Raw genomic sequence first — 112,370 nt, 5'->3', positions numbered from 1 at the left:
CGTGATCCGTTGGCAGTTCGCCGAGGGCGCCGATCCGCGGCTGCTCGACAAGCTGCACGAGGTCCGCAGCATCATCGAACCGGCCGCCGTCCGGCTGGCGGCCGGCCGGGCCACCGACGACGACCTGGCCGCGCTGGACGGCGCGCTGGACGAGATGGCCGCCGCGAAGGGCCATCCGGCCGCCGCGGTCGCCGCCGACCTGAGCTTCCACCGCGCGCTGCTCGCCGCCACGCACAACGAGTTGCTGGAGCGCATGGAGGTGGTCATGGAGACCGGCCTCGCCGAACGCGACCGCCTGGTGCACGGCGGCGAACCGCACGACGACCCGGTGCCGAGCCACCGGGCCGTGGTGGACGCGATCCGGGCGCGGGACGCCACCGCGGCCGAGACCGCCATGCGGGGACTGCTGGAGAAGGCGGTGCGCGACGTCGAGAAGGTACGCGGGCAGAAGGGCAACCGGTGAAGATCGACCGAATCGAGACCTTCCTCGTCGCACCACGGTGGCTGTTCTGCCGGGTGGAGACCGACGAGGGGCTGGTCGGCTGGGGCGAGCCCGTGGTGGAGGGGCGCGCCGAGGTGGTCCGCAGCGCCGTCGAGGTGCTGGCGGAGTACCTGATCGGCGAGGACCCCCTCCGGATCGAGCAGCACTGGCAGATCCTCACCAAGGGCGGCTTCTACCGCGGCGGGCCCGTGCTGTCCAGCGCCGTCGCCGGTCTCGACCAGGCTCTCTGGGACATCGCCGGGCAGGCGTACGGCGCCCCGGTGCACGCCCTGCTCGGCGGTCCGGTCCGCGACCGGGTCCGGGTCTACTCCTGGATCGGCGGTGACGAGCCCGGCGAGGTCGCCGAGGCGGCCGCCGCGCAGGCCGCCGCCGGACTCACCGCGATCAAGATGAACGCCTGCGGTCGGCTCTCCGCGATTCCCACCCCCGCCGAGGTGGACGCCGTCGTCAGCCGCGTCGCCGCCGCCCGCGAGGTGCTCGGCGACAACCGCGACATCGCGCTGGACTTTCACGGCCGGGCCAGCGCCGCCGCCGTGCGTCGCATCCTGCCCGAGATCGCCGCCCTGCGACCGCTCTTCGTGGAAGAGCCGGTCCTCGCCGAACAGGCCCACCACCTGCACGACATCGTCACCGCCTCCCCGGTCCCGGTGGCCACCGGCGAGCGGCTGTACGGTCGCGCCGAATTCCTCGGACCGTTGCAGGCCGGCGTAGCGGTGGTCCAACCGGACCTCTCCCACGCCGGCGGCATCTCCGAGGTCCGCCGGATCGCCGCCCTCGCCGAAACGTACGGTGCCGTGCTCGCCCCGCACTGTCCGCTCGGGCCGATCGCGCTCGCCGCCAGCCTCCAGGTGGCCCTCGCGACACCGAACTTCCTCATCCAGGAGCAGAGCATCGGCATCCACTACCACGCCGGCTCCGAACTCCTCGACTACGTGGTCGACCCGGCGCCGTTCCAGTTCGTCGACGGGCACATCAACCGGTTCGAGGCGCCCGGCCTGGGCATCACGGTCGACGAGGCGGCGGTCCGCGCCGCGGCCCGCACCGGGCACGCCTGGCGCAACCCGGTCTGGCGCCACGACGACGGCTCCTTCGCCGAATGGTGAGCGCCGACGACCGGCTGCCGGAGACCCCCGCGACGGAGATCCCGGTGCCGCTGCGCGTCGGCTCGGACCACCGCCATGGTGGCCGGTGGACGACCCTGCGCGGTGGCGGCCGGGAGTGGCTCTGGCGGCGGCCGGACACCGGCCGGGACGGGGTACGGGCCGGTGACCCGTTCGTCGACGCGGGCGGCCTGGAGGAGTGCCTGCCGACGGTGCGCGGCCGAACCGACCACGGCGACGTCTGGTCCCGGCCCTGGCGCACCACCGGCCCGGGGGCCGCGACCATCGAGTGCCCGGACTTCACCCTGACCCGGCGGCTCACCGACCGGTCCGGCGTGGTGGTCGCCGACTACCGCCTCCAGGCCGATCCCGGCTACCGCTTCATCTGGGCGGCCCACGCCCTGCTCGACGTTTCCCCCACCGCCCGGCTGGAAGCGCCTGCCGGCACCCCGACCCGGCTCTACCCGGAAGCCGCCGCGCTGCTGCCCGCCGGCCCGTGGCCGGCCGGCCGGCCGTGGCTGTCCGGGACGTGGCCCACGCCGGCCGGACTGCCGCTGGACCAGCTCGGCCCCGACGACGGCACCGCGGTCGGCGCGGTGCTGCTCGGCTGCCCGACCGTGCGGGTGAACGACGGCGCCGACCGGCTCACCCTGCACCTCGACTGTGACGGCCAACCCCGTTCCACCGCGCTCTGGCGCAACCTGCGCGGCTGGCCCACCGACGGTCCCTACCGCAGCATCGGCGTCGAACCCCTGCTCGGCGGCACCTTCGACCTCGCCGAAGCCGGCCCCGACGACGCCGCCGAAGTCCCACCGAGCGGCGAGGTCACCTGGCGGTTGACCATCTCCGCACACCGATCATCCGGAGGCCGTCCCCGATGAACCTGCTCGATTTCCTGCGGACCCACCGGCTGCTGGCGATCGTCCGCGGCCCGGACCCGGCGGCGGCACTGGCCGCGGTGCTGACCCTGGCCGACGCCGGCATCGCCCTGATCGAGGTGTCGCTGACCGGCGCCGGCGCGCTGGACACGATCCGCCGGGCCCGCGCCGCACTCGGCGCCGACGCCCAACTGGGCGCCGGCACGGTGCTCAGTGCCGAGGATGCCCAGCGGGCCGCCGACGCCGGCGCCACCTTCCTGGTCACCCCGGCGCTCGCACCGAGCATCGCCGAGGCGGGCCGGCTGGGGCTGCCGGTGCTCGCCGGCGCGCTGACCCCCAGCGAGGTGGTACAGGCCGACGCGAGCGGGGCCGCCGCGGTCAAGCTGTTCCCCGCCGCCTCGCTCGGCGGGCCCGCCTACCTGGGTGCGTTGCGGGACCCGTTCCCGCGGACCGCGTTCGTGCCGGTCGGCGGCGTCGACGCGGACAGCGCGCGGGCGTACCTCGACCGGGGCGCGACCGCGATCGGGGTCGGCTCACCGCTGCTCGGCGACGCCGTGCGCGGCGGAGACCTGGGTGCGTTGCGGGACCGGGCCGCCGCCTTCCGCGCCGGGGTGGCGCCGTCGTGACCGACGTGCTCACCCTCGGTGAGACCATGGCGGCCTTCCGGGCCTCGGCTCCACTGCGGCTGGGAGGCCCGGTCCAGCTCTCCGTGGCCGGCGCCGAGTCGACCGTGGCGATCGGCCTGGCGCGACTCGGGCACCGCGCCCGCTGGATCGGCGTCACCGGGGCGGACGAACCGGGCGAGCTGATCCGGCGCACACTGCGCGCCGAGGGCGTCGACCTGACCCTGGCCCGGGTCGACCCGGACGCCCCGACAGGACTGATCCTCTTCGAGTCCCGGGTGGGCGACATCAGCCGGGTCACCTACCACCGGACCGGATCGGCCGGTTCCCGGCTGGCCGCGTCGGACCTGACCGCCGCCTTCACCGGTGCCGGGGCGCCACCCCGCGTCCTGCACGTCACCGGCATCACCTGCGCGCTGGGTTCCGGGCCGTACGAGGCCGTCAGGACGGCGGTGACCCGGGCCCGGGCCGCCGGGACCCTGGTCTGTCTGGACGTGAACCACCGGCGGCGGCTGTGGTCGTCGACCGAGGCCGCCGCGGCGCTGCGGCCGCTGCTGCCGTCGATCGACCTCGTGGTCGCCTCCGACGACGAGTTGGGCGTCCTCACCGACGCGGCCGATCCGGTCCGCGCCCTGCGCGACGCCGGCGTACGGGAGGTGGTGGTCAAGCACGGCGCGGCTGGCGCCACCAGTCACAGCGACCTCGGCAGCGTGCACCGGCCGGCCCGGCAGGTGCCGGTCGTCGACACCGTCGGTGCGGGCGACGCCTTCGTGGCCGGTCTGCTCTCCGGTCTGCTCGACGGCGCCGAGGTCGACGCCCGGCTCGACCGGGCGGTCACCACCGGCGCCTTCGCGGTCGCCACCCAGGGCGACTGGGAGGGCCTGCCCACCCGGGCCGAGCTGGCGCTGCTCGACCACGCGCCCGGCAGCGCCGTCCGCTGACGACCGAGAGGAGACCTGGTGTTTTCCGAACCGACCCCTTGGAGCAGTGACCGCCTCGAGCTGGGGGAGGGCGCTCGCTGGGTGGCTGGCAGGCTCGTGCTCGTCGACCTCCTCGCCGGACGGCTCCTGGAGACCACCGGCGACACCCCCGCGCCGCTGCGCGAAGTGTGCAAGGTGGACGGCCCGCTGGGTGCGGTGGCCGCCATCGCCGGGCGGCCCGGCAACTGGCTGGCCGTGGTCGGCACCGGGGTGGCGGTGCTGGAGGGCGCCGGCGGCTCACGACTCGTCGCGGACCTCGAGGGAAAGAACCCGGCCCGGGCCCGGATGAACGACGCGGTGGCCGATCCGCATGGCCGGTTCTGGGCGGGAAGCATGGCGTACGACGCCACCCCGGGCGCGGGCACCCTCTACCGCCTGCCGGTCGACGGCCCGCCCGAGGCGGCGGTGACCGGGCTGACCATCACCAACGGCCCCGCCTTCGACGCCACCGGCGCCGTCATGTACCTGGCGGACACCCCGCTCGGTCAGGTGGACCGGTTCACGGTGGACCCGGCCACCGGCGCCCTGTCCGCCCGGGAACCGTTCCTGCGTCTGTCGCCCGGGGAGGGCGTCCCGGACGGGATGACCGTCGACGCCGCGGGGCATCTCTGGGTGGCGCTCTGGGGCGGCCACGCGGTCCGCCGCTACCGACCCGACGGGCGCCTGGACCGCGAGATCCGCCTTGCCGCGGCCCAGCCCACCAGCGTCTGCCTCGGCGGCCCCGACCTGCGCCGGCTCTTCGTCACCACCGCCGCCCTGGGGTTGGCGCCCCGCGGCCCCGTCGACGGTGCGCTACTCGCCGTCGACGTGGAGGTCGCCGGCCTGCCCGCCGCATCGGCTGCTCCTCCATCGGGTCCATCAGCAACGGTAGCGGTGCCGTAGCGGCGGCAGCGGAACAGCACCGACTTCGTCTCGTCGTTGCGGTTAATTCGGCCAAATTGGCCATCCGAGGTGCCCGCCCGCGATGAGCTCGACGCCCAGAAGGCTGGGCCACCCGCCTTCCCGAGCACCTCGCGAGCGCAACACCAGGTTAGGCCACCACCCCCGTGGTACGACTGACGTGCTGACGCCGCAAAGCCGACAGGACGGGCGTATCGTGACCGCAGGCAACACGGGCGACCTACTGCGGGACCACGCCGAACCGCAGCGCGCGACCTACGTCGAACTCTTCTTCGACGTGATCCTCGTGTTCGCGCTGACCCGCCTCTCGCACACCCTGTTCCACAACCTCACCTGGCTCGGTGCCCTGCACACGGTGATCCTGCTCGCCGCGTTCTGGTGGGTTTGGGTCTTCACCGCCTGGACCACGAACCGTCTCAACCCCGCCCGACCCGCGATCCAGCTCGTGATCATCCCCATCATGCTCGGTACCTTGATCATGGCGGGTGCGGTGCCCACGGCGTTCGGAGAGAACGGCATGATCTTCGCCGCCACCTACGTCGTCATCCAGGTCGGCCGCGCCCTCTTCGTCACGGTCGCGCTGCACGGTCGGGAGGTGGCGATCGGCACCCTGCAGCAGCTCATCTGGTTCTGTCTGTCCGGAGTGCTGTGGATCGTGGGCGCACTTACCGAGGACATCACCCGGGTGGTGATCTGGCTCGCCGCGGCGGCCCTCGGCTACACCATGAGCCGGCTGGACTTCCGGCTACCCAAACTCGGCCCAGCCCGGATCGCCACCCAGACGGTCAACGCGGAGCACCTCGCCGAACGCTACCAGCAGATCATGATCGTCGCGTTCGGCGAGACGGTCCTGGCCTCGGGCGGGCAGTTCGCCGCGTTCGGCTTCGGACGAGACCGGGTGAGCGCGTTCGTACTGGCGTTCGCCATCACCACACTGCTGTGGCGGATCTACTTCTACCGGGCGGGCCTAGTGCTCCCGGCCGTGATCGCCACCAGCACCACCCCCGCCGTCTTCAGCCGGTCCGCCTCCTACGCCCACCTGCTCATGGCCGGCGGCATCGTGCTCAGCTCGGTCGGCGACGAAATCATCATCACCCACCCGTTCGCCGAACCCAACCTGGTCTGGTCCGCCGTCATCCTCTGCGGACCGGCCATCTACCTGGCCGGCCGCGCCCGGCTCGACTACCTGTCCTTCAGCCGCATCGCCTATTCCCGAGTGACCGGGCTGCTGCTCCTCGTCGCGCTAGCGCCCGTGGTCGCCTTCCTGCCACCGATCCTGATCGCCGTCGTAGCCATCGTCATCCTCACCGCGATCGCCACCTCGGACACCATTTCCTGGCGCTTCCGCCCCAGCAAGCCAACCCCGCCACCACCACCCAACGGGCGGTATCTACGCCCATAGCCTCCCGCCGCCCGGTCGCCGTCGATCCCGCCGACATATCGCTTGCGTCCTCGACGGCATCGAAAGCGAGCGCGAGCCGGGCACCACTGCGCGATCGCCCCCACCCCTCGTCGCGGGAGCTGCGGAAGCGGAACAAGCTGCTCGAGCAGGAGAACGAGATCCTGCGCCGGCGGCGGCGTTCTTCGCCCGGGAGATCGCCCCAAAATGACCTACCCGCTGGGCTGCCACCTGGCCGCGGACGGCATCCCCGTCGCGGTGACCTGCCGGGTCCTGGGCTTCACCCCGCAGGCCTTTCACGCTTGGCGCAAAGATCCGGTGTCGCGGCGGGACTGGGACGGCGCGCATCTGATCAACGCCCTGGGCATCCACCACGACGATCCGGCGTTCGGCTCGGATAGCGGTAGTCAGTTCCGGTCCCGCAAGTTCGTGAGGTGCGCACCACCACCTCGGCACGGGCGTGGTCTGGAGGCACGGCGGCAGGGTTGCCGCGCGATGTCATAATCTCGGGCATGCCCGTTGGTCGTACCGCTGGTCGGCCGAGCCTGAGGCAGGTGGCCGCACTGTCCGGGGTGTCGGTCAAGACGGCTTCCCGCGCGCTCAGCGACGAGCCGCGAGTCGCCGCGGAAACCCGGCTGCGGGTGCGGAACGCCGCCGACCAGCTCGGCTACCGGCTGAACGGGGTGGCCCGGGAGCTGCGTCGGGGCGCCAACACCTCGACACTGGTCGGCCTGCTCATCGGTGACCTGGCCAACCCGTTCTACTCCCGCCTGGCCAGTGGCCTCGAACGCGAACTGCGCATGCACGGTCTGCAATTGGTCATCGCGAGTACCGACGAGGACTCGGACTGGGAACGCCGACTCGCCGACGCCCTGCTGGAGCGGCGGGTCCGGGCGTTGGTGATCGCCTCCAGTGCCACCGAGCACGGCTATCTCGAGGCCGAACACCGCCACGGCATCCCCTTCGTGTTCGTGGACCGACCCCCGGTCGACCTCGCTGCGGATGCGGTCCTGTTGGACAACCACGGTGGTGCCCGGCAGGCCGGCGCGCACCTGATCGCGGCCGGGCACCGGCGGATCGGGGTGGTGGGGGACCTGCCTGGGTTGAGCACCCACCGGGACCGGTTGGCGGGATTCGCCGAGGTGATGGAGGCCGCCGGGCTTGCGGACTGGGCCGGGTACCTCGTGGAGAGCGCGCACGACGTGGACGCCGCCGAGCGGGCGGTGCACCAGCTGCTGAGCCGCATCCCCGCGCCGACCGCCCTGTTCACCATGAACAACCGGATCACCAGCGGAGCTCTGCGGGCGCTGCGCGGTCACCCGGCATCACCGGCCCTGGTCGGCTTCGACGACCTGGACCTCGGTGAGGTGCTGGGTGTGAGTGTCATCGTGCACGACCCGGAGGAGATGGGACGCCAGGCGGCGCAGCTGCTGCTGGCCCGGATCGACGGCGACCGTGGACCGGCCCGGCGGGTGGTGCTGCCGACCCGGCTGCTCGCCCGTGGCTCGGGTGAGCGCCCCCCTGCGGGTTGACCGGGCGCGGGCTGAGCCCGTCGGCTCCTCATTGACACCTGCCTCTTGAAGGGTCTACACAGGAATTCGACAGCGTTCAATGACAACGTTGTCACTGAGGCTGCCACCCGCGCACCCCAAGGAGGTACCGGACATGTTCCGACCAGGCCCGTCCCGTCTGCTCGGCCTGCTGGCCGCCACCGCCGTCGCCGGCACATCCCTGCTCGCCGTCGCCTCACCCGCCCAAGCCGCGTCGCTCAACCTCACCCAGTACGTCAACCCGTTCATCGGCACCGACGACAGCAGCGCCCCCAACCCCGTCCCAGGTGGCGCCGGTGGCAGCACCGTTCCCGGCCCGGTGCAGCCCTTCGGGATGGTGCAGCTCAGCCCGGACACGCCCACCGCCTCGCCGTCCGGTTACCGATACAGCGACGCCCAGATCGAGGAGTTCAGCCTCACCCACTTCAACGGTGCCGGCTGCGCGAACAACGAGGACCTCGGCATCCTGCCGATGACCGGCGCCATCGGCACCTCACCCGGCACCGCCTGGACGTCCTACCGCGCCACCCAGAACAAGAGCCAGGAACAGGCCAGCCCCGGCTTCTACCAGGCGGTGCTCAGCAACTACGGCAACACCCGCGTGGAGGCCGCGGCCACCACCCGCACCGCCGCCCTGCGCCTGACCTACCCGTCGACCAACACGGCGCGGGTCCTGATCAACACCAGTCGCAGCGCCACCGGCAGCCGGAGCGGCTCGATCACGATCAGCGGCTCCACCGTGACCGGTAGCGTCACCGGAGGTGGCTTCTGCGGCAACTCCAAGACCTACCAGATCTTCTACCGGATGGAGTTCGACCGCGCCCCGACCGGCGTCGGCACCTGGCTGGGCGGCACCGTCAGCGCCGGCTCCACCACCACCAGCGGCACGAACTCGGGCGGATACCTGACCTTCGACACGTCCACCAACCCGGTCGTGCAGGTCAGGGTCGGCATCTCGTTCGTCAGCCAGGCCGGCGCCCAGGCCAACCTCGCCGCCGAGCAGTCAAACTTCGACTTCGACGCGGTGCGCTCCCGCGCCGACGCCGAGTGGAACGCGATCCTCAACCGGGTGCAGGTCACCGGCGGATCCGCCGCCGACCTGCAGAAGTTCTACACCGCGCTCTACCGCGTCTTCATCAACCCCAACGTGTCCAACGACGTCAACGGGCAGTACCGCGGCTTCGACAACGCCATCCACACCGCCGGCCACACCGTCTACCAGAACTACTCCGGCTGGGACATCTACCGCTCCTGGGCGGCGCTGATCGCGTTCATCGCGCCGGCCGAGGCGACCGACATCGCCAAGTCCATGGTGCTCGACGGCCAACAGGGTGGCCTGCTGCCCAAGTGGTCGCACAACACCAACGAAGCCTTCGTCATGACCGGCGACCCCGGGCCGATCATCGTGGACAGTCTCTACCAGTTCGGCGCCCGCGGTTTCGACACCGCCGCCGCCCTGGCGCTGATGAAGAAGAGCTCCAACGGCGGCACCATGCAGGGCAGCCCCATCCGCGGCCGGCAGAGCGGCTACGTCCAGCGCCAGTACATCGACGGCGACCCCTCCGACTCGCTGGAGTACTCGGCGAGCGACTTCGCCGTCGCCCAGTTCGCCCGGGCCCTCGGCGACACCGCCACGTACGACACCCACATGGCGCGCGCCCAATGGTGGCGCAACGTCTTCAACACCGAGTCGGGCTACATCCACCCGCGCAACGCCGACGGCACCTGGCCGTGGCCGCTCGACCCCGCCAGCCAGTCCAACTACGTCGAGGGCAACGCCTCGCAGTACACCTGGATGGTGCCCTACAACTTCGCCGGCCTGATCAACCTGCTGGGCGGGCGGCAGACCGCGCTCCAACGGCTGGACCACCACTTCACCCAGACCAACGGTGGCCAGTCGCAGCCGTACTTCTACATCGGCAACGAGCCGGAGCACGGGGTGCCGTGGGCGTACCACTTCGCGGCGGCGCCGGCCGGCACCAGCGCCGCGGTCCGGCGGGTGATGAACGAGTCGTTCACCACCGGGGCCGGCGGCCTGCCCGGCAACGACGACCTCGGCGCGACCTCCGCGTGGTTTGTCTGGTCCGCGCTCGGGATGTATCCGCCGACACCGGGCGCGGACACCCTGGCCCTGCACGGCCCGCTGTTCCCGTCGATCCTGGTCGACCGGCCGGCCGGTGACCTCCAGATCAACGCCGCCAGCGCCGGGCAGGGCAACCAGTACGTCCAGAACCTGTCGGTCAACGGCACATCGACCCAGCGCGCCTGGTTGCGGTACGGCGACCTCGCCGGCGGGGCGACGCTGTCGTACACGATGGGCGGCTCGCCGTCGTCGTGGGGCACCAACCCCGCCGATGTGCCGCCGTCGTTCACCGACGGGTTCACCCCGCCGCCCGCCGCTCCCGACCTGGGCCCCAACCTGGCCGCCGGCAAACCGGCGACGGGCTCGACCCCGTGCGCCGCGACCGAAGGCCCGGAAAAGGCGTTCGACGGCCGGCTCGGCAGCACCAGCAAGTGGTGTTCCCTCGCTGCCGGCACGAAAACCCTCCAGGTCGACCTCGGGACGAACCAGACCGTCCGGTCCTTCGTCGTCAAGCACGCCGGACTCGGTGCCGAGAACACCGGCTGGAACACCGGCGGCTTCACCATCCAGACCAGCACCGACGGCAGCACCTGGACGACCCGGGCGACGGTGTCCGGCAACCGGTCCAGCCGCACGTACCACCCGATCTCCGCCGCGACGGCCCGCTACGTCCGCCTGAACGTCAGCACCCCGACCAACAACGGGAACACCGCGGCCCGGATCGACGAGTTCGAGGTGTACGGCGGCAGCGGCCCGACCAACCTGGCGCTCAACCGGCCGGCCACCGCCGATTCGCAGTGCGCCAGCACGGAGGGGCCGGAGAAGGCTGTCAACGGCAGCACCACCGGCGGCACCTCCGACAAGTGGTGCTCGGGTGGTGCGACCAAGTTCCTCCGCATCGACCTGGGCGGCACCCACCCCATCCAGACGGTCACCGTTTACCACGCCGGCGCCGGTGGCGAGGACCGCGCCTGGAACACCCGGGACTTCGACGTGCAGGTGTCCGCCGACGGCTCCATCTGGACGACTGCCGCGCAGGTCCGGGGCAACACCGCTGACGTCACCAACACGCCGGTCACGGCCACCGGTAGGTACCTGCGGCTGAACATTCTCACCCCGACGCAGACGACCGATGCGGCGGCCCGCCTCTACGAGGTGGAGGTTTACGGCACCTGAGGTGTGCCACCCGCCTCCCGGCCAGGGCGGTGGACCGCCGGCCGTGGGCGGGGGGACGCCCACGCGGTGCGGGTGCGTCACCATGAGCGACGCCGGTTCCCCGCCGGGAACCGGCGTCGCGCCATCCCGCTCGCCGAGGCCGGTGAAGCAGAGGCCGGTCCCCGACTATGGCGAGCCGGTCGCGCCCGGCGTGCCGGCCGGCGCGCGGAGCTGGAGCGGATCCTCGCCCACCCACACCCGGAGGTACGCCCCGACGCGGTGCGCCGGCTGGCCGTCCTGGTAAGGCCTCCGACCGGGCGCCCGGTCTGACGCCGATCCCAGCGAAGAGGCTGGTGCCCCGGCGGCGTGAGGTAGCCACCCCCTGGCGATGTCCGTTATGCGCAAATCCCCAGCGCCTGCGAGGTTGCCGCCGCTAGCATCGTTTTAGTCGGTTTTGCGCTGGCCGAGACTGCCCCCGTCGGACGGAACTGGAACCACTCAGCGTTATGGCATCGACAATCATCGATCTAGATACGGGGACCGCAAGTGCACGTGCAGACTTCGGGGAATCGACGAGCCGCCGGGCCTCGTCGGGCGGACGCACCCGGTAGGGAACACTCCGGTCGGCACTACCGTCTCGGCGAGGACGTCCGGCGATCGGGGAGACCGCCGGAGATCTGGGCCGGGCAGCGGGCACGGACCGCGGCATGAGCGCGCCGGCTCCGCCAGCATTCGAGGCGCTCGAAACCGAGATCCGGAATCTCTCGGGCGGCAATGTCCTACACGCCGGGCCCGGTGGACCGACCCTCGCGCCCTTCCGGCACCTGCGCGCCACCCGGCCATCCACCTTCGTATCGACCCTGCGCCGGCGCGACCGGGTGGCCGTCGCCGGGCTGACCGCCGGTTGGGCGACCTCCTTCGTGGCCTTCTGGTTGTGGTGGTGGCAACCCGAGCACCGCGTCGGCTGGGCGGGACTGGCCCTGAACAGTCTGCTTCTGCTGTATCTGACCGGGCTGCCCGCCTACTACCTCCTCGCCGTCTCGCGATTGCGGCAGGTCAATCCCGCGCTCCGGGTGCCGCGGCTGCGGGTGGCCTTTGTGGTGACCCGCGCACCGGCAGAACCCTGGTCGCTCGCCCACCGCACCCTCACCGCGATGCTGGCCCAGCAGTTTCCCTACCCGTACGACGTCTGGCTCTGCGACGAGGAGCCGTCCGAGCAGGCCCTGCGATGGTGCGCCGCGAACGGGGTCCGGGTGGCCAGTCGAAGTGGCGTGGCCGCCTACCACCGGGCGACCTGGCCTCGCCGTACCCGCTGCAAAGAAGGCAACCTCGCCTACTTCTACGACCACTGGGGTTACTGGGACTACGATGCCGTCGCCCAGCTCGACTGCGACCACGTGCCCCAACCAACCTATCTTGCCGCGATCACGCGACCGTTCGCCGATCCCGCCATCGGCTACGTCGCCGCACCGAGCGTGTGTGACGCCAACAGCGCGAACTCGTGGTCGGCGCGGGGACGGCTGCACCGCGAGGCGACCTATCACGGCCCGGTTCAGCTAGGCCTCAACCGCGGCCTCGCTCCCTTGTGCATCGGCTCGCACTACGCCGTACGGACGAAGGCGCTGCGCGACATCGGCGGTCTCGGCCCCGAACTGGCCGAGGACTTCTCCACGACGTTCCTGCTCACCTCCGCCGGCTGGCACGGCGCCTTCGCCATCGACGCCGAGGCGCACGGCGACGGCCCGCTCACCGTCGCCGATATGCTGATCCAGGAGTTCCAGTGGTCGCGCAGCCTCACCATGCTGCTCTACGACCTCGCGCCGGATCACCTGCGGCGGATGGGCGCCGCCTTGCGGCTGCGCTTCGCGTTTCAGCTGTACTACTACCCGCTACTGGCGATCGTGACCGTCGTCGGCCTCGCCCTGCCGCCGTTCGCGGTGGTCACCGGGCTGCCGTGGGTCAACGTCAACTATTTGGAATTCCTGGCCCGCCTGCTCGTGGTATCGCTGTGGCTGCCCCTACTGACCTTGCTGCTCCGCCGGCGCGGGCTGTTACGCCCCCGATCCGTGCCCGTCGTGAGCTGGGAAGGTGTCCTGTTCGCCCTGACCCGCTGGCCGTACGTCGTCTGGGGCGTCCTAGCCGCGACGCGGCTGAACGTGCGGCCCAGGCAGGTCTCGTTCAAGGTCACCCCCAAGGCACGCACCGGCCTGGAGCCACTCCCCACCCGACTCGTCCTGCCCTATGCGGTGATCACCGTGGCGCTGTCCGCGGCCGCCCTGCTCGGCGAGCGGTCGACACACACTCCGGGGTACGTCTTCCTCTGCATTCTCGGCGCACTCTGCTACGCGGTGGCCGGCCTCGCGGTACCCGCCCTGCATGTGGTGGAGGCAGCCCGGGCCGCCCGGCTGCGCGTACGGTCAGCCGTCCCGACCGCCGCCGGACCCCTGCTCGTCGGCGTCGTGGCGCTCCTCCCGCTCGCGGCGGCCATCGCCAACTATGCCGGCCCCGCGGTGCCGCTCTTTACCCGATAACGCCCCGATGCGCGGACGCACCGGAAGGAGATCCTCATGTCTGGTCCGAAGACTGTCCTGGTGACCGGCGGCGCCGGCTTCATCGGCAGCCACACCTGCGTCGAGTTGCTCGAGCATGGCTACGAGGTGTGCATTGTCGACAACTACTCCAACAGCTCACCAGCGGCACCGGCCCGGGTCGAGAAGGTGGCGGGCCGCCCCCTGCTGAGGGTCTACGAGGCCGACGTACGTGATCACCAGGCGCTCTCGGCGATCTTTGCGGAGAACACCATCGATGCGGTCATCCACTTCGCCGGGAGGAAGGCTGTCGGCGAATCGGTGTGGATCCCCGTCGACTACTACGACACGAACGTCGGTGGCACGACGAGCCTGCTGCGAAGCATGCGGGAAAACGGCGTACACCGCCTGGTCTTCTCCTCATCGTGTTCCATCTACGGGGAGGCGGCGCGGATCCCGATCGACGAGCAGGCCCCGCCACGGCCGACGAACCCGTACGCCAGATCGAAATGGATGTGCGAACAGATCATCGCCGACGCCTGCCGGCAGCACCCGGAGCTGGCGGCCTATTCGCTGCGATACTTCAACCCGGTTGGCGCACATCCCAGCGGGTTGCTCGGCGAGGACCCCCGCGGCATCCCGCAGAACGTCATGCCCTATCTGATGCAGGTCGCAATCGGCAGGCTCGAACGGCTGAGCATCTTCGGCCGCGACTATGCCACCGCGGACGGTACGGCGGTGCGCGACTACATACATGTCATGGACGTCGCCCAGGCGCACCGCATCGCACTGGAGCGTCTCGACGAGGTGACGGGACTGGACATCCTCAATCTCGGCACTGGCGTGGGGACGTCAGTCCTGGAGCTCGTACGGGCGGTCAGCGCGACCTGTGGGAAGTCCCTACCGTACGACATCGTCGAACGGCGGCAAGGTGATGTAGCCAAACTGGTTGCCGACCCTGGCGCGGCGGCCCGGAAGTGGGGCTGGCGCACGACCCGGAACCTCGCCGCGATGTGCCGGGACGCGTGGCGGTTCCAGCTGCTGAATCCCGCCGGATTCGACGACGACCTGACGGGGCGGCCCGCCATCCCAACGGCGCGATCGCTCGATACGCCGGACCCGATGACAAGGACTCGGGCGAACTAGTGCGGTCACCATGAACGTTCACCGGGTTTGATGGATCACGCGGTTCTCGGTCATGGGCGGCCCAGCGTTGTTGGCGTTCGCCGCGGATGCGGGCGCGTTCGCGGCAGCGAATCTCTGCCGGCAACGGGGCGAAAGGCGACCGCTACTACGACTGCGCGTTCGTCACCCTGCCGCAGGCCACCGACGAGCACGCAGCACTGGCTGCTGATCCGCCGCAACCGCACCACCGGTGAGCCACCGCAACAGCCGTCACCACCAGCAGCCCGGACGGCCGGCCTGATCGCGATCACTGTCAACGAACTACGCCGGCTCTTCCACGACCTGATCATCGACCCGGCACGGCGGGCCGCCGACGTCATCGCCTGGTCCCTCTTCCGACGCAGGCATCACGCTGCCGCCAAGACCAGCCATTACACCCGGCAAGCCCTCACGGAACCCTGAAACGGATCTCCTACTGGAGTACTTGGGCGGCTGGTCTCCCGGACGCCTGGCGGATGGGCATGTCGGCCAGCCAGACGTCGGCCAGGTCGCTGAGGGGGACGTCGAGGGCGTGGCTGAGGCAGACCACAGTGCCGAACGCGGGTGCGGGAAGGCGGCCCGCCTCGATCTTGCGCAGCGTCTCGGGGGAGATGCCGGCTGCCAGGGCCACCTCGACGAGGCTGCGGCCGGCCCGCGCGGCCCGGAGGGCGGCTCCGAGGCGCTGGCCCGCTGCGATCTGTTCGGCGGTGAGTGGTTGGCGAACCATGCCAGCAGGATATCCCTCCGGAGCAGCCCCGACCTGGCGTGGTATAAAAATACCGCATACGGAGAGGGAGGCTGTCGTGATCGAGCTCAAGTCCGCCGAGGAGATCGGCCGGATGGCGGTGACCGGCCAGTTCGTCGGCGAGCTGCTCGCCGAGCTGAGCGGTGTCGCCGCAGTCGGCGTCAACCTGGTAGACCTCGAACACCACGCCCGCCGCCGGATCAAGGAACGTGGCGCCGAATCCTGCTACTGGGACTACGCCCCTTCGTTCGGCCGCGGCCCGTTCCGCAACGTGCTGTGCCTGTCGGTCAACGACGCGGTGCTGCACGGCCTGCCGCACGACTATGTTTTGCGGGACGGTGACCTGCTCAGCATCGACATGGCGGCCGGCATCGACGGCTGGGTCGCCGACTCCGCGCTCTCCGTCATCGTCGGCACCCCCGACCCGGCCGACCTGAAGCTGATCGAGGCCACCGAGGTCGCACTGGAGGCCGGCATCACCGCCGCCCAGCCCGGCGGCCGCCTCGGCGACATCTCCGCCGCGATCGGCGAGGTCGCTTACTCCTACGGCTACGGCGTCAACGCCGAGTTCGGCGGCCACGGCATCGGCCGCACCATGCACGAGGCCCCGCACGTCCCCAACAACGGCCGCGCCCGCCGCGGCATGAAACTCGACCCCGGCCTCACCATCGCCATCGAGCCCTGGTTCTGCCGCTCCACCGACAAAATCAAGTTCGACAACGACGGCTGGACGATCCGCTCCGCCGACGGCTCCCGCACCGCCCACTCCGAACACACAGTCGCCATCACGGCTTCCGGCCCCCAGGTCCTGACCCGCCGCCCCACTCACGGCCCCACCTCGGCCGACCCCACCAAAAAGTCCGCCACAGCCTCCTGACCCACTGCCCGCCGGACGTGACTCAGGGCGTTCCAGGGAGGGGCCTGCCGCAGCTTCCTGAGCAAGTCCCAGCCGCACGCCTCAGCCCACCGCCACACCGCCACAGCAGGTCAAAACGGATCTCCTTCTGGAGCACTAGAACTAGGCGGCGGGCTGGATGGCCCCGACGGTGCCGGCCCCGACGAGCGGCCGACCCAGGAAATCCACCGGTCCCGGATCGACATTGAAACGCGACCGGAGGTTGAGGGCGCGGCCGGCCAGTGGCGAATCACGGCGCGGCGTGAGCGCTTGCGCCCGTTGGGCCGGGGAGCCGGAGCGATCGGCCGTCACGAAACGCGGGTCTGCGCTCGATCCGCCGACCTTCGCCCCGAGGCGTTCCTGCCCGGTCGCCGCGCGCCAATCTCCCATATTGGCATAGGACGCGCCGGCCCACGAAACGGCCCAGGTTCCCGATTCGGCGAAGAAGTTGTTGCCCTGCAACAAGACATCGGCCGTCGAGAAGTCATCGGCGATCACCAGGTTGGTCCCGCCCGAGACAATCAGGTTGTTGCGCAGGACGACGTTGGACAACCCACGAAAGAAATTCTGCAAGCGGATGGCCGCGGGTGCCCAGTCCTTCGCCTCCATCACCACGGTGTTGTGGTAGACCTCGGCGTTGTTAACCGACCCGGCCAGATGGATACCCGCGTACTCCGGCAGCTTGTGGGCGTCGTTGATACTTATGTTGAAACGGACGATGTTGCCGGTGTGCGCGGCATTGAGTTGGCCGCTGTAGAGCAAGTAGCCGGCGCCGTCGTTGTCGTAGGACAGGTTGTACTGCAGGACTGACGAGGACACGTTCTGGTCCATGTCGAAGCCACCGCCGTCCTTCTGGCCGGCCGTGTGGTTGCGGAATGAGACGTTGCGCTCCATGACCACGCCGGTCGAATCCCAGGTCCAAATGCCGACCGGACCTTCGGGCGCCGCGGCCGACCTCCCATTGTCGTGCGCGCTGGACCGCTCGATGCGCCCGCCTCGCACACTTCCGAGCGCGATTCCGCTTCCCGTGTGGCTAAAGTGATTGGTCGGGTCTCCCGCATTGTGGTGCACCTCGACATCCGACACGACGACGTCTTCGTGGGCATAGCGCGGCGCCGCGGCGTCGAAGCGAGGTCCGAAGCTGATCAGCCCATTCTCCGTGTTGCCGTGCAGGTTGGCAGCACGGATCCGTACGCCACGAAAGCCGGTAGAATTCGGGCCAGCGCCGATCTGTATTCCGTTCTTGAATCCGCTCACCTCGACCCCGGAGATGTCCACGTGGTCGAGTTTCCGGCCGTCGGTCAGGTCGGAGTACAGCTCGATCCCGCCGGTGGTCTTGTTGTCCGCCCCGCCGCCGACGATCACCAGGTCACGAATCTCGACGCCGGCTGTGTTGTGCACCCTGATCCCCGCGCCGCCGGCGGCCACGATCGTGGCACGACCGGCGCCGTATGTGCCGACGACGACCGGATTTGCCGCGTCACCCGCATCGCCGGGCCCGAAGGTCAGGCTCCCACGGAGGTGCGCACCCCCTTCGAGTAGGAGTTTGTCTCCCGGCTTGAAGGCGAAGGCGGCGGCCTTGTCCAGCGATCGCCATGCTGTGGCGGGCGACGAGCCGTCGAGGGAATCGTCCCCGCTTGGGCTGACATGGTACGTGTTGATCATGGGCGGAGCGGCTACCCGTTTCGACCTAAGCTCGAGAACATGCGCAAGCATGGGGAGGAACACCGCCAGCGCCAGCACCAGCACCGCGACGATTCGCCGACGTGAACGGCGGGTGGCTGGCGGCCCTGACAGGTCCGCCGGCAGATCAACCTCACTCTGTTGCCCATTTGTACCAGCTATCAAGGACTCCTACCGCCCTCTCCCAACCCGACACACCGCCCCAAACATCCCCTATCTGTACTTTAGGCCGCTTTGGTGCTTACTGGAGGGACGTCTCGTAACCCGACGTACGCCCCTTGGAAACGATCACCGTGGATGTCCCGGTGCGGGCGCCGCAGTGCTCGGCGTAGTCGCCGCTCCTGGCCCTGGCCGCCTGCACGAACGACTGTCCAGGAGCCGATGAGCCGGGCGCGGCCCGGACCCACCCGTCGGAGCGCACCGCCACGGGTCAGACGCGCTGGTCGCCGATGACGGAGAGTAGTTGCAGCTTCTCGTAGCTCTCCGAGCCGGGCGCGGCGGTGAATACCAGCAGCATCTGGGACTCGTCCGGGTCCACCAGGGTCTGGCAGTGCAGCTCCAGGTCGCCGACCTCGGGGTGCCGGAAGCGTTTCGGCGGGCAGTACGCCCCCTGCACAGGGTGCTCCCGCCACAGCTCCGCGAACTCCGGGCTGGCGGCCAGCAGGGCGTCCACGATCGCCGCGGCGCGGGACCCCCGGCCGTCGCGGGCGTAGGCGGCGTGCAGGTGCGCGGCGATGAGCCGGCTGTGGATGGGGTGGTCTTCATCCGGGTGCCGCAGCCGTGTGGCCGGGTCGGTGAACCAGCGGTGGTGCAGACTGCGGGCCAGCCCGCTGTACCGGGTCTCGTCGCCGAGCAGGGCGACCGCCGGCGCGGTCTGCGTCAGGGTCTCGCCCAGGTGGTTCACCACCTGCGCCGGGGTGTCCTGGAGCCGGTCGAGGATCCGCATCATCCCCGGGTTGACGTGGTCGGCCCGGACGGCGCGGTGTGGGACGGCGTAGCCAGCGAGCTGGAACAGGTGGTCACGCTCGGCCAGGGTGAGCCGCAGGCCGCGGGCCAGCGCGGCGAGCAGCTGCTCGGAGGGGTGCGGGCCCCGCTGCTGCTCCAGCCGGCTGTAGTAGTCGGTGGACATGTCGCTGAGCGCCGCGACCTCCTCCCGGCGCAGCCCTCCGGTGCGCCGGCGTCGGCCCCGGGGCAGCCCGACGTCCTCCGGCTGCAACGCCTCGCGACGGGTGCGGAGGAAGCCGGCGAGTTGGGCGCGGTCCATGGCGTTCCTCCTCCCACCGGGCGGTGGATCGGCGTGTGGTGGGCACCGGAAGCGGCGCCCGCATCTCGTCACAACAGGTGATCTCGGCGCCGGTGTTCCGCCGCCCCACCCACCGTCCCGCGGCGGGTGGGGCGGATCCAGGGTCGGCCGGTCCCTGGCTCAGCCGGGCCGGGTCGAGCGGCGGGTCAGCCGGGCGGAATGGGCCAGCTACCGCAGGGAGCGGGCGGAGGGTTACCCGGCCCGGGCGTTGACGCGGGGGCGCACGGCGCCGCAGGCGAGGTGGCGCGCGCCGCACGCTCAGCGGGAGGTCAAGACCTGCTCGGCGTAGGCCCAGAGCCAGTCGGCGGCGACCGGGTCCACCGCGTGCTCGGCCACCCCCGCGGCGGGGTCCGGGCCGCCCGGTACCACCTCCGCCTCCTGGTTGTCCTCGAAGTACCGGCCGGTCACGCCCTCGAGCAGCGGTGACGCCGCCAACAGCACGGAGGTCGCGGCACCCTGCGCCGGGCTCTTGTAGTACGACGGCGTGATGAGGTTGCCCGCCTCGTCCATCGCCCCGAACGCGCGCATCGTGTCGTCGTCCAGGTGCCGTTGCAGGTTCGTGTGGATGTACCCCGGGGCGAGCGCGTTGGCGGTGATCCCGTCCGCGGCCCACCGTCGGGCGATGCCGACGACGAGCAGGACGCCCGCGGTCTTCGACTGGCTGTACGCGGTCCACGGGTCGTACGGGCGTCTCGCGAACTGCGGGTCGTCGAAGTCGACCCCGGCCCGCAGCTGGGCGCCGGAACTGACCACCACCACCCGGGCCGAGCCGGCGGCCCGGAGCCTGTCGTGCAGGCCCCGGACGAGCGCGAAATGGCCCAGGTAGTTGGTGGCGAGCTGGATTTCCCAGCCCTCGGCGGTCAGCCGCCGGTCCGGGACCGCCATGATCCCGGCGTTGGCGACCAGGGCGTGCAGCGGGCCCTGCCAGCCGGCGACGAAGGCGTCGACCGAGGTGAGGTCGGCCAGGTCGAGCGCGGCCGCCCGGATGCTGCCCGCGCCCGGTCCGGCAAACTCCTCGACCAGCCCCGCGGCCCGGTCAGGGTCGCGGGTGGCCACCGTCACCTCCGCCCCCGCGCGCGCAAGGGCGCGGACGGTTTCGGCGCCGATGCCGGAGGCACCGCCGGTGACGATCATCCGGCGTCCGGTGAGGTCGACGCCGTCGAGAATCTCCGCGGCGGTGGCGCGGGCGGTGAACGGGGTGGTCAGGCGTGCGGTGGCTGTCATGCCGGCAACGCTACGAGCGCCCCACCTGGACTGCCTATAGTCTGGACTCCGTCACTCTTTAGCGTACGTCCAGAGGAGGGGGTGCCCGTGGACCCGTTGGAGGACGTGCTGTCCCTGCTCGACGCGACGGGTCACGTGTCCGCCGCTATGTCCGCCGGTGGGCGTTGGGCGGTCCGGTTTCCGCCACCCGCCGGGCTCAAGTTCAACGCCGTCCGGCGGGGCAGCTGCTGGCTGGAAGTGGACGACGTGCCGGATCCCGTCCACCTTGCGGAGGGCGACTGCTACCTGTTGACCCGGCCCGTCGCGTTCACGCTCGCCAGCGACCTGAATGTGCCGGCCGAACCGGCGCATCCCCTCTTCGCGGCGGCCGTCGACGGCGTGGCCCGCGCCGGCGATGGCGACGAGGTGTTCCTCATCGGCGGTGCGTTCTCCTTCACCGGGCGGGCCCGCGCGCTGCTGCTCGACAGCCTGCCGCCGGTCCTCCATGTCCCGGCCGGCACGCCCGAGGCCGCCACCGTGCGCTGGGCGGTCGGCGAGATCGACGCCGAGCTGGGGCGCCGACCGACGGGGGCCACCCTGGTCGCCGAGCACCTCGCGATGGTCATGCTGATCCGGATTCTGCGCGTGCACCTCGCCCACGATCCCGACCGGAGCTCGGGCTGGCTGGCCGGGCTGGCCGATCCGACCGTCGCGGCCGCGCTGCGCGCCATGCACGCCCGCCCGGCCCACCCGTGGACCGTGGCGGAGCTGGCCCGGGTGGCGGCCGTCTCCCGGTCCACGCTGGCGGCCCGGTTCAAGGACCGGGTCGGCAAGGGCCCGCTGGAGTACCTCACCGAGTGGCGGATCGAACTCGCCGCCGACCAGATCCGACGCGGCGGCGAGACCGTCGCCACCATCGCCCGGGCCGTCGGCTACGGCTCCGAGAGCGCGTTCAGCGTCGCCTTCAAACGCACCACCGGCCTCTCACCGCGCGCCTACCGCAGTCACCTCACCCGTGCCGGCTGAACCGCCCGGGTCGGCGCGCCCAGCACGGCGGGGGCGGCGGGGATCCTCGAGGAATGTCAGTCACCGCACTACACGCGGCCACCCCGGCCCGGCGGCTCGGGCCGGGGCGGCCGTTCCTCACCGCTGAATCGACTTGGTCTCCAGGAACTCCTCCAGGCTGAACCGGCCGAACTCGCGGCCGTTGCCCGACTGCTTGTAGCCGCCGAACGGGGCGAGTGGGTTCCACTGCCCGCCGTTGACGTCGACCTGGCCCACCCGCAGGCGCGCGGCGACCGCCAGCGCGTGCTCCGGCTCGCCGAAGACCCCGCTGGTCAGGCCGTACACGGTGCCGTTGGCGATGGCGATGGCCTCCTCCTCGTCGGCGTACGGGATGATCGTCAGCACCGGACCGAAGATCTCCTCCTGGGCGATCGCGGAGCGCGGGTCGACGTCGGCGAAGATGGTCGGCCGGACGTAGGCTCCCTTCTCCAGGCCCTCGGGGCGGCCCGGGCCGCCGAACACCAGCCGCGCGCCCTCGGCGACGCCGCGGGCGATGTACCCGTCGACCTTCTGCCGGTGCGCTTCCGAGGCCATCGGACCGAGCACTGTCGGCTCGTCGGTCGGGTCGCCGACGGTGAACCGCCGCGCCGCCTCGACGGCGAGCGCGACGACCTCCTCCTGGCGCGCGGCGGGCACCAGCATCCGCGGCCACGCGCCGCAGACCTGGCCGCCGTTGGCGAACGCCATCATCACGCCGGTGGCGACCGCCTTCGGCAGGTCGGCGTCGTCGAGGACGATGTTCGCCCCCTTGCCGCCCAGCTCCAGGGTGACCCGCTTGACCGTCTCGGCGGCCACCGCGGAGATCCGACGGCCGGCCCGGGTGGAGCCGGTGAAGGAGACCATGTCGATGTCCGGGTGGGCGGAGATCGCCTCGCCGACGACCGGGCCGGTGCCGTACACCACGTTGAACACCCCGGGCGGCAAACCCGCCCCGTCGGTCACCTCGGCGAGGATCCGCGCGGTCAGCGGGGCGTTCTCGGAGGGCTTGAAGACCATCGTGTTCCCGGCGAGAAGCGCGGGGGCCAGCTTGGACACGATCTGCTGCAGCGGGAAGTTCCACGGGGTGATCGCGGCCACCACGCCGATCGGCTCGCGCACGATCAGGGAGTTTCCGATCTCCTCGGTCCAGGGGAAGTCGTCGGCGAGACCCGCGACGGACTCGATCACCGCCGCCGGGAAGCTGACCTGGGCGGTGCGGGACATCGCGATCGGGGAGCCCATCTCGGCGGTGATCGCCGAGGCGATCTCCTCCTGACGGGCGGCGAGGCCCGCGGCGACGCGGCGCAGCACGGCCGCCCGCTCGGCCGGGGTGGTCGCCGCCCACGAAGAGAAGGCGGCCCGGGCGGTGGCGACGGCACGGTCGACGTCGGCGGCCGTCCCGGCCGGCACCTCGGCCACGAGGTCGCCGGTCGCCGGGTTCACCACGGGCAGGGTGCCGGCCGAGCCGGCGACGATCTCGCCACCGATCCAGTGGCCGGTGACGGTGAAGGCGGAAGTAGTCATGGCTCGACCGTCGCACTGGCGCAGGACCCGAACCAGGGACGGCTTGTCCGGGACTCGGCGGTCCCTGGCCGGCGCGGCACGGCACCGGCGTCCCGGCACCTCAGCCGAGGGCGGCCGGGCGAACTCGCCGCGCCACGTCCCAAGGGGCGTTCGCCCCGCCCTGCCGCAAACGGCCTGTGCGCGGTGCGCGGCGCGTCGATCCCGGCGGAACGCCTGGAGGTCTACCACACGCTCGCTTCTACGGTGCCAGCAGAAGCACGGCCCGACCTCGGTGGCGCCGGACCGCTCCGGCAGCCCGGCGCAACCCGGTGCACCCCGGGTGGCGGGGTCCCGCAGGGTCAACGGCCCTGGAGGGCCTTGACGTTGTCGCCGAAGGTCCAGCCCTTCGACCCATCCCAGTTGATCGACCAGGTCATCAGACCCTTCAGGCCGCCCTGGTATGTGTTCCAGGCCTGCGCCACGGAGGACGGCGCCAGGTAGCCGCCGCCGGCCCCGGACTGCGCGGGCAGGCCGGGGACCTGCCGGTCGTACGGGACGCGGATGGTGGTGCCCTGCACGACCAGGCCGGCGTTGAGGCAGTTGGTCTGCGCGACGAACCCCTGCACGGTACCGGCGGCGTACGAGTCGCCGGAGCAGCCGTACATGCTGCCGTTGTAGTACTGCATGTTCAGCCACCAGAGCCGGCCGTTGTCGACGTACCGCTTGATGATCGGCAGGTAGGCGCCCCAGATGGACCCGTAGGTGACGCTGCCGCCGGTGACGTACGCGGTCTCCGGCGCCATGGTCAGCCCGAAGCCGGCCGGCATCTGTGCGAGCACCCCGTCGATGATGCGGACCAGGTTGGCCTGCGAGGTGGAGAGCCGGGTGATGTCGCCGCTGCCGGTGAGCCCGGTCTCGATGTCGATGTCGATGCCGTCGAAGTTGTACCTCTTGAGGATCGGCACCACCGTGGCGACGAACCGGTCGGCGACTGCGGCGGAGCTGAGGTCGATGCCGGCGGTCGCGCCGCCGATCGACAGCAGGACGGTCAGCCCGGCGGCCTTGGCCTGGCACATCTCGGCCGGGGTGGGCACCTTGACGCCGGTGTCCATGCCGTCCTCCCAGAGCACGGTGCCGTCCGAGCGGATCACCGGGAAGGCGGCGGTGACCACGTTGTAGCCGTGCCCGCGGATGCGGGAATCGGTGATCGGGATCCAGCCCAGCGGCGGGTGAACTCCGTTGGCCGCCCCGTCCCAGCTCTCCCAGTACCCCTGGAGCACCTTGCCGGTGGGCCGCGGCTTGGTCGCGCAGGTGCCCGTGCCGGGCGGAGCCGACGTGGTCGGGGTGGGCGACGGCGTGGCCGTGGGTGAGGAGGTCGGCGACGGGGTGGGGGAGGGCGAGGACGTGGTCGGGGTCGGGGTCGGGGTGCCGGTGCAGGCGCCGAGGTCCGTCCAGAGGGCCGGGGTGGCGGGCGGGGTCCAGCCGGCGCCCACCGGCGGGGTGTGCGTCACGAGCGCCTGGTAGAGGCGGCCGGCGTAGGTGGCCCGGCTGCCCGCGGTCCAGGTGACGCCTTCCGCCCAGGCGGGGGCGGAGCAGGCCACCAGTGCGGTCTCGCCGGCGCTGGCGGCCAGTCCGGTGGCGGTCGGTAGGGCGGCGCCGGCGGCCAGCAGTGCGGCGGCACCGAGCACGGCAGTCAGCCCAGGTCGAAGTCGCATCATATGCCTCCTCATCGATGCGCCGAGGTTATCAGTAAACTTTGTTAAATGTAAACGGGCCGTGCTCTGTCAGCACTTGGGTCACGGCGTGAAAGAGGCCGCGCCGGTGCCACCCAGGGAGAGGACGGCGGCGAACGTGGATGCCAGACGCACCACCGTGTTCCACAGTGGTGCTCAGGCTGTGCGCCGCCCAGGTACGGCGGACGTCCATGTTCGCGAGTCTCGACGCCACCCGAGCGCGGCCGTCTGACCTTGGCGCCGGCCGCCTCAGGCGACCACTACCCAGAGTGAGAGCGCCCTGTCAGGATCCGCGCGTTGTCCGAGGCAGAAGAGTGCGTCTTCGCGTTCATCCGTCGTCAGGTCGGCCGCCCTTTTTCGAGGATCCGTTTGAGAGTGCCGAGGTTGGCGGCCACCGCCGACTTGACGCCGGAAGCCGCCAACGGCGCAATGAGCCGCAGCGGACCTGAGGGCTGGAGATTCATGGTGTTTGTGAGGGTGGTGCCGTTTTCCGTCGGGGCGAACAGGTAGGTAGCCTCGGAGTGGAAAGGCCCGAGAGCACCTCGGATCGAGAGTCGGCGGTCCAGCTCGAACTCGGTCACTTCGAACGTCTCCTCGCTTCGGGTGGGAAGCGTCCGGGTTTGCCGGTAGTGCGAGCCGACGCCCACCGCGCCGCCGGAGATCTTCCGGGTCTCGCTGATCGCGTAGTTCCACAGCGGCAGGTTCTCGAAGTGCGCGAGGAACCCGAACACCTCGGCGGGCCGGCGGTTGATCGTGACCGTGTTGGTGAACTTCATCTGAGCCGATCTCCTCACTGTGCGCTGCGCAGCAGGAGCTGTGCCGCAGGCGGGTCGTGGGCAAACAGGATGACCGGGCCCGGCATCCGCTGCTTGAGGGCGAGTACCTGGTCGGTGGTCTTGGCGACTTGGCTCCGGTCGCCGACGCCGGGAAGCTGGCGTCGTTCCAGCAGTCCGCCCCGTAGGTGAGATCACCGGCCAGCAGTAGTGGTGACCTCCCGCGAGCCGTCGCCCATGACGTCGAGCGACTCGGGGAACGGCATCAGGGTCTGGTCGTTCGTGACTTCTCCGCCTTCGATGTGGCAGCAACGCTGGACATGTGGCCCCCTCTATTGTGCTCGCCGACCTGATCGGGCGAGTCGACACCAGCCTTCGCCTGGTTCATAGGTATGTCAGTGACTTCGGTAGCGGCGCCGCGTAGCGGACGTCACGCGGGCAGTTCGTCACGGGGCGGTCGCGTACCAGGATTGGTCGTGGAGCCCTGCCGGGTCGAGGATCTGGATGCTGTCCGGTGAGGTCACCACCAGCCGCTGCTCAGCGAAGGCGAGATCCAGCAGATGCGCGGCCACCCGCTGCCGTAGCGACCCGAAGGCGTTGATGGCGGTCTGCTGCAGCGTCTCGTACAGCCTTCGGTTCAGCTCCTCCGCCAGCGCCCACGAAACTCGGGCATCGCGCAGCGCCGGCGCCGTCAACGTCGGTGAGTCGATCCGGAACAGCCTCGGCTCGGCCAGCGTCTGAAGGCCGACATCGGCCGGCCCTCCGACGAGAACCGCGATCCCCAACACGTCGCAGGTGCGCGCATACCGAACCGTCAGCTGCCGTCCCCCCGAGAGGCCATGTAGACCCGCAGCAGACCACCGACGACGAGCCACGTCCTCGGATCCGAGCTCTCCCGATAGAGCGTGCTCCCTGCCGGATAGTCGGTGATCTCCCAGAGCTAAGGATCCGGCATGAGGATCACGAGCGTAAAGAACCCAGCTGCCCTGGCCAGAGATCCGACCCGGCGGACGTCCTCAATTCGGCAGTTGCGGAGTGCCGAGCGGTGCCGAGCGCTGGCCACTGTAGGCGATGGCGTGCGTCCAGCCGGCGCGCACGACCTGCGGCAAAGAGCGCACTGCCTCGCCGGAGCGGGCCGGCCCCGTACGTGCGTCTGGTCACTGGTGCCATCCACGCCAACGCCCTTGCAGGTAAGGGAACCACGACCATGGCAGTGCGCGCGGATATCTGGCGCGCGACTGTCATCACGCGCCCTGCGCCACTCGCGATACGTCCGGCCCCAGTTTAGCCTTGTTGTCTTGCTGGCCCGTGTCTACTGTGCGGTGATGCTCTCGCGAATGCTGACGGTGACCTTCGATGCGCACGACGCGGCTCGCCTGGCGCAGTTCTGGGCCGGCGTGCTTGGCCGGGAGGTCGTCGAGGACGCCGGTGGTGCGCTCCTGCCTGGCGAGAACACCCAGCTCAGCCTCCGGTTCGTCCCGAGCCGCGCGGAGAAGGTGGGGCCGAACCGCATGCACCTTCACCTGACCAGCGCCAGCCGCGCCGACCAGCAGCACACGGTGACGACGGCGCTGGGGCTCGGCGCCGGCCACCTCGACGTCGGGCAGCGCCCCGAGGAGGGGCACGTCGTCCTGGCCGACCCCGAGGGCAACGAGTTCTGCGTGATCGAGCCGGGCAACGCCTTCCTCGCCGGGTGCGGCTTGCTCGGGGAGCTCGCCTGCGACGGCACCCGTGAGGTCGGCCTCTTCTGGAGCGAGGCGCTGGGCTGGCCGCTGGTGTGGGACCAGGACCAGGAGACCGCGATCCAGTCACCGCACGGCGGCACCAAGGTCGCGTGGGGAGGCCCGCCCGTGGCCCCGAAAGAGGTGAGGAACCGGCATCGCTTCGACCTCGCCCCGGCCGGTGGCGACCAGCAAGCGGAGGTCGACCGGCTGGTCTCCCTCGGGGCCACTCGGCTCGAGGTCGGTGAGGACGGCGCCGTCGTGCTGGCCGATCCCGACGGCAACGAGTTCTGCGTGAAAGGGAACTGACCACAGCGCGCCGGGTTGCCCAGTGGGTCAGGGCGGCCTGCTGCCGGACCCCTCCCTCCGCGTCCGGCCCGCCGCGTTCATCCCACCACCAGCCGGATACCTCATCACCCCGGCACCACCGAACCCATCGACCCAGATCGCGCAGACACGCCGACGCTGGTGCGGTAGACGAGTGTGTCGTTGCGGTTGCCCGGTCGCGGCTGGCCAAGGGCGATGACCAGGCGGGTGTTGGCGTCGAATGGCGACCTGCAGGTTGGCCGAGAGGCGGTAGTTCTTCGACGGGTTGCCAGGCGGTGGTCGCGGGTCGGCACGAGGGTGCCGGCGACGATGGCGATCTGGTCCTCCGGGCGGCGGAACTGGACCGGGCGAAGCCCGGCAAACGGGTAGATCCACTCCGGACGCGATGCCGAGATCACCTGCACCCGACCATCGTCAACCACCGCTCAACGGCGACGATCACCGGCTCACGAACGCGCCTCAGGCAATGGTAGGACCGGCTGCCTTGGCGGCCCGCTCGATCTGCGTGCGTCTGGCTTCCCAGAAGGCCGCGTCGCGCTGGGCGTTGGCGTCTCCGGCTGCTGTACCTGTCAAGCCGTCGAGCTGTTCGCGCAGGATGTCGGCGTGTCCGGCGTGACGGCTCGTCTCGGTGAGCATGTGGACCAGGATGGTGAGCAGCGTGACCTGTGGGCGCGGCCACCAGGGCACGTAGCCGGGTGAATCGATCGTCAGGGCGATGATCGTCGCGTCTGAGTGCTCCCTGCGCCACCTGGTGTTCGCCACCGACGCGTGGGTGCGGCGGGCCATCCTCGGCGATCCCTCGCCGTGGGACCCGCTCGACCTGCCGCGGGACGAGATGCCGGACACCCCGGGGATCCCGCGGGACCGCGAGGCCCGTCCCTCGCTCGACGAGATCCTGGCGCTGCGCCGCGACCGGATGGCGACCGTGCGCGCGGTGGTCGACGGCCTGCCGACGAGTCCCTGGCCAGCCGCACCGAGCCCGTCGAGGGGACCGGCTGGCCGCCGCCGGAAAGCTTCCCGGTACGCGAGTGCCTGCTGATCGTCCTGAACGAGGAGTGGCACCACCGGCAGTTCGCCGAACGGGACCTCGACGCCCTGCGGACAGGCGCGACACGGAAGGCGACCTGATCGACGTCGGACCGACTGCCCGGTCCTCGGCATGTTGGCCGCGCACCATCAGCGGCATGACAGTGCGCGGGATCAGGTAGGTGAGCACTGCGCTGCCGGGGACGTGAGGTCCTTGTCCGCGGATCGCGCCTACGTGTGGCGGTATCAGACGATCACATCGCCGACCGACGGATGTGGCGCCGCTGTGGCGATCCTCCCCGCGAAGGCGGCTATTTCTCTCCGGGTACCTGGTCCTTGACCTCGTCGTAACCGACCTTGGTGGGTGCTGCGGTCGGCGCGTAGATCACGCGGATCACGCCCGTCGGAAACGCCTCCGTCGCCGTCATTCTCAGGTGGTACGGCGCGTCGCCGTCGTCGAACAGCTTGCGACCCTTACGCGCCGCCACCGGATGCACCAGCAGGCGCAGCTCATCGACCAGTCCCGCGGCGAGCAGTTGCTGCACCACGGAGATCGACCCGGGGATGAGGATGCCTCTGATGCCGGCATCGGCCTTGAGCGAGGTGACGGCATCGAGGAGATCGCCCTTGATCAGCTCGGAGTTGCGCCAGGTGAACTCCAGCGGCTGGCGCGAGACGACCACCTTGCGCACGTCCCCGAGTTGTTTGGCGAACGGCGCGTCGTCCCCACCCGCGGCCTCACGGTCGGGCCAGGCTCCGGCGAAGCTGTCGTAGGTCTCGCGGCCGATGAGCAGCACGTCAGCGGTGTCATAGTCCTCGCCGACGGCGCGGCCCATGTTCTCGTCGAAGTACGGGAAGTGCCAATCGGGGTCGATCTCGGCCACACCGTCGGCCGAGATGAACAGGGTGGAGATGACCTTTGCCATCGGGGTGATCCCTTCGAGTCAGGTGGTGTCGGTAGGTAGACCGGCGCATCATCCCAAACTCATCGGCCGGCCACAGACCCGTCCCGACGGAGAGTCGGCATTTCGAGCTCGTCGTGATGCCGGGTGCGGCGGCCCAGTGGTGCTCACTGGCCGAGGTAGGCCATGGTGGACGCGCGGATCGCGGTGACGCACGCGGCCACAGCCGGGTGGGTGGCCGCCCCCCGCCGATACGTGATGCGGGTCCGTCTCCGGGTGGGCAGCGGGACGAGGTGGACCCCGGCGGGCGGCTGCGCTGCGGCGAGCTGTGGCACCAGCGAGACCCCTTGGCCGGCCGCGACCAGCGCCAGTACCGTGGCGAAGTCGTCGGCGTGGTGGCGCACCTGGGGCATGAAGCCGGCCGTCCGGCAGACTCGCAGCGCGACGGTGTGGCAGAGGGTGCCGGGGCTGCCCACGATCCAGGCGGCGTCTCTGGCCCCGCGGATCGGGTCGGTGTCCGCTGCCGCGCGAGCAGCGGCGGGCACAGCGAGGAATACCGTCTCGTCCAGCAGAGGCGCCCCGTCCAGGGCGGGGTCCGGCTCGACCGGTGCCACGTCGTAGTCGTGCATCAGCCCCACGTCGAGCCGCCGGTCGCGCAGCGCGTCCGGCATCGCGGCCGGGTCCAGCTCGCTCACCATCAGCTCGAGCCCCGGATGTTCGCGACCGAGCGTGACCAGCGCGGCCGGCAGCAGCGTGCGCACCGCGGTGGGGAACGCGCCGATGCGCAGCGGACCGGACAGCCCGGTGCCCGCGGCGGCCAACGCGGCGGTCGCCCGCTCGAGGGCGGCCAAGACGGTCTCAGCGTGCTGCACAAGGACCGCACCGGCCGGGGTGAGCGTGACCCGGCGGCCGGTGCGCTCCAGCAGCGGCACGCCCGCCTCCCGCTCCAACGCGGCCAGCTGCTGAGAGACGGCCGACGGTGTGTACGTGTGCGCCTCGGCGACGGCAGCGATCGTGCCAAGGTGAGCCAGGTCGCGCAGCAGGCGCAGTCGGCGAACGTCGAGCATTAGCTGAGCTTACGAGTCTGTGGAGAAAGATGAACTGGACCTTCAGTGCCTGGACGTCACAGGCTGGACGGATGACGACTCTCACCGGTGTGTACGTTCCGCTGATCACCCCGTTCGACGCCGTCGGGGCCGTAGCCCTCGACGCGCTGGAAACCCTCGCGCACCAGGTACTGGACGCCGGAGCGATGGGCGTGGTCGCGCTCGGCACCACCGCAGAGCCGGCCGCGCTCAGCGGCCCCGAGCAACGCGCCGTGGTCGACGTCGCCGCTCGGGTTTGCCGGGAACGCTCCGCGCAGCTGCTGGTCGGCGCTGGCACGGCAGCGGCTCTGCATACGTTGCGGGACCGGCCAGAGGTGGTGGCTGCGCTGAGCCTGGTGCCACCGTTCATGCGCCCGGGTGAGGCGGGAGTGCTTGCCTACTTCGCCGACCTCGCCGCCGCCAGCCCCGTACCGCTCGTCGTCTATCACGTCCCGTACCGGACCGGGCAGTATCTGTCTGCGGAGGCCCTGCGGCGGCTGGCGGACCTACCAGGTGTGGTCGGCGTCAAATACGCCGTCGGCGGGATCGATGCCGATACCCTCGCGCTCCTCGCCGACCCGCCGAACGGCTTTGCCGTGCTCGGCGGCGACGATGCCTTCATCTCGCCGCTTCTGGCACTTGGTGCGCACGGCGGCATCGTGGCCTCGGCGCACGTCGCCACGGCCCAGTTCGTGGAGCTGGCCGACGCGTGGCGCACCGGCGACGCGGGCCGAGCGCGAATGATCGGGCGCCGTCTCTCGGTCCTGTCGACGGCGCTGTTCGCCGAGCCCAACCCGACCGTCGTCAAGGCGGTTCTGCACGCGCACGGCCGCATTCCCACCGCCGCGGTACGACTGCCCCTCCTGCCGGCCCGCCCGGACACCACACAGGCGGCGCTGCGCCACGCCGGTGCCCTGCTCGGCGCCACGACCTAACCGACGAGCCCAGTTCGCGAAACATCCCTCATCGGTATGACCGGGTGACCAGCGGCATGAGGGCCGCGCTGGTGCTCTGACCAGAAACGTTGACCGGGTCGGTCGGGGTTGGGAAATGTCGTAGGGCGTGGCGAATCATGGAATGTGCGTATCGGTGGCAGTCCGTGAGCCTGCGTGTCGGCTATCGCTGCGGTGCTGCCGAGGCAGTGGCCAGCCGGGCGACTACCGCGGTGAGCCATGCGAGACCAAGCGCTGCTGCGGTGGTGAAGGCGAGGACCGTGGTGGATCAGGGTCGCACCGGCCCGGGCCGCGGTTCTCGCCGATGTCGTTCGCGTCGACGTGCGCACCTGGCTGGCCGCGCTTCCGGCGGAGATCGTCACGCCGGCGCGGGTGGACGCCGAGGCGGCCAAGGTGCTCGCCGACGTGCCGCTCCGCAGGTCATGGGGGCGCCGGTAAGCCGGCCTCGCGCTGTCGTCTGACGAACTCCACGGCCGCGACGCCCAGCACGACGAGCGTGGCGACGAGGCTCAGGACCAGGTTCGGCAGGTGCGGGGCAGCCGGCACCAGGGCGACGGCGGCGAGGACACCGACGGCGTGGGAGAGCGGGATGCGTCCGAGGACCTCGTGGTCGAGGGTGGCCCGGCCGATCAGGAACAGCGCGACGCCGCCCAGGGTGAGCGCGGTCAGGACCGCCTCCGGGCGTTCCGCGGGATGCTTGATGATCCGTTCGAAGCCCGCGGCGAGGCCGACCACACCGACCACCATCAGCCAGTGGGCGTACGGATTGGTCTGGACCAGTCGGTACCGATGCGGGGACCTCTCGATCGCGCTTCTCAGTCTCGCCCCGGCCCCACGCGCGTAGCTCCACCACAGCAGGACGGCCGCGACGAACGCGATGGCGAACGCGCTGAGCCGGCCGAGGTTGAACGGCATGTCGCTCAGGGTCAGGACCGTGACCAGAATGAGTTCACCCAGGGTGAGGACGTAGATCTGCTGGTACCGCTCGGCCAGGTGCTCCGGCACCACGTCGTACCGCGGCAGTCGCGGCCGGCCGGGTACCGGGAACCGGAAGCCGAAGGCGACGTAGTCCACGGCGAGCGCGGCCAGCCACACCGCGAGACGCGTACCGGGATTGGGGACCAGGCCGCCGACGATCCACAGGATGCCGGAAACGGTGTTCCACGACAGGACACGGATCGGCCGCTCCCGCTCCCTCCGGCCGCGCAGCGATGCGATGAGCACCAGCCCGCGACCCCAGTTGATTGCGGCCCAGGTGGCGCCGAAGGCCAGGCCATGGCTGCTGAACGCGGTCGGCAGGGCGGCGGACATCAGCATGCCGCCGAACATGATCCCCAGGATCACGAGCTGGACGGGTCGCTGCTGAGGGCTGTAGAGGTCCGTGAACGACGTGGTGGTGACCCAGACCGCCCACAGCGTCGAGAGGGCGAGCAGCGCCTGAGCCATGCCCGTCCAGGTGTCCTCGTTCGCCATCTTCTGCGACGTCAGGGTCAGACTGGCGATGAGCGCAAGATCAAAGAACAGCTCCAGCAGATCCGTCGGCTGTCCACGCATCATCATCGTGCGCGTTATCGGCCGACGTCCGCCATTCATCAGAGCAGGCCTTCTTGATCTCGCGGCCCTCGGTCGGCCGAGCGCCCGGAGACCACGTCCGGCCCTGACCGCCATCGGTGCTGAGCCGCCACCCACCTCCGCGATACGCGCCCGGGGGACCGTCGGCCCTGGTCGGCGTGGCGCTGCCCTGCGGCCCAAGCTATCGGATGCCCACCCGGTCACCGACGAATTCCGGACCATGCCACCCGGTGGCGGTCGACGCCGGCTGCCGGGCGTCGTGTGCGGCGCCGCGAGCCTCCTCGGCCACGCGTTCACGGATCGCGGCGGGGCGGCAGCCCTCGACGGCGGTCCGCTCGCTGACCTCCAGCTGGTAGCGGCCGTCGGCCGCTTCGGCGTCGGCACCGGCGGATGCGCGTCCGTCCTACTCGAGGCCGCGGAGGATGTGGTGCTCGTCCATCGGCTCGTCCTCGTCAGCGCCGGCCCGGCCGAGCTGGGCGGCGCGAGCCCAGACCGACAGGGACGTCGTGGTCTCCGTCGTGCCACCGATCTGCTGGCCCGCACTGTGCCGGCCCCACTCGGTCCGGAGCTCTGTGTCGGGATCCGTCATGGTGCTGCCTCCTCGTCATGCATCCGGCCGGCCGGAACCGGTCGCTTCTACGGCGCCACAGGGAACCATCCCACGCCACCGTGCGCCCGGACCCTCAAGCCGTGGTAGAGCGGCGGTGAAGGCCGCCGACCCGAGCGGGACGCGATGCCGGCCAGACCCGGAACCGCTCTGCAATGACGCCATCGTCCCTCGCGCCGGTGTCCAGCGCATCAGCAGGCCAGGCGGTCGGCCGCGTGGGCCGGGTCGTTCCGCCGGGTGCCGTCGGCGCTCCCGGGCTGCAGCGGTTCGGCCTGGACGCCGGGCCGGAGGTGGGCGCCGTGCTGCTGCGCCGCCCACAAGACGCTCGGCGGCCCCCGGTGGTACTACGCCTCGATGCCGGCGCACTGGCGGCGCCGGTGGGCAGGTAGCGCAATGTGGAGTGACAGCCGCTGGGTGGTGGCCGGGCTTCGTGCGCACGGCCACCGTGCTGACCCGACTGGGTGAACGGCGCCCGGGCAGCGATCCCCGACGCCACGGGCAGGACATGCTACGAGCGCGGTGGGTGCCGACGCGCGCCCGGAGGCGCGTTCACCGGATGCGGGCGCCGCGGGGCGGAGAGGAATCGCACATGACAGCGGGGGATGTGCCCGAGCGGATGCAGGCGGCGGCCTTCGACGAGTTCGGGGGTCCGGAGGTGATCACCCTGCGTACCCTGCCGGTGCCGCAGATCGCCGACGACGAGATCCTGCTCAAGGTGTGGAGCGCCGGCGTGGGGGTGTGGGACGCCGGCGCGCGGGAGGGCAAGCTGGTGCCCGAGGGCGCCGCGTTCCCGATGGTGCCCGGCGCCGAGGCTGCGGGGACGGTCGCCGCGGTGGGACGGCGGGTGACCAACGTCGCGGAGGGCGACCTGGTCTACGTGTACGGGTACACCCGGCCGAAGGGTGGCTTCTACGCCGAGTACGCGGCGACGAAGGCGGAGTACGTCGCGAAGCTGCCGGCGGGTGTGCCGGCGGAGCACGCCGGGGCCATGCCCACCGACGCGCTGACCGCGCTGTCCGGACTGGACGCCCTGGGCCTCTCGGCCGGGGCGTGGGTGCTGATCTTCGGCGCGAGCGGCGGCCAGGGGCATCTGGCCGTGCAGTTGGCGAAGCGGCAGGGACTCAACGTGATCGCCGTGGCGTCCGGGGCGGAGGGCGTGACGCTGGTGACCCGGCTCGGCGCCGACCTGTCCCTTGACGGTCACGGCGACCTCACGGAGGTGCTCGCCCGCATCCGCGAGGTGACACCGGACGGCGTCGACGGCGTCCTGGCGATGGCGGGTGGCGCAACCCTGGACCGGCTCGCCGAGGCGCTCCGCGACGGTGGTCTGCTCGCCTACCCCAACGGGGTGCAACCGGCGCCGCGCGAGCGACCCGGCGTGACGGTCCAGGCGTACGACGGCGAGACGGGCCCCGAGCGGTTGCAGCGCCTCAACGAGCTCATCGAGGCGGGACCGTTCCAGGTGCACGTCGCTGAGACGTTCCCCCTCGGGCGGGCGGCGGAGGCGCACCGACGCCTGCAGACCTCCTTCCCCGGCAGGCTGCTGCTCGCGGTCCGGTAGCACACCCTGCGTCGGACCCTGCCCGGCCGCCCGGAGCCAGCCTCGGCGCCTACGGCCCGGCCGAGGTGGCCGAGTACTCCGCACTCGGGGTGACCGAGGGGCAGGTCACGCCGGACCGGCACTCGGTGGAGTACACCCGGCGGATCGGCGACGAGGTGCTGCCGAAACTGGCCGAAATCGGCTGACCGCAGCGCGAGCACCGCTGAGGGGGCGGCCCCGCTGCGGGCTGGGACCGGCTCCGGGAGGCTCGGTAGGTGTGTCGCCCGCCGTCGCGCAAGGCGACCAGGTGCCAGTCGCCGGCCGCGAGGACCAGCCCGAGGGGGTCGACCTTCCGGGTGGTCGCCCGCCCGTCCCGTACGTAGCGCAGGCGCACCCGGCGGTCGCGCCAGACCGCGTCGCCGAGCTGGGTCAGGCACGGCACCGGCTCGGGCGTGCCGTACCAGCGGACCGGGTCCAGGTGGAACCGCGCCGCCTTCCGGTAGGCGCGCTCCCGGGCCTCGCCGGTGAGGCTGGCCCAGACCTTCATCCGGGCGCCCTCCAGCATCCCGCCCAGGCCGAGCTGCTCGGCCGGGTCGGCGAGGCCGAGAAACGCCAACGCCCCGGCCTCGTCGAGGCCGACCCCCGTCAGCCGGGTGCGGTAGCCGCGGTCCAGACGGTATCCGCCCGCCGGCCCGCGGGTCGACCGCACCGGTATCCCGGCGGCCAGCAGCGCCTCGACGTCCCGCTGCACGGTCCCTCGCCGACCTCCAGCTGCCGGGCCAGCTCCCGGGCGCTGGCCTGGCCACGGACCTGGAGCTGGAGCAGCAGGATCATCATCCGCGCGGCACGCACCGTTCCATCCTGACCCGGATATACGACAGAAGGTGTCGGGAACCCGGGTGACACTGGGCCGGCGGCGCCGCCCTGGGCGCCGACCAGCGAGAGGAGCGACATGACCGAGGTGTCGACGGACCCGACCGAGCGGGTCGCCCCGCGGCAGTTCCACGAGGCCGACGGGGTGGGGGACTGGCGGGTGCTGGGCGAGGGAGCGTGCGCGTACTTCCGCACCGGGTCGTTCGCGGCCGGCGCCCGGTTCGTCCAGGCGATCGGTGAGTTGGCCGGCCTGGACGACCACCACCCGGACGTCGACGTGCGGCAGGCGGGCGTACCGTCCGTTTGATCACGATCGTCCCCGGCTTCTACGGGCTGACCGCGCGCGACGTGGAGCTGGCCCGGCGGATTTCGGCGGTGGCGGGGGAGCTGGGCCTGCCCGCGGACCCGGCCGGTCTGCAGAACGTCCAGGTCACCATCGACGCGCTGGTCGGTCCCGAGGTGCTGCCGTTCTGGCGTGCCCTGCTCGGCTACGTCGACCGGGGGGACGGCGACGAGGACCTGATCGACCCGCGCGGGCGCGGGCCGCTGCTGTGGTTCCAGCCGATGGACGCGCCGCGCCCGCAGCGCAACCGGATGCACATCGACGTCTGGGTGCCGTACGACCGGGCGGAGGCGCGGGTGGCGGCGGCGGTCGCGGCCGGCGGCCGCCTGCTGACCGACGAGTACGCGCCGGCGTACTGGGTGCTGGCCGACGCCGAGGGCAACGAGGCCTGTGTCGGCACGGCCGGCTGGACGGGGCCGGAGCCGGGGGCTCGGTGAGCGGTACCGTGGCCGTCCGGGTGCGCAGGGCCGGAGGGGTGCGGAGGACGGCTGGACGACCCGGCATTATTCGGTGCTTGGTTCATGGCATTAATCTGGGATGACGCATCCCGGGTGAGGCCGCCACGGGTGGTGACAGGGGAAAGGTGGCGGACATGGACGCCAGACGCACCACGGTGCGCGACATGCGCCGCGCCAACCGCTCCGTGCTGCTCACCCGGATCTGGCTCGACGGCCCGCTCAGCCGCCACGAGCTGGGCCAGAGCACCGCGCTGAGCCTGGCCAGCGTGAGCAACCTGGTCGGCGAGATGATCGCCGAGGGGATCGTCGAGGAAGCCGGCTCGGTGGAGTCCGACGGCGGCCGCCCCCGGGTGCTGCTGCGGGTCGCCCCCGGCTACGGCTACCTGGTCGGCGCCGACGTCGGCGAGACCCGGGTCCAGGTCGAGCTGTTCGACCTGGCGATGACCGCGCTGGCCAAGGCGGAGTACCCGATCGCCGCCGCCGAGCCGGACCCGCACGCCGTGGCCACCCACCTGCTGCACGGGCTGGCCGCGGTGGTCGAGCAGGCCGGCGTCGACCCGGCCGCGGTGCTCGGCTTCGGCGTGGCGGTCTCCGGGACGGTGGAGCGGACCGCCGATGCCGTGGTGCACGCCCAGACCCTCGGCTGGGACGGGGTGCCGCTGGGCGCCATGCTGCGCGCCGGCACCGACATCCCGGTGCACGTCGACAACGGCGCGAAGACCCTCGGCCAGGCCGAGATGTGGTTCGGCGCCGGCCGGGGCGCCCGACACGCCGTCATCGCCCTGGTCGGCTCCGGGATCGGGGCCAGCGTGGTGGCCGACGGGGTCGGCTACCGGGGCGCGCACAGCAGCGCCGGCGAGTGGGGCCACACCACGATCGTGTACGGCGGTCGCCGCTGCCGCTGCGGCAACCACGGCTGCCTCGAGGCGTACGTCGGGGCGGAGGGAGTCCTCGATCGGTTCCGGCAGGCCAACCGGGGTCGCCCGGCGGCCGGCGGCGACGAGGAGAGCGCCTTCGGCGAGCTGCTGCGCTCCCCGACCCGGACGGCGGCGAAGGTGCTCGACGAGACGGTCGGCTATCTCGGCGCCGGGGTGGCGACCCTGGTCAACCTGTTCAACCCGGAGCGGGTGGTGCTCGGCGGGTGGGCCGGCCTGGCGCTGGGGGAGCGGTACCTGCCGCAGATCCGCGAGGCGACCGCGCGGCACGCGCTGCGCCAGCCGTACGCGCAGACCTCGATCGAGCTGTGCCAGCTCGGACCGGACGCGGTCGCGATGGGCGCGGCCACCCTGCCGATGGCTCGGCTGCTGCGCGAGGGCGGGGTGCCCCGCGACCCGGCCGTCCGGATGACCGCGCCGTCGCAGCGCCCGGCGGGCCGCCCCCGCTCGCGCGCCCGTTGAGCCGCCGGGCCGGCGCGGTAGCGCCGGCCCGGCGTCGCTCACGCGGGCAGGTTCCACTTCTGGTTGGCGGCACCCGTGCAGGACCAGATCTGCGTCTTGGTGCCGTCGGCGGAGGTGTTGCCGGTGACGTCGAGGCACTTGTTCGCCTGTGGGTTCACCAGGTCCCGCCCGGCGGTCCACGTCCACTGCTGGGCGGCCGTGCCGTTGCACGTCCACAGCTGCACCTTGGTGCCGTTGGCGGTGCCGCCGCCGGCGACGTCGAGGCACTTGCCCAGCGCGCGGAGCGTCCCGTCGGCGGCGCGGGTCCACTGCTGGTTCGGCCCGCCGAAGCAGGTCCAGATCTGCGCCGGGGTGCCGTCGGCGGTGCTGCCGTCGGTGACGTCGAGGCACTTGCCGCCGAGCCCGGTGATCATGCCGGTCGGGGCGCCGCCGCCGGACTGGGTGCCCGACCAGGTGAAGGTGGCGGTCGTCCGGGCCGGCAGGGTGTAGGTGAAGGACTGGCCGCCCCAGACGACCTTCACCGACTGGGCGGAGGTGCCGCCGTTGTGGGCGATCAGCGCCTTGGACCCGTCGGGGTTGCGCCAGGCGACGTTCTGCACGGTGCCGTTGGCGGTGGAGTCGATCCGGTACGCCCCGGGCCGGACGAACTTCGTCAGGTGCCCCGTGGTGTAGTACTCGACCGTGTAGTCGACCTGACCGGCCCGGTCCCCGCCCTCCTGCACGGTGATCAGGCCGGTGCAGGTGCCGCAGCCGCCGTTGTGCGGGCCCATGAACTGGTTGACCGCGAGGCTCCACTTGACCACGCTCCGGCTCCAGTTCCGGGCGTAGTTCACGATGTCGGCCATGTCCTCGTTGTGCTGGTTGCCGATCCAGGTGCCGCCGGAGTGCTCGGTGCTGAACTGCGGCACCGCCGGGTACTGGCCGTGGACCTGGCTGCCGACCGCCGGGTCGCCCCAGTAGCCGTGCCAGGCGATGCCGCCGAACAGCGGGTCGGTGCGCACCGCGCTGTCGGCGAGCAGCCCGGAGCCGATGCTGCCGTAGTCGCCGTAGTTCCAGTCGTGCACCAGGACCTTCGTGGTGATGCCGGCGGCGCGGAACGCCGGGTAGACGAAGTTCTTGGTCAGCTCGACCAGGCCGGAGGAGTTCCAGCTCATGCCCGGGTAGTCCATCGCGGTGGGGTTGCCGGACTGGCAGCAGTTCGGCTCGTTCTGCACCGACAGGTAGTCGACCTGCACGCCGCGGGCCGCGTACGCCTGGATGGTCTTGACGAAGTACTGGGCGTAGGTGGCGTAGTACTCGTACTTCAGCCAGCCCATCTGGTCCATCCGGCCGTTGTCCTTCATCCAGCCGGGCGCGCTCCACGGCACCACCATCACCCGCAGCCCCGGGTTGAGCTGCCGGGCCTGCGCGGTGAGCAGTTCGACGTTGGTGTCGTAGCCGTTGGCGCCGAAGTCGTTCAGGTTGCAGCAGGTGTCGTCGAGTGAGACGTTGCCGGGCCGGGACAGGTCGGACGCGCCGATCGGGTTGCGCACGAACGACAGGCCGATGCCGTCGGTCGGGCTGAACAGCTTGCGCATCACGTCGTCGCGGGTGGCGGCGCTGACCGGCCCGCCGCGCAGCAGGTACGCGGTGGTGTCGGTGATCGACGCGCCGGCCCCCTCGAACTGCTGGTAGCGGGTGTTCTCGTCGACGGTGATCGTGTGCGTGGCGGCTCCGCTGCTGGCGGCGAAGCTGACCGGGTTCTGCCGTTGCAGGCCACGGGTGACGGTCCGGCCGCCGGCGTCGGAGGTGGTGGTGAGCCAGACGTCGACGCTCTCCCCGGCGGCCCGCGCCGCCGGTGGGGCGAGGGCGACGGTGCCGGCGACGAGGCCGAGCGCCAGGGCGGCGCGGGCCGCCGAGCGGCGCGTGGTGGGGGGTGGTGGGTGCACGGGTGCTCCCTTCGGAGTCAGCCATCACATCGATGGTCATGACTGAGGGAACACTTGTAAATTGCTTATGTCAAGGCATGAAAAAAGCGCTCGCACGGGGGCCCGGGGGACACGGCGCGGCGGCCGCCCGGGAGCTGTTCCGGGCGGCCACCGCGCCGTCGGTCACCGCTCCCCGCGCACCCGCCGGACGGTGTCGCGGTACCAGAGCGCGCTGCGCTTCGGGGTGCGCCGCTGGGTGTCGTAGTCGACCCGCACGATGCCGAACCGCTTGTCGTAGCCGTACGCCCACTCGAAGTTGTCCAGCAGCGACCAGGCGAAGTAGCCGCGCACGTCCGCCCCGGCCAGCCGGGCCCGGGCCACCGCCCGCAGGTGCTCCGTCAGGTACCTCACCCGGTCGTCGTCGGCGACGAATCCGTCGGCGTCGGGCCGGTCGTCGAACGCCGCCCCGTTCTCGGTGATGACCATCGGCACGCCCGGGTAGTCCTGGCTGAGCCGGACGAGCAGCTCGGTGAAGGACTCCGGGACGATCTCCCAGTCCATCGCGGTGCGGGGCAGGTCCCGCCGGACCACCCGCTGCACCGGCCGGCCGGCCTCGTCCCGCTCCCGCCCCTGCTCGTCCACGCCGGAGAAGACCTGCCCGAAGTAGAAGTTCACCCCCAGCACGTCGAACGGGGTGGAGATGACCGCCAGGTCACCCTCCTCGACCGGGATGTGCACCCCCTGGCGCGCCAGGTCGGCCACCACGTCCTCCGGGTAGCGGCCGTGGACCAGCGCGTCCAGGTAGAGGCGGTTGCCCAGCCCGTCGGCCGCCCGGGCGGCGTCCCGGTCCGCCGGGCTGTCCGTGGCCGGGTCGGCGGTGGCCAGGTTGACGGTGATGCCCAGGTCCACCGGCCCGCGGGCCGCCGCCCGCATCCCTTGCACCGCCAGGCCGTGCCCGAGCAGCAGGTGGTGCGCGGCGGCGATGCCGTCGCCCAGGTCCCGGCGACCCGGCGCGTGCGCGCCGTAGGCGTAGCCGAGCATCGCCGAACACCACGGCTCGTTGAGGGTGGTCCAGGTCTTCACCCGGTCACCCAGGGCGTCGAAGACCAGCTCCGCGTAGTCCGCGAACCGGTACGCGGTGTCCCGCACCGGCCAACCGCCGGCGTCCTCCAGCTCCTGCGGCAGGTCCCAGTGGTAGAGGGTGACCCACGGGTCCACCCCGCGGCCGAGCAGCTCGTCCACGAGCCGGTCGTAGAAGGCCAGCCCGGCCGGGTTCGCCGGACCGCGCCCGCCGGGCTGCACCCGCGGCCAGGCCACCGAGAAGCGGTACGTGTCCAGGCCCAGGTCCGCGATCAGCGCGACGTCCTGCGGCATCCGGTGGTAGTGGTCGCAGGCCACGTCGCCGTGGTCCCCGTTGGCCACCGCCCCGGGCACCCGGCAGAAGGTGTCCCAGATGGACGGCGTACGACCGTCCTCGGCGACCGCGCCCTCGATCTGGTACGACGAGGTCGCCACGCCCCAGCGGAAGGTCGGCGGGAGGGTGTCGATCGGATCGGCCTGCCCGGTGGTGGCCGAGGCGGTGCGGTCGCTGTCCATGGTTCTCCTCGCGGTTGCGGGTGGTTCGGATGGTGCGTGGTCGGGCCGGATCACCGGGGCACCGCCGCGGCCGCAGGGTGCAGCCAGCAGGCGACGGCGCGCCCCGGGTCGTCGTCACCGGGCGGACCGAGTAGTGGCAGCTCGGCGTCGCAGGGCGTGAAGGCCCGGGGGCAGCGGGGATGGAACGCGCAGCCGGTGGGCATGGCGCGCAGGTCCGGCGGGGAGCCGGGAATGCCGGTCAGCTCGCGGCGGGGGCCGCGCAGCGCCGGGAAGGAGTGCAGCAACCCGTCGGTGTACGGGTGCAGGGCCCGCCGGTACAGCTCGCCGGCCGGCGCCTCCTCCACGATCCGGCCGCCGTACATGATGGCGATCCGGTCGGAGAACTCCACCAGCAGCGACAGGTCGTGGGTGATGAACAGCACCGCGAAGCCGAGCCGCTCGCGCAGTTCGGCGAGCTGGCCGAGGATCTGCCGCTGCATCACCACGTCCAGCGCGGTGGTCGGCTCGTCCATGATGACGACCTGCGGCTCCAGTGCCAGCGCCATCGCGATCATCACCCGTTGCCGCATCCCGCCGGAGAGCTGGTGCGGGTAGCTGTCCAGCCGGTCGGCGGCGATCCCGACCAGCCGGAGCAGGTCGCGGGCCCGGGCCAGCCGGGCGGCCCGGGTGGTCCCCGGCTCGTGCGCCCGGATCACGTCGAGCAGCTGGGTGGAGACCTTGTGCACCGGGTTGAGCGAGTTCATCGCCCCCTGGAACACAATGGACGTCTCGGCCCAGCGGAAGTCCCGCAGCCGCGCCGGGGACAGCGACAGCACGTCCACCGGCGGCCCGTCGACGGGGTGGTAGATCACCTCGCCGCCGCTGATCACCCCGGGCGGGGGCAGCAGCCGGGTCAGCCCGTACGCCAGCGTCGACTTGCCGCTGCCGCTCTCCCCGGCAAGCCCCAGCACCTCACCCCGGTGCAGGGTGAGGTCCACGTCGCGGACGGCGTGCACCGCCTCGTCGCCCAGCCCGTAGTCGACGCACAGCTTCCTGATCTCCAGCACCGGCTCACTCATCGGAGCCCCCCTTCGTTCGCGCGCTCACCGGTCGGCTTCCTTCCGCTGCGGGGTGACCACCTCGGGTCGCGGCCGGGGCGGCGGCAGGGTCGCCGGGCGGGCCAGCACGGGGGTGAAACCCACCCGCATCCGGACCACGTGCCCGTCGGCGGTACGGACCCGGGCCCGGCCGGCGCTGCGCAGCCGGGGACTGACGAACTCGTCGATGCCGAAGTTGATCAGCGCGAGGGCGGTGCCCAGCAGCGCGATGGCCAGCCCGGCCGGGACGAACCACCACCACGCGCCCTGGGCGAGGGCCTGCTGGCTCTGCGCCCAGAACAGGATCGTCCCCCAGTTCCACGACGAGACGGACGAGATGCCGATGAAGGCCAGGGTGATCTCGGACATCACCGCGAAGATGACCGTGCCGACGAAGCCGGAGGCGATGACCGCGGTCAGGTTCGGCAGGATCTCGAAGCCGATGATCCGCCAGGTGCTCTCGCCGGTGGCCCGGGCCGCCTCCACGTAGTCGCGCCGGCGCAGCGACAACGTCTGAGCGCGCAGCACCCGGGCGCCCCACGCCCACGAGGTGAGGCCGATGACCAGCGCGACCACCAGGTCGCCGGCGTCGGTGATGGTGGACGTGACGATGATGATCAACGGCAGCGCCGGGATCACCAGGAACACGTTGGACAGCGCCGACAGGGTGTCGTCGGACAGGCCGCCGAGGTAGCCGGCGGTCACCCCGACCAGGACGGACAACACGGTGGCCACCACCCCGGCGGTCAGCCCGACCAGCATCACCCCGCGGGCGCCGACCAGGATCTGGCTGAACACGTCCTGGCCGAGGTGGGTGGTGCCGAACCAGTGCTGCGCCGATGGTGGCTGGAGCAGTTCGTTGCTGCGGGCGTCCGGCTCGTACGGGGCGATCCACGGCCCGATCACCGCGAGCAGGAGGTACCCGGCGACCAGGGCCAGCCCGGTGGCGGCCTTGCCGTTGGCGACGAAGCGCCAGCGCCGGCGCCGGGCGGCGGCGGACGGCTGCGCCATCGCGCCCTGCTTCGGGATGACCTGCTCGATGCTGGAGGTGGGAATGCTCATCGCCTCAGCCCTCCTTGCGGGTACGCGGGTCGAGCAGCAGGTACGCCACGTCGGCGAGCAGGTTCGCCACCAGCACCGAGAACGTGATGACCAGGAAGATGCCCTGCATCAGCGGGTAGTCCTTGGCGCCGACCGCCCGGAACAGCAGGAAGCCGAGCCCCGGGTAGGAGAAGACGATCTCCACCAGCAGGGTGCCGCCGACGATGAAACCCAGCGACAGCGCGAAGCCGGCGACGTTGGGCAGCAACGCGTTGCGGGCGGCGTAGTTCAGCGCCACCCGGCGTTCCGGCAGGCCCTTGGCGTGGGCGACGGTGATGTAGTCCTCGGCGGCGACGGTGACCATCATGTTGCGCATGCTGAGGATCCAGCCGCTCATCGAGGAGATCAGGATGGTGGCGGCGGGCAGCAGGCTGTGCTGCACCGCGCTGCCCAGGAAGATGGTGTCCAGGGCCGGCACCAGACCCGGCTCGTAGCCGCCCGAGGAGGGGAAGAAGCTGCCGGGGCCGGCCAGCACGGCGATCGCGACCAGTCCCAGCCAGAAGTACGGCACCGAGGACAGGAACGTGGTGGCCGGCAGCAGCCCGTCCATCCAGGAGCCGCGCCGCCAGCCGGCCAGCACGCCCAGGCCGGTGCCGAGGGCGAAGCTCACCAGGGTGGTGATCCCGACCAGGGCGAGGGTCCACGGCAGCGCGTCGCCGATCACGTCCGACACCGGCGCCGGGAACGCGGTGAACGACAGGCCGAGGTCGCCGTGGAACAGCTGCTTCCAGTAGTCGAGGTACTGGTCCCAGATGCTGTCGTGGGAGTCGAGGCCGAACAGCACGTACAGCGACTTGATCGCGTCGGTGCTGAGCTGCCCCTGGTAGCGGGAGATCAGCGACTTGACCGGGTCGCCGGGGATCATCCGGGGGATGAAGAAGTTGATGGTCAGCGCGGCCCACGCGGTGAACAGGTAGAAGGCCAGCCGGCGTAGCAGATAGGTCACCGGTTCACCTCCCGGGCCGCCGCGACGGTGGCCGGGTCGTAGAGCCAGCAGGCCGCCCAGTGGTCGGGGCGGTCGCCGACCTCCAGCCGCGGCGGCAGGTCGGTGGTGCAGCGCGGCATGGCCGCCGGGCAGCGCGGGTGGAACCGGCAGCCGGCCGGCGGGCGGATCAGGCTGGGCGGCTCGCCGTCGCCCCGCTCCCGCCCGGCGGCCACGGCGTCGCCGGTGATCCGGTCGGGGTCGGGCGCCGAGTCGATCAGCAGCCGGGTGTACGGGTGGGCGGGCGACTGGGTGACCGTCTCGCTGTCGCCGCCCTCCACCAGGCGTCCGGCGTACATCACCAGCGTCTCGTCGGCGAAGTAGCGGGCCGACGCGATGTCGTGGGTGATGTAGAGGATCGCCAGGTGCAGGCGCTCCTTCAGGTCGCGCAGCAGGTTCAGCACGCCGAGCCGGATGGAGACGTCCAGCATGGAGACCGGCTCGTCGGCGAGCAGCACGTCCGGGTCGGCGCCCAGCGCCCGGGCGATCGCCACCCGCTGCCGCTGCCCGCCGGAGAGCTCGTGCGGGAACTTGTCCAGGTAGCGCTCGGCCGGGGTGAGCGAGACCCGTTCCAGGAGCTTCGCCAGCGCCGCGTCGAGGTCGGCGGCGGTACGGCCGGCGTTGCCGTGGATGCGCAGCGCCCGGGTGAGGTGGTAGCGCACGGTGTGCACCGGGTTCAGCGACGCGAACGGGTCCTGGAAGATCAGCTGCACCCGGCGGGCGTACGCCCGGAAGGGCCGACCACCGCGGACGGTGACCGGCTCGCCGTGCAGGCGGACGGTGCCCGCGGTGCGCGGGTAGAGCTGCGCGAGCAGCCGAGCGACCGTCGACTTGCCGGAGCCGGACTCGCCGACCAGGGCGGTGACCTGGCCGCGGCGCAGGGTGAGGTGCACGTCGTCGACCGCGTGCACGGTCGGTCGGGTGCGGGTCAGCAGGCTCCCCAACCGTCTGCTCACGGGGAAGTGCTTGGTCAGGCCGACCGCCTCCAGCACCTCCTCGCGGACGGCCGGGGCGTCCGTGGTGGGGGTCGTCATGTCGGGTTCCTGTCTTCTCGGTAGAGAGGGGTGCCGTCGGTGGTCCGGGCGGCGGCAGCCGCCGCCCGGACCACGTCGGTCAGGAACCCGCCGGCTTCAGGTGCTGCACGACGTCGGCCGCGTTCGGCTGGGTCGGCTGCGCCGCGCCGTAGGCGTTCGCGTCGTCCGGCCAGCCGGTCCAGTTCTTGGTGCTGTACGCCGCGCCGACGTTGTCCGCGCCGACCGGGATCATCGGCGCCTGCTCCACGAAGACCTTCTGCAGCGTGGCCAGCGCCGCCGTCCGCGCCGCGTCGTCGGTGGCGTTGGCGTACGCGGTCAGCGCCGCGGTGGCCTGCGGGTTGTTGAAGCGGCCGAAATTGCCGGCCGGGGAGGACTTGCCGACCGGCTTGAGCAGCCGGCCGTCCATCACCGTCTGGTAGATGTCGTACGGGGTGGCCCCGCCGTTGGTCCACCGGAAGGTAGCGTCGAACTTGCCCTCCTCGACGTTGCGGAACCAGGCGTCCTGATTGGCCTTGTCGACGGTGGCGGCGATGCCGATCTTCGACAGGTTGTCCTTCACGATCTCCAGGCTGGTCTGGTAGTCCGACCAGCCGGCCGGGTCGGTCAGGGTGAGGGTGACCGGCTTGCCGGACGGGTCGGTCAGGGTGTTGCCGTTGTACTTGAAGCCCGCGTCGGTGAGGGCCTTCTTCGCCCCCTCGACGTCGACCTTGTGCTCCTGGCCCTTGAACTCGGCGGAGATGTAGGCGTCACCGGCCGGGCTGGGCAGTCCGGTCACGCTGCGCACGAGGGGGTGGAAGTAGCCCGCCTCGGCCTGGTTGAAGATGTCCTCCCGGTTGATCACCATGCCCATCGCCCGGCGCAGCGCCGGGTTGTCGAACGGCTTCTTCGTGGTGTTGATGTACAGGCCGTGGATGCCGAGCACCGGCGGCGCCCACACCTTGTGGTGCGCCTCGTCCTTGGCCTGGAAGACCGTCTTGACGTTGGGGATGAAGACGAAGCTCCACTCCGACTCGCCGTTGGCCAGCGCGGTGGTCTGCGCGTTGTTGTCGGTGTACGACGTGTAGCGCAGCTCCTTGACCTTCGGCAGTTCCTGCCAGTAGCCGCTGGTGCGTACCGACAGGGTGGTGGTCTGCGGGGTGAACGACTTCAGCGTGTACGCCCCGCTGCCGACCGGGTTCTTGTTGATGTCGGTGGACGGATCCTTGATGGCCGACCAGACGTGCTTCGGCACGATCGGAACCTGGGCGACGATCTTCTGCTGGTTGACGAACTGCGGGGAGTCGAAGGTGAGGGTCACCTCGTTGCCGCTGCTCGACACCGACTTGTACGGCGTCGCGAACTGGTTCAGGCCCTCGTCGTCCTTGACCAGGTTGTACGTGAACGCGACGTCCTCGGCGGTGACCGGCTTCGCGTCCGACCAGGTGGCGTTGTCGCGGATGGTCACCTTCACCGAGGTGTAGTCGGTGCTCCACTCGGCCTTGGTGGCCAGCCACGGCTTGAACGGGTCGGCGGGCTTGACCGGGTTCCACATCATCAGCGGCTCGTAGATCTGCCAGCGGTAGCCCAGGGACGACGCCGAGGAGGTGGTGAGGAACGGGTTGTGGTTCTCGGTCTGCGGGCCGTTGGGCATGCCGACGTTGAGCACCGTCGTGCCGCCCTTGTTGTCGCGGGCCTTGGTGTTCGCGGTCTCGCCGCAGCCGGCGAGGGTCACCGCGCCGGCGAGCGCGATGGCGACGAACTGCCGTCTTCTCATGGTGGTCTCCCTCGATGCTCCCGCCTTGGGGGAGCGGACGGTGGGTGGGTGAAGGGTGTGCGGTGCCGCCACCGGTCGGGCGGGCCCGGCCGGCGGTGTGGGTGGGGTGGACAGCGGGGTCAGGCGCCGGTGGTCGAGGCGCGCGCGGTGAAGCTGGTCGGGATGATGGTCGGTTGGTCGGGCAGGGGTGCGCCGGCGAAGTGGGAGATGAGCGCGCGGGCGGCGGCCGCGCCCATCTCCCGCAACGGCTGGCGCACCGAGGACAGCGGCGGGTGGGTGTGCCCGGCCAGGGGCAGGTCGTCGAAGCCGACCACCGCCACGTCCTGCGGCACCCGGCGGCCCGCGTCGCGCAGCGCCTGGAGAGCGCCCGCGGCGGACAGATCGTTGTGGGCGAACACGGCGTCGAACGGCACGCCGGCGGCGAGCAGGCGTTCCACCGCCGCCCGCCCGCACTCGAAGGTGAAGTCGCCCTCCACCACCAGGGCCGGGTCGATCGGCAGACCCGCCTCGGCGTAGCCGCGGGCGAAGCCGTCGAGCCGCTCCCGGGTGCAGCCGAAGCGGCTCAGGCCGGTCACGACCAGCGGGCGTCGTCGCCCGAGCCCCAGCAGGTGCGCCGCGGCGGCACCGGCGCCCGCCGCGTTGGTGGTGCGGACCGAGGGGAAGCCCGGCTGGTGGCCTCGGTCGTCGATGAGCACGACCGGCAGGCCCCGCTCGTGCAGCGCGGTGATGTAGTCCAGGGTGCCCTCCGGCTCGACCACCAGCAGGCCGTCGAAGGACTTCGCCGAGACCTGGGAGGCGAACCGCCGCATCGACTCGTCCCCCCGGTTGCAGGTGGACAGCAGCAGGCCGTACCCCTCGGACTCGACCACGTCGACCGCCCCCTGCAACACCTCGCCCATCCAGGGCCAGGTGAGGGCGGGTACCAGCATGCCGACCACCCGGGTCCGGCCGCGGGCCAGCCCGACGGCCCGGGCGCTCGGCACGTAGCCCAGGTCGGTGATGACCGCGCGGACCCGGTCCGCGGTCCGGCCGTCCACCTCGCCCTTGCCGTTGAGCACCCGGGAGACGGTCGTCTTGCTCACGCCCGCCCGGGTGGCGACGTCGGCGATGGTGATCGGCACGTGACGCTCCCGGGTCGCAGGAATTGAGGGCGTGTTGCGGAACCGGTTTCGGAAGCGGTTCCGTCGCAGTCAATCGAAGTGGCGGCGGTCACGTCAATAACGGAGACGTAACGAAACATGACTTACTTCAAGACCTCAAAGAAGTGCCTGGCCAGGGTGGGTGCGCCATGGGTCACGGCGGGGTTCGGGCGACGACGGGGGTGGGCCGCGGAGCAGCATCGATGCCGGCGAACGACCGGAAATTGCGTCGCCGATCCGCGGGTGCGACCTACGGTGCTCCGATGACCCACCCCGACAGGAGTCGGCGAGCCCAGCGTCTCCCCGTGTGGCTGCTGGATGTGGACGGCGTGGTCAACGTGGACCGCCCCGCCTATCTACGTTGCGGGGCCTCGGCCCGTCCAGGGTCAGCCTCACGGGAGCTGCGCAATGCGCCGACCGCCACCAGTCCGGGGCCGGCGAGCGCAAGCGCCGCCTCTACGGCCTTCGACACCTGCGGGAAGTTTTCCGCCGACGTGCTCACCCTCACCCCTACCTCCAGGAAGGCATCGTCGCGAGGGTTGGCAATCATCCACCAGCCTGACCACGTCGCGGCGAGATCCGAGTAAGCGTGAGCCGCCGCCAGCGCCAGCAGGAACGACCCGACCGGGAGCAGCCATCGCCGGTCAGCGCGCCAACCGGACAGCGCGAGTGCCCCCATGGCCGCGAGGGTGCCGAGCAGCGCTGGCCATACCGTCCCGAGCAGTTCGAGCAGTGGATAGCGGCCGAACCCTCTGTCGAAGCTCAGCCCGAACCAGGCGAGTAGCAGCAGCGCGAGGAGGCTGGTCGCCACACCCCGCCGCCTACCGCGCGCCGGCAACGCCAACACACCGGCCGTGAGACACAGAACGCCAAGCAGCAGACCCGCCGCCGCGAGCCGCTCCCGGTCGATCATCTCCCGCCAGCGTGCCAGCATGGCCGTCTCACCTACCCGGCCGTACGTCAGCAAGCTCCCATCACCGATCTGCTCCTGGTACCAGGACAGTCGCGTCGCCGCGACGACGGCGAGCAGCCCGATACCGAGGATGACCGCCCACCTCACGCGACGCACACCCCGGCTCGCCGCCACCACGTACCCGAGCAGCGCGAGCAGCATGACGAGGCCGTACTGCAGTGACGCGCCGGGCATGACGAGCAGCGCCGCCGCAACGGAGAGCACACCGCTCACGACGGATGCCAGCAGCAGGCCGAGCGGGAGACGCATGGTCAAGATCGTGGCACATTGTCCGGGGCACGCGGCCTGCACATGATCAGCCGGTGCCATCGCTGCTGCACAGCCCGGTGCGGCACTCCCGCACCGACGGTCCGGTCGCCCCGGCCTGGCAGACTGGGCCGCGGCGCCGGCGGCGCGCCATGGTGGGGAGGGCCCGATGGAGCAGGACCGGGATGGTGTCGTCCTGTACTGGCGGCCGATGTGTACGTACTGCCTGAAGCTCTGGATGAAGCTGCGCTTCGCCCGGCTGCCGTACCGGGCGGTCAACATCTGGCGGCACCCGGACGCCGCCGCGTTCGTCCGCTCGGTCGCCGACGGCAACGAGACCGTCCCGACCGTCACGGTCGCGGGACATCCGCTGGTCAACCCGTCGCTGCGCCAACTGCGAGCGGCGGTCCGGGAGCACGCCCCGCATCTGCTGGCCTGAGCTACGCCGCCGCCCAAACGACCGTTAAGCTGGGCGGGTGGGAATCGACGAGCTGTACCCGGCCGAGCGGCTGGCCGCCGCGCAACGCGCCACCGCCGCCGCGGGGCTGGACGCGCTGCTGCTCACCCCCGGCTCCGACCTGCGCTACCTGACCGGGTACGACGCCCACGCGGGGGAGCGGCTGACCTGCCTGGTGCTGCCCGCCGAGGGTGAGCCGACGCTGATCGTGCCGGTCCTGGAACGCCCGGCCGCCGAGGCGTCCCCCGCACCGGCCACCGGGCTGCGCATCGTCGACCACACCGACGGAACCGACCCGTACCCACTGGTCCGCACGGCGCTGCCCGGCCCGGTGACGGCCGTCGGACTGGCCGACCGGATGTGGGCCGAGCAGGTCCTCGCGCTGCGCGCCACGCTGCCCGATGCCGCCCAACGGCTCGCCGGCGAGGTGCTGCGCGAGCTGCGGATCCGCAAGTCGCCCGCCGAGGTGGCGGCCCTGGCCGAGGCCGGCGCGGCGATCGACGCGGTGCACGACCGGATGGGGGAGTGGCTGCGCCCCGGCCGGACCGAAACCGAGGTGGCCACGGACATCGCCGCCGCGATCCGCGCCGCCGGCCACGTGACCGTCGACTTCGTCATCGTCGCCGCCGGGCCGAACGGCGCCAGCCCGCACCACGGCACCTCCGACCGGCCGATCGGTGCCGGCGAGCCGGTGGTGGTGGACATCGGCGGCACCATGCCGTCGGGCTACCGCTCCGACTGCACCCGCACCTACGTCGCCGGCGGCCCCGCCCCGACCGACTTCGCCGCCTACTACATGGTGCTGCACGAGGCGCAGCGCGCGGCGGTCGAGGCCGTCCGCCCCGGCACGACCGCCGAGGCGGTCGACGCGGTGGCCCGCGACCTCATCGCCGGCGCCGGCTACGGCGAGGCCTTCCTGCACCGCACCGGTCACGGCATCGGCCTGGACGGCCACGAGGAGCCGTACGTCGTCGCCGGCAATCCCCGTCCGTTGGAGGCCGGCATGGCGTTCTCCATCGAACCGGGCATCTACCTGGCCGGGCGGCACGGCGCCCGGATCGAGGACATCGTCGTCTGCACAACGGACGGCGTGCAACGGCTCAACACCACCCCCACGGAGCTCATCGCGCTATGACTGTCGACCGGATCCTCCCCACCGACGAGGCCCACGACCTGCTGGACCTCGCCACCGAGCTCGCCGACCGGGAGCTCGCGCCGAAGGCCGCCGGCTTCGAGGAGCGCGGCGAGTTTCCCCGCGAGGTGCTGCGCACCGTGGGCCGGGCCGGCCTGCTCGGCCTGCCGTACGCCGAGGAGCACGGCGGCGCCGCCCAGCCGTACGAGGTCTACCTGCAGGTGCTGGAGATCCTGGCCGGCCGCTGGCTCGCCGTCGCCGAGGCGATCAGCGTGCACACCCTGTCCTGCTACCCGGTGGCCCAGTTCGGCACCGACGAGCAGCGCAAGCTGCTGCCCGACATGATCGGCGGGGAACTGCTCGGGGCGTACTGCCTCTCCGAGCCGCAGGGTGGCTCCGACGCGGCGGCGCTGACCACGAAGGCGGTCCGCGACGGCGACGCGTACGTCGTCTCCGGCACCAAAGCGTGGATCACCCACGCCCGGGTCGCCGACTTCTACAACATCTTCTGCCGCACCGGCGGCCCCGGCCCGAAGGGCATCTCCTGCCTGCTGGCCGACCGGGCCACGCCCGGCATCCACCCGCAGGCCGCCGAGCGGACGATGGGGCTGCACTCCTCCCCGGTCGCGCAGATCGCCTTCGACGACGCCCGGGTGCCCGCCGACCGGCTGATCGGCGGCGAGGGGATGGGCTTCACCATCGCCATGTCCGCCCTGGACTCCGGCCGCCTCGGCATCGCCGCCTGCGCGGTCGGGCTGGCCCAGGCCGCGCTCGACTATGCGGTCGGGTACGCGCGGGAGCGACAGCAGTTCGGCCGCGCGATCATCGACTTCCAGGGGCTCGGGTTCAACCTCGCCGACGCGGCCACCCAGATCTCCGCCGCCCGGGCGCTGACCCTCGCGGCCGCGCGGCTGCGTGACGCGGGCCGGCCGTACTCCCTCGAGGCGGCGAAGGCGAAGCTCTTCGCCACCGACATGGCGATGCGGGTGACCACCGACGCGGTGCAGGTGCTCGGCGGCGCCGGCTACGTGGCCGACCACCCGGTGGAGCGGTACATGCGGGAGGCCAAGGTGCTGCAGATCGTCGAGGGCACCAACCAGATCCAGCGGCTGGTCATCTCCCGCGCCCTCGCGAAGGGCTGACCTGTCGCGGTGACGTTCCCCCGGATCACCGTCGACCCCGGCGTCATGGGGGTGCGCCCTGCGTGCGGCAGTCGCGCGCCACGCTGCTGGCGATGATGGCCGAGGGGATGTCCGTGCCGGACATCCTCACCGACCTGCCCTTCCTCGACGAGGAGGACATGGCGGAGGTGCTGGACGACGCGGCGGACGCGGTGCGCGACCGCACGGCCGGCTGAGCGTCACGCCCGGCGGGCCGGGTGCGGCACGAGAGCCCGTTTCCAGGTAGGTTGCACCGCGTGGAGGAGATCGACCGCGCCATCGTCGCCGCGCTGACCGGAGACGGTCGGCTGTCGTACACGGACCTGGCCGAGAAGGTGGGTCTGTCGGTGTCCGCGGTGCACCAGCGGGTCCGCCGGCTGGAGCAGCGCGGCGTCATCAAGGGATACGCCGCCCGCGTCTCCTTCGAGGCGCTGGACCTGCCGCTGGCCGCGTTCGTGGCGATCCGGCCGTTCGACCCGTCGCAGCCGGACGACGCGCCGGAGCGGTTGGCCCACCTGCCGGAGATCGACTCGTGCTACTCGGTGGCGGGGGAGGACTTCTACCTGCTGCTGGTGCGGGTGGCCAGCCCGACGGACCTGGAGCGGGTGCTCCAGGAGATCCGGACCTCGGCGAACGTCACCACCCGCACTACCGTCGTACTCTCCACTCCGTACGAGCATCGCCCGCCGAAGGTCGGCCCGGATCCCGTGAATCCGCACCGGCTCCGTGGCATCTCGGCTGAGTCAGCGGGTTCGCAGGCGGGTTGACCCCGCTCAGCGAGCGATGATCGCCTCCGCCCCTGGCCGGGGACGGCCGGCAAAAATCGGATGCGGTCATTGGTGAGCGCTCGGCGCAGGCGGACAAGATCGTGCCAAACGGGTCGAGGAAGATCGAGAACGGGCTACCCCGGTGCGGCCGGCTGGCAGGGATCGAAGCTAGGATCCATCCCTGATTCGTGCGGTCCGGACCATGAGCGGACGCCGAGCCTACGGCCGGTGTTGTCCGTGCTGCCTCCGCCCTCGAGTCGCTTTGCGTGTCATCAACGGGAGGATGAGGTAACCGTGCTGTCGCATGAGCGAAGCGCCTTCGGGCCCCGACAGGCGGAGAGCTTCGCCACCTACCTGCAGTTCCTTGAGCACAACGACGTCGAGCACGTGGTCCAGCCGGGCAAGGCGAACCGGGCCTACGACGCGGCGCTCGCTGCCGCCCAGTTGCAGCAGAACTTCCTGGCGAACTGCCGGGGCCGGGTGGGGCAGCCGCTGCGGATCAACCCGTCGCCGGCGGGGGTTGGGCGATGACGGCTTCGAAGCCGGGTCGGTCCCGGTTCAGCGGATGGCTGGCGGAGGCCCGGACGTCGGCCGCGGGGGCGCTACTGCCCGCCTCGGCGGTCGAGGTGGTGGCCCTTGCCGCCCTGCTGCTGGCGGCGGTGGGAAGCTCCCGCCTCTGGGCGCTTCCCCCGGCCGTTCTCGCGCTCGGTCTGCTGGCCTGGGCGTGGCGTGGCGGTTCGGTGTCCGGCGGAACGTCCGTCGTGGCGCGTATCCTCCTGCTGGCCTGCGCGTACCTGCTCGGCGCGGTACACGGCAGTCTTGATCCCGCCTTGGCCGTTGGTGTCGCCGTCGCAGGCTTGGCGGTTCTCACCGAGTCGCTGTTGGCGGCCGTGTCCGATGCTGTTTACCCCGTCTCGGCCAACCTGCCCGGAAGCGGCTCACGGCCTGACCGTAGCCCCAACACGAGCCGCGTGGCGCTGGTCAACGGCGCTGCGGTTCTCGTGGCACTGGTCTGCGCGTTCACCGACATCTTCGGGGTGATCGCGCTGGCGGTGGCGACCGCGGCGCTCGGGTTGGCCCTGTTCACCGGGTTGCAGGCGCTGACGCGGGTGCGGGCGCGGCGCAGCAGTGAGACGAAACTGCATGCCGCGCTGACCGCCTACGAGCCGGTCTTTCTCGTGCATTGGAACGCACCCGCCGGCACCGCCTACCAGATCGCGATGTGGTTGCCCTACCTGGAACGCCTCGGCAAGAAGTTCTTTGTGCTGGTTCGCAGCCAAACCAACTTCAACGAGGTGGTGGGTCTCACCAAGGCCCCGGTGGTCCTGCGGATGGGGCTGAACCAGCTCGACGATGTCATCGCCCCGTCGCTACGGGCAGCCTTCTACGTCAATACCGCGACGATGAACAACCACGTGATCCGGTATACGAACCTGACGCACATCCAGCTCAACCACGGCGACAGCGACAAGGTGCCGAGTCACAACCCGGTCTTCCGGATCTACGACAAGAACTTCGTCGCCGGCCAGGCCGCGATCGACCGGTTCGCGGCCAACGGCGTGAGCATGCCCGCAGAGATGTTCACCATCGTCGGGCGCCCTCAGGTGGAGAACGTCGCCATCGCCACCGGGCCAATCGCCTCGATTGCCAACCCTCGGGTCCTGTACGCCCCGACGTGGGCCGGCTTCTATGCCGACTCCAACTATTCCTCGCTGCTCGTTGGCTGCGACATCATCAAGGCGCTCGTCGCTCGCGGGTGCAGCGTCGTCTTCCGACCGCATCCGTACAGTCAGCGGTCCGCGGAGTTGACCCGCGAGTGTGAGCGCATCCGGACGCTGCTGGCTGACGACCGCCGGGCGAACGGACGGCCACACGTCTTCGGAGCCGAGGCTGAGGTGGCGATGACGGTCGCGGACTGCTTCAACGCGTCGGACGCGATGGTGTCGGATGTGTCGAGCGTGGTGGCGGACTACCTGTACTCGGAGAAGCCCTTCGTGATGGTTGCCGTCTCGGTGCCGGCGGCCCAGTTCCCGGAGGCGTTCCCGCTTGCGCGGGCGGGCTACGTGATCGACGCGTACGGCGGCCGGCTGCAGGGACTCGACGCCGCCCTCGACGACCTCCTCGGCAGCGACCCCCTCGCCAGTACCCGCCGCGACCTCAAGAAGTACTACCTTGGGGACATTCCGGCGGACCGGTACGCGCAGCGCTTCCTCGACGAGGCCTCGCGCTACCTCTGATCCTGCCAGCGGCATCGCAGCCCACTATTGGCTCCGGTTCAGCGTTGACGCTGAACCGGAGCCAATAGTTGTGACGCGGCCACGTGAGGATGCTCCCTTGACCCTCAGGCCAGCTGGTCCAGCCGACCGGAGCGGCTGTTGCCGGAGATCGGGACCTCCACGAACGTCACCACCCGCACCACCGTGGTGCTGTCCACGCCGTACGAGAATCGGCCGCCGAAGATCAGTGCCGAACGCCCGGGCCGGGGTCGGTCCCGGGGGGCGGCGGAGCCGGCTGGTTCCAACGCTGGATGACCTGCCGCCCGTGCTCGTGACCGAGCACGCTGACGGTGGCGGTGTCCAGCCGCAGCCGGGCGCCGGCCGACGGCGGCAGGCCGATCCAGCGGGCGCCGAGCACCCGCAGGCTGTGCCCGTGGCCGACCAGGCCGACGGTGCCCCGGTCGAGCAGGGGAGTGACCCGGGCGAGCACCCGGTCGAGGCGTTCGCCGACCTGCGAGGGTGACTCGCCACCGGGGCAGCCGTCGGTCCAGATGTTCCACTGCGGGTGTTCCTCCTGGATGTCCGCGGTCGTGCGTCCCTCGTACTCGCCGTAGCTCCACTCGGCGAGGTCGGGGTCGGTGGCGTCGACGTCGAGGCCGGCGAGCTGCGCGGTGCGCAGGGCCCGCTGCCGGGGACTGGCCAGCACCCGGACGAACCGCCGGCCCGCGAGCATCACGCCGAGCGCGCGGGCCTGCCGCTCGCCGTCGGGGGTGAGCTCCAGGTCGGTGTACGAGGTGTGCCGGTGACTGGCGGTCCAGGCCGTCTCGCCGTGCCGGATCAGCAGGATCTCTCCCATTCGTCCAGTTAACCAGCCGGCGCGCTTCCCCGTTCACCTAGTATCCTAGGACGCTTTAGCGGTTGTGCCCGGGCACACCAGCCGTTTGGCCAAGGGACATGCGGGGACGCACCCGGGGACGGAGCATGCGGCCCCGGAATGCCGCGACAGCGGAGGGAGTCCTCGATGAGCTTCACCGAGAAGACGAAGAACAAGGCCCAGGAGCTAAGCGGACTTGCCAAGGAGCGGATCGGCCAGGCCACCGACAACGAACGGTTGCGGGCGGAGGGCGCCACCGAGCAGAGCACGGCGCGCGCCCGAAAGGCCGGCGAGCAGGCCGGCCGCGACGTCAAGGACGCCTTCAACAAGTGACCCGCACGGCGACGGGCTCCCAGTCCGGGAGCCCGTCGCCGTGCGTCTGGGCTACCTCCGTCCGGTACCCGGTACGGCATACCGTCGAAGCATGAGTCCGGATGCTCCTCCTTCACCTTCCTGGTCTCCGCCACGGACGGCGTTGTCGTGGACGTGCGGGTTCCGGCCGGGCGCGAGGCCGCCCTGGACGGGCTCACCGACCGGGCGAGACCTCGCGGACGGCTCGGTGAGCTGATGCGGTGGCCGCTGGGTAGCCTCCCGGCATGACGGTTGCCCGTTCCCTGCTGCTGTTCGTGCTGGCCGCGCTGGCCGAGATCGGGGGAGCGTGGCTCGTCTGGCAGGGCTGGCGGGAGCACCGGGGGCTGTGGTGGATCGCGGCGGGCGTGCTGGCGCTGGGGGCGTACGGGTTCGTGGCGACGTTCCAGCCGGACCCCAACTTCGGTCGGATCCTGGCCGCGTACGGGGGTGTGTTCGTGGCCGGGTCGCTGGGCTGGGGTGTGCTGGTGGACGGCTTCCGCCCGGACCGCTGGGACGTGGCGGGCGCGGCGATCTGCCTGCTGGGCGTCGCCGTCATCATGTACGCGCCGCGGGGCGGCTGACCGCTACGTCGTCGCGTGTGCGGCTCGCCGCGGAGTGGGCCAGCCAACAGCATCACGGTGAGCACACCGATTGCCGCGGCGAGCTGCGCACCGGCGACGGTCCCGATGCCGAGGGGCAGGGTGGCGAGCGCGGCGGTGGCGCCGGCTGGTCGGGCCAGGGGTAGGCCGAGGCGCAGGCCCAGCCGGGCGCCGGCGACGCCGGTGAGGAACAGGGCGACGCCGCCGGAGAGCGCGAGCGCGGCTCCGATGCTGGCCGGCTCGCCCGGGTGGGAGACGGCGGCGTGGATGCCGGCGGCGGTGGCGATGATGCCGAGCAGGATCAGGTAGTGCGGCAGCACGTAGGTGCGGGCGGCGAGGTGGGTGCGGGCGCCTGGGGTGGCGGTGGTGAGGGAGGCAACGGCGTTGCGGGTGTCGGTGAAGTAGGTCCACCACATGGCGGCGGGCAGGGCGAGTCCCATGACGATGGCGCCCGCCGTGCCGGCGGTGACGTGGCGGACGTCGACGCCGGCGCCGATGGCGACGACGGTCTCGCCTAGGGCGATGATCACGAGCAGGCCGTGGCGTTCGACGAAGTGTCCGGCGGAGACGTGGAAGGTGCTGGCGACGCGGATCCAGGAGTGTCCGGGTGTGAGGTAGGGCAGCGCGGCCTGGACGAGGGCGGCGGCGAGCCAGAGCGCGTAGGTGGCGGGGGCGTCGACGAACGCGGCGATGACGATGAGCAGCGCCGCGCCGAGGTTGTAGGAGGCGAGGCGGGGGACGACGGCGCGGGCGTCCGAGCGGCTGAACATGATCAGGTGGACGCCGTTGAGGACGAGGTAGCCGAGGGCGAAGAGCAGGCCGGTGTCGGTGAACGCGGCGGGGATGGCGACGCTGGTGAGCAGGAAGCCGGCCATGCCGGCGAAGAGGGCGATCTTCTGGGCGGGGCGTCGGGTGGCACGTGGTTGGTCAGCCAGGCGTAGCCGGTGTAGGGGTACCAGAGCAGTCCGAGGATGAGGACGGTGCGGCCGAAGCCGGCCCAGGTGAGGTCGTCTTCGAGGACGTGGGCGAGCTGGGTGACGATGAAGACGAAGACGACGTCGAAGAAGATCTCGACGGCGGTGACCCGGGCGGCGGTGTCGGGGGCTGCCGGGCTCATGGATCTGGAGGCTAGTGCCCGCGGCCGTCGGTGGTGCGGCGCTGGGGGAAAGGGATCGCCCCGGCACCTGCGGGTGCCGGGGCGAGGGTCCGTTTCGGGTCAGTCGTCGCGGTGGTCGGCCCACCATTGCTGGCCTGCGGCGGGCAGGGTGTCGATCGGGTCGTAGTAGGCGTAGCGCTTGTTGAGCGCCTCCAGGTCGGCGGACTCGATCGAGGTGCGGTAGTTCTTGGTCCAGTAGGAGATGCCGCGTTCGCGGTCGTACTCGGTGAGCATGTGCACCCAGCGCTTGCCGACGAAGGGGACGTCGCAGACGATCCGCGGGGTGGCGTAGCCGGGCAGGTAGCCCATGATGTCGTGCTGGAGTTGCTGGGCGTGCCAGACCGGGACCCGCCAGTGTTCGGCGTTGGGGATCATGTCGCACATGTAGAAGTAGTACGGCAGGATGCCCGCTTCGCCTTGGAGGGCGAAGCAGAGGTCGAGCAGGTCGGGGGCGGTGGCGTTGACGCCGCGCATGAGCACGCCCTGGTTGCGGACGTCGCGGACGCCGACGTCAAGGGCGGTCTGGGCGGCCTTGGCGACCAGCGGGGTGAGCGACTGGGCGTGGTTGACGTGGGTGTGGATGGCGAGGTTGACGCCGCGGCGGGAGGCGGTGCGGGCGACCCGTTCGAGGCCCTCGACGACGTCGGGCTGCAGCCAGTGCTGGGGGAGGCCCATGAGGGCCTTGGTGGCGAGCCGGATGTCGCGGACGGTTTCCAGTTCCAGCAGACGCATCAGGTACGACTCGAGGTTCTTCCACGGCACGTTGGCCACGTCGCCGCCGGAGACGACGACGTCGCGGACGCCGGGGTGGGCCTTGAGGTAGCTGATGTGGGCGTCGTACCGGTCGACGGGCTTGAGGGTGAGCTTGAGCTTGTCGACGGCGGGGGTGGAGTTGCCGACGAGGTCCATCCGGGTGCAGTGGCCGCAGTACTGCGGGCAGGTGGAGAGCAGCTCGGCGAGGACCTTGGTGGGGTAGCGGTGGGTGAGGCCTTCGGCGACCCACATGTCGTGCTCGTGCAGGGAGTCGCGGCTGGCGTAGGGGTGCGACGGCCAGTCGGTGCGCCGGTCGGAGGCGACGGGGATCATGTAGCGCCGGATGGGGTCGGCGAGGAACGCCTCGGTGGTCATCGGCGCGAACGGCACCATCGTGTTGATCATCTGCGGCGGCACCAGCATCGACATGGTGGCCAGGGCCTTCTGGTCGGCCTCGAGGTCGGCGTAGAAGGACTCGTCGACTCCGTCGCCGAGGACGGTGCGCAGTTGCTTGATGTTCTTGACGCAGTTGACCCGCTGCCACTGGGCGTTTTCCCACTGCTCCCGGGTGACGTGGCGCCAGCCGGGGAAGCGGGTCCAGTCGGGTTCGACCAGGGGGCTGCGGCGGTATTCGTACGGCTGCCCGGCGGTCGGGACGGCGACCGGGGCGTGACGGGGTTGAGGGATGGTCTCAACCGGTTGGGTCTGGGTCACGGCCCCTCCTCGTTTCCTGGTGCGGGTTGATCAGCGATCCCGAAGGCTACTGGAAAATATCCGGTAAAGAAATTAGTCTGCCGTAAGTTTTCCCGCGACGCGAGTCCTAGCCAGGGCTTCGGGCGGCTGGAGGTAGGGGGTCGGCGTGACGTCACCGGTGGGTCTGCACCGCGTCGTGGAACCGGCGGGGGTGCTGCCGCAGGCGGCCTGGCGGCTGGACGCCGACCCGCGGATCGCCGCGAACGAGGTCCGCATCCGGGTGGAGCGGCTGAACCTGGACGCGGCGAGCTTCCGGCAGCTGTCGGAGAAGCACGGCGGCGACGGGGAGAAGGTCCGCGCCGAGGTGCTGGAGATCATCTCCACCCGGGGGAAGATGCAGAACCCGGTGACCGGGTCGGGCGGGATGCTGATCGGCACGGTGGAGGAGGCCGGCCGGCGGTCCCCGCTGGGGCTGAAGGCGGGCGACCGGGTGGCGACCCTGGTGTCGCTGACGCTGACCCCGCTGATGGTCCTCGACGGCCTGGCCCGCTGGGACGGGCGCAGCGAGCAGGTGCCCTGTGACGGGTACGCCATCCTGTTCGCCCGGTCGATCGCGGCGGTCCTGCCGGCCGACCTGCACCCGGAGCTGTCCCTGGCGGTCCTGGACGTGTGCGGGGCGCCGGCGCTGACCGCCCGGGTGGTGGCCGAGCACGTCGCCCGACGCCGGCGCGAGGGCGACCCGCGGCCGGTGAACGTGGCGGTGATCGGCGGCGCCGGCAAGAGCGGGTCGCTGTCCCTCGCGGCGGCGCGGCGGGCGGGCGCGGGTCGTACCGTCGGGGTGGTGCCGGTGGCGGCGGAGCGCGACGCGCTGGAGCGGGCCGGGCTGGCCACCGGCGTCGCGTTGGCCGACGCCCGCGACCCGGTGGGCCTGTCCACCGCGGTGACCACCGCGCTGGGCGCGCCGGCCGACGTGACGGTGGTCTGCGTGGACGTGCCGGGCTGCGAGCATGGGGCGGTCCTGGCCACCGAGGACGGCGGCACGGTGATCTTCTTCTCGATGGCGACGAGCTTCGCCGCCGCCGCGCTGGGCGCGGAGGGCCTGGCGGCGGACGTGACGATGCTGGTGGGCAACGGGTACGTGCCGGGTCACGCGGAGTTGGCGTTGGAGCTGCTGCGCTCCGAGCCGGGGGTGCGTGGTCTCTTCGAGTCCCGGTTGGCGGCAGACTGAACCCCATGACGAACCCCTCGACCTTGTACCGCGGCGGCGTGCTGCACTGTCCGGCCGAGCCGAGCGCGACGGCGCTGCTGGTCCGGGACGGCCGGATCGGCTGGCTGGGTGCGGCCGCGGACGCCCCGACCGCCGACCGGGTGGTGGACCTCGACGGCGCGCTGGTGACGCCCGCGTTCGTGGACGCCCACGTGCACGCCACCGACACCGGTCTGGTCCTGTCGGGCCTGGACCTGTCGGCGGTGCGCTCGGCCGGTGAGCTGCTGGACGCGGTGTCCGCGTACGCGGCGGGCCTGCCGGGCGACGCGGTGGTGCTGGGGCACGGCTGGGACGAGTCGTACTGGTCGGAGCGGACCCTGCCGGACGCGGCGGCGCTGGACCGGGCGGCCGGTGGCCGGCGGGTGTACCTGTCGCAGGCGTCGATCCACTCGGCGCTGGTGTCGGCGGCGTTGTTGGCGGCCTGCCCGGAGGCGGCGGCCGCGCCCGGCTACGACCCGTCGGGCTGGCTGCGGCGCGACGCGCACCACGTGGTGCGGGCGGCGGCGCAGGGGTCGGTGACCCGGGCGCAGCGGGTGGCGGCGCAGCGGGTGGCGTTGCGCCACGCGGCGTCGCTGGGGATCGCCGCGGTGCACGAGTGCGGTGGGCCGGAGATCTCCGACGAGGACGACTTCACCGGCCTGCTGGGGATCTCCGGGGACGGGGTGCCGGAGGTGTACGGCTACTGGGGTGAGCTGCTCGGCGCGGCGCGGGCCCGGGAGTTGGGGGCGGTCGGGGCGGGTGGGGACCTGTTCGCCGACGGGGCGTTGGGGTCGCGCACGGCGCACGTGTCGGCGGCGTACCTGGACTCGACGGCCGGGTCCTGCGGGCACGGGTACCTCTCCGCGGAGCAGGTGCGCGACCACCTGCTGGACTGCGCGGCGCACGGCCTGCAGGGCGGGTTCCACGCCATCGGTGACGCGGCGATCGACACGGTGCTGGCGGGGTTCGCGGCGGCGGCGGAGAAGGTGGGCACCGACCGGCTGCGGGCGGCCCGGCACCGGGTCGAGCACGCGGAGATCATGAACAAGCGGCTGATCGCCGGGTTCGTGGAGTACGGGATCGTGGCGTCGATGCAGCCGGCGTTCGACCGGCTGTGGGGCGGCGCGGGCCGGATGTACGAGTCGCGGCTGGGCCTTTCCCGGTCGTTGGAGTCCAACCCGATGGGGGCGATGCACTCGGTCGGGGTGGCGTTGGCGTTCGGGTCGGACTCGCCGGTGACGCCGCTGGACCCCTGGGGTTCGGTGCGGGCCGCCGCGGCGCACCACAATCCGGCGCAGCGGATGAGCGCGCGGGCGGCGTTCGCCGCGCACACCCGCGGCGGGTGGCGGGCGGTGCACCTGGACAACGAGGGTGTGCTCGCGCTGGGCGCGCCGGCGACGTTCGCGGTGTGGTCCACCCCGGCCGGGGTGGACCGGGGACTGCCGGTGCTGCAGGCCGAGGACCCGGAGCTGCGGGGCGCGGACGATCCGACGCCGCTGCCGGTGTGCCGGGCCACGGTGCTGCGGGGTGACGTGATCTATGAGGAAGGGTCTTCGTGAGCGAGCGGAGCGAGCGAACCATCGGTACAGACGGGGGCGCGACAGCGTGACGGGCAAGCTTGAGCTGGATCCGGCGCTGGTGGCGCGGGCGCGGGAGTTGGCGCGCCGCGCCGGGCAGCCGGTGGTGGATCTGGCGCGCAGCCACACCACCGTGTCGGTGGAGCGGGCGGTGCTGCGGCTGGCCGGGGTGACCGGCGCCGACCCCGACGGCATCCCGTGGGTGAACCGCCTGGTCGACGCGGTGGTCGCCGACACCGGCCTGGGGCACGGCGTCGCGGCGCCGGTGTTCGACGCCCTGGCGCGGGAGGGCATCACCGATGTGACGCTGCTGGCGCAGAAGGGCGCCGCCGGGTCGGTGCGGTTCACGCAGCCCACCGGGAAGGCGGCCACCGCGGCGCGTAAGGCCGCCCGGAAGGCGGTCGCCGCCGGGGTCCGGCAGGTCGACCGGCGCCGGGCCGAGCGGGACCGCCTGGTGAAGCGGTACGGGGACCCGAAGCAGCGGCCGTGGATCTACCTGATCGTGGCCACCGGGGACATCTACGAGGACATCCCGCAGGCGCAGGCCGCGGCCCGCGCCGGCGCGGACGTCATCGCGGTGATCCGGTCGACGGGGCAGTCGCTGCTGGACTACGTGCCGGAGGGCGCGACCCGGGAGGGTTTCGCCGGCACGTACGCCACGCAGGAGAACTTCCGGCTGATGCGGGCGGCCCTGGACGAGTCGTCGAAGGAGCTGGGCCGGTACGTGCGGCTGACGAACTACGCGTCGGGTCTGTGCATGCCGGAGATGGCGACGCTGGCCGGCCTGGAACGCCTCGACATGATGCTCAACGACTCGATGTACGGGATCCTGTTCCGCGACATCAACCCGATCCGCACCTTCGTCGACCAGCGGTTCTCCCGGCAGGTGCACGCCCGGGCGGGGATCATCATCAACACCGGTGAGGACAACTACCTCACCACCGCCGACGCCGTCGACGAGGCGCACACGGTGACGGTGTCGCAGCTGCTCAACGAGTACTTCGCGCACGAGGCGGGGTTGGCCGACTGGCAGTTGGGGCTGGGGCACGCGTTCGAGATCAACCCGGACGTGCCGGAGTCGTTCCGCCTCGAGCTGGCGCACGCGCTGCTGGCCCGGGAGTTGTTCCCCGACGCGCCGCTGAAGTGGATGCCGCCGACGAAGCACATGACCGGTGACGTGTTCCGCGGCAACCTGCTCGACGGGTTCTTCAACCTGGTGGGCACCATGACCGGGCAGGGCATCCTGCTGGTCGGCATGATGACCGAGGCGGTGGTGACGCCGTGGCTGTCCGACCGGGACATCGCCCTGCAGAACGTCCGCTACGTGCTGGGCGCGGCCGGCGGGCTGCACGAGGACTTCGTGCCCGCGCCCGGCGGGTTCATCCAGCAGCGCGCCAACCGGGTGCTCGGTGAGGCCCTGGAGCTGCTGGAGCGCATCGGGGACCAGTCGCTGCTCACGGCCATCGCCGAGGGCACCTTCGGGATCATGAAGCGGCCCGCGGACCGGGGCAAGGGCCTCGACGGGGTCGCCAGGCACGAGGGCGACTACTACAACCCGGCCACCGACATCCTGGAAGGGCAGCAGGCGTGAGCGTCGTCGAGACCGGCGCGGGCGCCGAGAAGAAGATCGTGCGGCCGTACGGGGACACCACCGGCGACGGCATGGTGCAGGTGTCGTTCACCCTGCCGGTGCCGCACGACAAGCGGGCCGAGGGCGCGGCGGTCCAGCTCGCGAACAAGATGGGCATCGACCCGGCGATGCTGGTGCACGCCAAGCCCATCGGTGACGGCTTCACCTTCTTCGTGGTGTACGGGCGGGTGAACCACCTGGTGGACCTCGCCGCGGTGCAGGTGGTCGAGCGGGACTTCCCGCTGCTGTCGGCCAAGGAGGTCAACGCGGTGGTGAAGCAGAAGTTGCGGCGCAAGCTGTCCGTGGTGGGGGCGTGCATCGGCACCGACGCGCACACCGTGGGCATCGACGCGATCCTCAACGTCAAGGGCATCGCCGGTGAGAAGGGCCTGGAGTACTACCGGGAGTTGAAGGTCACCAACCTGGGCGCGCAGGTCAGCGTGCCGGAGCTGGTGGAGGCCGCCCGGGTCGAGAAGGCCGACGCGGTGCTGGTGTCGCAGGTCGTCACCCAGCGCGACGCGCACCTGCACAACACCCGGGAGATGTCCGCGGCGTTCCGCGAGGCGATGCCGGCCGGGAAGCGGCCGCTGCTGATCGTCGGCGGCCCCCGGTTCGACGAGACGATGACCGACGAGTTGGGCGTGGACCGGATCTTCGGCCGGGGCACCACCCCCGGCGAGGTCGCCAGCTACCTGGTCCACGCGCTGATCACGAGCAAGAAGGCGAGAGCATGAGTGACTCCCGGGTCGGTCTGACCGTCACCCACCGCCGGTACGTGCCGTACTCGCACGCCCACTACGCGGGGAACCTGGTCGACGGGGCGTACGCGCTGGGGCTGTTCGGGGACGTCGCCACCGAGGTGTGCATCCGCACCGACGGCGACGAGGGGCTGTTCGCCTCCTACTCCGACGTGCAGTTCCGGGCGCCGATGAAGGCCGGTGACGTGCTCGAGGTGACCGCGACGGTGACCCGGGTGGGCACCCGCAGCCGCACCATCGACTTCGCCGCGCGGGTGGTGTGCCGGGGCCGGCCGGACAACTCCGAGTCCGCCGCCGAGGTCCTCGCGGAGCCGATCGTGGCGGTCACCGCGACCGGCACGGTGGTCGTACCCCCGGCGGCGTGAACGTCGCCGTCTGCGCCGACGTCGGGTCGACGTACACCAAGGCGGCGGTGGTCGACCTCGACGGCGGCGCGCTGGTCGCGGCCGCGTCGGCGCCGACCACCGTCGGCACGGACGTGCTGCACGGCCTGGACGCCGCCGTCGGCGCGGCCACCGCCCGGCTCGGCGCAGCCGACGCGCCCTGGTACGTCTGCTCGTCGGCCGGCGGCGGCCTGCGCCTCGCGGTGATCGGCTACGAACCCCTCGTCACCGCGCAGGCCGGCCGGCGGGTCGGCCTGTCCGCCGGCGCGAACGTGGTGCACGTGGCCGCCGGTCGGCTCGCCGCGGCCGACCTGACCGCGCTACGGGCCGCCCGCCCCGACGTGGTGCTGCTGGTCGGCGGCACCGACGGCGGCGACGCCGACACGCTCACCCACAACGCCACCCGGCTGGCCCGGGCCCGCTGGCGGGTGCCCGTGGTGCTCGCCGGCAACGCCGACGTCCGCGACGACCTGCGCGCCCTGCTCGCCGCCGCGAAGGTGCCGGTGACCGTCGCCGACAACGTGCTGCCCCGCATCGGGGTGCTCGCCCCCGCGTCGGCGCGGGCGGCGATCCGCGAGGTGTTCCTGCGCCACGTCATCGGCGGCAAACGGCTCTCCCGCGGCACCCGCTTCGCCCGGCTGGTGCGGGCCGCCACCCCCGACGCGGTGCTCACCGGGGTGGAGGTCCTCGCCGACGCCCTCGGCGGTGACCTCGCCGTCGTCGACGTCGGCGGCGCCACCACCGACGTGTACTCGGTGCTCACCCCCGACGAGCGGGACAGCGGGCCCGGGCGGGAGGTCGCCGGCAGCCTGTGGCGGGCCCGCACCGTCGAGGGGGACCTGGGCATGCGGTGGAGCGCCCCCGGCGTGGTGCGCGCCGCCGCCGAGGAACGTCTCCTCGCCCCGGCCGAGCAGGACGACCTGGCCGCCGCGGCGGCGGTGCGGGCCGCCGAGCCCGGCTTCCTGCCCGCCGGCGACACCGACCGGGCCGTCGACGCCCGGATCGCCGCCCTCGCGGCCACGGTGGCGCTGCGCCGCCACGCGCGCGGCGCCGCGACGGGGGAACGGGCCGGCCGGGACCTGCGGGACGTGCGGCTGCTGGTCGGCTCCGGCGGGGTGCTGCGCCACGCGACGCCCACCGACGCCGCCGGTGTGCTGGGCGCGGTGCTGGGCGACCACGCCGGCGGGTGGCCGCTGCCGCGCGCGGCCCGGCCCGTCGTCGACGTCGACTACGTCCTGGCCGCCGGTGGGCTCCTCGCCGCCGACCATCCGGCGGCGGCGCGGGCGTTGCTGCGCCGTCATCTGGACCGCTGAGAGCACCGACGGTCGTCGGATCGAGACGCGCCGACGCGACACGCCGTGTCGCAACACACGACAGGCCCGGGTGGGTTGACAGCGGGCGGGGTGCAGAACGTACCGTCTTTGAGTCCTACCACGGGAAGCGGCTGTTGTTCGCTTCGTCCCTTCGTCCGCTGGCCGAGTGACACTGATGCACCTCGTCGCGGCGGCCAGGTCCAGCGGGCGGGGGTCGGCGGGGCGGCGCGGACCGGCCGCGGTTACCGGTGTACGGGCGGGGTGAAAGGCACGGCCAGTAGACAACGGCCAGGCGGGGGCAGCCAGTCCGCGTCCGGTCGGTCCGAAGGTCGGCGCCGTTCATCCTCGTCCCACCGGCCGGGAAGGGCCTGGGAGCATCGGGGCGCGGCGCGAGCCGCGCCCCGATTTCGTTCCCCGTCTCAGACCTCCCGCCGGTACGCCTCCAGCCGGTCGGCGAGCAGCACCGGCCGGCTCAACGCGAGCAGGTGCCCGCCGGGCAGCTCGTCGGGCTCCACGCCGAGACGCTCACGCGCGAGCCGCCGCTGGAACTCCAGCGGGAAGAACCGGTCGTCGCGGCCGGACACCACCCGGGTCGGCACCTCCGGCCAGCGGCGCAGCGGATTGGGCCGGGTGAACACCGCCGGCGACTCCGACGGCCCGCCGGCGGCCAGGAGCCGCGCCGTCACCTCCTGCGGCACGTCGTGGAAGAAGTCCACCGCCAGGTCCACATCGGCGTCCGGGTCGCGGCCCTGCGCGGCCGCGTACGCGGCGCGGGCCGGCGCGTGGCCGGTGGCCGCCCACCAGTCGCCCGCGGTCTCCCCGGGCGCGGGGATCATCGGGTTGACCAGCACCAGCAGCCGCACCGCCGGATGGTCGGCGACCAGCGGCGCGGTGAACGCGCCCAGCGACTGCGCCACCAGCGTCACGTCCCGGTGGCCGTCGACCGCGGCGCGGACCGTGTCGGCGTACTCGGGCAGGGCGGCGTGTTCGTCGGCGGCGGGCAGGTCCACCGCCACCGCCTCCCGGCCCCGGCGGCGCAGCTCGTCGACGAGCAGCCGCCAGTAGTCGCCGCTGCCACCGGCACCGGGAATCAGCACGTACGTCATCGTCGCCCCCGTGGTCGCATGTGGCACAGGATGCCAGCCGGGTCCGACAGGTGCGGGCGGGAACGCGCCAGGGTCAGCGGGCGGCGGGGCGGGCGCGGACGTGCAGCCGCTCGCCCTGCGGGCCGAACAGGGTGAGCAGTTCCGCGGGCTGGGAATCCGGGTTGGCGACCGCGTGCGGCAGGCGGGTGTCGAACTCGGCGACCTCGCCGGGGGTCAGCAGCAGGTCGTGTTCGGCCAGCAGCAGGCGGACCCGCCCGGACAGCACGTACAGCCACTCGTGGCCCTCGTGGGTCTGCTGTCGCGGCTCGGCGGGGGTGTGCGGCGGCAGGATCTGCTTGAACGCCTGCAGGCCGCCCGGGCGGCGGGTCAGCGGCAGGAACGTGATGCCGTGGCGGACGATCGGGCGCGAGTGCACCCGCGGGTCGCCGGTGGCCGGCGCGCCCACCAGCTCGTCCAGCGGCACCTGGTGGGCGCGGGCGAGGGGCAGCAGCAGCTCCAGGGTGGGCCGGCGGCCACCGGACTCCAGCCGGGACAGGGTGCTGACCGAGATGCCGGTGGTCTCCGCGAGCTGGGCCAGGGTGACGCCGCGCCGGGTGCGCAGGGCCCGCAGCCGGGGACCCACCGCCGCCAGCACCGCCGACTCCTCGTTTGCCATAACAGCAACATTACTTGCCGCTGAGCCGGGTCGGGCGCACGGTGGGCACCGACAACAGCGACGGAGGCGACGATGAACGACAGATACGACGTGGTGGTGGTCGGCGGTGGGGCCGCCGGGCTCGCCGGGGCGCTGGCCCTGGCCCGGGCGCGGCGGTCCGTGCTCGTGATCGACGCGGGGCAGCCCCGCAACGCGCCGGCCGGGCAGGTGCACAACTTCCTCGGCCACGACGGCACGCCGCCGGCCGACCTGCTCGCCGCCGGCCGCGACGAGGTCACCCGGTACGGCGGCGAGATCGTCGCCGGGACGGCCGAGGACGCGACGCGCGACGGCGACGGGTTCCTGGTGACCCTGCACGACGGGCGGGACGTGCGGGCCCGGCGGCTGCTGGTCACCACCGGGCTGGTCGACGAACTGCCCGACGTGCCCGGGCTGGCCGGGCGGTGGGGACGCGACGTGCTGCACTGCCCGTACTGCCACGGCTGGGAGGTCCGGGACCGGCGGATCGGGGTGCTGGCCACCGGGCCCCTCGCGGCGCACCAGGCGCAGCTGTGGCGGCAGTGGAGCCCGCACGTGACGCTGCTGCTGCACGACGTCCCGGAGCCGGACGCGGAGGAGGCCGAGCGGCTGGCGGCGCGCGGGATCGCCGTCGTCGACGGCCCGGTCGCCGCGCTGGAGGTGACCGGCGACGCGCTCACCGGCGTGCGGCTGGCCTCCGGCGAGGTCGTCGCGCTCGACGCCGTGGTGGTGGCCGCCCGGGCCACCGCGCGGGCGGGCGTGCTGCGGTCGCTCGGGCTGGCCCCGGCCGACGTGGAGATGGCCGGTCACGTCGTCGGCGCGCAGATCCCCGCCGACCCGACCGGCGCCACCGCCGTGCCCGGCGTGTGGGTGGCGGGCAACGTCGCCGACGTACGCGCGCAGGTGGTCACGGCCGCCGGGGCCGGGCTGACCGCCGGCGCGGCCGTCAACGCCGACCTGGTCGCCGAGGAGACCGACGACGCCGTCGCCGGCTACCGGCGTGACCTGAGCACGATGTTCGAGCGGGCCGCCTGGGAGGAGCGCTACCAGGCCCGGCCGGCGGTGTGGAGCGGGCGGCCCAACCCGCAACTGGTGGCCGAGGCCACCGCCCTGGCTCCGGGGCGGGCGCTGGAGGTCGGCTGCGGCGAGGGCGCCGACGCCGTCTGGCTCGCGCAGCGGGGCTGGCAGGTCACCGCGGTCGACATCGCCGACACCGCCCTGCGGCGGGCCGCCGCGCACGCCGAAGCGGCCGGCGAGCCGGTTGCCGCGCGGATCACCTGGACGCAGGCCGACCTGCGGGAACAGCCGCCGGCCGGCCGGTACGACCTGGTGTCGGCGCAGTACATGCACCTGCCCGGCGACGCGCGACGGCAGCTGTTCGCGCGGCTGGCCGCCGCGGTCGCCCCGGGCGGCACCCTGCTGATCGTCGGGCACCACCCGTCCGACCTGCGGACCACTGCACACCGGATGCACTTCCCCGACATGATGTACACCGCCGAGGAGGTCGCCGCCGACCTCGACCCCGACGTGTGGCAGGTGTGTGCGGCCGAGGCCCGGCCGCGGGCCGCGGTGGACCACGACGGACGCGACATCACCATCCACGACGCCGTGCTGGTGGCACGCCGCCGCAGCTGAACCCGGCGGCCACCTGCCGCTGCCCGCGCCCACCGAAGCCCCCGTCGACGCCACGCCGGTCTGGTCATACCAGGTATCCTGCCTGGTATGACCAGACCGGTGAGGAAGCTGTCGATCTCCGTTCCACCGGACGTCGCCGAGCGCCTGGAGCGTGAGCCCAACGCCAGCGCCTACCTGGTGGAGGCCGCCCGTGCGCTCATGCGTCGGGAGGCGCTGACCGCCGAACTGGCGCACCAGGGCATCCAGGTCACCGAGGAAGGTGTGGCCCGGGCGAGGGCGGCACGCGCCGCGGTGGACGCGGCGTGGCCGCCCGAGCGCTACCAGGCGGTGCGCGAGCGGGTCCGCCACGCGGTCGACAACGAGGTCACCGGCTCCTCGCAGGCGCCGGCCGCGTGACGGCGTACGACGCGCCGCCGGTGCGGCTGATGCTGGACCGGTCCGCGCTGCTGGCCTACCTGGCCGGTTCGGTGCACGTGGGGGAGCCGCTGCACGAGGTGATCGCCGACGGGGTGCGGTTCGGCGTGACCGCCGTGACCGCCGCCGAGACCCTCGCCGTCGTCGACGACCCGAAGGACCGGGCGGCGCTGCACCGGCTGCTCGGTCTGGACGCGTGCGCCATGCTGCCGACTCCCGCCGGGTCGTGGCAGGAACTGGCCTACTGGCGGGGCTTCACCGGCCGCGTGGACCTGGCCACCACGGTGCTGGCCTGCCTGGAGCACGACGCCCCGATCCTGACCGGGGAGCCGCGGTACGGCGACGGGGACCTGCCGGTGATCCCACTGCCCGACTAGGCAGGCCACCGCACCGGCATCGGACGGCGCCGGCCGGGTAGCCTTCGGCCCGTGATCGTGGTGAGGTGCCGGTGACGATGCTCGACCGGGAAGAGGCGCGTGCCACCGCCGGGGTACGCGACGGCGGGACCGGACGTCCGCTCCCGTTGAAGGTGGCCGTGCCGCTGGCGCTCGTGGCCGGACTGGCGCTGCTGGCCGCGTTCCCCCCGTACGGGGTGTGGCCGCTGGCGCCGGTCGGCGTGGCGCTGCTGGCCGCGGCCGCGCACCGGCGGCGGCTGCGCGCCGGCGCCGGGCTGGGCTTCCTCACCGGGGTGGCGCTGTTCGCGCCGCTGCTGGAATGGACGAACCTGCACACCGGCTACCTGCCGTGGGTGCTGCTGTCCCTGCTGCAGGCCGGCTACCTGGCGCTGCTCGGCGCGGCCACCGCCTGGGTGACCCCGCTGGCCGACCGGTGGCGGTGGGCGTGGCCGGCGCTGACCGGGCTGCTGTGGGTGGGGCAGGAGGCGCTGCGGGACCGCACCCCCTTCGGTGGGTTCCCGTGGGGGCGGTTGGCGTTCAGCCAGGACTCCTCGCCGCTGCTGCCGCTGGCCGCGCTCGGCGGGGCCCCGCTGGTGACCTTCGCGGTGGCGCTGGCCGGCGGGCTGCTGGTCGCCGTCGCCTGGCGGCCGTGGCAGCACCAGGCCGGTCAGTGGCGGCCGGTGGCCGGGCTGCTCGCCGCGCTGGCCGTCGTCCTCGGCGCCGGGTCGGCGGTGCCCGTCGGCGTACGCGGCGGCGGCGACAGCGTCACCGTGGCCATCGTGCAGGGCAACGTGCCCCGGCTCGGGCTGGACTTCAACGCCCAACGCCAGGCCGTGCTCAACAACCACGTCGACGCCACGCTGACCCTCGCCGCGCAGGTCGCCGCCGGGGCGCAGCCCCGACCGGACCTGGTGGTCTGGCCGGAGAACTCCAGCGACATCGACCCGCTGCGCAACCCCGGCGCCGGGGACCGCATCTCCCAGGCCGCCGACGCCATCGGCGCGCCGATCCTGGTCGGCGCGGTGCTGCTCGGCCCAGGCGAAGGGCAGGTCCGCAACGCCGGCCTGCTGTGGCGGCCCGGCAGCGGAGCCGACCTCGATCAGCTCTACACCAAGCGGCACCCGGTGCCGTTCGCCGAGTACGTGCCGCTGCGTTCCATCGCCCGGGCGGTCAGCTCCGAGGTCGACCGGGTCCGCTCCGACTTCGTCGCGGGCACCCACCCCGGCGTGCTCGACGCCGGGCCGGCGGTGCTCGGCGACGTGATCTGCTTCGAGGTCGCCTACGACGGCATCGTCCGGGACACCGTCACCGGCGGCGCGCAGCTGCTGGTGGTGCAGACCAACAACGCCACCTTCGACGTGGCCGAGGCCCGCCAGCAGTTGGCCATGGTGCGGCTGCGGGCGGTCGAGCACGGCCGGGCCGCGCTGATGGCCTCCACGGTCGGAGTGTCCGGGTTCGTTACCCCGGACGGGCGGGTAACCGGTGCCACCGGATTCAACACCGCGGCGGTGGTGGTCCGGCAGATGCAGCTCGGGGACGGTCGTACGCCGGCCACCCGGGCGGGAGTGTGGCCGGAGGTGGCGCTCGCGGCGCTCGCCGTCGCGGCCCTGGCCGGCGCGGCGGTGCTGCGCCGCCGCCGGGAGGCCGCCCCCGACTAGGACGACTGGGCCGGTACGCGCGGAAGGGCGGTAACGCGGTGGTCGAGGCAGCCGAGAGGCGGACGGTCGGCCATCCCGGGGTGGGACGGGTCCTCGTGGTCATCCCCACCTACAACGAGGCCGACAACGTCACCCGGATCGTCGCCCGGGTACGCGAGGCCGCGCCCGCGGTGGAGATCCTCGTCGCCGACGACAACAGCCCCGACGGCACCGGCGCGATCGCCGACGCCCTCGCCCGGACCGACCCGCAGGTGCACGTGCTGCACCGGCAGAGCAAGGAAGGGCTCGGCGCGGCCTACCTGGCCGGGTTCGCGTGGGCCCGCAGCCGCGAGTACGACGCGGTGGTGGAGATGGACGCCGACGGCTCGCACGCCCCGGAGGACCTGCCGGCGCTGCTGGACGCCGCCCGCGACGCCGAAGTGGTGATCGGCTCCCGGTGGACGCCCGGAGCGCAGGTGCTGAACTGGCCGCTGCGCCGGCTGCTGCTGTCGCGCTGCGGCAACCTGTACGCGCGGCTGGCGCTGGGCATGCCGGTGGCCGACGCCACCGGCGGCTACCGTGTGTACCGGTCGACGGCCCTCGACGCGATCGACCTGGAGTCGGTCAGCTCGCAGGGGTACGCCTTCCAGGTGGAGCTGTCCCGGCTGGCGCACCGCGCCGGGGTGCGGATCGTCGAGGTGCCGATCACCTTCGCCGAGCGGGAGCACGGCGACAGCAAGATGAGCCCGCTGATCGTGGCCGAGGCGCTGTGGCGGATCACCGGGTGGGCGCTGCAGGACCGGCGCACGGCGGTGCGGCGGGGCCTGCACGGCACCCCCGACGGTCAGGTCCGGTGGCCCTGAGCGGCGCCGTGTCATGCTGGACAGGGCGGATGTCCGACCCGCCCCAGGCAGATGAGGTGACATGCGCCGAGGACTGAGATTCGTACCGCCGGCCCTGCTGCTGCTCGCGGTGCTGGAGCTGACGGTGTTCGTCCTGGTGGGCCGGGGGATCGGGTTCGGTTCCGCGGTGCTGCTGGTGTTCGCGGCGTCCCTGCTCGGGCTGGTGCTGCTGCGCCGGGAGGGGATGCGCGCGTGGCGGGGCTTCCGGGCCGCCGTGGAGTCGCGTCAACCGCCGGGACCGCAGGTGACCGACGGGCTGGTGGGGCTGCTGGGTGCGTTGCTGCTGGCCACCCCCGGGCTGGTCAGCGGCGTGGTCGGGCTGTTGCTGCTGGTCCCGCCGGTGCGTCGACTCGCCCGGGTCGGTGTGCAGCGTGCCGCCGAGGGCCGGGTGTCGTCGATGGTCGCCGGTGACCTGTTCGGCCCGCGTCGGGTCCGGGTGCGGCGCGGCGCCCCGCAGCCGGCGCCCACGCCGACCGCCCCGCAGCAGCCGGTGACGGACCCCGGGCGGGCCATCGAGGGCGAGATCATCGAGCCCGGCCGGCCCTGAACGAGACGGCGAAGCGCCCCCGGGAAGGTTCTTCCCGGGGGCGCTTCGGTCGTACGTGGTGCGCTCAGGCGCGGCCGCGGCGGGTGCGGACCTCCTGGAGTCGCTCGGCCAGGATGTCCTCCAGCTCGGCGATGGAGCGCCGCTCCAGCAGCATGTCCCAGTGGGTACGCGGCGGCTTGGCCTTCTTCTGCTCCGGCTCGGTGCCGTCGACGAGCCGGGCGACGCTGCCGTCGAACTTGCACTCCCAGGTCGTCGGGACCTCGGCGTCGACGGCGAACGGCACCTCGAACTGGTGGCCCTTGGCGCACAGGTACTCGCGGGTCTGACGCGGCGCGAGCTCGGTGTTGCGGTCGGATTCGTAGCTCACCGCGCCCAGGCGGCTTCCGCGCAGCATACGCTCGCCCATGATCGACTTCCCCTCGTTCGTGGTGCTGGTCTTCTCGTGTAACGGTCCGTCGCCACCGGGGCATTCCCGCCCAGGTGGGTGATCCGGCCCCGGGACCCCTGCAAGGGTAACCGGCCATGACCTGAGCCCGGCGGGGTCGTCCCCGGCCGGGTTGAAACGGTGGAGTGTTTTCGCTGTCACCGGGGATGTTAGCCGCCCCAGGTGTGCCGGAGGTGACGATGACCAGTGACGCGCCGGTCGACGCCCGACCGCCCGGCGGGAAGACCTTCTTCGGTCACCCGCGGGCGCTGTCGACTCTGTTCCTCACCGAGATGTGGGAGCGGTTCAGTTTCTACGGCATGCGCGCGATCCTGGTGCTCTACCTCACCGCCGCGGTGGCCGACGACGGGCTGGCCATCCGGGAGTCCACCGCCAACGCCGTCTACGGCACCTACAACGCGATGGTCTACCTGATGGCGCTGCCCGGCGGCTGGGTCGCCGACCGCCTCATCGGGGCCCGGCGCAGCGTGCTGTGGGGCGGCGTGGTCATCGCCGCCGGCCACTACGTGATGGCGATCCCCGCCCGGTGGAGCGTCTTCGCCGGCATGGCGCTGATCGTGCTCGGCACCGGGCTGCTCAAACCCAACATCTCGACCATGGTGGGCGCCCTGTACGACCGGGACTCCCCGCGCCGCGACGCCGGCTTCTCCATCTTCTACATGGGCATCAACCTGGGCGCGTTCATCGCGCCGCTGGTCACCGGCTTCCTCGGCGAGAAGATCAACTGGCACCTGGGCTTCGGCGCCGCCGCGATCGGCATGACCTTCGGTGTGCTGCAGTACGTCCTGGGCCGGCGCAACCTCGGCGAGGCCGGCGCCCGGCCCGCCGACCCGCTGCTCGGCGCGGACCGCCGCCGCGCGCTGACCCGCATCGCCGTCGTCACCGTCGCGGTGCTGCTGGTGTTCGCCGTCCTCGCCCTGTTCGGGCTCTTCACCGTCAACACCGTGGTGAACCTGCTCACCGTCGTCACGGTGCTGGTGACCATCGGCTACTTCGCCCGGATCCTCACCGACGGGGAGATCAGCGGGACCGAGCGCAGCCGGATGAAGGCATACCTGTGGCTGTTCGTCTTCGCCGCGGCGTTCTGGCTGATCTACGACCAGGCGGGCTCGGTGCTGAACATCTTCGCCGCCGACAAGACCGACCGGGACGTCCTCGGGTTCACCTTCCCCGCATCCTGGCTCCAGTCGGTCAACCCGATCCTGATCATCATCGGCGCGCCGCTGGCCGCCTGGCTGTGGCTGCGCCTCGGGCACCGGGTCTCCACGCCGATGAAGTTCGCCGTCGGCCTGGTCCTCAACGGGCTGTCGTTCGTGCTGATGGCCGCGGCCGCCCAGGCCGCCGTCGGCGGTGACCTGGTCTCCCCGTGGTGGCTGGTGGCCGTGTACGCCATCCAGGTCGCCGGTGAGCTGGCGCTGAGCCCGGTGGGCCTGTCGGCCACCACCAAGCTCGCCCCGGTGAAGTACGCCAGCCAGATGATGGGCCTGTGGTTCCTCGCCACCGCCGTCGGCGACGCCATCGGTGGCCAGGTGGCCCGGCTGGCCGAGACGTGGCCAGAGCCTACGTACTTCCTCACCTTCGGGCTGGCGTCGGTGGTGCTCGGGCTCGGCGCGGTGATGTTCGCCCGGCACATCCGGCAGCTGATGGCCGGCATCCACTGACCGGCCCCGCCGTCACACCGCCGGGGTCGGCGGCAGCGGCAGCGGCAGCCCGGGCAGCCCGTCGATGCTGCTAGCGACGTGTTCCTTCCCGGCGAAGTACCCGCTCAGCGAGGCGTCGTCCTCGCGGGCGAAGCGCCTGCCGTGCAGGTCCCGGTCGGCGTCGTAGGTCATCAGCGGAACCGCGTAGCCGCAGGTGTCGCGGATCAGCTCGGCACGCACCAGGATGATCGCGCGCAGGCCGTGCACGCTCGTGTCGATGTCCGGGAAGAACCGGACCAGGTCCACCCAGCGGGGATCGTCGCGGAACACCGGCTCGCCGCGGCCGTGCACCCGCACGATGTTCGGCGGGCCGGAGAACGCGCACCACATCAGCGTGATCCGGCCGTTCTCCCGCAGGTGGGCGATGGTCTCCGCATTGGAGCCGGCGAAGTCCAGGTAGGCGACCGTCCGGTCGTCGACGACGGCGAAGGAGCCGCGCAACCCCTTGGGGGAGAGGTTGACCGTGCCGTCGCCGGACAGCGGCGCGGTGGCGGTGAAGAACATCGGCTGCTCCTCGATGAAGGTGCGCAGCCGACCGTCGATGCGTTCGTACGTCTTTCCCACCTCGGCATCATCGCCGCCAACGGGGTCGTGCCGCTGTCCCGTCCCAGCCTGCGGTGACGTGCCGGCGGTCACTTCCCGGGCCGGTGGCGACGCGTGCCCGAGAGATCGCGGGGACGGGTGTCAGGCGTTGTCCGGTTGGCGGGAGCTGAGCCGGGCCAGGGCGCCGGCGAGGTCGCTGACCTGGTCGGCGAGCTGCGCGGCCCGCCGCTGGGCCAGGTCCCGGTCGGCCTCGACGGAGCGCAGCCGTACCGTCAGCTCGGCCAGCCGGGCCTCGACGGACGCGGCGGCTTCCCGTGCGGCGGCCAGTTCGGCCGTCAGGCCGTCCCGCTCGGCCGTGCGGCCCGCCAGTTCCGCGCGGGCGGCGGTGGCCGTCGCGACGGCCTCCTGCCGGGCGGCCTCGGCCCGGCCCTGGGCGTCCTCCGCCTGCTGACGGGCGCGGTCGGCCTCGGCCGCGGCCGCCGCCGCCCGGGCCGCCTCGGCCCGCGCGGCCTCGGCCTCGGTCCGGGCCTGCATGGCCTCGGCGCGCAGCCGCTCGGCCCGCTCCAGGGCCTCGCCGGCCGAGCGCGTGGCCCGCTCGGCGTCACCCCGCGCGGCGTCCCGCTCGGCGGTCAGGCCGGTCAGCCGGCGCCGCTCGCCCTCCAGTTCAGAGCGGACGGTACGCAGCTCCGCGCGGGCGGCGTCGCGGTCCCGCTCGGCCTGCACCCGCAGCGCCTGCGCCGCGCCGGCCTCCCGCCGGGCCTCGTCCCGAGCCGACTCGGCCAGCTCCGCCCGGCCGGCGGCGCGGGTCGCCTCCTCGACGGTCCGGTCCGCCCGCTCGCGGGCCGCGTCCCGGTCGGCGACCGCCGTGCGGGCCTCCTGGCGGGCCCGGACCGCCGCCGCGGCCGCGTCCTCGGCCTCGCGGCGGGCCTCGTCCCGCTCGGTGTGCGCGGCCGCCACCTCGGCGGACGCCTCGGCGCGCAGCTGCGCGAGCTGCCGCTCCACCCCGGCGGGGGAGAGCTCGGCGTGCAGGGCCTCGGTGAGGGTGTCCACGATCTGGTCGAGGCGGTCGACCGCCTCCCAGGTCCGGGCGACCTGGCCGGGCAGGCCGGGGGCGTTGCGGTGACGCATCCGGGAGTTGCGCGACGCCCGCTGGCAGGCGCCGTCGTTGTCCCGGCAGTACCGGAACGGCCGGCCCGCACCGGCGCGCTGCGGCACCTCCCGTCCACAGTGGGCACAGGGGCGGGTGTCGGCGGTGGGAGTGGGCTGGGCGTCCATCGAGCGCGAAGTCTAGTGGCACCGGCGCGGGGAGCCGGTCGACGTCGCCACTAGGGTGGGCGGATGCCCGTCTCCCCGTACGTCGCCCGGATGCGCAAGCACATCGGCACCGACCTGCTCCTGCTGCCCGGGGTCAGCGCGGTGGTGCGCGATGACGCCGGGCGGGTGCTGCTGGCCCGGCGCAGCGACAACGGCCGCTGGTCGTTGCCGGCCGGCGTCATCGACTCGGGCGAACAGCCGGCGGACGCGGTGCTGCGGGAGGTCCTCGAGGAGACCGGGGTACGCGTCGAGATCGAGCGGGTCGGCGGGGTCGCCACCCACCCGGTCGTCTACCCCAACGGCGACGCCTGCGAATACCTCAACGTGTGGTTCCGCTGCCGCCCGGTCGGCGGCACCCCGACCGCGGACGGCGACGAGTCCACCGAGGTCGGCTGGTTCGACCCGGACGACCTGCCCGAGCTGGACGACTGGTCCCGGCTGCGGATCGACACCACCGTGAGTGAGGACGCCCCCACCTGGCACGCCCGGCCCGGCCAGCGGCACCCCGCGCTGGGCCGACCGGACGCGCTCTGACGCTCCACGCCAGCAGGGGCGGGCCTGATCCGTCAACGCAGGAGCGGACGGCCGCGCCGTGGCCCAGCGTCACGGGGTGACCAGCGCCGCCCGGGACCGGTCGGCGGCGATCCGTACGGCCAGACCGGCCAGCACGGTGCCCATCACCCAGCGCTGCACCCGCAGCCACAACGGCCGCCGGGCGAAGAACGCCGCGATGCCGCCGGCGGTGAGCACGATCAGCGCGTTGACGGTCAGCGCGATCACGATCTGGGTGAGCCCGAGCAGCAGGCTCTGCGCGGCGACGTGGCCGCGCGCCGGGTCGATGAACTGCGGCAGCAGCGACACGTACAGGATCGCGATCTTCGGGTTGAGCAGGTTGGTGACCAGACCCATGGTGAACAGCCGCCGCGGCCGGTCCGGCGGCAGCGGCGCCGGCGCGAACGCCGACCGGCCGCCGGGGCGCAGCGTCCGCCAGGCCAGCCACAGCAGGTACGCCGCGCCGGCCAGCTTCACCGCCGTGTACAGCGGCGGCACCAGGGCGAACACGGTGGCGATCCCGGCCACCGCGGCGGCGAGGTAGACGAGGAAGCCGACCGCCACACCGAGCAGCGAGATCAGCCCCGCCCGCCGGCCCTGGGTGACCGACCTGGACACCAGGTAGACCATGTTCGGACCGGGGGTGAGCACCAGACCCAGCGCCACCAGACCGATCCCCACCAGCGCCCCGACCGTGATCATGTAGCCTCCCACCCGTCGCTCCCTTGATCACCCTACGCGGGCCCGCCCCCGTCACACCGCCGGCCGCCGGCCCCGGCGGCCGGAGAGCTCGCCGGTCTCGTCCTCCCGCCAGGTGCGCAGCAGCAGGCTCACCCACGTCCGGTAGGGCCGCCACCCGTCGGTGATCCGGGTCAGCGTGTCGTCGTCGACCTCCTCGTCGAGGCGGTACGCGTCCCGGACGGCCTGGCGCAGCCGCTGCTCGTGCCGGGGCGCCACGTCCGGGGCGCCGGCGCCGCGCAGCAGGATCAGCTCGGCGGAGAACGGGCCGATCCCCGGCAGCGTCGACAGCTCGCGCAGCGCCTCGGACGCGGGCAGCGCCCGCAGCCGGGCCCCGTCGAGCCGACCGTCCAGCGCCGCCGCGGCCAGCCCGCACAGCCACTCCGGTTTGCGGCCGGCCAGCCCGCCCATCGTGATCAGGGTGTCGACGCCGCGCAACAGGTCGGCCGGGCCGGGAAAGGCGATGACCGGGCCGTCCGGCAACTCCACCGGGGTGCCGAGCCGCTCGGCGAGCCGGGCCTTGACGGTGGCGGCCTGGGTGATCCGGATCCGGTGGCTGATGACCGCCCAGCAGGCCGCCTCGTACGGCGACCAGAAGGTCACCGGACGCAGGCCGGGATAGCGGCCCTGCAGCCCACCGACGACCGGATCCCGCTCACCCACCTCGGCGAAGCCGGAACCGTCGACGTCGAGGGAGAGGATTCGGCGCAGCTGCGCCCGCACGGCGTCCCGGTCGGGTGGGTCGCCGGGGGAGTGGACCTGCGGGTGCACCACCCCGTCGGCGTCCTGGCGCACCCGCAGCCCCACCGGTGTCCACCGGCCGTCGAGCGGGAACGCCAACCGCAGCACGGCCGGCCCACCGCCGGCGTACCGTGCCGGGGTGAAGCCCTCCAGGAAGCGGACGCTCGCCGCCAGCGAGAACGGCCCGCGCGGGGTCAGCGTGAAACTCATCGGTGTCGAGGTCATCGCCGAAGGTCTACCACCAGCGACCGACATCCCGGCGCGGACGGGTCTCGCCAGGGCCGGGACGGCGGGCGACACTACCGGGATGTCGATCGAGTTGCGCGCCGCGCCCACGCCCACCGCGCCCGGTCTGCTGCTGCGCCCGTGGCGGGACGACGACGTGGCCGCGCTGCTGGCGGCGTACCGGGACCCGGTGCTGCGCAGCTGGACCCGGTACCCGGTCAGCACCACCGCCGACGCCCGCGCGTTCCTGCGGCGCAGCCGGCAGGGTTGGGCGGCCGGCCGCCGGTTCAGCTTCGCGGTGCTCGAGTCGTCGCCGGACGGGCAGCGGCTGGTGGCCAACGTGATCCTCAAGGACGTCACCCCCGGGCGCCCGTACGCGGAGGTGGGTTACTGGACGGCGGCCCCAGCCCGCGGGCGGGGCGTGGCGCCGCGCGCGGTCACCGCCGTCAGCGACTGGGCCTTCGCCCGCTTCGCGGCCGGCGGGCTGACCCGGCTGGAGCTGCTGCACCAGGTGGACAACCCCGCCTCCTGCCGGGTGGCGGAGAAGAGCGGGTACGTCTTCCAGGAGGTGCTGCCGGCCCGGCCACCGTTCCCCCGCGACGGGCACCGGCACGTGCGCTGGCGGTTCTAGCCGCGCCCGACTGGCACACCCTCCGGTCGTCTCCTCCGCATTCGACCAGATTGACCATGCCGGGCCACGCAGCGTGACGACCGCCGCTACCGTTGGTCGCCATCCTCGCATCGGCCTGAAGACCCCGGTCGTGTCCTGGGGCATCATGATCAGTGAAGCGGAGAACTACATCCGGGTCTCACTCTTCCTGCTCTTCTTCCCCGCCGCGTTCCTCGTCACCGCCGTGCTGAGCTTCGTCATGCTCGGCGAAGCGGTCCGCGAGGCCCTCGACCCGAAACTCCGCTGAGCCGGCCGACGACCCGGGCGATCCGCCACGCTGCCCTCACTCCTCGCCGACGGTCTCCGTCTCGTCGTCGTGCATGAACTGGACGGCGAGGTGCTCGTCCGGCTGCGGCGCCTGCTCCAGGTGGTGGTGGGGATCCCCGTCGGTGGAGAAGAGCACGTCGTCGGTCTTGGGGGTCTTCTCGCGGTTCTCGTCCGGATCTGTCACGTCCACTCCTCCCGGATGCCGCACCGACCGTGAACGGTCCTGCCTGCTCAGGTCAGCCTTCTGTCACCCACCCTAGGCGGGTCGGGCGGCCGTGGCAGGGGTTCGGCGAGGCGTCACCGGCCGGCGAGCAGGAGCACCGCCGCGACGACCAGCCCGGCCTCGACGAGGACGACGAAGACCCGGTCGCTGATCCGGCCGACGACCCGGCGGCCCACCCACGCGCCGGCGAGGGTGGCCGGCGTGAGCGCCGCGCCGAGCAGCAGAACGTCCCGCCCGATCAGGCCGGCGGCGGCGTACCCGACGGTCTTGGACAGGTGCAGGGTGAGCGCGGCGGCGGCCTCGGTGCCCACGTACGCGGCGCGGGTGAGGCCGTAGGCCAGGAAGAACGGGGCGGTCAGCGGGCCGACGGACCCCAGCAGCGCCGACCCGAGACCGGACGCCGCGCCGACGGCCACGAAGGTGCGCTCGGTGGGCCGGGACGGCCGCGCGCCGATGCGGCGCCACGCCACCACGGCGAGGAGGAACACCCCGAGCAGCCGTTTCAGGGCGGCCAGCGGGGCGTGGGCGAGCAGCAGCGCGCCGGTCACCGCGAGGGGCACCGCCCCGGCGGCGAACCGGCCGGCGAGGCGCCAGTGCAGCTCCGGGCGGTTCAGCCAGACCCGGGCGGCGTTGCTGGAGAGCTGGGTGAGGGTGAGCACCGGCACCGCGACCCGCAGCCCGAACAGCGCGGTGAAGACCGGCAGCAGCAGCACACCGCCGCCGAAGCCGGTGACCGCCGACAGCAGGGCCAGCAGGAACGCCGCCGCCGAGGCGGTCAGCAGCGTGCCCACCACCGGGGTCAGCGGTCGACCGGCGCGGCGCCCGCCGGCCCCCGCCCCGGCCCGTCGGGCGGTCCGTCGGTCTCTCCGCTCGGCGGTTCGTCGGGCGGTCCGACGGCCGGATCGGGGGCGGCCGGGCCGAGCAGGCGCAGCAGCAGGCGCGGCTCACCCGGCCAGGCGTCGAGCAGCACCTGCCGGGGCACCTGCCGGCCGGCGTAGCGCAGGGCGAGGGCGACCACGACGATGTCGTCGAGCGGGCCGATGACCGGCAGGAACTCGGGGATCAGGTCGATCGGGCTGGCCAGCCAGAGACCCGCGACGACGATGGCGATCTTGGCGCGGCGAGGCACCCGCGGGTCCCGGCGTAGCCGGCGCACCGTGGTCAGGCAGTCGGGGATGAAGGCGGCCAGGTCGCGCAGGATGCCCGGCGGGAGGCGTCGGGCGAGCAGCACCAGCAGGGCCCAGCTGGCGAGCAGACAGGCCACCGCCACGCCGAGCCCGATCAGCCAGTCGCGCACGAGGGGTCCTTTCGCCGGGTACGGGCCACGAGGAATGTACGCCGGGTCACGCCCACCCGCGCGGCACGCCGTACGGCGGGGAATGCCGCGCCGATCACACGCGCTGAATCCCGTCACGGACAGCGGATACCTTGGGTGCGGGAGGTGGCGGCGGTGACGATTGGCTGGGAGGCGGCGGTCGAGGCGCAGATCCGCGCGGCCCAGGAGCGCGGCGAGTTCGACAACCTGCCAGGGGCGGGCAAACCGATCCCCGGCCGGGGCCTGCCGTACGACGAGTCGTGGTGGATCAAGAGCTTCCTGGAGCGTGAGGCGCTCCCCAGCGACCTGCTGCTGCCGACCCCGTTGCAGCTGCGCCGCCGCGTCGAGCAGCTCCCCGACGAGGTGCGGGACCTGCCCACGGAGGAGTCGGTGCGCGCGTTCGTCGCGGACCTGAACGCGCAGATCGTGGCGTGGCTGCGTACGCCCACCGGCCCGCGGGTGGTGGTGCGCCCGGTCAACGCCGACGACACCGTACGCCGGTGGCGGGCCGACCGGGAGCGGACGGCGACCGAGCGGGCCGCGGAGGTGGCGGCTGCGCCGCCGGCCGCCGCGCCGACCACCCGGCGGCGTTGGCGTTTCCCTTGGCGGCGGCGCGGCTGAACCCCCGGCCCCGACCTGGGGGTGTCCCCGGATCGCTCAGGACACGGCCGCTCGCCAGCTCCACGCCGTGCGGCGGGGACGATCGCCGAGTGCGGCCCGACAGGTCAGCCAGAGCAGGACCTCCGCCGGCTGCCCGGCCGGCGCGTCGGGGAACAGCCGGCCCACCACCTTGGCGCTCAGGTCGGCGGGCAACCGCCAGTCGGCGCCCAGGCCGCGGGTGACGTCGTGGGTGTGCAGCAGGATCTCGGCGACGCCCATCGCGGCGAAGCCGGCCGGGTCGGTCGGCCCCCAGTGCCAGGCCCGTAACGTCGGCTCGGCGCCGTCGACGGCGCCGGCCAGCAGTTGCGCGCACGCGTGCACGACCCGCAGCACCTCCGCGGGCGCCGCGTCGGAGCGCACCCGCAGGTCGTACGGCAGGTAGCCGTCGGTGGGCTGCCCGGCAACCTGGCCGGCGTAGGCGAGCAGGTCGTGCGCCACGTGCGCGGCGGTGATCCAGCAGGACCACTCCAGGTCGCCCGCGGGGACGGACCAATCGTGCCCGGTCAGCGGAGCCAGAACCTCGGCCATCGCCGTCGCCGCGGCCCGGACGTCCGCTCCGGTCGCTGTGGTCATGCCGTCGACTCTGCCGCCAGCCGTGCGCGTCCGCCACCCGGCGGCCCGCACGCGAGCGCGAGGGCGTGAATCACTACGACCTGGGGTGCTGGTAAGAACGGCGACACTAGGCGCCAATTAGTGGATCTTCGCCGTACCGACCCGCCCAGCGCCGACAAGGGCGCCACGGTGCGTACCGCAGTCGCAACCGTACGGGCCCGTTTGGAGTCGTGATCACGTGGCTGGGAAAGGATTGGACGGGATGATGCTCGGGCTTGTAGCTTGCAGTTGACCGTGACACCGCCCGAGGAGGTGAGACCCATGAACGCTGTATCGATGTGGGTGCTCCCCCTTCCCGTCACGGTCGGGCGATTGACGTAGGTGTCGCCGGGAGCGCCTCGCCAACAAGGCACTCCCGAAAGGCAACACCTATGCACTCTCTGCAGTTCACCGCCGAGCCGTCGTCGAACGATACGGTCGAGCGCGACTTCACCGCGGGCGACGTCCCCGGACTCCCATCGCCGGCCTCCGGCGCCGATCGCGCGCCCCTCATGTTCGACGTGATCATTGCCGGGTGCGGGCCGGCTGGTGCGATGCTGGCCGCCGAACTGCGGCTGCACGATGTGCGGGTACTCGTCCTGGAGAAGGAAACCGAGCCCGTGTCGTTCGTCCGCATAGTCGGTCTGCATATTCGCAGTATCGAGCTGATGGCAATGCGCGGACTGCTGGATCGCATTCTCCAGCATGGAAGACAGCGTCCGGCCGGCGGTTTCTTCGCCGCCATCCCCAAACCCGCGCCCGAGGGCCTGGATTCCGCGTACGCCTATCTGCTGGGTATCCCGCAGCCGGTCATCGTTCACCTGCTCGAAGAACATGCGATCGAACTGGGTGCGCAGGTCCGGCGCGGTTGCGCGGTCGCCGGTTTCGAGCAGGACGACGAGGGTGTGACCGTCGAGCTGGCCGACGGGGAACAGCTGCGATCGCGCTACTTCGTCGGCTGTGACGGCGGGCGCAGTACGGTGCGTAAACTGCTCGGTGTCGGCTTCCCCGGCGAGCCCTCACGGACCGACACCCTGATGGGCGAGATGGAAGTGGGCGTGCCGCAGGAGGAGATCGCCGCCAAGGTGACCGGAATCCGCGAGACCCATCAGCGATTCTGGCTCCGGCCCTTCGGCGAAGGGGTCTATAGCGTCGTAGTCCCCGCCGCGGGAGTCAGCGACCGCGCGGAACCGCCCACCCTCGAGGATTTCAAACAACAGTTGCGCACCATCGCCGGAACCGATTTCGGCGTGCACTCCCCGCGCTGGCTGTCCCGCTTCGGGGATGCCACCCGGCTAGCCGAACGTTATCGGGTCGGGCGGGTGCTGCTGGCCGGCGATGCGGCACACATCCATCCACCCACCGGCGGACAGGGCCTCAACCTGGGCGTTCAGGACGCATTCAACCTCGGCTGGAAACTGGCCGCACAGATCCGCGGCTGGGCGCCGGAAACACTGCTGGACACCTACCAGGCCGAGCGTCATCCGGTCGCCGAGGACGTGCTGGACAACACCCGCGCCCAGATGGAACTGTCGTCCACCGAACCGGGCCCGCAGGCCGTGCGCAGGCTGCTCACCGAACTGATGGACTTCGACGAGGTGAACCGCTATCTGATCGAGAAGATCACCGCGATCGGCATCCGCTACGACTTCGGCGAAGGCCCCGACCTGCTCGGCCGCCGCCTGCGCGACATCGACGTGAAACAGGGCCACCTCTACGGTCTGCTGCATCGCGGCCGCGGCCTGCTGCTGGACCGCACCGAACGCCTGACCGTCGGCGGCTGGTCAGACCGGGTCGATTACCTCGCGGATCCCACTGCGGTACTGGATGTTCCGTGCGTCCTGCTACGCCCCGACGGCCACGTCGCCTGGATCGGCGACGATCAGCAGGACCTGGACGACCACCTCTCCCGCTGGTTCGGCAAGCCCGCCAACTGATTTCGCCTGAGCAGCGGTCATCCCGCATATACGTGGCGAGATGGCGAGCAGATCTGCGGCGCTGTCGGCCAGGAGCTGGGATGGTCGTCGACGGCGGCCGCGACCGGTAACCGTTCGGTCCTGCCCGCGCCCAGGTGGTCAGAGCAGCGGCTCCAGGTCGTCGTCTTCGTCGTCGTCCGGCTCCTCGGCATTGAGGGCCAGGGCCTCGCGCAGCCAGCCCAGTTCGTCGGGGTAGAGCGCCACGTGGTCCACCGGCGGATGGCCGCGTCGTCGTCGAGGTCGTCGTCGCCTTCATAGGTGCCGGGCAGTTTGACGGCGATCCGGACGTCGTCGCCGAGCAGCTGCGCGGCCGCGCGCAGCCGCACCACGGTGGGGTCGGTGGTGAGGCTGTGCTGCGGGTCGAGGTCGTCGAGGTCGATGCCGTGTTCGGTGTCCCTGTCGTGCTCGGCGGCCAGCCCGGCCGTGCAGACCACGGCCAGGTGCGGGTGTTGCTGGGCTGGGGTGCGGGTGCCGTCGGCGAGGTTGGCGTAGGCGTCGAACGCGGCCTGCGGGTGCAGGGTGAGCAGTTCGCCGATCTGCCACCAGTCCAGGCCGGCGGCCAAGGCGTCGCGCATGACGCTGTGGTGCAGATGCCGGGCGCCGGCGGTGAACCGCTCGGCCAGGGTGACGGCGTTCTTGAAGTCGCCGGCGCGTAGCCGCGGCCAGGCCTTCGGTGAGGGAACTGCCGTACTGCTCACGGAACGTTTCGGTGTGCACGCCGGTGCGGGTGGGGGTCATCGTGGCTGTCCCTCGCTGCTCGGGGGGGGTTGGGTGCCGGGTCATCATCGCCGCCGGCCGGATCCGCGGCGGTCGTGGCGCGCAGGGCGAGCCGGTTGGCCATGTTGAGGCGCACCTCGCCGTACGGGGAGATGTTGGTCCAGAACAGCGGGGTCAGGCCGCGCCGGTCGGCGGCCCCGAGTTCGACCAGGCCCTCGGCGAGGACATCCTGGACCATCAGGGTGTTGACGTACACCACGGCGGCCTGCAGTACCCGCAGGCACAGCACGGACAGTTCCTGCTCGTCGCGGCGCGATGCTTCGCGAGCAGGTCCCGCTCAGCAGCGACCAACGTCCAGTGCTCAACCAGGTCCCCAAGATTCAAAGAGGAACGATTCACAGCGGCAGATCATCCCGGCGACGCACCCCGGCAGAAGATCCAAAACCTAGATCAACTTTTTGGCGCCGGGTGTCTCCGTCCTTACCAACACCCCGACCTGCGTCACGCCCAACCGTGCCCGCTCGGCCATTGACGGATTACCGGTAACAGCAATCCGTCAAATCAAGCGGACAAAGCGGTCATAAGGCGGCTACATCATAATGACAGTTCTTGTGCATAAGGACTCACGCTGGTGTCATCGCCATCCCGCCGGTCAGGAGCTTCCAGCTGTCGTCCGCCAGTTGACCTGAGGCACTGCCAAGTGAGCTGAGGTATCCCGGCTTCTCTGCCAAGAAGGTTGAGGCACCCGAGGCGTCTCGGCGTGGGTCGACGAGTGTGGGGTCTTCGCGTCCTTGGGGGACCTGCAGCCTGCATGCCGGCGGCGGGCGGCCCGTCGACGGCGACTCGCAGTGGGTGCGCGGTCGTGACGGACTCGATCGCCTCGGCCAGCCGGTCAAGGAGTTGCCGCGGCTGCCTTTAACAGCTGCCGGACGCGCAGCACGCAGGTCAGCATCGGGAGGGTGAACTCGCCGTCCGCAGTCTCCGGTCTGCTCGCAAGGAAAGCGCGAGCCTGGCCTCTCGCTCCTGTTCCGGCATTCTTTGGCAGACGACACCAGCGGGGGACGTGAGAGCAGCGCGGCCTGCAACGGGTGGTGACCCGTCCCGCGTGTTATGTCCTGTTCATGCCTATCAGTCACCTGTGTCGGTTATGCTGCCGAGCATGACGACAGTGATTCCGGTGGCGCCTGCTGCGCCACCCTGACGGCCAGGCCGCGCCCGACGCTCAACCCGACGTCCGAGCAGGGCATCGGGCCGGCGAGGACGCCGAGCTGTGCCGCGCGTCCGGTCAGTGTCCGAGGCGGCAGTGGGGGACCGCTGCGGACATTGTTCTGCCCGGCCGTCTGCTGTTTCCGGCCAGCGCCACGTCGACGAAGGCTCCGACCCCGACCTGCGCGGCGTCCGCCAGGTGGGCGATCAGCAGCAGTCGACACCGGGTGTGCTCCGGCTCGCCGGGCACGTCGGCGGCCGGTGGTCGATCGCCACCAGGAATGACCGCGGCCAGCAGCGCGCGGTCCACCTCGGGTAGCCAGGCCGCGGAGCGGTCGACCTGCGCCGCCAGCAGTGGCCAGGGGTCCCGTCCCTCCGGGTCGAGTTCCTCGGCCAGCAGCGCGGCGGTGTCCCTGAGGACCTGGCGCGCCCACGGTTGGGGCAGCCGCGACAGGCGGCCGATCGCGTTCTCGAAACCGGCGCGATCAGCCTGGTCGGCCGCGCGGACCCCGGCCACCACGGCGTTCCACAGTTCCTGCTCCGCCGGTGTTGGCGGGTTCCACATCACCAGTTCCTCTCGGTCGGTTGGCTGATCAGGCCGGGCGGCCGAGGCCCTTGGCGGCACCTCGACGTCGCGGTCGCGTCGCTCTCTCCTGCCAGGGGGTGGCCGGCACGGGCCCGTAGGAGGGCGAGACCCGTGCCGGCCGCGGTGATCACCCCAATCACCGTTTCCCGCCGGCGGCGGCTCAGCCGGATCGTGTGGTTCTCCGGCCGGGCCGCGGCGGCGTGCTACCGCACCGGACCATGCCCGCAGCTGCCGTCCCCGCGGCCATGGCCAGCAGGCTGGCGGCGCCGGTGCTGATCGAGCGTGTCCGGACGAGCGCCGGATAATCCCTGTCGTGGGGCGCTCGCTGCCGTGAGTCAAGTATAGGACAAAATGAACATGTTGTGACGTGTTCAGGCCGTTTCACGAATGTTTCGCCCTTTTTTGGTCAGCGCATGGCCGTCACCTCCTGCTGCCGTCTGTCGGACTGGGCGCCGACGGCCGGACGACCTGCCGCCCGGGGTGCCCGGCCCCGGCTGATCGCTCCCGTCGGGCGGCGCCCGGGCAGGAGGCGGGGCGGGCGCCGGGCGCTGAGGTCCTCGACCCAGCCGAGCGCCAGCACCAGGCCGGTGAGGATCATCAGCGCCACCACCAGGTAGCCCAGCTGGCCGACTCGCCAGAACCCGATCAGGTCACCCGCGGCGAAGCAGACCGTGATGGCGGCGTTGTGCCAGAGGTAGATGGTCAGGGCGCGGCTGTTCAACACGGTCACCAGCCGGTCGAGCGGCCGGATCCGGGCCAGCCAGGTCATCGGCGGGTCGGCCCGCACCAGCAGCAGCACGAATCCGAGCGACCAGAACGCCTGCGCCACCGGTACGTCGTTGAGGTCGAGCCCCGCCTCCGGGTGGGTGGCGAGCCAGCCGACCGCGAGCCCCAGGCACAGGGCCACCAGGGCCAGCAGGTACGGCAGCGAGAGCCGCCGCAACCGGCCGTCACGGTGCGCGAAGCCCACGAGCCAGCAGGCGCCGAACGTGACAAGGTCGGTCAGCACCGATTCCGCCGGCCCGCTCGCCGACGGCGCCGCGGTCTGCAGCAGCACCACGCCGGCCAGCGGAGCGAGCACGGACCCCACCGGCCAGCGCCGGTACAGCGCCAGCATCGCGGGGGAGAGCAGCACTAGCCACAGGTACGTCACGAGGTACCACAACACGCCCGTGACGTCCGCCGCCCACTGGCTGCCCGGCGGCTGCACCAGCGGGATCAGCCAGCTCAGCAGCGCCGGCCAGGCCGGCCGGCTGGTCCAGCCGTGCCAGATCATCAGGGGCATCAGCACGAGGCCCAGGGCCCACAGCCCCGGCAGCAGGCGCCGGAACCGACTGCTGATCGCCCGCTTCGGCGAGCGGTCGAGCGAAGCGGCCATCAGGGAACCGCCCAGCGCGAACATCACGCCCATGGCGGGGAAGGCGAAGCTCAGCCAGGCGGCACCGAACATGTGGTAGGCGAAGACCCGGCCCAGCGCCAGCGCCCGCAGGGTGTCGAACCAGCGGTTCCGCCCCCCGCGTCCGCCCGTCGCGACGTCCCTCGGTTGTGGTGCGGCGAGGAGGTGGTCGTCCGCCACGTCGCCGGCCCGCTTGAGTTTGCGCCAGCCCAGCCGGGTTCCGGTCAGCGCGGTCACCACCGACCGGGCCAGGACCAGGTACATCAGCTGGCGGTAGGCGAACTGCTGGATCGGCAGGGCCAGCAGTGGGCGCAGCGGTTCCCGGTCGAGCCGGAAGGCCACCGCGGCGGTCAGCGTCTGCACGACCAGCATCGCCGCCCACGCGACGGCGGTCTTCTTCATGTCCAGGAAGAAGAGGCCATAGACGGCGAGCAGGTCCAGCACCGGACCGAGCAGGGGCAGCGCCACACCGAACAGGGCGAGCATGGGCAGGCCGAAGCGGCCGAACCGGCCCGAGGCGCCCCGGTCGAGCATCGCGCCCCGGTGCTTCCACATCGCCTGCATGGTGCCGTAGCTCCACCGGTAGCGCTGCCGGCACAGGTCGCTCACCGACGCGGGCGCCTCCGTCCAGGCGCAGGCGCGGTCCTGGTACACCACCCGCCATCCGGCGCGGAGGATCGCCATGGTGATGTCGGTGTCCTCGGCCAGGGTGTCGCCGCTCATCCCGCCGGCGCTGATCAGGGCGCGGCGGCGGAAGGCCCCGATCGCTCCCGGCACGGTCGGCATGCAGCCCAGCACGTCGTACAACCGGCGGTCCAGGTTGAAGCCGATGACGTATTCGATGTGCTGCCACCGGCCGAGCAGCCGCCGCCGGTTGGCCACCTTGACGTTGCCCGCCACCGCGCCGATCCGCGGGTCGGTGAACGGCTCGATCAGCCGCCGGACCGCGTCCGGCTCGAAGACGGTGTCCGCGTCGACGGTCACGATGATGTCGTGCGAGGCGTACAGGAACCCGGTGTTCAGGGCGCTCGCCTTGCCGCCGTTGAGCTTGCGGATCACGCGGACGCCGTCGAGGCCGAGCGCGTCGACGAGGTCGGCGGTGCCGTCGGTCGAACCGTCGTCGGCCACGATCACCTCGAGGTCCCGGTGGTCGCTGGCGACCAGGGAACGGACCGTGGCGACGATGCCCGCCCGTTCGTTGTACGCGGGCACCACCACCGACACCGGCGCGCTGACCACCCCCCAGGGCCAGCGGTGCACCCGCCTGCGGCGGGCGAGCCGCCGGGCGAGCAGGAGCAGCAGCAGCGTCCGGGCCAGGACGAGGATCCCGACCGCCACGAAGAGCAGGGCGAGGCCACGCAGGATCAGGTCGGCCAGCCGGATCGCCCAGATGACGGGGGCCGCCTGCCAGCGGTCCGCGGTCGAAGAGGGGGCGTTGCCGACCAGGGCGGCGGTACTCTGCTGCGCCCGGTCGATCCCGTCGCTCACCGTGGTGAAGGTGTAGCCGCGCGCCCGCATGAGCGGGATGAACCGGTCCAGCGCCGCGATGGTCTGCGACCGGTCTCCACCGGCGTCGTGCAGCAGCACCACGGCGCCCGCTCCGTCCGCCGGGGTCATGTTGCGCACGATCGCGTCCACACCGGGTCGGGCCCAGTCCTCGCTGTCGAGGTCGTTCACCACGGTCAGGTAGCCGAGCCGGGCGGCCTCCCGGATCACCGGCCAGTTCGCGTCGTCGACGGCGCTGGGCACGGACGAGTAGGGGAACCGCAGCAGGCTGGTCCGGACGCCGGCCGCGTCCACGATCGCCATCTGGGTCTGCGCGTACTCCAACCGCTGCCGCCACGGGGGCAGCAGGCTCACGTCCGGGTGGGTGAAGGTGTGCACGCCCAGTTCGTTCCCCTCGGCGACGGCCCGTCGGGCCAGGTCCCGGTGCCGGGCCACCTGTGAACCGATCACGAAGAACGTGGCCGGGGCCCGGTGCCGGCGCAGGACGTCGAGCACTCGGGGGGTCCAGACCGGGTCCGGCCCGTCGTCGAAGGTCAGGGCGATGGTCTTCGCGGGCAGCCGGTAGGAGTGGGGTTGGTCGCCCCGGGCGTCGAGCACCGGCCCGCCGTCGAGCACGGCGGTCGGGACGCTGAACTGATCCTCGGCCTCGCGTACGTGGTCCGGTCTGAACCGGGCGTTCGCGTACGCCTCCACCAGCAGCACGCACACGACCGCGGTCACCAGGGACGCGCAGACGAACCGCCCGGTCCGGAGACCGAGGAGGCCGGACCGGTGCTCGCCGGTGCGGTCGGGGGCGTGCCGGTGACGCCGGCGGTTGGTCAGGATCATCCGGTCGTCCCGGGTCCGAGGTCAGGGGTGGTCGGTGGGGTCGCGGTGGGCATCGGTCCGTCGCCGGTTCCGGCCGGCGAGGACGGGGTCGGTGAGGCGGTGGCAGGCGGCGTCGAGGCCTCGGGCGGCGGGGCCGGCCGAGCGGTCCGGATCGGTGGTGCGGTGGACGGTCGGCTGCCGGGCGAGCGGCCGTACGCGGGAACGGGCGGGTGGATCGGCGGCGCGGTCGTGGCCGGCGCACCACTCCGGAGCGGTTCCGGGGCGGCCGGGAACTGCGGGGTGTCCACGGTGTCCTGCGGTTCCGGGACGACGCGCGGAGACGGACCGTCGAGCGGCGACGGTGCCGTGACCGGTTGGTCTCCGGTCCCGTCGCCCGGGGCGCCGCCGACGGAGAGCGGACGGGGTTGCTTCGGCGCGGACGGGCCGGGGAGCAGGGCGCCCGCGGCCATGGGGAGGTAGCTCAGCGAGGCGACTGCGACCAGCATGCCCGCGCGTCGGATCCGCCGGCGACGGTTGCCGGTGACGTCGACGAACACCGGTTGACCGGGTCGGGACAGGACGATCGGCGGTGTGCGCTGTGGGCGGTCGGGCAACCTATCGAACGACATGTCAAGAGCCACCGGTCGAGGTTATGAGGAGCTTGTCCGGGTATGTCCTGATCCCAGACACAGGTGCTCCGCGAATGTTTCACCATTCGCATATCCGGAAAGATACCCCAGAGAGCACCAGACAGGACGACAAGGCGTTGAGTAATGAAACAGGATGAAGAGCGACAAGGGTTCGCCACGTCGGGATCTCAGGCGGATACCGACAGGCCGCGGCCGTGCGTCGCTCTCGCGGTGACGATCTCGGCGGCCCGATGTTCCCGCCAGCGCCGCTGGGCCTCCCGGTTGCACAGCCGGCACACCCGGCGGTAGCGCCCCGTCGCCTCGTCGATCTCCCGCTCGTGACCGTTGCGGCACCGCGGTTCCTGCCGCCGGCCCCGGCAGCTCTCCGCCCGGGTGGCCTGACGCAGGTGGGTGGGCTCGATGCAGTCCAGGCTGGCGCAGCGGTGGTCGACGTCCAGCGCCGGGTCGTAGCCGCCGACGAAGACCACGTACGCGGCGATGTGCGCCCACGCCCGGCCGGCGACCTTCTGGTGGACACCGCGGCGGGCGCCGTACCCGCGCACGATCAGGCAGCCGTCGTCGCGGCGTACCGAGCGGTCGACCAGGTGGGAGCGCAGGCTCTCCTCGGTGAAATGCCGGGACAGGCCGGGCACCCTCGACAGCATCGCGTCACTGTACGCGGCCTGCCGTCCGCCGCCCGGGTTCAGCCGCCCGCGGGGAGCCGCAGAGCGGGACCGGTCGAGTCGCGTACGACCAGGGTGTGGCCGGTGGGGCGACGGCGGGGGCGCACCGAGCGGGGTTTGAGGGCGAGGGTGAGCGCCATCCGGCCCATGTCGGTCATCGGCAGTCGTACGGTCGTCAGGCTCGGCGCGAGGTCGGCGGCCACGGACACGTCGTCGAAGCCGACGACGGAGATCCGGTCGGGCACGGGGATGCGGTGGGCTCGCAGCGTCGACAGCACCCCGATGGCCATCGCGTCGTTGAGCGCGATGATCGCGGTGGTCTCGGGGTGGTCGCGCAGGATCTGCTCGGCGGCCACCCGGCCGCCGTCGCGGGTGAAATCGCAGTGGACGACGGGGAGGCCGTCGAGGGAGAGGTCGCGCTGTCGCAGCGCGGCGGACACCCCGGCGAGCCGGTCGGCCACTGTGGTGAGTCCCGCGGTGCCCGCGGCGACCGCGATCCGCCGGTGGCCGAGCTCCAGCAGATGCGTGGCGAGCGCGCGTCCGCCGGCCTCGTTGTCCGGCATCACCGCGTCGACCCCGAGCGAGTGCCGTCCGATGACGGCGACCCGCCCCCCGAGCTTCTGGAAGGCCGACAGTTCGGTCCGCGCCTCGGCCTCGATGCGCGGGTCGTCGTAGCCGGAGCCGGCGATCAGGATGATCCCCACCCGCTGCGCGATGAGGTGCCGGAGCTGGCGGAGCTCGTAGTCGGGGTCGCGGCCGGAGTGCGAGATCTGGACGAGCAGGCCCTCCTCGGCGGCGACCTCGATGACGCCGCTGGCGATCTCCGAGAAGTACGGGTCGTCGACCTGGTGGACGATAAGGCCCACCGTGGAGCTGGCGCCGCCCGCGAGGGTGCGGGCGTAGGGGTTGGCGACGTATCCGAGTTCCCGGGAGATCTGCCGGACGCGGCGGGCGACCTCTTCGCTGACACCGTCGCGGCCGGACAGGGCTCGGGAGGCGGTGGCCAGCGACACGCCGGCACGCTCGGCCACGTCGATGAGGCGCAGCCGGGGACCGGGCTTGGGCATCCGCAACTCCCTAGGGGACATCGATCCGCACCGCGCTCTTGCCTGTGGCGCAAGGCACAGCATAGGCTACGAAAGCGCTTACGTAAGCGCTTACGTACTCGTGGTGAAGCAGCTGCTCGGCCGGCACTCGCCGACCTGACCTCGGCCGTCCGCCGGTGTGGACAGCCATCCGTCCTGTCCAGACGTGATCCCAACTCCAGCGGCACGAACCCGGTTCGCACGCCGCACGCCAGCGCTTCCGAAAGTGCCCGCCACCGCGCACCGACGAAGGGAACACCTCCCATGAGAAGACCGAGACGGCTCGCCGTCGCCACCGCCGCCCTGCTGGCGGCCGGCCTGACGGCGGCCGCCGGGGCGAGTCCCGCCCAGGCGGACCGGGACCGCCCGCACGACGTCCACCCGGCCCTGCGCTCGCACCTGGTCGCCTTCTACGACTTCGACCACCCCGTGGAGGGCGACGTCGCGCTCGAGCGCGACCAGGGCCGCTCCGGCACCGAGATCGAGCTGATCAACGGTGGCTCGGCGATGCGGGTGCCCGACCAGGCGTACAAGGGCAGCGGCAACGCGTTGCAGACCCGGCAGGTCAACCCCGAGGTGACCGGCAACGACGACTGGAAGGCCGGGACCTGGTCGGCCAGCGGCGTACGGACGCTGCGCGCGTTCAGCGGCGCCGAGGGTACGACCGTGATGGGCTGGTTCAAGCGGGAGATGGACGGCCCGGCGCTCAACTCCACCACCGCCAACCCCACCGACCGGTTCAACGCCATCGGGTTGGCCGGCGTGCTGACCGGCGACTCCGACGGCCACGGCGTGCGGGCCCTGCTCGAGCTCATCGACGTCAACGGCGAGCTGCGACTGGTCGCCCTCGGCCGGCGCCTCGACGGCGGCAACTCGCAGACGTTCGCCGCGAGCGAGGACTGGCGGACCCTGCTGCCCAAGGGCGAGTGGGTGCACCTCGCCGCCACGTACGACTTCACCACCGGCACCATGGCGCTCTACCGCAACGGTGAGCCGGTCGACGGCTTCTACACGCGCAACGACGACCCGTGGCAGGTGTCGGGGCCCGGCCCGCACGTCACCACCGCCTCCGACCCCCGCGGCATCAAGATCGGCGGGAGCTTCCCGCAGAACACGCTGGAGCGGAACCCGTGCGACTGCCGCATGGACGCCCTCATGTTCCTCGACAGCGTGATCCCGGCGGGCGACATCGCCAAGCAGTACCGCTACATGGCCCGCTGACCATCCTCGGCACCGTCCCACCGAGAAGGAGAACCCGCGTGTTCATTCGCGCTGGCAGCACCGGCAGGCTCCGTAGAGCCGCGCTGACGGCCGGAGTCACTGCCGCCACCCTCGTCCTGTCCACCCTGGTCGCGGCGCCCGCCCGGGCCGCCGGGGCGATCTACGACCCGATTCCCGAGATGCCGACCCAGTCCCGGCTGGGCCTGGTCCTGCAGGAGTACGCCAGCTTCCCGCAGTCGTCGCCCAACCCGGCCCCGGTCGACCAGCGGCTGATGCGGAAGGCCCGGATCAACACCATCACCGAGCTGCCTGACGGCTCCGGTCGCCGTGCGGTACCGGACCTCAACGGCAACCTCTACCTCGTCGAGAACGGCGTGCCGCACGTCTACCTGGACGTGGCCGCGACGTTCGCGCCGCAGTTCTTCTCCGGCCGCGGTCTCGGCCAAGGCTTCGGGTACGTCGCGTTCCACCCGGACTTCGGCCGCAACGGCCGGTTCTACACCATCCACACCGAGCAGGCGTCCCTCGCCACGAGGACCCCGGACTACGCCCAGCCGAACACCATCTACCAGGGCGTCATCACCGAATGGACGGCGATCGACCCGGCCGCGGACACCTTCTCCGGCACTCACCGGGAAGTCCTGCGCATCGGGTTCGGCGGCCAGATCCACGGCATCCAGGAGATCAACTTCGACCCGACCGCGAAGCCGCACGAGAGCGACTACGGGCTGCTGTACCTGGCGGTCGGCGACGGCGGGCAGGGCGCGCGCAACACCGACCCGCAGAACATGGGCATGCCGCACGGCAAGCTGCTGCGTATCGACCCGCAGGGCAGCAACTCGCCCAACGGCCGGTACGGCATCCCGGCGGCCAACCCGTTCGTGGGGCAGGCCGGCGCGCTCGGCGAGATCTACGCCGTCGGCTTCCGCGACCCGCACCGGTTCAGCTGGGACCGGGCCACCGGCCGGATGTACCTGGGCCACATCGGCGAGCACGCCGTCGAGTCGATCTACGAGGTCCGGGCCGGCGACAACTTCGGCTGGAGCGAGCGTGAGGGCTCGTTCGTCTTCGACAAGACGGCCACGAACCCCTGCGACAAGCTCTACCCGCTGCCCGCCGACGACGAGAAGTACGGCTACACCTACCCGGTGGCCGCGTACGACCACGATCCCGCGCCCGGGTGGAACTGCACCTCGGACGTCGGTGTCGCGGTGGCCGGCGGGTTCGTCTACCGCGGGCACGAGCTGCCGGCCCTGCAGGGCAAGTACGTCTTCGGTGACCTCGTCGACGGCCGCATCCTCTACACCGAGGCGCACGAGATGCGCCGCGGTCAGGGGCTCGCCACGATCCACCGGCTGGCCCTGTTCACCGCGGCGGGTGCGCCGGTCCGGATGCAGGACCTCTCCGCGCCTGGCGCGCCGGGCGACCCCAACCGGGTCGACCTGCGCTTCGGCACCGACGCGGCGGGCGAGCTCTACATCCTCGCCAAGGCCAACGGGAAGATCTGGAAGGTGGTCGGCACCAGGACGGTGGCGGACGGCGACGTCGGCGACACCAAGCTGGTCCAGACCGGCGGTGCGGAGAACTGGGCGCCGGTGACGCCGTCGAAGTGGCAGTTCGACGGCGACGAGGTGATCCTCGCCGAGGCCGGTGCCAGCCGGCCGGGTCCGCGCCGGCCGTTCGAGTACGCCGTGCTGACCGCCGGGCCGGTCTGGTCGTCGGTCGAGATCGAGGCCCGGGTCCGGCTCGACACGCCGGTGGAGGTCACCAACCGGGACGTGATCATCGTCTTCGGTTGGCAGTCGGACACGCAGTTCTACTACGCCCACCTGTCGACCGACAACACGATCTACCCGCACAACGGCATCTTCAAGGTGAACAACGCCGACCGGGAACGCATCGAGGTCCAGTGGAACGGGCGGTCGCGCGGGGCGAACCCGGCGATCATCGACGCCGACTGGCACAAGGTGCGGGTCGTGCACCTGCCGGCCACCGGGGAGATCGCGGTGTACGTCGACGGGAGCAACGATCCGCTGATGACCGCGAAGGACACCACGTTCGGCTCTGGTCGGGTGGGCTTCGGCTCCTTCGACAACGTCGGCCGTACCCGTCTCTTCACCGTGACGGGCTCGCCGGCCTGACGAACGAACACCGCGGGGGCGGCGGCAACCTCGCCGTCGCCCCTGCCGCGTCTCGGGAGCCGTTGCTCTGTACCCTGAGCTGCGAGGGCCCGAGCGCTCAGCCCAACGACCTTGTGCGTTCACCCGGGGTGGCAGGGAGTGCCCGCGGTGACCTACGCCGTCCGCCCCCCGTCGGCCTGGGCCAGTCCACAGCTCGAGCACACATATCCCCGTTTGCGACCACGCCGTCCGCCGGACCGACCTCGGTTGGCGCCGGCCGCCCGCATCGGCATCTGCTGGGGAGAACACACGTGCCCATCAAGAGCGCTAAGCAGTCCGCCCGGACCGATCAGCGACAAACCCTGCGCCCGAGCCTGATCGACCAGCTCCTGCGCAATCCGCACGTCCAGCCTCGTCGGAGCCCGATCTCCCACAGCCGCCATGTCCTCGGCAGGAGTGTCGTTCTTCGTCAACGACGATCCTTCCCGGCTGGAGCAACCGCTCCAGTCTCCCGGACCACCGCCTCACCCACGATCTTTCTGACGGACCCCCTTGACTTCCATAGGATCAGTGAGCATCGGGAAGCTCAGGTGGCGGGATGAATTATGCGTCTTTGCGCGAACTGTCGCGGCCTCGGCTGCTGTCCGGCTTAAGCAACTCTTTCGCCTGGGGCGCACCCTCGATGTGGAAGCTCCGACTTGCTCGCTATTGGCGTTTGGGAGGGTGGGTGCGTGCGTGGCGCGGGCGATGCCGTCGGAGAGCGGCCCGCATGGTATCGATGCAGGCTCCTCGGGCGGCGTCTATTTGGTCTCGTGGGTAACGGACCGGCAGGTTCATCTCGGCGTCGGTGATGAGCAGGGGCTGCTGCCACGCCTGCTGCATCTGGCGCCCGGCTTGGATCTTGGCAGCGCGAACGAGCGTGGCGTAGCTGGCGGCAACCTCGGGGCGCTTCGATCTGCAGGAGTGCTTGGTGGTACGCGAGTCTGGATTGGATCTTGAGGTGCGTCGCTCGGCGGCGTCATCGTCGGCCGTCGGCGACCTTTCCCGGGTATGTTCTCGGGCGAATCAAGAAAAGCCCCGTAGCCCGTCGCCCCGCGCGCCCGTGGCTGCGGGGCTTCTGGCGCCCGCCAGACCTAACGCGCCCCACCGACACTCCCCAGCGTCGCGACACGAGGTCCCGTCGCAGATCGCCCACACAGGAACGAGCGACGTTGCGCTTTGCATTGACAAAACACGTCTGCCCAGCCGTGCGCCTGAACTCGGGGTGCGACCTCATCAACTGCTCGTACTGACGGTGCCCGGGTACTGGTCAGCTGAGCCCGAAGAGATGCGTGTCGCTGCCCTTCGGGCGGCCGTAGATGTCGTGCGGCGTGAAGCCGAGCGTCACGTGCAGCGTGGCCGGCGGCAGGCCGGTCTCCGCACGCAGCGCCTGGATCGCGGGTGAGTCGGCGATGATGTAGTACGTGACAGCGGTGTCCGTGCGCAGCGATCCGATGCCGTACAGGTGCAGCGAGGCCAGTCCGGGGCGTCGCACCATCCGCGCCCAAGCCGCCGTGACGTCGACGCGCAGATCTGGCGGCGAGACTGCGGTGACGTGGTACGTGGCAGGGCCGTCGCGCCGGGCCTTGCAGGCCGTCAACTCCGCGAGCCTGTCGGCGCCGACCTGGCGCCTCAGCGCCTCGAGGTACCGGGCAACAACCGAACCGGGTACCGCAGCGCCGACGTACCTCAGGCCGTCCAGGTCAGCGAGGTTGGCCAGTCGGACATCGACCGTCACTGTCGGTGCCGGGCTCGCGGGTACGGGGTGGGTCATGGCACACCTCGGGTCGGCAGGCCGACACCATATCGCAGCATGGTCGGCTCGGCTACGCCGATGCCATCGGGATGGATTTGGCGTTCGCGACCGAGACGGCGCCGGGCGGTACCCACGAGGACCACCTGCCGTGTTTGTGGGGTTTGCGATCGACCTCGACGGGTCACCCAATTAGGACAAACGAGCCCGCCCTGAGGTCTACGCCGGTCGGACGCCAACTTCGATGTTTGCTGAGGTGCTCTGTTAGGAAGCGGACTACGTTGGACTCTCCTGCTTGCGACAGCTTCGAGGTAGGGCTTGCGTTAGGCAATGCGTGGATCCAGCTTGGAGGAGGACGGGTGGTCACCCGGCGGCGAGCCGGTCGGCCAGTACTGCACCAGCCTCGGTCAACCACCGCGCCAGGTCTCGAAGCGCCGCGTCGACCCCGCCGGCGAGCTCCACCAGCGACACCGCCGCCGACACCGGCCCCGGTCACCTGGCCGGCGAGCGAGTCGGGCGCGACGAGGACGCGCATCAGTCCGCGAGGACGAGCTGGAGGTACCGGTCCTTCATCGTGGCCAGCACCTGGTCCGGGTCGGTGGCCCACACCTCGGCGTTGAAGATCTCCACCTCGGTGTCGCCGCGGTAGCCGGCCTCGGCGACCGCGCGGGTGAACGGCGGGAAGTCGATGTGCCCGTCGCCCATCATGCCGCGGCCGAGCAGCACGTCGGCCGGGAGCGGGGTGAGGAAGTCGCACACCTGGTAGCTGGCGATCCGCTCGCCCGCCCGCGCGATCTGCCGCCACACGTCGGGGTCCCACCAGATGTGGAACGTGTCGACGACGATCCCGACCTGGTCGACCGGGAACTGCTCGGCGAGGTCGAGCGCCTGCCCCAGGGTCGACAGGACCGCCCGGTCGGCGCAGTACATGGGGTGCAGCGGTTCCAGGGCCAGCCGTACGCCGTGCTCCCCGGCGTACGGGGCCAGCTCGGCCAGCGCGTCGGCGACCCGCTGACGGGCGCCGCGCAGGTCGCGGGAGCCGGCCGGCAGGCCGCCGACCACCATGACGAGGCAGTCCGTGCCCAGGCCGGCCGCCTCGTCGACGGCGCGCCGGTTGTCGTCCAACGCCGCGCGGCCGGCCTGGCCGGTGGCGGTGAGGAACCCGCCGCGGCACAGCGAGGACACCCGCATCCCGGCGTCGGCGACGATCTTCGCGGCCCGGGCGACGCCGATCTCGGCCACCGGTTCGCGCCACAGCCCGATCGCCGGGATGCCGGCGCGGACGCAGCCCTCGACGGCCTCGCGTACCGACCACGACTTCGTGGTGCGCTGGTTGAGCGAGAGGTGCGCCAGGCGGGGGTCGACCGCCGGCGGCGCGGCGGTCACGCGGTCACCCCGGCGACCGACAGGTACCGGCGCATCCGCTCGACCGCCAGGTCGGGGTCGAGCAGCAGGCCGGCGGCGTCGGCGAGGCGGAACGCCTGCACCAGGTGCGGCATGCTGCGGCCGCTGTGCAGCCCGCCGACCATGGTGAACCCGGGCTGGAAGCCGTTGAGCCAGGACAGGAACGCGATGCCGGTCTTGTAGTACTGCGTCGGCGGGGCGAAGACGTGCCGCGACAGCGGCACGGTGGGGTCCAGGATCTCCCGGAAGCCCGTCCGGTCGCCGGCGTCGAGGCGGTGCAGCGCCGCCGACGCGGCCGGGGCGATGGCCGCGAAGGCGCCGAGCAGCGCATGGCTGAAGCGCCGGTCGTCGCCCGCGATCAGCTCCGGGTAGTGGTAGTCGTCGCCGGTGTAGACGCGGACGGTGGCCGGCAGCAGCTCGCGAAGCCGGACCTCGCGGTCGGCGTCGAGCAGCGACACCTTGACGCCGTCGACGACGTCGGCGTGGGCCTGCACCAGCGACACGAACGTCTTCGTCGCCGCGTCGAGGTCGGCCGAGCCCCAGTAGCCGGCGAGCGCCGGGTCGAACATGTCGCCGAGCCAGTGCAGCACCACGGGCGCCGTGGTCTGCGACAGCACCTGATCGTAGACGCGCAGGTAGTCGTCCGCGCCGGTGGCCAGGGCGGCGAGCTGCCGGCTGGCCATGACGACCGCGGTCGCGCCGCACTCCTGCACGAAGGCGACCTGCTCGGTGTACGCGGCGACCACCTCTTCCAGGCTGCGCGGCACGCCGGTCAGCTGGTCGGTGGCCGCCCCGGCGACGATCCGCCCGCCGCACGCGGCGGCCTCGGCGGCGCTGCGCCGGATCAGCTCCCGGGTGGCCGCCCAGTCGAGCCCCATCCCGCGCTGCGCGGTGTCCATCGCCTCGGCGACGCCGAGCCCCCACGACCAGAGGTTGCGCCGTACGCCGAGGGTGGCGTCCCAGTCCAGCCGGGCGGGCCGGCCGGGGGCGTTGTCGGCGTACGGGTCGGCGACGACGTGCGCGGCCGCGTACGCGATCCGGCTGCTCGCCGGCGCCGCGGGCCGCTGCCAACCGGCGGGCTCGCGCAGCGTCAGCCGCTCGGTGGCGCCGTCCACGCCGGGCAGGGAGATGCCGGCGGTCACAGGCCGATCTCCTCGATCTCGACCCGCCGTCCCTCCCGGGCCGAGCGGAGGCCGGCCTCGGCGAGCTGCACACCGCGGACGCCGGCGAGGAAGTCCCACGGGAACGGCTCGTCCTCGACGACGTGCCGCAGGAACGCCTCCCACTGCACCTTGAAGCCGTTGTCGAAGTCCTCGTTGTCGGGGACGGTCTGCCACTGGGACCGGAAGTCCTCGGTGGCCGGCAGGTCCGGGTTCCACACCGGCATCGGCGTGGCGCCGCGGTGCTGGATGCGGCAGTCGCGCAGGCCGGCGACCGCGCTGCCGTGGGTGCCGTCGACCTGGAACTCGACCAGCTCGTCCCGGTACACCCGCACCGCCCAGGAGGAGTTGATCTGCGCGGTGATGCCACCGGCCAGCTCGAAGATGCCGTACGCGGCGTCGTCGGCGGTCGCCCGGTAGGTCTGGCCGTTCTCGTCGACGCGCTCGGGGATGTGGGTGGCGATGTGCGCGGTCACGGCGGTCACCGGGGCGAAGATCTGCTCCAGCACGTAGTGCCAGTGCGGGAACATGTCGACGACGATGCCGCCGCCGTCCTCGGTCCGGTAGTTCCAGCTCGGCCGCTGGGCGGTCTGCCAGTCACCCTCGAACACCCAGTAGCCGAACTCGCCGCGTACCGACAGGATCCGGCCGAAGAACCCGCTGTCCACCAGCCGCTTGAGCTTGCGCAGCCCGGGGAGGAACAGCTTGTCCTGCACGACGCCGTTCTTGACGCCCTTCGCGGCGGCGAGCCGGGCGAGTTCCAGCGAACCGGTCAGCCCTTCGGCGAGGGGCTTCTCGGTGTAGATGTGCTTGCCGGCCTCGATGGCCGCCCGGATGGCCTTCTCCCGCTGCCCGGTGACCTGGGCGTCGAAGTAGATCTGGTGGGACTCGTCGGCGAGCGCGGCGTCCAGGTCCGTCGTGTACGAGGTCAGCCCGTGCCGGGCGGCGATCTCGGCGAGCCGGGCTTCGTTGCGGCCCACCAGGGTCAGCTCGGGCCAGATGCGGCTGCCGTCGCGGGCGGGCAGGCCGCCCTGCTCGCGGATGGCGAGCAGGGACCGGACGAGGTGCTGCCGGTATCCCATCCGTCCGGTCACGCCGTTGAGGATGATCCCGATAGACGTGCGCTCCACGTGTGTGTCCTTCCAGGTCCGGTGGTTATTCGGCGGTCGTCGTCGCTCCGAGCAGGTCCCGGATGCGGCCCGTGGCGCGGGCGAACTCCGGCGCGGCCATGGTCTGCCCGTAGTCCCGCTCGACCGGCAGGTCGACGTTGATGACCTCGGCGACGGTGCCGGGGCGAGGGGTCATGACGATCACCCGGTCGGCCAGGTAGACGGCCTCCGCGATGGAGTGGGTGACCAGCAGCACGGTCGTGCCGGTCTCCCGCCAGATCCGGCGCAGCTCGACGTTCATCTGCTCGCGGGTGAGCGCGTCGAGCGCGCCGAACGGCTCGTCCATGAGCAGCACCGGGGGGCGGTGCAGCAGCGCGCGGCACAGGGCCACCCGCTGCTGCATCCCCCCGGACAGCTCGTTCGGGTACGCGTCCTCGAAGCCGGTCAGGCCGGTCATCGCGATCAGTTCCTCGACGCGCTGTCGTGCCTGGGTCTTCGGCATCCGGCGCATCTCGGCCTGGATCAGGATGTTGCGCCGCGCCGTGCGCCACTCCAGCAGGGCGGCCCGCTGGAAGACGTACCCGATGTCGCGCCGCGGCCCCCGGACCTCCTCACCGTGCAGCCGCACCTGGCCGGACGAGGGCCGCAGCAGGCCGGACACCAGCTTCAGCAGGGTCGACTTGCCGCAGCCGGAGGCGCCGACGATCGAGACGAACTCGCCCGGTTCGATGCGCAGCGAGACGTCGGTGAGCGCCGTGACGTCCTTCTTCTTGGTGTGGAAGCGGACGGCGACCTGATCGATGTCGACCGCGGCGCCGGTCGCCGTGGCGTCCGTGGGCCGCTGCGTGGCGGTGTTTCCGACCGTCATCGAGGTCATCCCTTCGGCGCGAAGCTCGCGTCCCAGTAGGTCGCCGGCGACTCCGCCTTGGTGATGACACCGGCGTCGGCGAAGACGCCGATGGTCTTGTTCCAGTCGGACTCGTCGTTGACGCCCGGGGCCTGGCCCTTGGTGGCGTCGGTGTGCAGCAGCTGGAGCGTGGCGTTGAACTGGTCGGTGAGGACCTTCGTCGAGGGAAGCTGCTGCGAGGCGCCCCGCATGGCCTCCACCGCGCCGCTCGGGTTGCCCTGGGCGACGGACCAGGCCTCGCTGCTGGCCGCGACCATCCGCTTGACCAGGTCCTTCTTGCCGTTGATCGTGTCGCCGGAGGCGAGCAGGCCGTTGCTGTAGAAGGTCAGGCCGTGCTCGGCGAACTTGAGGTAGGAGACCGGCTTGCCGGCCTTCTCCTGCATCGTCGGCCCCTGGTCGGTGGCGAAGCCGAGCAGCGCGTCGGTCTTGCCCGACATGACGGCGGCCATCTTCCCGGCGGGGTCGGTGTTCTGCAGGGTGACGTCGGTCGGGCTCATGCCGTTGGCCTTGAGGAAGGCCGGGAAGGTCTTGCTCAGCGCGTCGCCGGCGGTGGATGCGATGGTCTTGCCCTTGAGGTCGGCGGGCGAGCTGATGTTCTTGTCGCTGAAGAACTGCACCGACGACGGGGTCGTCTGGAGGAACACCCCGACGCTCTTGACGTTCATCCCCTGGCTCACGGCGGACAGCAGTGCGGGCGTGTCGGCCCAGCCGAAGTCGGTCTGACCGGCGGCGGTGGCCTGGACGGTCTTCTGCGAGCCCTGGCCGGCCTGGATGGTCAGGTCGATGCCGTGCTTGGCGAAGATGCCCTGCTTCTTGCCGAAGTAGAACGGCGCGTGTTCGCCGTAGGGGTACCAGTTGAGAGTCAGGGTGACCTTGTCGAGGCCCTGAGCGTTCTTGGCCTGCTCGCCCGAGTCCGAGCCGCAGCCGGCGGCGACCAGCAACAGCGCCGGCATGAGCGCGGTGGCGAGGGTGCGCAACTTCATGCGAGGTTTCTCCTATTCAGAGCGACGTCGTAACGGCGTCGGTACGGCGGCTTGCGTGCCAGGGAAGGACGAAGTACTCGAGCAGTTCCACGACCACGAACAGGACCACGCCGAGCAGCGACATGATGAGCAGCCCGGCGAAGAGCATGGGGGTGTCGAGGTTGCCGTTGGCCTGGAGGATGACGTAGCCGAGGCCCTCGTTGGCGCCGACGAACTCGCCCACCACCGCGCCGGTGACGGCCATCGTCGCGGCGACCTTGAGGCCGGCGAACAGGTGCGGCAGCGCGGCGGGGAACCGGATCTTCCGGAAGGTCTGGGCGGGACCCGCGCCCATCGTGGCCGACAGTTGCAGCATCTCGGGGTCGATCGACTTCAGGCCGGTGACCGTCGAGATGACGATGGGGAAGAAGGCCATCAGGACCGCGACGACGATCTTCGGCGTGAGCCCGAAGCCCAGCCAGACGATGAACAGCGGCGCGATGGCGATCTTCGGAATGACCTGCGCGAACAGCAGAAGGGGGTAGAGACTCTTCTCGATCGTGGGGGAGTACACCATGACGACGGCGGACAGCACACCGACCGCGATCGCGATCGCGAAGCCCAGCACCGTCTCGTAGCTGGTGATCCAGGTGTGGTGCGCGAAGTAGCCCGACTGGGCCAGGACGACGTCCAGCGTCCTGCCGGGCGAGGGAACCAGGTACGGCTTGACGAGGTTCGCGGCGGTCACCGCCCACCAGACGACGAAGATCGCCACGAGGACGGCGGCCGGGCGCCAGGTCTTGCGGACGAACCGGGCCACGGCCGTCCCCGCCCCGGCCGGGCGGCGCGCGGTCGACGTGGGACCGCTGGGGGAAGCCGGCCGCTCCCGGTGCTCGATGGTGCTCTGCGCGGCCATGACCCTCCGTTCTCCCTGGCTGGCCGGCGATCCCGGGTTCACAGCCGCTGGGTAGGCGCGTGCCGTCGGCGAGCCGGGGAGGGGGGTCCGCCCGGCTCTGAATGCGCTTTCAGTAAGCGCTTTCAGGCTGCTACGGTAACCACGCCGAAATAATCCGGTCAAGAACTTCCGCAGGGGAGACTCGATGCAGCCACGGACGCACGTGACGTTGGAGGACGTGGCCAGAGCCGCCGACGTCTCGCTCGCCACGGCCTCCCGGGCACTCAACGGCACCCGGGTGACCCCGCACCTGCGCGACCGGGTGCTGGCGGCGGCCGAGCAGCTGGCGTACACGCCGAACGCGCACGCCCGGGCCCTCGCCGGCGCCTCCCACCGCACCGTCGGCGTCATCTGCCACGACGTCAGCGACCCCTACTTCGCCGCCGTGGCCGGCGGGGTCATGCGGGTCGCCGGGGACAACGACCTGCTGGTGATGCTGGCCAGCACGTTCCGCGACCCGGAACGCGAGATCGCATACGTGTCGATGCTGCGCGCCGAGCGGGCCCCCGCCATCCTGCTCATCGGTTCCGGCTTCGAGGACCCCCGGTGGGAACGGGCCCTCGAAGCCGAGCTGAAGCCCTACCTCGACGGCGGAGGCCGCGTCGCGGTGGTCAGCAGGCACCGCAGCCTGCGCGTCGACAGCGTCCTGCCGGAGAACCGGGCCGGGGCCGCCGCCATGGCCCGCGCGCTGCTCGAACTGGGACACCGCCGGTTCGCGGTCCTCACCGGCCCCCCGATGCTGACCACGGTCGCCGACCGGCTCGGCGGATTCCGCGACGAGCTCAAGAAGGCCGGCGTGACCCTGGCCGCCACCGACATCGTCGAGGGCCCCTTCACCCGCGACGGCGGCTACGGCGCGATGAGCGAGCTGCTGGCCCGCGGGCTGGAGGCCACCTGCGTGTTCGCGCTGACCGACGTGATGGCCATCGGCGCCTGCGCCGCCCTGCGCGACCACGGCCTGTCCGTGCCGAACGACGTGTCCGTCGCCGGTTTCGACGACATCCCCGCCGTCCGCGACCTCACGCCGCCGCTGACCACGGTGGCGCTGCCGCTGCAGCAGCTCGGCGAGAAGGCGATGGAACTCGCGCTCACCGAGAACACCGGGCGGCGCCGCCGGATCCACCGGATGGGCGGCGAGGTGGTCATCCGAGCCAGCACCGCGAAGCTCACCTGACGACGACCTCCGCACCGAAAGGCGGCTCCGTGACCCTTCCCGCCACCGCGCTGGCCGGACTGACGATCGACTCCGTCGAGACGTACGCCGTCGCCCTGCCCACCGTGCGCTCCTTCGGCGTGTCCGGCGGGTCGGTCGCGGTCGCCGGCACCCCCAGCATCCGCGTCCTGGTGAAGGTCAGCGCCGACGGCGTCACCGGCTGGGGTGAGGCGACACCCATCCCGGCCTGGACCTACGAGACCGCGGAATCCATCGTCACCACCATCGACCGTTACCTGGCGCCGGCGGTCCTCGGCCGCTCCTGCTGGGACCTCGACGGGGTGACCACCGCCTTCGACCGGGCCGTCAACCGCGGCTTCACCATCGGGGCGCCCCTGGCCAAGTGCGCCGTCGACGTCGCGCTGCACGACCTGCTCGGCCGGGCGCTCGGCGTGCCGGTCGGGATGCTGTGGGGCCAGCGCCGCCGGGAGACCATCGCGTTGGGCTGGATCGTCTCCGGGCAGACCGCCGGTGAGGTCGCCGACTGCGTGGCGGAGGGACGCGCCCTCGGATACCGGGCCTTCAAGGTGAAGGTCGGGCTGCACACCGAGGCCGAGGACGTGGCCGTGGTGCGCGCGGTCCGGGCCGCCGCGCCGGACGCCGCGCTGTGGGTGGACGCCAACCAGGGGTACACCGTCGACGCCGCCCTGCGGGTGGCCCGCCGCCTGGCCGACCTGGACGTCACCACGTTCGAGCAGCCGTTGCCCGCCAACGACATCGCCGGGCTGCGGCGGCTGCGGGACGCGTCGCCCGTGCCGGTGGCGCTCGACGAGAGCCTGCGCCATCCCAGCGACCTGGCCACCTTCGTCAAGCTGGACGCGGTGGACGTGGCCATCGCGAAGGTGCAGCGCAGCGGCGGCCTGACCCTGTCGCGCCGGCTCTGCGCGCTCGCCGAGGACAGCGGGGTACGGCTGATGGGATCCGGGCTCACCGACTCCGACCTCGGCCTCGCCGCCTCGCTGCACCTGTTCTCGGCGTACGGCATCGACACGCCCGTGGACCTCAACGGACGCCAGTTCGTGACCTCGTCGTACGCCACCGGCGCGACCGTCGAGGTCGGCGACGGGGTCGCCCGGGTACCGACCGGCCCCGGACTCGGCGTGGACGTCGACGAGTCGGTGGTGCGGGACCTCGCCGTGGACGTGCTGAACAGGTAGCCGGCCGGTCAGCCGCGTGCGGCCCCGAGACCGAGCAGGACGGCGAGGCCGAGGGCGCTGCGCGGGGCGTACGGCACCCGCCACAGCCCACCGTGCGCCGCGGCGTACGCCTCGTCCTGCCACGGGTGGGCGTGCGCCGGGCCGCCGCCGGTGCGCAGGTCGTGCACCAGCAGCGCGGCCATCAGCGTGTTGCTGGTGGCGGGTTCGAACACCTCGTTGGTCACGCAGGTCGAGCCACTCGGGGGTGGCCAGGACGGCGCGTACCGCTTCGGCGCAGGACGGTTCGACGACGCCGGCGGTGACCCAGGCGTCGAGCCGGCGGCGCAGGTCGTCGCCGCGCAGCCGCTGCCCCCGGTAGGGCAGGGAGAGTTCCCGCTCGGCCGCGCCGGTGCCGGTGACGGTGGCCGTGTGCAACGCCGGCCCCGCGGGGGCGGTGAAGACCTCGTCCAGCGCGGTCTCCGGGCCGTCGTCCGGGACCACCCGCATCCGGGCGTGCAGGGAGGCGAGCCCGTCGCGGGCGACGGTCACCGCCGCCTCGCGGGAGAGCAGCCCCGCCTCGACCAGGCGGCGGAAGTGTCCGAGGTAGCCGTGCCGCCAGTTGGTCTCGTGTTCGGCCGACCGCGCGCCGACCGGGTCGACGGCGCGCAGGGCGTCGGCGACGACGGCGCGGCCGAGCGCGGACGTGCTGCGCGTGCCGTCGGCCATGGGGAACACCACCCCGGTCGTACGTTCCACGGCCACTGCTCTCCTCGTCCGGCGCCCGGCGCGGACGTCGGCTGCCACTCTGCCGCATCCGGTCGTGGTGTGCACCGTGGCATCCCGCCGCGGCTCCCCGACGGCGCCGTCGTCGACCGGTAACCTGCCCGCCGGCCGGCCGGTCACCCGGTCGACGTGGTCGCGCCGGTCGCGTCGTCGCCGGCGAGGCGGGCGTGCAGGTGCATGTCGTGCCAACCGTCGACGTGGTACCCCTCGCCGCGTTTCGTGCCTTCCGCGGCGAAGCCGGCGCGCTGCGCCACCCGGCACGACGGAGGGTTGGCCGTCGAGTGGCTCAGCTCCAAACGGTGCAGCCGCAGCGTCCCGAAGCACCATTCGGCGAGCGCGGCCAGCGTCCGCGGGGCGACGCGCCGGCCGCGCGCGCCCGGCAGCACCCAGTACGACACCTCCGCCAGGCCCTCGGCGAGGACGACCCGGCGCAGGCTGAGCTGCCCGACCACCCGGTCGGCGTCGACGATCGCCCAACCCGCGCCGGTCTCGCCGCGCCACCGGCCCGGCCAGGCGGCTATCCAGTCCGCCGCCTCGCCGTCGGTCATCGATCGGCAGTGCCAGCGCTGGATGGCCGGGTCGGCGTAACCGGCCACCACGGTGGGGCGGTCCGCCGGTTGCCAGGGCCGCAGCAGCAGGCCCTCGGCGGCGATCCGGGGTTGCGGCGACGCGGCCATCCACCCGGGCGGCACGGCGGGTCCGACGAGCAGCGGCACGGGCCGACTCTAGGCTGCCGTCGGCGCCGCCCGGGACCCGCCTGCCGCGACCGTCGGCGGCCGGATCACCGACGCCGGGCGGGGACCCGGGTGGCCGGCCGGGTGCGTTCGGCGTCGACGCCGACCAACTCGGCGAACCGGGGGTCGACCGCGAGCAGCGGGCGGGGTCCGAACAGCGCCATCCCGGTGAGCAGCTCGTCCGTGCCGCGCTCGCTCCACGCCGGCCGGCGCTCCGGGTTCAGGTCGGCGTGGGCGCGGCGGTGCTGGCGCAGCAGCCGCCGGGCGGCCGACCCGGTCTCGGGCACCTCACACAGCCACCAGCCGGTCAACGCCGTGGCCAGGCAGCAGAGCAGCAGGCCGGCCACCGACGCGGGGCCGCCGGCCGTACGCCCCTCGACCGCGCTGTCGACCAGCCGGGTCACCCCGACCGCGGCCACCGCGAACACCGGCAGGGTGCCGAGCGCGATCCGCCGCCGCTGCGCCGGGGTCAGCAGCCAGCCGTCGCGGACCAGCCGGCCGACCAGCCGCCGCAGGGCCCGCCCGACGGCGGGGTCGGCGAGCACGGCCGCCCAGGTCTGTGGCCTGCGCAGCGCGGCGTGCAGGGCCCGGACCAGCGGGGCCGAGCCGGCCGGGGGCGGACCGTCGACCGACAGCGTCGACAGCTCACCCCGGCGTACCGCGCCGGCCCGGCGCAGCGCCGCCACGCCGACCTGGCAGGCCAGCCCGGCCCGGTCGGTGAGGTACGCCAGCTCGACGGTGGTCAGCGGCTCCCCCCGGGTACGCCAGCCGGTGAGCGTTCTGATCGACAGGGCGACGGCCAGCGCCCCGGCGACCGCCGCCACATAGTCGAAGAGGAAGAGTGGACCGCTGACACCCCAGAGCATGGCGACAAGTGTGACTCCTCTGACGATGGCCAGCCTCGTCGCCGGCACACTCGGGGCGCCGTATGTGGCACGATCTGGCAGGTGACCAGCAGACCTGCTGCGGCGCAGCGACTGAGCGACCTCGCCCGGCTGCGCCGCGTCCGGGACCGGATCGACCGGGAGTACGCGCAGCCGCTGGACGTCGAGGCGCTCGCCCGCGGCGCGCACATGTCGGCCGGGCACCTCAGCCGCGAGTTCCGGCGCGCCTACGGGGAGTCGCCGTACGGCTACCTCATGACGAGACGCATCGAGCGCGCGATGGCGCTGCTGCGTCGTGGTGACCTCAGCGTCACCGAGGTCTGTTTTGCGGTCGGCTGCGCGTCGCTGGGCACCTTCAGCACTCGTTTCACCGAGTTGGTCGGTGTGCCGCCCAGCGTCTATCGGGACCAGGCGGCGCGTGCGACGGCGGGGATGCCGCCGTGCGTGGCGAAGCAGGTGACCAGACCGGTCAGGAATCGAGAAGCGCCGGCCGCCGAGCCGCACCTAGCGTGACTGCCATGGACATCACCATTCACACCAGCTCCCTCCCGCACACCGACCCGGACGCCTCCCTGGCCTTCTACCGCGACACCCTCGGCTTCGAGGTCCGCAACGACGTCGGCCAGGGCAAGATGCGCTGGATCACGGTCGGACCCGCCGACCAGCCCGACACGTCCATCCTCCTG

The 112,370-nt window shown here is 72.1% G+C and carries 105 protein-coding genes and 7 pseudogenes (1 of these 112 running past the window's edge); 57 read left to right on the top strand and 55 right to left on the bottom strand.

The features are described 5' to 3' along the window. The 13 genes and pseudogenes from ACFOYX_RS26060 to ACFOYX_RS26000 form a co-directional block, all read left to right on the top strand. Window positions 1-463: the 3' portion of a FadR/GntR family transcriptional regulator gene (locus ACFOYX_RS26060; protein WP_322439411.1), read on the top strand. Its footprint begins 248 nt before the window's first position; 463 of the gene's 711 nt are visible here — the last part of the coding sequence; its start codon lies off the left edge, out of view; the stop codon is at window positions 461-463. Then, a complete protein-coding gene (dgoD, locus tag ACFOYX_RS26055; protein WP_109801260.1) occupies window positions 460-1,605 on the top strand; it encodes a galactonate dehydratase in 1,146 nt (381 codons plus the stop codon). Before ACFOYX_RS26060 ends, dgoD begins: the two co-directional genes overlap by 4 nt. Beyond that, the gene (locus ACFOYX_RS26050) at window positions 1,599-2,483 is read left to right on the top strand and encodes a hypothetical protein (RefSeq protein WP_322439410.1); all 885 of its coding nucleotides are present in this window, start codon (window positions 1,599-1,601) and stop codon (window positions 2,481-2,483) included. The genes dgoD and ACFOYX_RS26050 overlap by 7 nt, the downstream gene beginning before the upstream one ends. Then, the gene (locus tag ACFOYX_RS26045; RefSeq protein WP_322439409.1) at window positions 2,480-3,106 is read left to right on the top strand and encodes a bifunctional 4-hydroxy-2-oxoglutarate aldolase/2-dehydro-3-deoxy-phosphogluconate aldolase; all 627 of its coding nucleotides are present in this window, start codon (window positions 2,480-2,482) and stop codon (window positions 3,104-3,106) included. Before ACFOYX_RS26050 ends, ACFOYX_RS26045 begins: the two co-directional genes overlap by 4 nt. Continuing rightward, on the top strand, window positions 3,103-4,044 hold the full coding sequence (locus tag ACFOYX_RS26040) for a sugar kinase (protein WP_322439408.1): 942 nt from the start codon (window positions 3,103-3,105) through the stop codon (window positions 4,042-4,044). Before ACFOYX_RS26045 ends, ACFOYX_RS26040 begins: the two co-directional genes overlap by 4 nt. An 18-nt stretch (window positions 4,045-4,062) precedes the next feature. Then, on the top strand, window positions 4,063-4,965 hold the full coding sequence (locus ACFOYX_RS26035; protein WP_322439407.1) for an SMP-30/gluconolactonase/LRE family protein: 903 nt from the start codon (window positions 4,063-4,065) through the stop codon (window positions 4,963-4,965). Between the two features lie 214 nt (window positions 4,966-5,179). Then, window positions 5,180-6,385 (top strand): low temperature requirement protein A, encoded by a 1,206-nt coding sequence (locus ACFOYX_RS26030; protein ID WP_322439406.1) that lies wholly within the window; start codon window positions 5,180-5,182, stop codon window positions 6,383-6,385. Window positions 6,386-6,498: 113 nt separating this feature from the next. After that, window positions 6,499-6,775: pseudogene (locus ACFOYX_RS26025) on the top strand (IS3 family transposase); the annotation flags it as partial. Between the two features lie 161 nt (window positions 6,776-6,936). After that, window positions 6,937-7,914 carry a LacI family DNA-binding transcriptional regulator gene (locus ACFOYX_RS26020; RefSeq protein ID WP_236647489.1) on the top strand — a complete coding sequence of 326 codons (978 nt, stop codon included), beginning with the start codon at window positions 6,937-6,939 and terminating at the stop codon, window positions 7,912-7,914. Between the two features lie 133 nt (window positions 7,915-8,047). Continuing rightward, window positions 8,048-11,191 carry a GH92 family glycosyl hydrolase gene (locus ACFOYX_RS26015; protein ID WP_322439405.1) on the top strand — a complete coding sequence of 1,048 codons (3,144 nt, stop codon included), beginning with the start codon at window positions 8,048-8,050 and terminating at the stop codon, window positions 11,189-11,191. A 686-nt stretch (window positions 11,192-11,877) separates the two neighbouring features. Continuing rightward, the gene (locus ACFOYX_RS26010) at window positions 11,878-13,701 is read left to right on the top strand and encodes a glycosyltransferase family 2 protein (protein WP_322439404.1); all 1,824 of its coding nucleotides are present in this window, start codon (window positions 11,878-11,880) and stop codon (window positions 13,699-13,701) included. Window positions 13,702-13,737: 36 nt separating this feature from the next. After that, on the top strand, window positions 13,738-14,844 hold the full coding sequence (gene galE / locus ACFOYX_RS26005) for a UDP-glucose 4-epimerase GalE (protein ID WP_322439403.1): 1,107 nt from the start codon (window positions 13,738-13,740) through the stop codon (window positions 14,842-14,844). Between the two features lie 95 nt (window positions 14,845-14,939). Then, a pseudogene (locus ACFOYX_RS26000) lies at window positions 14,940-15,285 on the top strand (hypothetical protein); the annotation flags it as partial. A 10-nt stretch (window positions 15,286-15,295) separates the two neighbouring features. On the opposite strand, the gene ACFOYX_RS25995 reads toward ACFOYX_RS26000, so the two are convergent. Beyond that, the gene (locus ACFOYX_RS25995) at window positions 15,296-15,589 is read right to left on the bottom strand and encodes a helix-turn-helix domain-containing protein (RefSeq protein WP_109801270.1); all 294 of its coding nucleotides are present in this window, start codon (window positions 15,587-15,589) and stop codon (window positions 15,296-15,298) included. 76 nt (window positions 15,590-15,665) lie between these two features. On the opposite strand from ACFOYX_RS25995, the gene map reads away from it, so the two are divergent. Beyond that, window positions 15,666-16,484 (top strand): type I methionyl aminopeptidase, encoded by an 819-nt coding sequence (map, locus tag ACFOYX_RS25990; RefSeq protein WP_322439402.1) that lies wholly within the window; start codon window positions 15,666-15,668, stop codon window positions 16,482-16,484. 141 nt (window positions 16,485-16,625) lie between these two features. Here the strand turns inward: map and ACFOYX_RS25985 are convergent, their stop codons facing one another. The 3 genes from ACFOYX_RS25985 to ACFOYX_RS25975 all read right to left on the bottom strand — a co-directional run bounded on the left by ACFOYX_RS25985 (window position 16,626) and on the right by ACFOYX_RS25975 (window position 20,712). Further along, window positions 16,626-18,251: a right-handed parallel beta-helix repeat-containing protein gene (locus ACFOYX_RS25985; RefSeq protein ID WP_322439401.1), complete on the bottom strand. Its 1,626-nt coding sequence runs from the start codon at window positions 18,249-18,251 to the stop codon at window positions 16,626-16,628. A 364-nt stretch (window positions 18,252-18,615) separates the two neighbouring features. Next, window positions 18,616-19,449 (bottom strand): helix-turn-helix transcriptional regulator, encoded by an 834-nt coding sequence (locus tag ACFOYX_RS25980; RefSeq protein WP_322439400.1) that lies wholly within the window; start codon window positions 19,447-19,449, stop codon window positions 18,616-18,618. 297 nt (window positions 19,450-19,746) lie between these two features. Next, the gene (locus tag ACFOYX_RS25975) at window positions 19,747-20,712 is read right to left on the bottom strand and encodes an SDR family NAD(P)-dependent oxidoreductase (RefSeq protein ID WP_322439399.1); all 966 of its coding nucleotides are present in this window, start codon (window positions 20,710-20,712) and stop codon (window positions 19,747-19,749) included. Between the two features lie 87 nt (window positions 20,713-20,799). Between ACFOYX_RS25975 and ACFOYX_RS25970 the strand changes: the two genes are divergently transcribed. Further along, window positions 20,800-21,717: an AraC family transcriptional regulator gene (locus ACFOYX_RS25970; protein WP_322439398.1), complete on the top strand. Its 918-nt coding sequence runs from the start codon at window positions 20,800-20,802 to the stop codon at window positions 21,715-21,717. Window positions 21,718-21,834: 117 nt separating this feature from the next. On the opposite strand, the gene ACFOYX_RS25965 is transcribed toward ACFOYX_RS25970, so the two are convergent. The 3 genes from ACFOYX_RS25965 to ACFOYX_RS25955 all read right to left on the bottom strand — a co-directional run bounded on the left by ACFOYX_RS25965 (window position 21,835) and on the right by ACFOYX_RS25955 (window position 25,747). Beyond that, entirely contained in the window at window positions 21,835-23,259 is a 1,425-nt protein-coding gene (locus tag ACFOYX_RS25965; protein WP_322439397.1) for an aldehyde dehydrogenase family protein, read from the bottom strand. A 338-nt stretch (window positions 23,260-23,597) separates the two neighbouring features. Then, window positions 23,598-24,953, bottom strand: coding sequence for a glycosyl hydrolase family 18 protein (locus tag ACFOYX_RS25960; protein WP_322439396.1), 1,356 nt, complete (start codon window positions 24,951-24,953; stop codon window positions 23,598-23,600). Window positions 24,954-25,309: 356 nt separating this feature from the next. Continuing rightward, entirely contained in the window at window positions 25,310-25,747 is a 438-nt protein-coding gene (locus ACFOYX_RS25955; protein ID WP_322439395.1) for an SRPBCC family protein, read from the bottom strand. Between the two features lie 56 nt (window positions 25,748-25,803). Between ACFOYX_RS25955 and ACFOYX_RS25950 the strand changes: the two genes are divergently transcribed. Then, on the top strand, window positions 25,804-25,932 hold the full coding sequence (locus ACFOYX_RS25950) for a hypothetical protein (RefSeq protein ID WP_255420221.1): 129 nt from the start codon (window positions 25,804-25,806) through the stop codon (window positions 25,930-25,932). Between the two features lie 258 nt (window positions 25,933-26,190). Here ACFOYX_RS25950 and ACFOYX_RS25945 read toward each other — a convergent pair whose 3' ends face one another. Next, window positions 26,191-26,619: a hypothetical protein gene (locus ACFOYX_RS25945; protein ID WP_322439394.1), complete on the bottom strand. Its 429-nt coding sequence runs from the start codon at window positions 26,617-26,619 to the stop codon at window positions 26,191-26,193. Between the two features lie 450 nt (window positions 26,620-27,069). Here ACFOYX_RS25945 and ACFOYX_RS25940 point away from each other — a divergent pair, with 450 nt between their 5' ends. Then, complete coding sequence (locus ACFOYX_RS25940; RefSeq protein ID WP_322439393.1) at window positions 27,070-27,774, top strand: VOC family protein; 705 nt, start codon at window positions 27,070-27,072, stop codon at window positions 27,772-27,774. A gap of 155 nt (window positions 27,775-27,929) precedes the next feature. On the opposite strand, the pseudogene ACFOYX_RS25935 reads toward ACFOYX_RS25940, so the two are convergent. Both ACFOYX_RS25935 and ACFOYX_RS25930 read right to left on the bottom strand, forming a co-directional pair. Beyond that, window positions 27,930-28,214: pseudogene (locus ACFOYX_RS25935) on the bottom strand (hypothetical protein); the annotation flags it as partial. A gap of 37 nt (window positions 28,215-28,251) precedes the next feature. Further along, a complete protein-coding gene (locus tag ACFOYX_RS25930; protein WP_322439392.1) occupies window positions 28,252-28,578 on the bottom strand; it encodes a DUF664 domain-containing protein in 327 nt (108 codons plus the stop codon). On the opposite strand from ACFOYX_RS25930, the gene ACFOYX_RS25925 reads away from it, so the two are divergent. Next, a complete protein-coding gene (locus tag ACFOYX_RS25925; protein WP_322439391.1) occupies window positions 28,508-28,831 on the top strand; it encodes a DinB family protein in 324 nt (107 codons plus the stop codon). The genes ACFOYX_RS25930 and ACFOYX_RS25925 overlap by 71 nt on opposite strands. Before the next feature lie 298 nt (window positions 28,832-29,129). Here the strand turns inward: ACFOYX_RS25925 and ACFOYX_RS25920 are convergent, their stop codons facing one another. Then, complete coding sequence (locus ACFOYX_RS25920; RefSeq protein ID WP_322439390.1) at window positions 29,130-29,744, bottom strand: dihydrofolate reductase family protein; 615 nt, start codon at window positions 29,742-29,744, stop codon at window positions 29,130-29,132. Window positions 29,745-29,887: 143 nt separating this feature from the next. Beyond that, window positions 29,888-30,787: a LysR family transcriptional regulator gene (locus tag ACFOYX_RS25915; protein ID WP_109803478.1), complete on the bottom strand. Its 900-nt coding sequence runs from the start codon at window positions 30,785-30,787 to the stop codon at window positions 29,888-29,890. A 71-nt stretch (window positions 30,788-30,858) separates the two neighbouring features. Here ACFOYX_RS25915 and ACFOYX_RS25910 point away from each other — a divergent pair, with 71 nt between their 5' ends. Beyond that, a complete protein-coding gene (locus ACFOYX_RS25910) occupies window positions 30,859-31,740 on the top strand; it encodes a dihydrodipicolinate synthase family protein (protein WP_322439389.1) in 882 nt (293 codons plus the stop codon). A gap of 438 nt (window positions 31,741-32,178) precedes the next feature. On the opposite strand, the gene ACFOYX_RS25905 is transcribed toward ACFOYX_RS25910, so the two are convergent. Together ACFOYX_RS25905 and ACFOYX_RS25900 are read right to left on the bottom strand one after the other, a co-directional pair. After that, complete coding sequence (locus tag ACFOYX_RS25905; RefSeq protein WP_322439388.1) at window positions 32,179-33,318, bottom strand: low temperature requirement protein A; 1,140 nt, start codon at window positions 33,316-33,318, stop codon at window positions 32,179-32,181. 415 nt (window positions 33,319-33,733) lie between these two features. Then, window positions 33,734-33,919 (bottom strand): hypothetical protein, encoded by a 186-nt coding sequence (locus ACFOYX_RS25900; RefSeq protein WP_109803481.1) that lies wholly within the window; start codon window positions 33,917-33,919, stop codon window positions 33,734-33,736. Window positions 33,920-34,526: 607 nt separating this feature from the next. Here ACFOYX_RS25900 and ACFOYX_RS25895 point away from each other — a divergent pair. Further along, window positions 34,527-35,498, top strand: coding sequence for an NADP-dependent oxidoreductase (locus ACFOYX_RS25895; RefSeq protein WP_322439387.1), 972 nt, complete (start codon window positions 34,527-34,529; stop codon window positions 35,496-35,498). A gap of 49 nt (window positions 35,499-35,547) precedes the next feature. Here ACFOYX_RS25895 and ACFOYX_RS25890 read toward each other — a convergent pair whose 3' ends face one another. After that, on the bottom strand, window positions 35,548-36,228 hold the full coding sequence (locus tag ACFOYX_RS25890; protein ID WP_322439386.1) for a WYL domain-containing protein: 681 nt from the start codon (window positions 36,226-36,228) through the stop codon (window positions 35,548-35,550). A 201-nt stretch (window positions 36,229-36,429) separates the two neighbouring features. Between ACFOYX_RS25890 and ACFOYX_RS25885 the strand changes: the two genes are divergently transcribed. The 3 genes from ACFOYX_RS25885 to ACFOYX_RS25875 all read left to right on the top strand — a co-directional run bounded on the left by ACFOYX_RS25885 (window position 36,430) and on the right by ACFOYX_RS25875 (window position 38,548). Next, on the top strand, window positions 36,430-36,657 hold the full coding sequence (locus tag ACFOYX_RS25885; RefSeq protein WP_322439385.1) for a hypothetical protein: 228 nt from the start codon (window positions 36,430-36,432) through the stop codon (window positions 36,655-36,657). After that, window positions 36,654-37,130, top strand: coding sequence for a VOC family protein (locus tag ACFOYX_RS25880; protein ID WP_322439384.1), 477 nt, complete (start codon window positions 36,654-36,656; stop codon window positions 37,128-37,130). The genes ACFOYX_RS25885 and ACFOYX_RS25880 overlap by 4 nt, the downstream gene beginning before the upstream one ends. A 155-nt stretch (window positions 37,131-37,285) precedes the next feature. Beyond that, window positions 37,286-38,548 carry an ROK family protein gene (locus tag ACFOYX_RS25875; protein ID WP_322439383.1) on the top strand — a complete coding sequence of 421 codons (1,263 nt, stop codon included), beginning with the start codon at window positions 37,286-37,288 and terminating at the stop codon, window positions 38,546-38,548. Between the two features lie 38 nt (window positions 38,549-38,586). On the opposite strand, the gene ACFOYX_RS25870 is transcribed toward ACFOYX_RS25875, so the two are convergent. From ACFOYX_RS25870 to ACFOYX_RS25830, 9 genes are all read right to left on the bottom strand, one after another. Next, window positions 38,587-40,476 carry a ricin-type beta-trefoil lectin domain protein gene (locus tag ACFOYX_RS25870; protein WP_322439382.1) on the bottom strand — a complete coding sequence of 630 codons (1,890 nt, stop codon included), beginning with the start codon at window positions 40,474-40,476 and terminating at the stop codon, window positions 38,587-38,589. Between the two features lie 162 nt (window positions 40,477-40,638). Continuing rightward, complete coding sequence (locus ACFOYX_RS25865; protein WP_109803487.1) at window positions 40,639-42,051, bottom strand: GH1 family beta-glucosidase; 1,413 nt, start codon at window positions 42,049-42,051, stop codon at window positions 40,639-40,641. Window positions 42,052-42,101: 50 nt separating this feature from the next. Further along, a complete protein-coding gene (locus tag ACFOYX_RS25860) occupies window positions 42,102-43,109 on the bottom strand; it encodes an ABC transporter ATP-binding protein (protein WP_109803488.1) in 1,008 nt (335 codons plus the stop codon). Window positions 43,110-43,133: 24 nt separating this feature from the next. Further along, window positions 43,134-44,189 carry an ABC transporter permease gene (locus ACFOYX_RS25855; protein WP_109803489.1) on the bottom strand — a complete coding sequence of 352 codons (1,056 nt, stop codon included), beginning with the start codon at window positions 44,187-44,189 and terminating at the stop codon, window positions 43,134-43,136. Window positions 44,190-44,193: 4 nt separating this feature from the next. Then, window positions 44,194-45,174 (bottom strand): ABC transporter permease, encoded by a 981-nt coding sequence (locus tag ACFOYX_RS25850; RefSeq protein WP_322439381.1) that lies wholly within the window; start codon window positions 45,172-45,174, stop codon window positions 44,194-44,196. Continuing rightward, window positions 45,171-46,244: an ABC transporter ATP-binding protein gene (locus tag ACFOYX_RS25845; protein ID WP_322439380.1), complete on the bottom strand. Its 1,074-nt coding sequence runs from the start codon at window positions 46,242-46,244 to the stop codon at window positions 45,171-45,173. The genes ACFOYX_RS25850 and ACFOYX_RS25845 overlap by 4 nt, the downstream gene beginning before the upstream one ends. A gap of 79 nt (window positions 46,245-46,323) precedes the next feature. Further along, window positions 46,324-47,997 (bottom strand): ABC transporter substrate-binding protein, encoded by a 1,674-nt coding sequence (locus ACFOYX_RS25840; protein ID WP_322439379.1) that lies wholly within the window; start codon window positions 47,995-47,997, stop codon window positions 46,324-46,326. A 119-nt stretch (window positions 47,998-48,116) separates the two neighbouring features. Next, a complete protein-coding gene (locus ACFOYX_RS25835; protein ID WP_322439378.1) occupies window positions 48,117-49,118 on the bottom strand; it encodes a LacI family DNA-binding transcriptional regulator in 1,002 nt (333 codons plus the stop codon). Between the two features lie 370 nt (window positions 49,119-49,488). After that, window positions 49,489-50,358: an aminopeptidase gene (locus tag ACFOYX_RS25830; protein WP_322439377.1), complete on the bottom strand. Its 870-nt coding sequence runs from the start codon at window positions 50,356-50,358 to the stop codon at window positions 49,489-49,491. Between the two features lie 166 nt (window positions 50,359-50,524). On the opposite strand from ACFOYX_RS25830, the gene ACFOYX_RS25825 reads away from it, so the two are divergent. From ACFOYX_RS25825 to ACFOYX_RS25790, 8 genes and pseudogenes are all read left to right on the top strand, one after another. Continuing rightward, complete coding sequence (locus ACFOYX_RS25825; protein WP_322439376.1) at window positions 50,525-50,794, top strand: glutaredoxin domain-containing protein; 270 nt, start codon at window positions 50,525-50,527, stop codon at window positions 50,792-50,794. A gap of 37 nt (window positions 50,795-50,831) precedes the next feature. Beyond that, window positions 50,832-51,947 carry a Xaa-Pro peptidase family protein gene (locus ACFOYX_RS25820; protein ID WP_322439375.1) on the top strand — a complete coding sequence of 372 codons (1,116 nt, stop codon included), beginning with the start codon at window positions 50,832-50,834 and terminating at the stop codon, window positions 51,945-51,947. Then, window positions 51,944-53,086: an acyl-CoA dehydrogenase family protein gene (locus ACFOYX_RS25815; RefSeq protein ID WP_322439374.1), complete on the top strand. Its 1,143-nt coding sequence runs from the start codon at window positions 51,944-51,946 to the stop codon at window positions 53,084-53,086. Before ACFOYX_RS25820 ends, ACFOYX_RS25815 begins: the two co-directional genes overlap by 4 nt. A 62-nt stretch (window positions 53,087-53,148) precedes the next feature. Next, complete coding sequence (locus tag ACFOYX_RS25810) at window positions 53,149-53,301, top strand: DUF433 domain-containing protein (protein ID WP_322439373.1); 153 nt, start codon at window positions 53,149-53,151, stop codon at window positions 53,299-53,301. Between the two features lie 60 nt (window positions 53,302-53,361). Next, window positions 53,362-53,871 carry an Lrp/AsnC family transcriptional regulator gene (locus tag ACFOYX_RS25805; RefSeq protein ID WP_322439372.1) on the top strand — a complete coding sequence of 170 codons (510 nt, stop codon included), beginning with the start codon at window positions 53,362-53,364 and terminating at the stop codon, window positions 53,869-53,871. 294 nt (window positions 53,872-54,165) lie between these two features. Next, window positions 54,166-54,402 (top strand): hypothetical protein, encoded by a 237-nt coding sequence (locus tag ACFOYX_RS25800; RefSeq protein WP_109799865.1) that lies wholly within the window; start codon window positions 54,166-54,168, stop codon window positions 54,400-54,402. Beyond that, complete coding sequence (locus tag ACFOYX_RS25795) at window positions 54,399-56,108, top strand: CDP-glycerol glycerophosphotransferase family protein (RefSeq protein ID WP_322439371.1); 1,710 nt, start codon at window positions 54,399-54,401, stop codon at window positions 56,106-56,108. Before ACFOYX_RS25800 ends, ACFOYX_RS25795 begins: the two co-directional genes overlap by 4 nt. Before the next feature lie 97 nt (window positions 56,109-56,205). Next, window positions 56,206-56,402 (top strand): annotated as a pseudogene (locus tag ACFOYX_RS25790) (Lrp/AsnC family transcriptional regulator); the annotation flags it as partial. Here ACFOYX_RS25790 and ACFOYX_RS25785 read toward each other — a convergent pair. Beyond that, window positions 56,332-56,943 carry a histidine phosphatase family protein gene (locus ACFOYX_RS25785; RefSeq protein WP_109799863.1) on the bottom strand — a complete coding sequence of 204 codons (612 nt, stop codon included), beginning with the start codon at window positions 56,941-56,943 and terminating at the stop codon, window positions 56,332-56,334. The pseudogene ACFOYX_RS25790 and the gene ACFOYX_RS25785 overlap by 71 nt on opposite strands. 165 nt (window positions 56,944-57,108) lie before the next feature. Between ACFOYX_RS25785 and ACFOYX_RS25780 the strand changes: the two genes are divergently transcribed. Continuing rightward, window positions 57,109-57,294 (top strand): CsbD family protein, encoded by a 186-nt coding sequence (locus tag ACFOYX_RS25780; protein WP_109799862.1) that lies wholly within the window; start codon window positions 57,109-57,111, stop codon window positions 57,292-57,294. A gap of 263 nt (window positions 57,295-57,557) precedes the next feature. Continuing rightward, window positions 57,558-57,893: a YnfA family protein gene (locus ACFOYX_RS25775; protein WP_109799861.1), complete on the top strand. Its 336-nt coding sequence runs from the start codon at window positions 57,558-57,560 to the stop codon at window positions 57,891-57,893. 110 nt (window positions 57,894-58,003) lie between these two features. Here the strand turns inward: ACFOYX_RS25775 and ACFOYX_RS25770 are convergent. Then, window positions 58,004-59,028, bottom strand: a pseudogene (locus ACFOYX_RS25770) (low temperature requirement protein A); the annotation flags it as partial. 99 nt (window positions 59,029-59,127) lie between these two features. Then, window positions 59,128-60,534 carry a lysine 2,3-aminomutase gene (locus tag ACFOYX_RS25765; RefSeq protein WP_322439370.1) on the bottom strand — a complete coding sequence of 469 codons (1,407 nt, stop codon included), beginning with the start codon at window positions 60,532-60,534 and terminating at the stop codon, window positions 59,128-59,130. Between the two features lie 157 nt (window positions 60,535-60,691). On the opposite strand from ACFOYX_RS25765, the gene ACFOYX_RS25760 reads away from it, so the two are divergent. The 6 genes from ACFOYX_RS25760 to ACFOYX_RS25735 are packed head-to-tail and all read left to right on the top strand — an operon-like array spanning window position 60,692 to window position 67,420. After that, window positions 60,692-61,741, top strand: coding sequence for a zinc-binding alcohol dehydrogenase (locus ACFOYX_RS25760; RefSeq protein WP_322439441.1), 1,050 nt, complete (start codon window positions 60,692-60,694; stop codon window positions 61,739-61,741). A gap of 5 nt (window positions 61,742-61,746) precedes the next feature. Continuing rightward, window positions 61,747-63,318: an amidohydrolase family protein gene (locus ACFOYX_RS25755; RefSeq protein WP_322439369.1), complete on the top strand. Its 1,572-nt coding sequence runs from the start codon at window positions 61,747-61,749 to the stop codon at window positions 63,316-63,318. Between the two features lie 46 nt (window positions 63,319-63,364). Beyond that, complete coding sequence (locus ACFOYX_RS25750) at window positions 63,365-64,927, top strand: lysine 5,6-aminomutase subunit alpha (RefSeq protein WP_322439368.1); 1,563 nt, start codon at window positions 63,365-63,367, stop codon at window positions 64,925-64,927. Continuing rightward, window positions 64,924-65,700 (top strand): OAM dimerization domain-containing protein, encoded by a 777-nt coding sequence (locus ACFOYX_RS25745; protein ID WP_109803242.1) that lies wholly within the window; start codon window positions 64,924-64,926, stop codon window positions 65,698-65,700. The genes ACFOYX_RS25750 and ACFOYX_RS25745 overlap by 4 nt, the downstream gene beginning before the upstream one ends. Beyond that, the gene (locus tag ACFOYX_RS25740) at window positions 65,697-66,089 is read left to right on the top strand and encodes a hotdog domain-containing protein (RefSeq protein ID WP_322439367.1); all 393 of its coding nucleotides are present in this window, start codon (window positions 65,697-65,699) and stop codon (window positions 66,087-66,089) included. The genes ACFOYX_RS25745 and ACFOYX_RS25740 overlap by 4 nt, the downstream gene beginning before the upstream one ends. After that, window positions 66,086-67,420, top strand: a complete 1,335-nt coding sequence (locus ACFOYX_RS25735) for a glutamate mutase L (protein ID WP_322439366.1) — start codon at window positions 66,086-66,088, stop codon at window positions 67,418-67,420. The genes ACFOYX_RS25740 and ACFOYX_RS25735 overlap by 4 nt, the downstream gene beginning before the upstream one ends. A gap of 419 nt (window positions 67,421-67,839) precedes the next feature. Here the strand turns inward: ACFOYX_RS25735 and ACFOYX_RS25730 are convergent, their stop codons facing one another. Then, window positions 67,840-68,526: an alpha/beta fold hydrolase gene (locus ACFOYX_RS25730; protein ID WP_322439365.1), complete on the bottom strand. Its 687-nt coding sequence runs from the start codon at window positions 68,524-68,526 to the stop codon at window positions 67,840-67,842. 73 nt (window positions 68,527-68,599) lie between these two features. Then, window positions 68,600-69,181, bottom strand: a complete 582-nt coding sequence (locus ACFOYX_RS25725; RefSeq protein ID WP_322439364.1) for an XRE family transcriptional regulator — start codon at window positions 69,179-69,181, stop codon at window positions 68,600-68,602. A gap of 72 nt (window positions 69,182-69,253) precedes the next feature. Between ACFOYX_RS25725 and ACFOYX_RS25720 the strand changes: the two genes are divergently transcribed. From ACFOYX_RS25720 to ACFOYX_RS25695, 6 genes are all read left to right on the top strand, one after another. After that, window positions 69,254-70,834: an FAD-dependent oxidoreductase gene (locus ACFOYX_RS25720; protein WP_322439363.1), complete on the top strand. Its 1,581-nt coding sequence runs from the start codon at window positions 69,254-69,256 to the stop codon at window positions 70,832-70,834. An 87-nt stretch (window positions 70,835-70,921) separates the two neighbouring features. Next, complete coding sequence (locus ACFOYX_RS25715; protein ID WP_322439362.1) at window positions 70,922-71,230, top strand: hypothetical protein; 309 nt, start codon at window positions 70,922-70,924, stop codon at window positions 71,228-71,230. Window positions 71,231-71,259: 29 nt separating this feature from the next. Beyond that, window positions 71,260-71,625, top strand: a complete 366-nt coding sequence (locus ACFOYX_RS25710; RefSeq protein ID WP_255544407.1) for a hypothetical protein — start codon at window positions 71,260-71,262, stop codon at window positions 71,623-71,625. A 71-nt stretch (window positions 71,626-71,696) separates the two neighbouring features. After that, entirely contained in the window at window positions 71,697-73,301 is a 1,605-nt protein-coding gene (gene lnt, locus ACFOYX_RS25705; RefSeq protein WP_377534484.1) for an apolipoprotein N-acyltransferase, read from the top strand. Window positions 73,302-73,339: 38 nt separating this feature from the next. After that, on the top strand, window positions 73,340-74,143 hold the full coding sequence (locus ACFOYX_RS25700; protein WP_109804566.1) for a polyprenol monophosphomannose synthase: 804 nt from the start codon (window positions 73,340-73,342) through the stop codon (window positions 74,141-74,143). 61 nt (window positions 74,144-74,204) lie between these two features. Then, window positions 74,205-74,729, top strand: a complete 525-nt coding sequence (locus tag ACFOYX_RS25695; protein WP_322439361.1) for an FxsA family protein — start codon at window positions 74,205-74,207, stop codon at window positions 74,727-74,729. Between the two features lie 64 nt (window positions 74,730-74,793). Here ACFOYX_RS25695 and ACFOYX_RS25690 read toward each other — a convergent pair whose 3' ends face one another. After that, entirely contained in the window at window positions 74,794-75,135 is a 342-nt protein-coding gene (locus tag ACFOYX_RS25690) for an RNA polymerase-binding protein RbpA (RefSeq protein ID WP_007070998.1), read from the bottom strand. Between the two features lie 218 nt (window positions 75,136-75,353). Here ACFOYX_RS25690 and ACFOYX_RS25685 point away from each other — a divergent pair, with 218 nt between their 5' ends. Further along, window positions 75,354-76,835, top strand: a complete 1,482-nt coding sequence (locus tag ACFOYX_RS25685; RefSeq protein ID WP_322439360.1) for a peptide MFS transporter — start codon at window positions 75,354-75,356, stop codon at window positions 76,833-76,835. Window positions 76,836-76,847: 12 nt separating this feature from the next. Here the strand turns inward: ACFOYX_RS25685 and ACFOYX_RS25680 are convergent, their stop codons facing one another. Then, a complete protein-coding gene (locus ACFOYX_RS25680) occupies window positions 76,848-77,438 on the bottom strand; it encodes a pyridoxamine 5'-phosphate oxidase family protein (RefSeq protein WP_322439359.1) in 591 nt (196 codons plus the stop codon). A 120-nt stretch (window positions 77,439-77,558) separates the two neighbouring features. Beyond that, window positions 77,559-78,692, bottom strand: a complete 1,134-nt coding sequence (locus ACFOYX_RS25675) for a hypothetical protein (RefSeq protein ID WP_322439358.1) — start codon at window positions 78,690-78,692, stop codon at window positions 77,559-77,561. 63 nt (window positions 78,693-78,755) lie between these two features. Between ACFOYX_RS25675 and ACFOYX_RS25670 the strand changes: the two genes are divergently transcribed. Beyond that, complete coding sequence (locus ACFOYX_RS25670) at window positions 78,756-79,265, top strand: NUDIX domain-containing protein (protein WP_109804848.1); 510 nt, start codon at window positions 78,756-78,758, stop codon at window positions 79,263-79,265. A 69-nt stretch (window positions 79,266-79,334) separates the two neighbouring features. On the opposite strand, the gene ACFOYX_RS25665 is transcribed toward ACFOYX_RS25670, so the two are convergent. Then, on the bottom strand, window positions 79,335-79,985 hold the full coding sequence (locus ACFOYX_RS25665) for a LysE family translocator (protein ID WP_322439439.1): 651 nt from the start codon (window positions 79,983-79,985) through the stop codon (window positions 79,335-79,337). 51 nt (window positions 79,986-80,036) lie between these two features. Continuing rightward, window positions 80,037-80,972, bottom strand: a complete 936-nt coding sequence (locus tag ACFOYX_RS25660) for a DNA-3-methyladenine glycosylase family protein (protein WP_377534468.1) — start codon at window positions 80,970-80,972, stop codon at window positions 80,037-80,039. 97 nt (window positions 80,973-81,069) lie between these two features. Between ACFOYX_RS25660 and ACFOYX_RS25655 the strand changes: the two genes are divergently transcribed. After that, window positions 81,070-81,618: a GNAT family N-acetyltransferase gene (locus tag ACFOYX_RS25655; protein ID WP_322439356.1), complete on the top strand. Its 549-nt coding sequence runs from the start codon at window positions 81,070-81,072 to the stop codon at window positions 81,616-81,618. A gap of 145 nt (window positions 81,619-81,763) precedes the next feature. Beyond that, a complete protein-coding gene (locus ACFOYX_RS25650; RefSeq protein WP_322439355.1) occupies window positions 81,764-81,904 on the top strand; it encodes a hypothetical protein in 141 nt (46 codons plus the stop codon). Between the two features lie 36 nt (window positions 81,905-81,940). Here ACFOYX_RS25650 and ACFOYX_RS25645 read toward each other — a convergent pair whose 3' ends face one another. From ACFOYX_RS25645 to ACFOYX_RS25635, 3 genes are all read right to left on the bottom strand, one after another. After that, complete coding sequence (locus tag ACFOYX_RS25645) at window positions 81,941-82,108, bottom strand: hypothetical protein (RefSeq protein WP_201749934.1); 168 nt, start codon at window positions 82,106-82,108, stop codon at window positions 81,941-81,943. A 113-nt stretch (window positions 82,109-82,221) separates the two neighbouring features. Beyond that, window positions 82,222-82,941, bottom strand: a complete 720-nt coding sequence (locus ACFOYX_RS25640; protein WP_236648447.1) for a sulfite exporter TauE/SafE family protein — start codon at window positions 82,939-82,941, stop codon at window positions 82,222-82,224. A gap of 5 nt (window positions 82,942-82,946) precedes the next feature. Beyond that, the gene (locus ACFOYX_RS25635) at window positions 82,947-83,444 is read right to left on the bottom strand and encodes a YkvA family protein (protein WP_109804853.1); all 498 of its coding nucleotides are present in this window, start codon (window positions 83,442-83,444) and stop codon (window positions 82,947-82,949) included. A gap of 153 nt (window positions 83,445-83,597) precedes the next feature. Between ACFOYX_RS25635 and ACFOYX_RS25630 the strand changes: the two genes are divergently transcribed. Further along, entirely contained in the window at window positions 83,598-84,083 is a 486-nt protein-coding gene (locus ACFOYX_RS25630) for a DUF1992 domain-containing protein (protein WP_109804857.1), read from the top strand. A gap of 36 nt (window positions 84,084-84,119) precedes the next feature. On the opposite strand, the gene ACFOYX_RS25625 is transcribed toward ACFOYX_RS25630, so the two are convergent. Next, the gene (locus tag ACFOYX_RS25625) at window positions 84,120-84,695 is read right to left on the bottom strand and encodes a maleylpyruvate isomerase N-terminal domain-containing protein (RefSeq protein ID WP_322439354.1); all 576 of its coding nucleotides are present in this window, start codon (window positions 84,693-84,695) and stop codon (window positions 84,120-84,122) included. A 530-nt stretch (window positions 84,696-85,225) separates the two neighbouring features. Here ACFOYX_RS25625 and rox point away from each other — a divergent pair. Then, a complete protein-coding gene (rox, locus tag ACFOYX_RS25620; RefSeq protein ID WP_322439438.1) occupies window positions 85,226-86,650 on the top strand; it encodes a rifampin monooxygenase in 1,425 nt (474 codons plus the stop codon). Between the two features lie 17 nt (window positions 86,651-86,667). Here the strand turns inward: rox and ACFOYX_RS25615 are convergent, their stop codons facing one another. The 7 genes and pseudogenes from ACFOYX_RS25615 to ACFOYX_RS25585 all read right to left on the bottom strand — a co-directional run bounded on the left by ACFOYX_RS25615 (window position 86,668) and on the right by ACFOYX_RS25585 (window position 95,286). Further along, window positions 86,668-87,387, bottom strand: coding sequence for a hypothetical protein (locus tag ACFOYX_RS25615; RefSeq protein WP_322439353.1), 720 nt, complete (start codon window positions 87,385-87,387; stop codon window positions 86,668-86,670). After that, a pseudogene (locus ACFOYX_RS25610) lies at window positions 87,384-87,713 on the bottom strand (Tn3 family transposase); the annotation flags it as partial. The pseudogene ACFOYX_RS25610 and the gene ACFOYX_RS25615, both read right to left, overlap by 4 nt. 506 nt (window positions 87,714-88,219) lie before the next feature. After that, window positions 88,220-88,294: pseudogene (locus ACFOYX_RS25605) on the bottom strand (uridylate kinase); the annotation flags it as partial. A gap of 397 nt (window positions 88,295-88,691) precedes the next feature. Continuing rightward, the gene (locus ACFOYX_RS25600) at window positions 88,692-89,177 is read right to left on the bottom strand and encodes a hypothetical protein (protein WP_322439352.1); all 486 of its coding nucleotides are present in this window, start codon (window positions 89,175-89,177) and stop codon (window positions 88,692-88,694) included. Window positions 89,178-89,604: 427 nt separating this feature from the next. After that, on the bottom strand, window positions 89,605-92,928 hold the full coding sequence (locus ACFOYX_RS25595) for a glycosyltransferase (RefSeq protein ID WP_322439351.1): 3,324 nt from the start codon (window positions 92,926-92,928) through the stop codon (window positions 89,605-89,607). A 796-nt stretch (window positions 92,929-93,724) separates the two neighbouring features. Continuing rightward, a complete protein-coding gene (locus tag ACFOYX_RS25590) occupies window positions 93,725-94,201 on the bottom strand; it encodes an HNH endonuclease (RefSeq protein WP_109805655.1) in 477 nt (158 codons plus the stop codon). 38 nt (window positions 94,202-94,239) lie between these two features. Beyond that, on the bottom strand, window positions 94,240-95,286 hold the full coding sequence (locus ACFOYX_RS25585; protein ID WP_109805656.1) for a LacI family DNA-binding transcriptional regulator: 1,047 nt from the start codon (window positions 95,284-95,286) through the stop codon (window positions 94,240-94,242). Window positions 95,287-95,568: 282 nt separating this feature from the next. On the opposite strand from ACFOYX_RS25585, the gene ACFOYX_RS25580 reads away from it, so the two are divergent. Both ACFOYX_RS25580 and ACFOYX_RS25575 read left to right on the top strand, forming a co-directional pair. Further along, a complete protein-coding gene (locus tag ACFOYX_RS25580) occupies window positions 95,569-96,525 on the top strand; it encodes a LamG-like jellyroll fold domain-containing protein (RefSeq protein ID WP_109805657.1) in 957 nt (318 codons plus the stop codon). A 38-nt stretch (window positions 96,526-96,563) separates the two neighbouring features. Then, the gene (locus tag ACFOYX_RS25575) at window positions 96,564-98,666 is read left to right on the top strand and encodes a PQQ-dependent sugar dehydrogenase (protein ID WP_322439350.1); all 2,103 of its coding nucleotides are present in this window, start codon (window positions 96,564-96,566) and stop codon (window positions 98,664-98,666) included. Between the two features lie 1,288 nt (window positions 98,667-99,954). Here the strand turns inward: ACFOYX_RS25575 and ACFOYX_RS25570 are convergent. The 7 genes from ACFOYX_RS25570 to ACFOYX_RS25540 all read right to left on the bottom strand — a co-directional run bounded on the left by ACFOYX_RS25570 (window position 99,955) and on the right by ACFOYX_RS25540 (window position 106,895). Then, window positions 99,955-100,458, bottom strand: coding sequence for a hypothetical protein (locus ACFOYX_RS25570; protein WP_322439349.1), 504 nt, complete (start codon window positions 100,456-100,458; stop codon window positions 99,955-99,957). 513 nt (window positions 100,459-100,971) lie between these two features. After that, window positions 100,972-101,823: a sugar phosphate isomerase/epimerase family protein gene (locus ACFOYX_RS25565; RefSeq protein WP_322439348.1), complete on the bottom strand. Its 852-nt coding sequence runs from the start codon at window positions 101,821-101,823 to the stop codon at window positions 100,972-100,974. Continuing rightward, window positions 101,820-102,983, bottom strand: a complete 1,164-nt coding sequence (locus ACFOYX_RS25560; protein WP_322439347.1) for a dihydrodipicolinate synthase family protein — start codon at window positions 102,981-102,983, stop codon at window positions 101,820-101,822. The genes ACFOYX_RS25565 and ACFOYX_RS25560 overlap by 4 nt, the downstream gene beginning before the upstream one ends. After that, window positions 102,980-104,131, bottom strand: a complete 1,152-nt coding sequence (locus tag ACFOYX_RS25555; RefSeq protein WP_322439346.1) for a Gfo/Idh/MocA family oxidoreductase — start codon at window positions 104,129-104,131, stop codon at window positions 102,980-102,982. The genes ACFOYX_RS25560 and ACFOYX_RS25555 overlap by 4 nt, the downstream gene beginning before the upstream one ends. 25 nt (window positions 104,132-104,156) lie before the next feature. Continuing rightward, a complete protein-coding gene (locus tag ACFOYX_RS25550) occupies window positions 104,157-104,978 on the bottom strand; it encodes an ABC transporter ATP-binding protein (RefSeq protein ID WP_322439345.1) in 822 nt (273 codons plus the stop codon). Between the two features lie 5 nt (window positions 104,979-104,983). Beyond that, on the bottom strand, window positions 104,984-106,000 hold the full coding sequence (locus ACFOYX_RS25545; RefSeq protein WP_322439344.1) for an ABC transporter substrate-binding protein: 1,017 nt from the start codon (window positions 105,998-106,000) through the stop codon (window positions 104,984-104,986). A gap of 16 nt (window positions 106,001-106,016) precedes the next feature. Then, window positions 106,017-106,895 (bottom strand): ABC transporter permease, encoded by an 879-nt coding sequence (locus ACFOYX_RS25540; protein ID WP_322439343.1) that lies wholly within the window; start codon window positions 106,893-106,895, stop codon window positions 106,017-106,019. Between the two features lie 184 nt (window positions 106,896-107,079). Between ACFOYX_RS25540 and ACFOYX_RS25535 the strand changes: the two genes are divergently transcribed. After that, window positions 107,080-108,108, top strand: coding sequence for a LacI family DNA-binding transcriptional regulator (locus tag ACFOYX_RS25535; RefSeq protein ID WP_322439342.1), 1,029 nt, complete (start codon window positions 107,080-107,082; stop codon window positions 108,106-108,108). A 29-nt stretch (window positions 108,109-108,137) separates the two neighbouring features. Further along, window positions 108,138-109,304, top strand: coding sequence for an enolase C-terminal domain-like protein (locus ACFOYX_RS25530; RefSeq protein ID WP_322439341.1), 1,167 nt, complete (start codon window positions 108,138-108,140; stop codon window positions 109,302-109,304). Between the two features lie 8 nt (window positions 109,305-109,312). On the opposite strand, the gene ACFOYX_RS25525 is transcribed toward ACFOYX_RS25530, so the two are convergent. The 3 genes from ACFOYX_RS25525 to ACFOYX_RS25515 form a co-directional block, all read right to left on the bottom strand. After that, window positions 109,313-109,528, bottom strand: coding sequence for a hypothetical protein (locus ACFOYX_RS25525; protein WP_322439340.1), 216 nt, complete (start codon window positions 109,526-109,528; stop codon window positions 109,313-109,315). Window positions 109,529-110,182: 654 nt separating this feature from the next. Then, on the bottom strand, window positions 110,183-110,782 hold the full coding sequence (locus tag ACFOYX_RS25520; RefSeq protein ID WP_322439339.1) for a GNAT family N-acetyltransferase: 600 nt from the start codon (window positions 110,780-110,782) through the stop codon (window positions 110,183-110,185). Window positions 110,783-110,847: 65 nt separating this feature from the next. Further along, window positions 110,848-111,666 (bottom strand): TIGR04222 domain-containing membrane protein, encoded by an 819-nt coding sequence (locus ACFOYX_RS25515; protein ID WP_322439338.1) that lies wholly within the window; start codon window positions 111,664-111,666, stop codon window positions 110,848-110,850. 81 nt (window positions 111,667-111,747) lie between these two features. Here ACFOYX_RS25515 and ACFOYX_RS25510 point away from each other — a divergent pair, with 81 nt between their 5' ends. Together ACFOYX_RS25510 and ACFOYX_RS25505 are read left to right on the top strand one after the other, a co-directional pair. Beyond that, window positions 111,748-112,197, top strand: a complete 450-nt coding sequence (locus ACFOYX_RS25510) for a helix-turn-helix transcriptional regulator (protein ID WP_322439337.1) — start codon at window positions 111,748-111,750, stop codon at window positions 112,195-112,197. A 5-nt stretch (window positions 112,198-112,202) separates the two neighbouring features. Next, window positions 112,203-112,370, top strand: a 168-nt coding sequence (locus ACFOYX_RS25505) for a VOC family protein (protein ID WP_377534089.1), incomplete at its 3' end; no start/stop codon positions are given.

Origin of the sequence: Micromonospora sp. GCM10011541, from assembly GCF_042650725.1 — a bacterium.
Classification (GTDB): domain Bacteria; phylum Actinomycetota; class Actinomycetes; order Mycobacteriales; family Micromonosporaceae; genus Micromonospora; species Micromonospora sicca.
This window is presented reverse-complemented; position numbering and strand designations above follow the sequence as displayed.

Excerpts from the sequence above, each read along its gene's own strand:
- ACFOYX_RS25830 (WP_322439377.1), bottom strand. The coding sequence starts at position 50,358 with ATGCGTCTCCCGCTCGGCCTGCTGCTGGCATCCGTCGTGAGCGGTGTG.
- ACFOYX_RS25815 (WP_322439374.1), top strand. The coding sequence starts at position 51,944 with ATGACTGTCGACCGGATCCTCCCCACCGACGAGGCCCACGACCTGCTG.
- ACFOYX_RS25915 (WP_109803478.1), bottom strand. The coding sequence starts at position 30,787 with ATGCTCGACGTTCGCCGACTGCGCCTGCTGCGCGACCTGGCTCACCTT.
- ACFOYX_RS26045 (WP_322439409.1), top strand. The coding sequence starts at position 2,480 with ATGAACCTGCTCGATTTCCTGCGGACCCACCGGCTGCTGGCGATCGTC.
- ACFOYX_RS25725 (WP_322439364.1), bottom strand. The coding sequence starts at position 69,181 with ATGGCAAACGAGGAGTCGGCGGTGCTGGCGGCGGTGGGTCCCCGGCTG.
- ACFOYX_RS25855 (WP_109803489.1), bottom strand. The coding sequence starts at position 44,189 with ATGAGCATTCCCACCTCCAGCATCGAGCAGGTCATCCCGAAGCAGGGC.
- ACFOYX_RS25550 (WP_322439345.1), bottom strand. The coding sequence starts at position 104,978 with ATGACGGTCGGAAACACCGCCACGCAGCGGCCCACGGACGCCACGGCG.
- ACFOYX_RS26015 (WP_322439405.1), top strand. The coding sequence starts at position 8,048 with ATGTTCCGACCAGGCCCGTCCCGTCTGCTCGGCCTGCTGGCCGCCACC.
- ACFOYX_RS25780 (WP_109799862.1), top strand. The coding sequence starts at position 57,109 with ATGAGCTTCACCGAGAAGACGAAGAACAAGGCCCAGGAGCTAAGCGGA.
- ACFOYX_RS26010 (WP_322439404.1), top strand. The coding sequence starts at position 11,878 with ATGAGCGCGCCGGCTCCGCCAGCATTCGAGGCGCTCGAAACCGAGATC.
- ACFOYX_RS25535 (WP_322439342.1), top strand. The coding sequence starts at position 107,080 with ATGCAGCCACGGACGCACGTGACGTTGGAGGACGTGGCCAGAGCCGCC.
- ACFOYX_RS25730 (WP_322439365.1), bottom strand. The coding sequence starts at position 68,526 with ATGACGTACGTGCTGATTCCCGGTGCCGGTGGCAGCGGCGACTACTGG.
- ACFOYX_RS25910 (WP_322439389.1), top strand. The coding sequence starts at position 30,859 with ATGACGACTCTCACCGGTGTGTACGTTCCGCTGATCACCCCGTTCGAC.
- ACFOYX_RS25665 (WP_322439439.1), bottom strand. The coding sequence starts at position 79,985 with ATGATCACGGTCGGGGCGCTGGTGGGGATCGGTCTGGTGGCGCTGGGT.
- ACFOYX_RS25545 (WP_322439344.1), bottom strand. The coding sequence starts at position 106,000 with ATGAAGTTGCGCACCCTCGCCACCGCGCTCATGCCGGCGCTGTTGCTG.
- ACFOYX_RS25720 (WP_322439363.1), top strand. The coding sequence starts at position 69,254 with ATGAACGACAGATACGACGTGGTGGTGGTCGGCGGTGGGGCCGCCGGG.
- ACFOYX_RS25895 (WP_322439387.1), top strand. The coding sequence starts at position 34,527 with ATGACAGCGGGGGATGTGCCCGAGCGGATGCAGGCGGCGGCCTTCGAC.
- ACFOYX_RS25840 (WP_322439379.1), bottom strand. The coding sequence starts at position 47,997 with ATGAGAAGACGGCAGTTCGTCGCCATCGCGCTCGCCGGCGCGGTGACC.
- ACFOYX_RS25675 (WP_322439358.1), bottom strand. The coding sequence starts at position 78,692 with ATGGACGCCCAGCCCACTCCCACCGCCGACACCCGCCCCTGTGCCCAC.
- ACFOYX_RS25965 (WP_322439397.1), bottom strand. The coding sequence starts at position 23,259 with ATGACTACTTCCGCCTTCACCGTCACCGGCCACTGGATCGGTGGCGAG.
- ACFOYX_RS25690 (WP_007070998.1), bottom strand. The coding sequence starts at position 75,135 with ATGGGCGAGCGTATGCTGCGCGGAAGCCGCCTGGGCGCGGTGAGCTAC.
- ACFOYX_RS25905 (WP_322439388.1), bottom strand. The coding sequence starts at position 33,318 with ATGATGATGCGTGGACAGCCGACGGATCTGCTGGAGCTGTTCTTTGAT.
- galE (WP_322439403.1), top strand. The coding sequence starts at position 13,738 with ATGTCTGGTCCGAAGACTGTCCTGGTGACCGGCGGCGCCGGCTTCATC.
- ACFOYX_RS25695 (WP_322439361.1), top strand. The coding sequence starts at position 74,205 with ATGCGCCGAGGACTGAGATTCGTACCGCCGGCCCTGCTGCTGCTCGCG.
- ACFOYX_RS25860 (WP_109803488.1), bottom strand. The coding sequence starts at position 43,109 with ATGAGTGAGCCGGTGCTGGAGATCAGGAAGCTGTGCGTCGACTACGGG.
- ACFOYX_RS25570 (WP_322439349.1), bottom strand. The coding sequence starts at position 100,458 with ATGACCCACCCCGTACCCGCGAGCCCGGCACCGACAGTGACGGTCGAT.
- ACFOYX_RS25995 (WP_109801270.1), bottom strand. The coding sequence starts at position 15,589 with ATGGTTCGCCAACCACTCACCGCCGAACAGATCGCAGCGGGCCAGCGC.
- ACFOYX_RS25845 (WP_322439380.1), bottom strand. The coding sequence starts at position 46,244 with ATGACGACCCCCACCACGGACGCCCCGGCCGTCCGCGAGGAGGTGCTG.
- ACFOYX_RS25955 (WP_322439395.1), bottom strand. The coding sequence starts at position 25,747 with ATGAAGTTCACCAACACGGTCACGATCAACCGCCGGCCCGCCGAGGTG.
- ACFOYX_RS25785 (WP_109799863.1), bottom strand. The coding sequence starts at position 56,943 with ATGGGAGAGATCCTGCTGATCCGGCACGGCGAGACGGCCTGGACCGCC.
- ACFOYX_RS25920 (WP_322439390.1), bottom strand. The coding sequence starts at position 29,744 with ATGGCAAAGGTCATCTCCACCCTGTTCATCTCGGCCGACGGTGTGGCC.
- ACFOYX_RS25625 (WP_322439354.1), bottom strand. The coding sequence starts at position 84,695 with ATGACCACAGCGACCGGAGCGGACGTCCGGGCCGCGGCGACGGCGATG.
- ACFOYX_RS25650 (WP_322439355.1), top strand. The coding sequence starts at position 81,764 with ATGATCAGTGAAGCGGAGAACTACATCCGGGTCTCACTCTTCCTGCTC.
- ACFOYX_RS25825 (WP_322439376.1), top strand. The coding sequence starts at position 50,525 with ATGGAGCAGGACCGGGATGGTGTCGTCCTGTACTGGCGGCCGATGTGT.
- rox (WP_322439438.1), top strand. The coding sequence starts at position 85,226 with ATGTTCGACGTGATCATTGCCGGGTGCGGGCCGGCTGGTGCGATGCTG.
- ACFOYX_RS25655 (WP_322439356.1), top strand. The coding sequence starts at position 81,070 with ATGTCGATCGAGTTGCGCGCCGCGCCCACGCCCACCGCGCCCGGTCTG.
- ACFOYX_RS25515 (WP_322439338.1), bottom strand. The coding sequence starts at position 111,666 with ATGCTCTGGGGTGTCAGCGGTCCACTCTTCCTCTTCGACTATGTGGCG.
- ACFOYX_RS25930 (WP_322439392.1), bottom strand. The coding sequence starts at position 28,578 with ATGGCCCGCCGCACCCACGCGTCGGTGGCGAACACCAGGTGGCGCAGG.
- ACFOYX_RS25595 (WP_322439351.1), bottom strand. The coding sequence starts at position 92,928 with ATGATCCTGACCAACCGCCGGCGTCACCGGCACGCCCCCGACCGCACC.
- ACFOYX_RS25865 (WP_109803487.1), bottom strand. The coding sequence starts at position 42,051 with ATGGACAGCGACCGCACCGCCTCGGCCACCACCGGGCAGGCCGATCCG.
- ACFOYX_RS25710 (WP_255544407.1), top strand. The coding sequence starts at position 71,260 with ATGCTGGACCGGTCCGCGCTGCTGGCCTACCTGGCCGGTTCGGTGCAC.
- ACFOYX_RS26050 (WP_322439410.1), top strand. The coding sequence starts at position 1,599 with ATGGTGAGCGCCGACGACCGGCTGCCGGAGACCCCCGCGACGGAGATC.
- ACFOYX_RS25585 (WP_109805656.1), bottom strand. The coding sequence starts at position 95,286 with ATGCCCAAGCCCGGTCCCCGGCTGCGCCTCATCGACGTGGCCGAGCGT.
- ACFOYX_RS25900 (WP_109803481.1), bottom strand. The coding sequence starts at position 33,919 with ATGACGGATCCCGACACAGAGCTCCGGACCGAGTGGGGCCGGCACAGT.
- ACFOYX_RS25925 (WP_322439391.1), top strand. The coding sequence starts at position 28,508 with ATGATCGTCGCGTCTGAGTGCTCCCTGCGCCACCTGGTGTTCGCCACC.
- ACFOYX_RS25875 (WP_322439383.1), top strand. The coding sequence starts at position 37,286 with ATGGACGCCAGACGCACCACGGTGCGCGACATGCGCCGCGCCAACCGC.
- ACFOYX_RS25540 (WP_322439343.1), bottom strand. The coding sequence starts at position 106,895 with ATGGCCGCGCAGAGCACCATCGAGCACCGGGAGCGGCCGGCTTCCCCC.
- ACFOYX_RS25755 (WP_322439369.1), top strand. The coding sequence starts at position 61,747 with ATGACGAACCCCTCGACCTTGTACCGCGGCGGCGTGCTGCACTGTCCG.
- ACFOYX_RS25590 (WP_109805655.1), bottom strand. The coding sequence starts at position 94,201 with ATGCTGTCGAGGGTGCCCGGCCTGTCCCGGCATTTCACCGAGGAGAGC.
- ACFOYX_RS25660 (WP_377534468.1), bottom strand. The coding sequence starts at position 80,972 with ATGAGTTTCACGCTGACCCCGCGCGGGCCGTTCTCGCTGGCGGCGAGC.
- ACFOYX_RS25775 (WP_109799861.1), top strand. The coding sequence starts at position 57,558 with ATGACGGTTGCCCGTTCCCTGCTGCTGTTCGTGCTGGCCGCGCTGGCC.
- ACFOYX_RS25885 (WP_322439385.1), top strand. The coding sequence starts at position 36,430 with ATGACCGAGGTGTCGACGGACCCGACCGAGCGGGTCGCCCCGCGGCAG.
- ACFOYX_RS25685 (WP_322439360.1), top strand. The coding sequence starts at position 75,354 with ATGACCAGTGACGCGCCGGTCGACGCCCGACCGCCCGGCGGGAAGACC.
- ACFOYX_RS25975 (WP_322439399.1), bottom strand. The coding sequence starts at position 20,712 with ATGACAGCCACCGCACGCCTGACCACCCCGTTCACCGCCCGCGCCACC.
- ACFOYX_RS25600 (WP_322439352.1), bottom strand. The coding sequence starts at position 89,177 with ATGTGGAACCCGCCAACACCGGCGGAGCAGGAACTGTGGAACGCCGTG.
- ACFOYX_RS25960 (WP_322439396.1), bottom strand. The coding sequence starts at position 24,953 with ATGCGACTTCGACCTGGGCTGACTGCCGTGCTCGGTGCCGCCGCACTG.
- ACFOYX_RS25940 (WP_322439393.1), top strand. The coding sequence starts at position 27,070 with ATGCTCTCGCGAATGCTGACGGTGACCTTCGATGCGCACGACGCGGCT.
- ACFOYX_RS25580 (WP_109805657.1), top strand. The coding sequence starts at position 95,569 with ATGAGAAGACCGAGACGGCTCGCCGTCGCCACCGCCGCCCTGCTGGCG.
- ACFOYX_RS25980 (WP_322439400.1), bottom strand. The coding sequence starts at position 19,449 with ATGGACCGCGCCCAACTCGCCGGCTTCCTCCGCACCCGTCGCGAGGCG.
- ACFOYX_RS25795 (WP_322439371.1), top strand. The coding sequence starts at position 54,399 with ATGACGGCTTCGAAGCCGGGTCGGTCCCGGTTCAGCGGATGGCTGGCG.
- ACFOYX_RS25715 (WP_322439362.1), top strand. The coding sequence starts at position 70,922 with ATGACCAGACCGGTGAGGAAGCTGTCGATCTCCGTTCCACCGGACGTC.
- ACFOYX_RS25740 (WP_322439367.1), top strand. The coding sequence starts at position 65,697 with ATGAGTGACTCCCGGGTCGGTCTGACCGTCACCCACCGCCGGTACGTG.
- ACFOYX_RS25670 (WP_109804848.1), top strand. The coding sequence starts at position 78,756 with ATGCCCGTCTCCCCGTACGTCGCCCGGATGCGCAAGCACATCGGCACC.